Here is a 115,343-nt window from a genome sequence, read left to right on the forward strand (position 1 = left end):
TACGCTTGGCGCGATACAGCACGTAAGCGCGTGCCACGTCATGCTCGCCCGAGCGCATCAGGGACAATTCGACCTGGTCTTGAATATCTTCAATGTGAAAAGTGCCGCCGGTTGGTTGACGACGCACCAATGCGTTGACAACGTTCAGGGTCAACTGCTCGACTAACTCGCGCACACGTGCGGAAGCAGCACCTTGACCGCCGTTGACCGCTAGAAAAGCTTTGGTCACAGCGATTGAAATCTTGGACGGTTCAAATCCGACCACTGCGCCGTTACGGCGGATGATTCGGTAATCACCAAAACTGACCGGCGCATTCGCGGGAGCGGAAGCTTTGCCAGATTGGGACGATGCGCCGCCGAAGTCTGAGGAAGATTTGATAGAAATTTCTTGAGTAGATTGCACTGAGCCTCCCGAGCTGAGTTGACAAACGCGCTCATCGCGTCTGTTGTTGTTAACTATTATTGAGAATCACTGAAACTTTCAGGATCCACTGACATACCACCACGCCTACGTCGTAATAACTTATGCACTGCAATTAAATCACTTCAACTGATTGCATTGCGTCTACCAATACACGATTCCTCATGCCTTTTGCAGGCTGTTAAAACCGTACGTAAACGCAAAATCCTATTTGACACTACGGTCAAACATCATCAATTTTAAACGAGGGGCGCTGCAACGGGCCCATCCAACATGAGTACCAAAACACTCTTAGTGATGTAGATAAGACACCTGAAACAGCAAAATGAAGAAATCACACCTTTCACCACAAAACACTATATATAGTCTTTTTTATCGGTGTATGCACTAATTGTAGTACCTGAACTGCGTAGATGCAATGCTTATACGTGCGCATTTGTAGAATCTTTTTTTAGAACAAAAGCCAAAATCTGTTGACTTTCCTAGCTTCCAACAGGGAAGCGCAATGTGGGGTTGGTGAGCACTTGCGGTCGATAGCCTGCCAAGCCTTGCTGGTATTGATGCCAGTCAAAAAATGGACCTGGATCAGTTTTCCTGCCGGGTGCAATATGGCTGTGCCCACGTACCGCCAGCAAGTCGTGTCGAGACATCAATGCATCGGTGATTGCGCATAAAGCAAGGTATTGCCGCGAGGAAAAAGGCTCAAAATCGGTTCCCTCGAGCTCGATTCCGATCGAAAAATCATTACAACGCTCTCGCTCGCCAAACGAAGATGCACCGGCGTGCCATGCCCTTTCATTAGTCGATACGAATTGCACAACATCACCATCGCGGCGAATCAGGAAATGCGCCGATACCCTTAACGGTCGCAATTGCGCAAAGTAGGGATCAGCATCGTAGTCCAACTGGTTACAAAACAGGTCTGCAATAAAAGGACCACCGAATTGTCCTGGCGGCAAACTAATATTATGAATGACCAACAACTCAATCCCACCATCCGAGGGCCGTGCATCGCAATTGGGCGAACGCAGATGCTGAACGGCGGGCATGCCAATACCTTCTCCACTGATATTGCACCAGCCGTCCTCACCGATGTGAAAAATCGGCGATTGCGATTGTGGCCCGATTCCAGCAACATTTGCCGCTACGGCCGCCATGGATAATTTATCCGTCATCACGAATACTCGTCATTCCTGCTCATGAATTGATAGCCGCTGCATGCGATATCGCAATTGGCGAAAGCTGATCCCTAACAACTCAGCTGCTTTGGTACGGTTGAATTGCGTTCGACCTAAGGCTTGCCGTATTATATTGCGCTCCACATCGTCCAGATGCATCGGCAGCGATGGCGGCAAGCTGACCTTCGTATCATCCGGCTCTATAACGAACTGTCCACCCATCGCCATAATGGCCGCGACTGTTGCCGCAGACTCTTCAGGACCGATAGGCTCTCGTAATTCAATCGCTCTGGCTGCTTCCGTCTGCCGATATCCGGGCGCTCTTAATGCCAGATCGGAAACTTCGATCTGGCCATCGTTCGCAAACGCTAATGCGCGCTCAAGAATGTTTTCCAGTTCACGTACGTTGCCGGGGAAAGTATACCCACGCAGGGCCTGCAAGGCAGCCGGACTGAGCGATATTGGCGACTGGTGCTGATCTGGAAATGCAAGACGCGTCAAAATGACTTCCGCCAACAAGCCAATATCATCGACGCGTTCCCGCAGAGGTGGCAGATGTAACTCGATGACATTTAAACGGTAATACAAATCCTGCCGAAACTTACCCTTTTCCACACACTCCGCCAAATTTTGGTGAGTCGCACTCACCAAACGTACATCGACCACTTCTTCCGTGGTTGCACCGACTTTGCGCACCCGCCGTTCCTGAATTGCACGCAATAATTTTACTTGCATCGCCAGTGGAAGATCAGCCACCTCATCAAGCAATAGCGTACCGCCATTTGCCGCTTGAAAAAAACCGTCCCGATCATCCGCTGCACCAGTGAACGCACCTTTTCGATAGCCAAAAAATTCCGCTTCCATCAAATTCTCTGGAATTGCGCCACAGTTGACAGCAATAAACGGTTTATCAGCGCGTGGACTGAGTGCGTGTAAATCGCGCGCTGCCAACTCTTTTCCACTACCGGATTCGCCGCTAATCGCAATCGGTGCCATGCTTCGCGCCAACCTCGCAATTTGCGTACGCAAATCCTGCATTGCCGCCGATACTCCGATCAGACGCAAGGCCGGTGCGCCGGACTTGTTATTACTCAGTCCATTGCGTGGCAATATGCCAGCAGGAGGCACGCCGTTGCGCTCTGGCAAATGGACGCGTAGCGCCGATTGCACCATCAAACGTAATTGATCAAGTGCAACCGGCTTCGACAAATAATCGAATGCCCCCGCCTTCAATGCCATTACCGCGTTGTCCGCACTGCCGAACGCAGTAATGACGGCGACCGGTGTCATCTTGCCACTGGCGACAATCTCGTGCACCAATTCAATGCCAAGACCATCAAGAAGCCGCATATCAGTCAGCACGAGTGCATAGTCACGTAGCAGCAGGAAACGTCGCGCCTCTGCCAGTGAATCGGCACTATCGACGTCCAAACCCATTTTGACCAACGCGATTTCCAGCAATTCGCGCAAATGTGCTTCGTCATCGACAACTAAAATACGGGGTGAAGTCATAGCAACAATTTTCCCGCTCAAATAAAATTAAATTGGTCCACGCACCGCAAATGCGATCACAAATCGCCCGGTAAGGTCTTCATGCACCTCGTGCCTATATTCATAATCCAGCATAGCGCCGTTATTCAAACACAACTCGCGCGCCAAAAATAGCCCTAAACCGGTTCCTTTATTAGAAGTCGTGTAAAACGGCTCAAATAAATGCGAGCGAACCGCCGGCATAATCGCATTACCATCATCCTGTACATGTAACTCTAGACCACCTGCGGCGTTCGTCATGACCTGAAGTCGTATACTGTTTGGACCGCCGCTTGCATAACGCAGCGCATTCGACAATAAATTTACCAGAACCTCGCGCAGATGCAAAGGATCAAACCACACGGCGTATTTATCGGTCGTCGAAATCATCAACTGCAATATGCCTTTCTTGATAACATTCATTTGCTGAAATTCTTCGGCTATATCGAACACCAGTGGACACAAAAGGATCGGCGCGGTTTGTCGTTGTACCTTGCGCGAAAGCGACAAGATATCTTCTATCATGCGGTTCAGCCGCGCCACGTTATCCTCAATAATATTGAGCAAACGTACATGTGTCGGATTAGTCGCATCTTCGATCAAAAGCGTAGCCGCATAGGATATTGATGAAAGTGGATTTCGTACCTCATGGGCAATACTCGCGGTCAATCGCCCCATTGATGCCAACTTCAGTTGCTGTGCCTGATTTTCGATTTCACTCACATCTTGCAAAAAAATCACAGCGACATATTCACTCAAATCCTCGGTTTTAACTGCCGCAAAGCGTAACTTGAAATGCACTGCCAGCTCGTGCCCCCTCGCCCCCATCAACACGGCGCTGGGTCTTCGGTCATCAGTATGTTTAATGGTGACCAAAAAGGGAGAATCACTGGACGTCGCATCAGAAATTGACTGTGCAAAGTACGGAGTAGCTTGTGATGCGGCTTGCGCAGCTGCGCTAGGATATTGGTTAACCGTCGCAGTCCAGACAAAAAAAGCCTCAGCAATCGGCGTCAAGGCGGGAAAGTCGCTCAGTTTATGCCTGGGACCATCGTCCAGTATCGATAGTGCAAGCATACGCCCAGCCATCGGATTTGCCATCAAAATAGTGCCGTCTGGCCCAACCACCAACAAACCATCCCCCATATCGGCAACGGCCATACGGTTGATAGCAAGTTGTACACGCAAATCTTTCCCACGCTGATTTGCCAGGTCCTCCTGGCGGATCAAGCGATTCGCCAGGCGATTGATCACAAACACCGAAAAAAAGAACGCGGCGCCCGACAATCCTGCTTTTACTGTTGTCGCCTCTGAAGCTTCTTGTAAAATCTGATATCCACTCTCACCCAATAAAATCAAGGTCACGATGGATACGAATAGCATCGCCAAAGGCAACGACGCCAAAATAGCACCACCAGCTAATGGAAACAAAAAAAGAACAGCTAATCCACTTTTAGCGCCACCAGCACCGATATAGAGAATCGAAATTGCTCCTATGTCGACCAAAATTTGCACGACAATTTGCAACCGGTATTGCCGTTGGCAATACGCTGCCAACAAAGTGAAGATGATCGCGCAAAGTAAATAGAGCGAGCAAGTTTGCGGATAGTTAAAAAACTCCGAAAATTGCAGAGCATTTTTTACATTCGCGCTGAGATACACGAGCAGTACCAGCGCGACAACAATACGGGTGATGTTAAACGTTTGCAGGGTGCGCCAAAACGTCATTGGTTTGTCGCCATCGGTAAAGAAGGCCGACATCGTTTTGGGCAGGTGAAAGGACATTGCGGATTTGATCATGCACGTTAACTCGGGCTAACTCAGACTATATTCAAAGCGCTTAGTACAAAACACGCATTACAAAGCACCAATCAAAGACTTATACGACCAGATTATCACTGCGCAGGATCATTATGCTGGTCATTGCGCGTGTAAGCGCCGATGGTCCTCACCGCAATAAATAGTACCGGCATAATCAGTCACCGCTTCAGATGCAGGAAAATGCAACCCGCAATGTGCACAGGCCACCATTTCTTCCACAGGTGACGACGCGCCCGATAACGATGACGGGCGCCCGTCTCTAGGACCTGCACCGCTGGCACCATCTGGCGCAGCACCGCTCTTATTAATGATATTTTTTTTGACGCGCTGAAACCAGACGATAACCGCCAGCGCGATAACTAACCAAATCACATATTTCATACCAGGACCCGATGCAATACAACTTCCAATACAAAACGACTACCGACATAAGCCAGCAGCAAAATAGCAAACCCGATCAACGTAAAACTGAGCGCCGTACGTCCGCGCCAACCCTGCCATTTACGTCCGGCCAATAATAAGCCGAACAGCGCCCACGACAGCAGCGTAAAAATGGTCTTGTGGTCCCATCTAAACGCGGTCCCAAATAACTCCTCAGAGAACACAACGCCGGACAACACCGTCAACGTCAATAAAGCGAACCCGAAAGCGATCAATCGAAACAGCAATTTTTCCATGGTCAGTAATGCAGGCAATCGATCCAGCGCCGCGCCGAACCAACTGGCATTGGCGTTGCCGGGCCGCGTATGGAGTCGAGATTCTTGTAACACCATGAGTACCGCATGAAACGCCGCTATCGTCAACGTACTATAAGCTAGGATAGAAATGACGATGTGCCATAAAAATATCGGTGATTTACCACTCAACGACACCATATTCCCCGGAAACAACGCTGGCAAGATGACTGCAACGGCCGCCGTTGGCAACACCAGAACGCGCAATCCATCGAGAGTATAGTTACGATTTTCAAGCCAATAAGCGGCGACTGAAACCCATAGTGTCGCCGATAACATCATCGAAAAACCTACGCGTACTTCCTCTGGCCCGACCACGTCGGCCCACAACACGCCGCCATGTAACAGCCAGCCGACCGCAGCGACAACCGAAATGGTTTTTCGCTGCTTCGACGGCAATATGGCGCAGCCAAGATATAACAAAGCTGTGAGAATAAATAGATAAGTTTGCATCGTATAAGTTTACAGTATGTGACCGCAGTATGTGACCGATTACTGGGCATGTGATAGCCAACAATTCAAAAGAAATTTACTACAACGACTGGTTACACCAATTCAAAATGCTTTACGTCACTCGGAATACGCAAAAATAATCAGCAAAGTCATGACTGGGATGCTTGAATCAAAACATAGCAAAGGTAACGCCACAATCAGCATAATGACGCCAACCGGTCGTTTTAAAAGTCTTCCACCTTATTTTTTGCGCTTGTCACGGATATACATTGCCAATTTGTTATTCGCCAAAGTGCGTTGCGTGACATCAAATAATTCCGTCGCGCTGACCAGACCACTTAACTTGGCATACCCATATTCACGGGCATCAAAATCAGGCGCCTGCTTAGCGATATAACTCCCAACCGAACCCAACTGCGCCCAACCGTCCTCATCCGATACCGCTTCAACCCCACTGCGTAACAACCGCAACAGTCGCGTATCCTGGCGTAACTCATTGGCGGCCCGATGCAACTTGCTCGGTACATCGCTCGCACCGTCCTGCTCCGCAACTTCTGACACCGCTGACTCGATCAACAGGTCTGTATAGATAAATTTGTCGCACGCTGTCACAAAAGGCTGCGGCGTCTTCCGCTCTCCAAAACCATAGACGGTCAATCCTTCTTCTCGGATGCGCGAGGCTAGTCGGGTAAAATCACTATCGCTTGAGACGATGCAAAAACCATCAAAACGACCGGTATATAACAAATCCATCGCATCAATGATCATCGCGCTGTCTGTCGCATTTTTACCTTTGGTATACCCAAACTGCTGAATCGGCTGGATCGAGTTACGCAGAAGACACTCTTTCCAGCTTCCTAGGCGATTATCGGTCCAATCGCCATAAATCCGTTTGACGCTGGCAACACCATATTTGGCGACCTCTGATAATAAGCCGTCGACAATCGCCGCGCTCGCATTATCTGCATCGATTAGTACTGCCAGACGCGGTGCTTCAGAAGCGGTGTTTCCTGACATAGCCATTCCTCAATTGTGAATAGAAGAATAATACCCGAAGGGAAGAGCACACTCTAGTCGTTCCCGTTTTGCAGCATACACCAACCGAATTTGATTCTTAAGCCAAGGGACCAATCATTTATTCGTGTTTTATGCGTGCTTACTAATTAATAAGAACGACTCGCGGCAGGGCTTAATTACACCGAGGTTAACACCGGGCCAGGCTTTGAAGCGCTTGCAAAGCTTTTTATGGTGACCTTGGTAACGACTATGGTGCCCTGTGGCAAAATTTTCTCCAAAAATGCCTTATTCTCCTTTGCGCCGCCGTCTTCAAAGCGGTTTTGCAGCCGTATCGGGTAAAATGGAGGATTATTTTCAGTACGCCGCGTCTGTCATCATCCGTGATGAAAATTGCATCCGGAACCTTAGCGGACGCAATGACGCATTGCCCTTTTGCCCCTCTTCTGAAAAACAGTCACCTATGTTAGACAATCTTACCCAGCGTCTTGCCAAAGTCGTCAAAACCATGCGCGGCGAAGCGCGCCTGACAGAAACCAATACTGCCGAAATGCTACGCGAAGTCCGTTTGGCGTTGCTAGAGGCCGATGTCGCGCTACCCGCCGTTCGTGAGTTTATCGCCAACGTAAAACAAAAAGCGCTGGGCGAAGAAGTCATCGCCTCGCTCACACCGGGTCAGGCACTTGTCGGCGTCGTGCAGCGAGAGCTAGCCTCACTGATGGGCGCAGATCTCGGGCCCGAAGCATCGCAACTGAACTTCGCCACGCAACCGCCCGCGATCATTTTGATGGCTGGATTGCAAGGTGCAGGTAAAACTACTACCGTCGGTAAATTAGCTAAATATCTGCGTGAGCAGAAAAAGAAAAAAGTACTCACCGTCTCTACCGACGTTTATCGCCCTGCGGCGATCGGCCAGCTAAAGACGGTCACAGAACAAGTCGGCGCGGATTTTTTCCCGAGCCTGACAACAGATAAACCAGTTGATATTGCGCTGGCGGCACTCGATTTTGCGAAGCGTCATTATCACGACGTGCTAATTATAGATACCGCGGGTCGTCTTGGTATTGACGAAGCGATGATGCAGGAAATCACTGCAGTGCATGCCGCGGTCAAGCCAATTGAAACCTTATTTGTCGTCGACGCGATGCTTGGTCAGGACGCGATCAATACCGCCAAAGCATTTAACGATGCGTTGCCGCTCACCGGTATAGTCCTCACCAAACTGGATGGTGACGCTCGTGGTGGTGCCGCCCTTTCAGTACGGCATATTACCGGCAAGCCAATCAAATTTGCCGGTGTCGGTGAAAAGCTGGACGGTCTGGAAGCATTTGATCCTTCGCGCATGGCAAACCGCATTCTCGGCATGGGCGATATTCTGGCGCTGGTTGAAGAAGCACAAAAGGGTGTGGATGTCGCCGCTGCGCAAGATTTAGCGCAAAAAATCAAAGGCGGTGGAAAATTTGACCTTAACGACTTTAAAGCGCAACTAGGTCAAATGAAAAAAATGGGCGGTATGTCGAGCCTGTTGGATAAACTGCCAGCACAATTTCAGCAAGCTGCAGGAGCGGCAAATATGGGTCAGGCAGAAAAATCCGTGCGTCGCATGGAAGGCATGATCAACTCCATGACCGCGCAAGAACGTGCCAAACCGGAACTAATAAAAGCCTCGCGCAAGCGCCGCATAGCAACCGGTGCCGGTGTTCAGGTGCAAGAAGTTAACCGCATGCTGTCGCAATTTGATCAAATGCAGTCGATGATGAAAAAACTTAAAGGCGGCGGCATGATGAAAATGATGCGGAGTATGAAAGGGATGATGCCAGGCTTAAAGTAAGCCCAGTTCTTATTCCCTAGTGTTGACAGGAAGCATCGCACTTTAATGGCATTAAAGCGGTTAAAGCATTGATTGATAAGGCTTTCACGCTTTTTACCGACTGTCGACGATGGGACTGAAAGCGATGCGCCATTGACATGCAGCGGACTAAATATGGTGTTATTTTGCCATCGAATTGATCGTAAAATCACATCACATTTAGTTCCCCAAACTCCTATGAAAAAAGGATGTTTTTGGGCACTCCTGATCAACCCTCAACAAAACCTGCAAAAGCCACAAAAAACACTTGCGTCACTGAGGAAACCGCACCACTATGAGCGATGCGTGATTGACGCATTTTTCACACTCTCTTCGTCAAGGAGGCTCAAAGATGGCCACAGCAAAAAAACCAGTAGTTGCAGAAAAAAAACCTGCAGCTAAACCAGCGGTAAAAAAAGCAGCACCAGCAAAAGTAGCAGCAGCAGACAAGCCAGCACGTAAGCCAAACGCAGCGTTCATGAAGCCAATGAAACCATCTGCTGTTTTGGCTGCTGTCGTCGGCGCTGATCCTTTGCCACGTACTGAAGTAACCAAGAAAGTTTGGGAATACATCAAAAAGCACAATCTGCAAAATCCAGAAAACAAGCGCAACATCGATGCTGATGAAAAGCTAAAAGCTGTCTTTGGCGGCAAAAAACAAGTGTCTATGTTTGAAATGACTAAACTCATTTCTGACCACTTGAGCAATGCTTAAGATATAGCAGTTCTAAAATATCTTAAGTGCCAAACAAAAACGCCCGCATTGCGCGGGTTTTTTTGTATTCTCTTTTCCGTTTTTGTATTTTCTTTAGCACACGCTGAGCAGAATTAACTCCCACTTCTCCCTTCAACACATCTCTGCAAAATCACGACCCCTTCATTAAGATCGAATGAGGCATCGCTACGTGCAAAGCGCATCAAAGAGACACAAACGTCTATATTCTTATGAAAAGGTAGGAACAGGCAAATATGTGAAACCGATCTGGAACCGACCTACAAAGAATTGAAATGAAGAGGAAGCACATCTCAAACGCAGCTAACGAAATGTGTCCGAGCGCTAATATTAGTAACGATGTATGCGATGTTACGATCAATCTGGGCCAGTCGGCACAACTGCCCAAACTACTACTGCACCGCCACCGTCGTATTAAGAGGAACCTGGCTATATTCCCACCGCTTCCATGCGGCCTGCACTGCATTCGGATACTCCGGACGGCCGCGGCTACCGTTGTAACGGCCTAACGCCAAATATAGATTGCCCTTTTCCATATCCAGATACATCCGCAAAATCGCGCAACCGTAGCGCAGGTTGGTCTGCATATTAAAAAGTCTGCTGCGATCAGAGTCGCCGATAACACGCGTCCAGAACGGCATCACCTGCATGTAACCTTGCGCGTTGACGCTAGACAGCGCATATTTACGAAATGCTGATTCAACCTGAATCAAGCCCAATACCAACGCTGGATCAAGACCTGCGCGTTTGGATTCATACCAGGTGGTTTCCAGAAATTCGTTACGCATCTGCGCATCAGGAAATTTCTTTTTAAGACGTGTCGACATCTCAACCAGCCAATATAAGTACTGTATGCGCTGATTGATGTCGGTGAATTGTGGTTTGGGAGGCCCCGCATCGTTAATCGCACGCGACAGAGCCAGCCGCACCGAATCGGCCATCGCCTCTTCCTTTTGATTGCCGGCATGCGTCACACCACTCACCAAGAGCAGCGCTACCGACAACCACGGAATAATACGATCGATCAAACGCAAGTGAACTCCTGGAAAATAAACCATCGGTGTTCAGTTCCCGAGGAAACACCCGATTCGAAACAACAGTACAACTTGCATCCTAAGCCATTTCTCCCGCTCTTAAAGGTGGAAGAAATACCCAGGATGCCGAAGAAACGATCAACAGCCACGCTTATTTAACCAATTAAGCGCATTAACCGATCAGGCGCGCTTTCACAAAACTCACCATTTCCGCCAAGGGCACGCTCGTCGCTTCAGTGTCACGTCGCCCCTGATATTCCAGTTGGCCTTCTTTTAACCCACGATCACCAACCACCACGCGATGCGGCACACCGATCAACTCCCAATCGGCAAACATTGCACCCGGACGTTCGCCGCGATCATCCAGAATCACGTCGACACCTGCGGCTAGCAACGCTTCGTAGAGTTTGTCCGTTTCGGTTTTGACCGCTTCGCTACGATCATAGCCCATTGGACAGAGAACAACTTCAAATGGCGCAATCGCGATTGGCCAGATGATGCCCTTGTCATCAAAGTTCTGCTCGATGGCGGCGCCCAAAATGCGCGTGATACCAATACCATAACAACCCATTTGCAACGGTTGCGGCTTGCCGTTCTCGTCCAGGAAGGTGGCGTTCATTGCCTCCGAATAGGCGGTACCAAGCTGAAACACATGACCAATTTCAATGCCACGTTGAATCTCCAGCACGCCCTTGCCATCCGGCGACTGGTCGCCAGCGACCACGTTACGGATATCCATCACCATCGGCTCGGGCAGATCACGGCCCCAATTCGCACCAGTGAAATGGAAGTCTACTTCATTCGCGCCGCAGACGAAATCATGCATGTTGGCGACGGTTCGGTCAGCAACGACCATAATCGGTTTTTTAGTATTGATCGGTCCCAGATAACCCGGTGGCGTACCAAACCACTCAACAATTTCTTCTTCTGTTGAAAAGCGATAACCCGTCAGACCAGGGATTTTGTTAGCCTTGATTTCGTTAAGAGCGTGATCGCCACGCAACATCAACAACCAGACTTGCTTGGAAGCGGCTTCTTTTTCAGTCGCCTCTTTCTCAACGGTCAGGACAATCGACTTAATGGTCGTGCTCAGTGGGATGCTCAGCAATTCAGCAACCGCTTCGCACTTGGCCTTGCCCGGCGTTGCCGTTTTGGTCAGCTCCTGCGTTGGTGCAGCGCGCACTGCTTCAATTTGCAGCGCCTCGGCAGCTTCCATATTTGCCGCGTAATCAGACGTCGGGCAATACACAATCGCGTCTTCTCCGGTAGCAGCGATGACGTGAAACTCATGCGAACCAGTGCCGCCAATGGCCCCGTTATCCGCGGCGACAGGACGAAATTGCAGCCCAAAACGATTAAAAATCCGAATATAGGCGTCGTACATAATTTGATACGAATTTTTCAGACCATCGAGGTCCCGATCAAAAGAATAGGCATCTTTCATCGTAAACTCACGACCGCGCATCAAACCAAAACGGGGACGCCGTTCATCGCGAAACTTAGTCTGAATATGATAAAAATTCACTGGAAGTTTGCGATACGAGCGCAATTCGGTCCGCGCAATGTCGGTAATCACTTCTTCCGAAGTCGGTTGAATGATGAAATCACGGCCGTGACGGTCTTTGACGCGCATCAGTTCATCGCCGTATTTCTGCCAGCGGCCGGTTTCTTGCCAAAGTTCAGCAGGTTGTACGACTGGCATCAATAGTTCAACCGCGCCAGAACGATTCATTTCTTCGCGCACGATATTTTCAACTTTGCGAATAACCCGCAAACCCATCGGCATATAGGTGTAAATGCCGGAACCGAGGCGTTTAATCATGCCGGCGCGCATCATTAATTTATGGCTAACGATTTCAGCGTCGGATGGTGCTTCTTTAAGAGTTGAGACAAAAAAACGGGAGGCGCGCATAACGGTGAATTCTTTTTAAAAAGAGAGGGTTATAATCGACTCAATTTTAAAGGATTAGCTGGCTGATGCGCCCACTCTTTGCACAATTGATTGATGTTCTGATCGGATTAACCTCTGATTGGGACCTGTTTCGTGTTGATTTAACACGTAAGCAAGTTGGCATAGGGATCGCCTAGTCGCAGAAAGTTTTGAGGTATCAGTATGCTGGACCGTGAAGGCTTCCGCCCTAACGTCGGCATTATCTTGCTTAACACCCAGAATGAAGTGTGGTGGGGCAAGCGCGTGCGCGAACATTCGTGGCAATTTCCACAAGGTGGCATTAAGTACGGTGAAACGCCGGAACAAGCCATGTTTCGCGAACTAGAGGAAGAAATCGGCCTCAAAGCGGAGCATGTCAAAATTATCGGTCGAACCCGTGACTGGCTGCGCTATGAAGTGCCAGATCATTTCATCAAACGCGATATTCGCGGGCATTATCGCGGCCAGAAACAAATCTGGTTCTTGCTGCGGATGGTCGGACGCGATTGTGATGTTAACCTGCGCCTGACCGAGCATCCCGAATTTGATGCTTGGCGCTGGCACGATTACTGGGTCCCGCTAGATGTCGTGATCGAGTTCAAGCGCGATGTTTATCAACGCGCCTTGCAAGAGCTGTCGCGCTTCCTGACACGTCCGATGCAAAGTGCTGGACGTCATACTCGCCCGTTGCGCTGCGCAGAATCAGGAGAAACGCACGACTCTAGAGACTCACCAGACCCAGATTGCGACGAAGAAATTGGAAATGCCCCACAACACTGCATTTCGGCTGAACCGAGTATCGATAAGGAGTAAGTTTTTCTATGTTTTTTAACGCCACTTTCCAACCAAAACTGCGTAAATTGTTTGTCGTCACGGCACTACTTCTTTCCGCGACTGCCCATGTCCATGCCGCTCCCGGTTCTGGCCCGGGGCCCGGGTTTGACGACGATTTCGATGATGAAGTAAAAACCTGGCAGGAACTCGCTGTTCAATTACCGGCACAACCGGAACCGGCGAGTATGGTCTCATTCTATGTCAGCCCGACATCGATCATGAAATTCGCAATTGATATTAAATCAATAACAGTTGGGACAGATGGCGTGGTACGTTACACGCTGATCAGTACCAGCAGTGGCGGCGCTGAAAATGTCAGCTATGAAGGAATCCGCTGCCAGACTGCCGAAAGAAAGTTGTATGCTTTTGGGCATAAAGACGGCACTTGGTCGCGTGCTCGCCTCAGCAAATGGCAGCAAATCACCGACGTTAACGCAAACCGCCAACATGCCGCGCTATTCAAAGATTTTTTGTGCCAGAACGGCACCATCGCTGGCAAGGTAACGGATATACAAACTCGCCTACGGGACAATCGGCCATTGAAACCGGGTGGTTAAGCAAAAATTTTAGTAAGCTCAAGTAAATCGGAGCTAGCGCTAGAAAACTGTCCGGCTCTCAGGCCAAATGACCATTTTAGGTTCGGATCAACTAAATGCCTAAAAAAACCGATATGGTTTACATATCGGTTTTTTATTTAATTATTTAATTATTTAATTATTTAATTATTTAATTATTTACAACAAAACCATATTGTCCCGATGAATCAATTCTGACTTTTCGACAAAGCCCAAAATAGTAGCGATCTCCGACGATGGATGTCGCATAATCCGCCTGGTTTCTGCGCTGGTGTAATTGCTGATACCACGCGCAACCGCACGACCATCGCTACCGACGCAAGTAATCACATCGCCACGACCAAACTCACCCAACACATCGGTGACGCCAATCGGCAGCAATGACTTGCCCTCTTCCGTCAACTTTTGCACCGCACCCGCGTCCAGCAGCACTTTTCCCGCTGTTTTCAGATGATCTGCCATCCATTGCTTACGTGCTTTTAATTGGCCAGTCTGTGCGTTCAACTGCGTGCCAATCGCTTCACCGGCAGCAAGTCGCGTCAATACATCCGTTTCACGGCCCCACGCAATCACGGTATGCGCGCCGGAGGTTGCCGCACGTTTTGCCGCCAGAATTTTGGTAAACATCCCACCGCGACCAATACTTGAACCGGCCTCGCCAGCCATTATTTCGAGTGCAGGATCGCCAGCTTGCGCCTCGTGCACAAATTTCGCGTTCGGGTCTTTACGCGGATCGGCGGTGAACAAACCCTTTTGATCGGTCAAAATGATTAAAGCTTCAGCCTCAATCAAATTCGCTACCAACGCACCAAGCGTATCGTTGTCGCCGAATTTGATTTCGTCCGTTACCACCGTATCATTTTCATTAATAATCGGAATAACGCCAAAACGTAGCAGTGTAAAAAGCGTAGAACGGGCGTTCAAATAACGCTCTCGATCAGCCAAATCAGCGTGCGTCAACAACACCTGTGCAGTATGCAAGTTGTGCGCACGAAAACTGGTTTCATAAATCTGCGCTAACCCCATTTGCCCTACCGCAGCGCATGCCTGTAATTCATCAATACTGGTTGGGCGCTTATCAAAACCAAGTCGCTGCATACCTTCTGCCACAGCACCGGAACTGACCAGCACCACTTCTTTACCCATTTCTCGCAAGGCAGCAATTTGCTCAGCCCAGGTAGCAATCGCCTCGCTATCAAGTCCCTTGCCATCATTGGTAACCAGCGACGACCCGACCTTGATGATGATACGTTTCGCTTTTTGAATGACGGAATTCATATTTTTTTATCTGCCACAGCCGAAAGCACCGATTTGGCGCTGATAATAAAAAACCGACATCGCCAGAGCGTTAAGCGCTAGCCATGTCGGTTGATTGGCAAAGCCAATTAGCCGGTTCAATTTGCTGAATCTTAATGCAGCGCTTTGATGAGGCCAAGGCCGAGGCCAAAACCGAAATAATAAGGCTCAACCGAGCTTAAAATATTAATCAAGAATTTTAAAGCGCGGATCATCTGGATCGATAGACAGAATACCTTGTGCTTCTTCCGTCATATGCGTTTCTTCAGCGCGATGTTCTTGCTGACGCTTTTCTGCCAGATAAGCATAGATCTCATTAACCAGTTCAGGGCAACCAGCATGCGTCAATGCAGAGATTTCGAAAACCGGGCCCTTCCAGCCAAAACGCTTCACGAAATCCTTCACCCGTTTTTTGCGCTCGTCTTCCGGTACAACGTCCAGTTTGTTGAGAACCAACCAACGTGGTTTATCAAACAACGACTGATCGTATTTTTCGAGTTCTTTGACGATTGCTTTGGCTTCTTTCACCGGATCAACCGTTGATTCGAATGGTGCTAAATCAACGATGTGCAATAGCAAACCGGTACGTTGCAAATGCTTCAGAAATTGAATTCCTAGCCCTGCGCCATCCGCTGCGCCTTCAATCAAACCCGGAATATCCGCAATCACGAAACTTTTCTCGTGACTGACGCGAACCACGCCCAGATTAGGATGCAGCGTTGTAAATGGATAATCGGCAATTTTCGGACGTGCGTTTGACACAGCCGTAATAAACGTCGATTTACCGGCATTCGGCTGTCCCAGCAAACCAACATCAGCGAGTACTTTTAGTTCTAAGCGCAAGATGCGGCGTTCGCCTTCTTTACCATCACTTTTTTGACGTGGTGCGCGATTGGTCGAGGTTTTGAAGTGAATGTTACCCCAACCGCCTTCGCCGCCTTTAGCCAACATGATTTCTTGACCATGTTCGGTCAAATCGGCAATGCTTTCGCCGGTATCGACATCAACGATCAGCGTGCCAACCGGCATGCGCAGCTTGATATCGTCCGCGCCTTTGCCGTAGCAATCCGAGCCACGACCGTTTTCGCCGCGGCCTGCGCGATGCATTTTGGAAAAGCGAAAATCAACTAGTGTATTGACGTTACGGTCAGCCACGGCGTAAATACTGCCGCCAATGCCGCCGTCACCGCCGTCTGGTCCGCCAAAGGGACGAAATTTTTCGCGCAAAAAGCTCGCAACCCCATTGCCACCATCGCCGGCAATGACTTCGATTTTTGCTTCATCTATAAACTTCATTCGAAGATCCTAATGAGATTGACTATTTTAATTCTGATTTGACTATTTTGTCTGCCGCTCTGATTTTATAAAAAATCCGGGAGCAGGCTACCGCAGCATTGTTGAAGTCCGCACAACCAGGTGCAACTAACACAACAATTACCGAGTTGCCCCATTCAATGTGTACAACGCATATTGCCTTCTGGCATGATATTCAGACTACAGGCTGACATCGAATGAATTTTGCAACTAAAAAACTAAAAAGGCTCTACCTGCGGCAGAGCCTTTCGCGGCCAAGCTTGCGCTTCGCGCTCATCTACTTCAAGTAATGCTTACTGCTTGCTTAATTAAGCAGCAACTGCAGCAGGCGCTACAACAGTGACGTATTGACGCTTCTCAGCACCCTTGATCACAAATTGTACTTTTCCTTGAATCAGTGCAAACAAGGTATGATCCTTGCCCATGCCAACATTTTCGCCTGGATGCGTTTTAGTACCGCGTTGACGAATAATGATGCCGCCAGCGTTAATCGCCTGGCCACCGTAGACCTTGACGCCGAGTCGTTTTGACTCTGAGTCACGGCCGTTGCGCGTAGTGCCGCCGCCTTTTTTATGTGCCATTTAAAACTCCTGATATTTGGTTAAGTCAATCAACGTCATTTAGTCAGACTTCTTTCGCAACGTGATGTGCCTCGCAAAAACTGCGTTGCGCGCTACGGTTTTGAATGAAGTCAGCTGCTAACTAAATTAAGCGTTGATCGAAACGATTTGAATTTCGGTGTAATTTTGACGATGGCCTTGATGCTTCTGATAATGCTTACGACGACGCATTTTGAAGATCTTGACTTTATCGTGGCGACCTTGCGCCAATACCTTAACCAACACCGTAGCACCTTCGACCAATGGCACTCCAACCTGCAGAGTATCGCCAGCGCCAACTGCCAGCACTTGATCTATAGTGAGTTCGGTGCCAATGTCTGCAGGTATCTGTTCTATTTTAAGTTTTTCGCCGGCAATAACTTTATATTGTTTGCCACCGGTTTTTATGACCGCGTACATATGAAACCTCATCGAAATAATTGAATAACTAACAACAATTCATCCTTCCCTGCACGGCATAAAATGTCATCCGGAGTCGGGAGAACCTGAGATTATACATAGTCTTCTCTTCAGAGTCAAAAACTCTTGACAATTGCATTAAGCACACGTTAATTGTGTCGCATTTCAGTCGCGTCAGCGGGGCACGCTGCTTTTTCATATAATGACTGTATTCTGAATAATTTTAAGGGTTTGCCATGAGCGAAGTACAAACGTGGATTAAAGAAACCGTGACACAAAACCCAGTGGTTTTGTTCATGAAGGGCACTGCCCAATTTCCACAATGCGGTTTTTCAGGTCGTGCCATCCAGCTACTCAAAGCTAACGGCGCGGTCAACATCGTCACCATCAACGTGCTGGAAGATCCCGCCGTGCGTCAAGGTATCAAGGACTATTCAAATTGGCCGACAGTCCCGCAACTGTATGTCAAAGGTGAATTTGTTGGTGGTTCGGACATCATGAACGAGATGCACGAATCCGGCGAACTGAAAACCTTGTTAACGCCTTAAGCGGCCCGCGGTGTCGGCTGAATCCGAGGAATCTAAGGCCGCTGATCACGATCAGCGGCCAGCGTCTCCGGCTGCGCAACGTCGGTTAATTATAGCCATCACTGGCGCGACCGGTGTTGCCTACGGTGTGAGGCTTTTGCAATTTTTGCGTGAAGTGCCGGAGATTGAATCGCATTTATTGATCTCGGATGCGGGCGTTCTCAATCTGCATCAAGAACTCGATATGCGCCGCAAAGAAGTAGAAGCATTAGCGGACGTGACGTATAACGTGCGCGATGTTGGTGCTTCGATTGCGAGCGGATCGTTTCAGTCCGATGGCATGATCGTTGCACCGTGCTCAATGAAAACGTTAGCAGCGGTGGCAAACGGTCTCTCCGACAATTTGATCACGCGTGCGGCAGACGTCGTACTAAAAGAGCGTCGGCGTTTGACGCTCATGGTGCGCGAGACGCCGTTTAATCTGGCGCATCTGCGCAACATGACGAGTGTTACAGAAATGGGCGGGATCATTTTCCCCCCTCTTCCCGGCTTTTATCACCGTCCTAAAACTATTAACGAAATGATCGACCACACCGTCGGTCGCGTGCTTGATTTGTATGGTGTTGCCCACACGTTGACGCCGCGCTGGAACGGCCTTAAGGCGGATAACGAATCCTGATACTGATCTGCTCAACCTCAAATGAGCAGACTTTATCAACCGCGTTCCCCTACCAACCATTTCACTCCATCGCCCCCAAAAAGTGGCAACGTGCCGACGTGCCCAAGTAACCACTTCAGCGCCCCGTCTTTCCTTCCAACCACGCATTGCGCACCGTCAGGACAGTTACCGGTTTCGACTCTGCATTAAGATGCCATTGGGGCGTTGTATCGGCAAGCAACTTGACGCTAAAAACCAATAACTCATCGCGCCGAAACACATGCGCGGTCACCGTATCGCCAACACGATAGCGTGCAAGCAGGATGTCCAGATTGGCTGTCACACGAATCCCGTCAAGCGCCAGCAACACATCTCCAGCCGACAAACCGGCTCGATGCGCCGCGCCGCCTTCATAAACGTTCGCCAGCTTGCTTTCGACGCCATTGCGACTGATACGCGCACCCATGCCCGGTTTTGCTGTTTTACGACCGTCAGCGATCGTCACCCCGGCGGTTGCGAACAACTTGGCCAGCGGCAGATCCTCCGTGCCGCGTACAAATCTATCAAAGAAACGCTTTAGCTTCAGTCCGGTCACCGCATCAAACAATGACTCAACCGCCGCCTCCGTCACGCCACGTCCGGACGACGCGTTATTGGCAAAGAAATCGCGACCGTATTTTTGCCACAAAGCCCGCATGACATCATCCAGCGATTTTTTGTTTTTAGTTTCGCTGCGGATCATCAAATCCAACCCCAGCGCCACCAACGAGCCTTTGGTGTAATAACTGATGATCGCGTTTGGCGCGTTCTCGTCCTGACGATAATATTTCACCCACGCGTCGAAGCTTGATTCGGCGACGCTTTGCTTACGGCGTCCACTACCGAGCAGGACGCCATTAATCGTTTTGGCCATCATTTTCAGGTATTGCGCCTCATCAATCAGTCCGCACCGAAACAGCATCAAGTCGTCGTAATAACTGGTAAATCCTTCGAACAACCACAACAACGGGGTGTAATTTTCGACTTGCAAATCGTACGGAGCAAATGCCGCAGGTTTAATGCGCTTGACGTTCCACGTATGAAAATACTCATGACTACACAGACCGAGAAAGGTGCGATAGCCATCACTTGTCTCAGGCTGTCCCTTTACCGGCAAATCGGCCCGTGCACAAATCAACGCGGTCGAGGCGCGGTGTTCAAGGCCGCCATAACCATCACCTACCGCAAGCGTTAAAAATACATAACGCTGCATCGGCGCTTGCTTGGCGAATTTGGTTCCCGCTGGCTCAAAAAAAGCAATTTGCGTTTCACATATCTTTTTCAGATCCGCAGTCAGTCGTGTCATATCCAGATTCGGCACGTTGCCCGTAATCGCTATCTCGTGCGGGACACCATGCGCTTTAAAGGTAGCAAGCTGAAACAACCCCATCTCAACCGGATGATCAATCAGCTCATCATAATTGGACGCAACATAGCTGCCAAAACTACCGCGTTTGGCCTTCAAGGTCGGCAGCGCCGTGGCTATGCGCCAGTGCACATACTGGTCGCCATGAGGACGTTGAATATCAACCACGTGTGGAATATCTTCTTGCCCGACAACCCGCAAAAATACACTGGTGCCATTAAAAAATCCGTGCGTCTGATCCAGATGTGCTGCACGTACCGACAAATCCCACGCATAGACTTGATAGTGCAATGTCAGCGGCCCGTCGCAAGGTCCCGCTTGCCATGAATGCTTATCGAGTTTTTTTAAGGCAATCGTTCGGCCATTCGACTCACCACGAATCTGAACGATATGACGCGCAAATTCGCGGATCATGTAACTGCCAGGAATCCACGCTGGCAGAGCCACGATTTGTCCGACCGCTGCTGGCGCATTAATCACCAACGTCACGGCAAACAAATGGGCCGCCGGATCTGCTGCCACAATACTGTAATGCAAGGCCGGAGTCCGAATAACAATCTCTGGACTAACCAAACCAGCCAGCTCAGGCTTGCGCTTTGGAAGTGACTTCGCTAATAACTTAACGCCCGACTTAGTACCAGCCTTAGCACCAGCCTTCAATCCCGCTTTAGAAAGCTTGACCGCAGATTTGGCGCGACCAGCCTTAATCCGGTCGGCCTTAGTGGGCACCAATTTACCGATTAATGACTTCGCGATAGATTTTGCGGCGGCCTTTGCCATTGGTTTTGCGGCAGATTTTTGGGTAGACTTATGCACCGAGATTTCCTCTCACGCCAGCGGCAAGCATGGCTAACACCATCGCGCCAACCGCAGCACAGGTTAGTCTATAACGTAATTCAATGAACCAGCCTGGCAGACCGTACCAAACGAATAAACGCTTATCCACTTGATACGCCGCAATAAAGCCCAGAATCAATAAAGTATAACCATACGCAAAGAACAGGGTCGAAAACCAGGCAATCGTGGTCGGCATAATCCCCCAGATCAAGGCTCTTTTAGTCCGCTCTGCAGAGAGATCGGCACGCAATACCATCGCGCCCCAATGAATACCGCCTAGAAATGATAATGCAGCGACACCGTAAGCCATTTGACCGCGAATAAACTCGCCAAGCCAATCCGGGCTAACCAGCCAGCAACCCAGCGTTAACAGGACGAATGGGACCAAGCCCGTATAACCGAGAACAAGGATCAGGCGTTTATTTAGAAAGTGTGGATTCATCGCGGAAGATTGGCAAGTTAGTGAAGCACGACACGTCATCTACGCGGCAAACTTATGGCATCTATAAATCAGAAATGACCACGACAAAGCGTCGCAGACATGATGAACGTCAGGCGGAGCCAACAATAAAATACACGTTTGATTTAAAAATAAAATAAGCCGAGCGATGGCATGAAAAAACAATAGTCTACGGGGTTATCGCGAAACCAACACCCGCTTAGTGGGTTGCCATGCGCATAGAGGATCAATCAGCAGAATTCCGCTTACGATTGTGGTATATCGGCGACGGTATCAATGTCCTGTAAGACACCTGGATCATCCACCGCAACCTCCACCACAGGAAAACGCTCCAGCAAACCCCGCGCACCCTGATCGCCACGCAGCGCTAACAAGTGCGAAAGATGACGATGACTGAAAGCAACCGGATTACCGCGACGTTGATTGCAGACTGGCACCGCGATATCTGCGCCCTGATCCAATGCTGCTTTTAACGCCATGATCGTAGAAACCTGCACAAACGGCATATCGGCTAACGCGATCACCCATCCTACCGCGGTCGCTGTTTGCTGGAGACCAAACACCAGCGTCGTCGCCATTCCATCATCCGCATCAGCGCACTCAAGCAGCGTGCAGCCAACAAGCTCCTCTGCCAATTGCGCAGTCAACGGCGGCGCATCGGTCCGACACACCACAGTAACCGGCAACACGGCAGAAAGATGCTTTGCTGCTGCCGCCAAAACAGTTTCTCCGCTAGGAAGAAGTTGCAGCAATTTGCTCTGCTTCCCGCTTGGATCAAAACGACGACCACGACCGGCGGCGAGCAAAATACCTGCTATTTGATCGGTCGCCGGAAGATCCATGAGATAGTTGGCCGTCTTATTTGCTAGACGCGACTGGTGTAGCTGGCGCAGCCGGTACAACCGAGGCAAACTTTTCCTCAAGCGCCTTCGCATCGATAAAGCCCGGTATACGCGATCCATCGGCAAAGATGATCGTCGGCGTGCCACTGACGCCAAGCGCCTGTCCCAGCGCTAATACTTTGTCGTTCGGCGTCGCTACGCAACTCGCCGCAGCCGTAGCGGGCAACTTACCGTTCAGCATCCAGTCGTCCCACGCTTTGTCACGATTGGCGCTACACCAGACGTTTTTAGACTTCACCGCAGAATCCGCAGCCAGGATGTTATACATAAAGGTGTACACAGTGACGTTGTCAACATCCTGCAAAGTCTTACGGAATTTTTTGCAATAACCGCAGTTAGGATCTTCAAACACCGCAATCACGCGCTTGCCGTTGCCCTTGACGGACTTCATTGCCAGTTCCAGCGGCAAATCGGAGAACTTCACCTTACTGATTTCATCCATGCGCTCCTTAGTGTAATCCCGTGAACTCTTGGCGTCCAGGATACGACCAACGAACATATATTTAGCCGCTGCATCGGTATAAAAAATATCTTTCCCGACGCGCACCTCAAACATGCCCAAATACGGTGTTTTGGCAACCGCATCCACTTTGACACCATCCCCTAAACGCGGCTCGATAAGCTTTTTGACCGCGGTTTCTTGCGCAGTTTCAGCGATAGCTGCCGTCATCAATGAACCCAACATCACTGCCAACAACAATGGCTTTAAACGTTCCCAAATCCGTACTTGCATTACAACTCCCATTAATTTTTTTCGAATGTACGACCGAACGCATGACCCATCAATCGCCGCTTTAAGACCGGCAGCCTGTCCAGCAAGTTCAATCCGACGTTGCGCGCCAAGCGTAGCGGCGCTATGTCGAGCCCAAATAAGCGTTCAAGACCATCGGTAGCAAGTTGCATTAAAAGAATCTCTTCCTTGCGTGAACGCGCGTATTTTGCCAATACCGCGGTATCACCACAATCACGATGCGGACCGCGCTCGGCCAACACCTTAATCAAGGCAGTGACGTCACCAAACCCCAAGTTCATCCCTTGACCGGCCAGCGGATGCACCACGTGCGCCGCATCACCAATCAACGCAACCCGCGGCGCCACCAGCGCATGACTACGAATCAGCGCCAGCGGAAAACTCTGCACGCTCTCCGGTTGCAATGGCGTCAACTGACCTAACTGCGCACCCGCCAACGCCGACAAACGCTCTGCCAGTTGCGTCAGCGACTCCCGTAACAAAGTCGGTGCCAGGCTTTCCGGAGCCGACCACACCAACGACACCCGCTGCCCCGGCAACGGCAATAACGCGACGATTCCCTCTTCAGCAGTAAACCATTGATGTGCTACGTCATGATGCGGAAGGGTAGTTTCAAAGTTAGCCACAATCGCCCGCTGATGATAAGAGCGGTAATCGATGCCGATATCACATTGATGACGCACCCACGATTGCGCGCCATCAGCGCCAACCAGCAATGCAGCAGTCAGCAACGAACCATCTTGCAGCGTCAAGGTCACACCACCTTTGCCAGCGCCATCGCCGCCGCCAACGGCATCGCTGACCAACATCTGTTGTGCCCGACCACGGACCACACGCACGTTATGCGCAAACTTCAATGCCGCATCCAACGCCTGATTCAAATTGCGATCCTCAACGATCCACGCCAACGCACCAGTACGCGCACTAAAAGCATCAAAGGAAATACTCCCGGCATTGGCTTCCGCGCCGCCTTTGACCAGCATGCTCTCCACGGGCGCAACCCGACTATCATCCAGGGCATCCCACACCTTGAGACCTGATAGCAGACTACGGGCAACGTGATTCAACGCATAAACACGCGGGTCCCAAGCGGCGGAATCACCCGAACGATGGCTCTCAACTTGTAACGAGAGGTTAGGAGGCGCACCATTGGCTGTTGAGGCACCCGAAGGGTCGCTCACCGAGACGCCTGAAGGCGCCGCTAATAAGGTGACAGTAAGACCCGCCTGCGCCAGCCCCAACGCCGCCGTCTTACCGATCGCACCATTGCCGACAATACAAATGTCACTATGGGAAACATTTCGCGAAGAAACACCATGCGTACTAAGCGCAGCAGCAGCCGCGAACACGCTCTTGGAAGGTAGTCTGGAATCATTCATGCAAACATTATAACGACTACTAAAATAAAATAATTACATAAGGTGTTTGCGAATTCAAAATGTCTTGCTATAATTCGGCTCCTTGGCCTGGTAGCTCAGTCGGTAGAGCAGAGGATTGAAAATCCTTGTGTCGGTGGTTCGATTCCGCCCCGGGCCACCAAGAAATTGCAGGAATATCAAAGGATTACATGCTTCAGCTTGTGATCCTTTTTTGTTTTAAGAATTTTTTACTAATATATTTGATCTGACCATCCATTTTTTGCCGACCCAAACGTATTTACAATTCACAGCGTGCACTAAATACGCCCTCTGTAATACGATAACAAGCCTCCAGTTTATCTGCTGATTTATTTGTGAATCACATTTTTAAAAATCAGCAGTACATTTTAGGTACAAGGTGAAAATGCATGCGTTCTGATTAAGCTGTTCAGCTCTGGATGCTGGCGGCAGTATATGTCAAGTTGCCTCTCCTGACTTCTCGGCGGCTTCTAACTTGAATCGCAATAGTTTCCTAATGGATACAACTCTCCAGATGACTGATTTGCTCAGATTTGAACGCTGTTGTTCTAACGCGAAATCGCAACAATACAAACCACGATCAAAATCTAGCCTAGTTTTACCAACTAAAACTTGCGCGCTACTTAAAAAAGAATTGCGGTAACTTAGTAAGATTTTTAAGTAACAGAGTCGTTACCCCACCTATCTCGTTCATGCGCATTGCCCTGTAGTCTTCACAAGTTTTTAACACCATGTTACGAACTGATCTATTGCTTACGCCACCGACCCGCATCCTCACTAAAACTTCAGGAATGTACTCTGCTCTGATACGGCCTCTTTCCAATATACGCAATATGCTTTCGTAGTCTGCAGCAATCCGAAATTTTGTATTGAAAAGACCAAGCGAATGGTATAAATCGCGCCTCACATAAAAAGTTGGATGCGGGGGCATCCACCCCCTTAGAATACGTGCCGAAGAGTATTTCCCTGAACGCCAGTAACGAACTACTTGGGATGCGTCATGCCTCTTAACGTAAACCAAATCTCCGTATACAGCGCCGACTGCCGGATCTTGAAACGCGTCGGCGATACGTGACAGGGCTGCAGAAGAGGCGAACATGTCGTCGGAGTGCAAAAACCCTACCACATCTCCAATCGCGTTTGCGATACCTTTGTTCAAGGCATGGTAAATACCCATATCCGGTTCGCTAATAAATGTTGATATGGAATCAATATGCCTACCGATCAATTCAACCGTTCCGTCCGATGAAGCACCGTCAATAACAACGTGATCAATATCCGTGTAATCTTGCGACTTAACGCTGCGCAATGTATCTTCTATGGTATTTATTCCGTTGTACACAGCGGTTATAACTGATATTTTCAATGAAATTTCTCGCAACTATTTTTGGTAATATTAATCGCTTATCTGGCGACTAAAAGTGATACTAAAACGCAACCCTTAGGATTAAGCACCAAATCAATCTATCTCGAATCCGTACTCTTCCCTCACTACTTGCGCAAGCGTAAGGCCTCCTTTTTTCATCGAAAATTTAAGCTCCTGAATTTTGACATCGACAAGGAATCGATACCAGAAACCCTGCAAAAAATGAAAAATTAAACCCTGCCGACCATCAAGAAATCCTAATCTTAAAAAATAGCGATATAGAAAATATAGAAACGCACGCAAACCTAAGGGGAGCCTCGCGTAGATGGTTCTTTTAATCCAACGCTTGACCCGCGCATCAACATTCATCGCATGGGTATTCCCAGGAACATCGATACGATCTTTATTCATCAAAAATTCAATCGCCTCCCTGGTAGCATATTGATTATGCTTTTGCGTCCACCAAGTAATGTTATTAAGATTATGGTCATAAAAATCAGCGTCAATATGATTAATCGCCCCATCTACAATAACGTGCTCGTCCATCCAGCGATTTTCAATTCTACCAAACCCCGCTCGCCAAATCCGTAGCAACCGGATGGGATACAACGCACCATATCTCAAAAATTTTCCGAGAAATATTCTTCCTAAATTAATGGTATAGCCGGTATGCTCAGGCAAAGCAGTTGCAAATGCTATACGCAAAGCCTTTACTAGCGACGGAGTCAGAGTCTCATCGGCATCCAGTTTCATCACCCACGTTGAGCTAATTTCTGCATTATCCAATGCCCAATTAAATTGAGACGCATGATTTAAGAATTTATGGTGTATTACCTCGGCACCAGCGCAAATAGCCAACTCGCATGTCCTATCCGTCGAATAGCTGTCAACCACAACTATCCGTATTGCGACACCCTGAAGACTTTGTATACAACGCTCAATATGCAATTCCTCATTCAATGTCAATATAACAATGGTGAGATCACAAGGCGCTGCCAGACTGGTGGTGGTTCTTTGCATGTGTTCTAAAGAAATCAAAACAATTAATCAAGGGCGACAGTCGAATCACGTTTTCCGACTATCCTCCCATCAGCCCCCGCAACTACCGTCCATGGCATTACATCCCTGATGACGATGCTACGAGCGGCGACAACAGCGCCCTCGCCGACCGTGACGCCTGGACCGATAAAAACGTCGGCAGTAATCCAGGCATGGTTTTCGATTAAAATCGGTGCGGTAATCAGAGGCATGCCACGTCGCATAAAATCATGACTAGCCGTACATAAATATGAATATTGGCTCACGGTTACATGCCGGCCCAGTTCGATTTTATCTACGCAATAACAGTCCACATAATGACTTAGGCAACTATGCGCACGCATAGTCAAATTCCATGGTGCCCAAACTTTTGCTGAAGGATACGGATGCGTACCTGCTTCTATAGTCGCCCCGAACAAGCGCAACAAAAAACGACGCCATGCGTGAAATGGAATGGGACTAGGCCGGAATAAAAAAAGCCAGATCACTCGCCAAAGTGTACGTGCTAATTTATTTTTGAGCGTCAGCGATTTTAGTTCCATGGGCTTACGATTACTCGACGAACTCATCACTTTCATCCCCACTTAATACCGTACTAAGTAATACATAAACTTAACAATTTCGGCCAGTACAAACTGAGCTGATTTTTCGTTCAGCCACCATTCATCAGCCCTCCATCCAGACATGTTTGATGGAACCAAGCGAAATTGCATACCGCTATCCGCAAAGACTCGCCCCCATACCCATGATAATCGCCGCATGTGCGGCGGGTCGCTGACTACGATTACGTGATGTAACCCTTGTTGCTCCATCAATTTTTTTGTATTTAGAGCTTCTTGCCACGTATTGGCCGATTCAGTATCGAATAAAAGAACATTTTTTTTTACCCCTTGCTGAGCAAAAAATAGGGCTTGCCAGGTAAGATAAGCTGGCCGAATCTGAGGCTCACCGCCGTCAATACCGGTTATCAAAATCTTTGGCGCATAACCTAATTTATAAAGATCAAGCGCCTTCATAACTCTTGCCCCTGAGTCTCCCCCCAACGTAACAATCAGATCCGATGGGATCGGTTGACTACTCGGAGTGGACACAAAATTTCCTAGCTGAAATAGCCCCAAAAACAATATCAGGACAGCGATCAGAAGTATTACGGTCCGTATTCGAAAGTGAAATAATGTATGCATAGACTAGACGACACAATCTGGACGAGGCCCTTTTTTCAATACCCATTCGTAGACAGCTAGGGTAGAAAGACCAATTGAAGACCAGGAATATTTTTCAGCCACCAATTGACGGCCACGTAGTCCCATTTCATACCGCTCCACGTCCGTTCGACTCATGCCATCCTGCAAACCTCTGGCGATGCTTTCGACCTCAGGAGCCACCCACCATCCGCAGTCGTGTTCATGTAGCTCTTCCCAAGGCGCGCCTGTAGTGGTAATTACAGGCACTCCATAAGCTAGCGCTTCTGCGACAACCACACCAAAATTTTCTGAGAAAGTGGGTAAAACAAATATATCAGCGGCCAGATATAAGCTCTCTTTATTTCGCCCCTCAACCGATCCGACAAATTTAACAGCATCTATTAAGCCAAGTTTCGAGACCTCTCGGCGCACCGTAGCCTCATGTCCATCGTAATCGTTACCGGCAATTACCAGTTTCCAATTTAAAGGAGCTATGCTCGCCCAAGCCCTAACTAAGTTGATTAGTCCCTTTTTTTCATGAATCCGGGAAAGAAAGAGTACCGTTCTTGTTTGCTCACCATCTTTATCATCAAGATATCGATGTGTTTCTGGCAGCGCAACGCCATTAGGAATTATCGCGATTGGTTGTCGCAAACCAATTTTACGTATGTTGTTCGCCTCTTCTTTTGAGGTAGCAAAAAAAACGCTAACGTGATTAAGAATGCGGCGCTGGTAAATAAGCATTGCCAAAGATTTCTTTACGCGCTTTTGTGCCAGAGACCATGGCTCCAGCATCCCTCTTGGTGACAGAAAGAAGGGGATACCACCTTTACGAGCAGAAAATGCGGACCAAAAATTGGTCGCCCCCCATAGCCCATGATCGTGGATACCCTCAACTTTGGCTTCACGAATAAGTGCGACTAATTTCTGCCTCAGATAAAACCCGAGCTTTCCAGGCAATCCCGCATCCTCCGCAACGACGGTACCAACACCCTTCTCGCTAGGAAGACACCGTAAATCGGATGCAGTCGAGTCCGCCATCGTCACCAGGTAAATCGTTACGCCAATGCTTGCCAATGCATCACTCAGGGAACTAACCGTCCTAGACGGCCCTCCCCTATCCACCGACAATGATCCAACCGTATGTAAAAAAATCATCATGTCCATATAACTTCTGCACTAACATTATTCGTTTATATTACTTCAAGAATCGCGGAGAAATCCTCATCAACGCAATCTTCTGCCTACCTGTAATCTATATTGAAATTAATATAACTAAGTATTACCCCTCATTTTTAAATACCCTTTATTACTTTTATAAGCCATCATTACTATTCCAGAAAAAACCCACCAAGCAAATTTATATCTTGGTTCCACTACACCAAAGGAGCCAGTAGCAGCTGCAGTGACAAGGTTTATAAGTAATAATAAAAATAAAACACCTAATACAGAAAATAAAAGTGCGTACCTATTGTCATTAGAAGAAGTTTGGATTTGAGTTTTAAAAATTCCAAAAAATAAATAGAAGTTAATACAAAATACAGAAAGAGATATCCATCCATCAGTCGTAATATACGTGGCTGCAGACAGCGAAGGAAATGGATAAAAAATAATATATACCCATTGTAGCAATCCATTTTTTACTAAAATAGCACTTCCATTCGCAGTGCCATAAAGACCACTAAGCGTGGTTAAATCATTATCATTGGATATTAACCCAAATAATAAGTAAATTGATTGAGGCAAGTTCGAAAGCACTACGACAGAAACAATTACAAAAATAAGAATTAGTTTTAATGATATTTTCCAAATAATGGAAGTATTTTTTATTATCAAAAAAAATACTGGAATAATTAACACTAATAAAAAGATAGATCTTAACTGTACGGTTAGAAATCCAAATAGCAAGAATAAAATCCAACGCCCCATTATTCCATAATAAATTGACACCATTAATAATGCGACAAGTAAAAAGTCTTTACGTAAATGAAAAGCATGTTCAGATATTGAAAAATTCATGAAAATCAATAAAGAAAATAATGTAGCAGTATATTTTGAAATCCCTTTATTTGAATATAGTCCCGCTATTAATACCGAAAAATAGGCTATAACCATAGCACATACTACATTAATTAATAAATAGATTCCTGGTCCACATTCAATACCGAAAACGGAATAAATGACTCCCAAAAACCAAAACATTCCAAAATTTGGAACAATATAGCCACTAATATCTGCTGCTTCTTTTACATGGCTAAAAGAGGTTATTTGATCAAATAACTTGAAATTAATAGAAATAGTTTCAGCAATGTTATGATAAAGTTTACTATCAGAATCGCCAATAATAAATTGGCCATTAATCGGATTCGCAGACAACAATAAAAAATACTGAAGAGCAATACATCCGGCAGCGATAAGAGCGGCAGTCCCGGCAGCAGATTTAGAGGGATTTTTTACATTTCTCCAAACAATACCTATTGCGCAAAAATAGCTTAATAATATAAAGAAACCAAAAAATCCAACGCCAGCATTCAAGGTTATGGCGGCGTGGACCGAAAAAATAATACAAAGAAAAGTAGCCAAAAAAGCTGGCAAATTAGTGTTTTTCATTCCGCTCAATATAATTAATATTGAGTTAAATTTTATTGATTGTCATTTAATTAAAAACAATACGATTTTATTAAGCCAAGAAAATAATCCAAATAAATTCAACATAAACACTATTTAAATAATAAATTTATGTATTTTTGTTTCTAATAGTCATTCGTATCAACAGACGTGCAATAGTAAAAAAAATAGATTGACCTATGGAAACTCTTATATCTATAAATAAGGCTTTAAACGCAATCTTTAATCCACAAAACCTTAAAGCTAATTTCACTGGTCTTCGAGCAATCTGAGAAGCCGTATAAGAGCATAATTTCGCGTGCATTTTCTTATCGCCGGTAATTTTGAAATACGTAGCTAAACGTTCATGGACCTTTAGAGTAGCTGAAATAAATCTTTCGTGATTTTTACTATTATTGTTTTGGTGCAACCTCACCCAAACGGGCATATCGCTGGCAATAATAGAATAGCCAGCGATACATAGTTTTGAGGCGAAATCCCAATCTTCACGTTCGTGTAAAAGTGCATCAAAACCTTCGAGTTCTTCAAATATATTTTTTGAAATCATAAACCCCGTTGGTACAAAAAATTTTCCTAATAAAATACTTTCCAAAGAACTATCATGTATTTCCAGTGGGCCTCTCAACCCATACTCCCCGTCAAGGAAATAATTTTTTTGCCCTGCGATTACAATCTCAATTAGTTTAGTAATATTCGCAAGATTTAATAAATTTTTAATATAATCAGACGGTAGCAAGTCATCATTATCCAGAAAAAGAATCAGAGAATATTTTGATACTGCAACGCCTAAATTTCTTGCTTTGGAGCGACCCACATTTATTTTTAAAGAAACCAACTTTGCCCAGGTTATATCTCTTATCTTTTCTTCAATTAAATTAACAGAGTTATCAGTTGAGGCGTCGTCGACAATTATTAATTCAATTAAAGAACTTACGTTTTGAGCAAGAATGCACTCTATTGCCTGAGCAATAAATTTCTCTCCATTGTAATTAGGGATTACGACGGAAACGTTATACTCTTTTTTTCGCATGATATATGACGGCAAGCAAGATAAAGTCTATTGATATAAGTCCAACGAGTAAGGAGTTGCCCCCAAAATGGGAAGTGTTTTGTGAAAGTAAATGTATTCCAATCCCCACTAATAATGCAGATACTGCAGAAATGGCACCAATTTCTGGTCGTGATATTGCCATTGCAGCTGAAAAATATATTTGGGACAAAGTGCTGAAAAATCCAATAAATAAAGCTAAATCTAAGTATTTCATTCCCATCCCAAATTTAGAACCAAAAATCGCGGTAAATAAATCATTACCAAACAATTTCACAAACGCATAACTTAAGAAGAGAGGGATACAGAGAATTACTACAGCATGCAAGCTTTGTCGTGCTACATTTTCATCTCTTTTCTTCTCCGAGAGTAATATCGCTGCAACAGGCTTAATAAAAGTCAGACAAACGTTCGCGATGGCTGTAGAAACATTATAGAGGCCGGCTTCACCCAGTCCAATGAATCTCGCAATATAAAGCTGAGGAGCCTGCATAAGAAACATGCGGGGAATATCAACTACATGCGTCTTCAAACAAAATCTTACTACCGTTACCAGACTTATTTGATCTCCATTAGTACTTTTCGATAATTCATTAACGACAATTTTTCTCCAGCCAAATAATAGTGAAATAAAAGAGGCAATCGCTGCACCATATATTAATGAAACGGCACCATAACCAGCTTTAAATAATAAAAATCCTGATATGACATATGCCAATGTTTCAATATTACATGTTCTTCCATATTCTTTGTAATAACCGTTCCCCATTAATCCATTTTTTACAAAATCATTTAAAAGAAATATAACTAAAACGAAGAAAAAAGTCGCATGCATACCGCTGAATATTTTGGAGCCAGGATAAAAATAAAATATTAGCCAGACAAATGAAACAGCAACTATGGCGTAGACTAATAACGTCCATTGAATTTTTTTTGGACTTAATCCAGTTCCATTGGTACCAAATTTTGATAAGCCTCTTCCGATACCTAATGTTGATAACCACGTAAGCAACTGCAAAGTAGCCAGTATTGTGGTGGCATAACCTCGTCCTTCTGGTCCTAATATTCTTGCAGAATAAATTGTTAATCCAAGTGTGGCTATTATTTGAAATAATTGAACGATAGTTTGCCTTACAGATCGTTTCACAAATACATCCAGCCCAGGCGACCTAAAATTAATTTTCACGTTTTTTATTGAATTTTCTATATTTTACAAAAATAGCAATTGTTGAATGAAACAAATGTTCATAAAAGCTACCGTGTAAATTACTTTATTTATTTTGCCAACCTGATCAGATGAGTGTGCCAGTGAGCCGAATAATTTTTAAAGTTGAATTTTTCATCGAAATGAGTCTTTGCAAGCCGGCCAGCGCTATTACGCGCGTCAAGGTTATTGACGTAATAAGATATGGAATGCACTAAAGCGCTCACATCACCATATTCAACAAGCAGGCCGTCAAGTCCATTCTCGATAACCTCGGGCGTTCCACCGTGATTGCCGCCGATACAGGGTACGCCATACCGCATTGCTTCCAGAAACACGATTCCAAACCCTTCTTTTTTGCTCGGCATAATGAATAACTTTGCTGCCTGATAAGCAGCCTGAAGATCTTCGTCAGATAAACGTCCAAAGAATTTACACAACTCTCCCACTCCTGCGCTTTGGGCATATTGCTCAATACGATCACGATCATCACCATCGCCTACAACATTTAATGTGACTGCAATACCTTCTGACCGTAAACACTTAATGCTATCAATTAACGTATCTATTCCTTTATATCGTTCTTCTGCTGCAAGCCTAGCGACAAATAGAACGGGAAACTTTCCAGCGAGCATAAATTTTTGACTGGGCGCCGCGACCATACGCTCTGCGCAAAGAGAAATAATATGGTAATTTCCCCCAAGTAATCCATTAACCTTTTTATTTTCAATAGCAGTAAAGTTGGTTGTTGCCACAACCGAATCAGCTTGTCTCAAGGCCAAACGCTCAAGAAAAGTATTACGTTTCCATGCTTCAATGCCATGAAGAATTATTATGTAGCCTTTTATAAGGCCCACTCGCCTTGCCAGCCAAGTTATTGGGCTTAGATGTAAATGTCCAACAATTACAACGTGCCCCTTGTACCGGCCACTTAAAGCCTCAAAAACAAAACGGACTTTACTCCCAGCACAGCCGCAGATCGCTGCGGCAGTCTCAACCGACTTTTCATTAAGTTGCGCAGACGTATTGTTTAATACGAGACCGCAGATCGATGCATCGTCAATTTGATGCAGCATCTCCCAAAGTCGCCACATGTAACTTTGTACGCCTCCGCGTGAAGCCATATCAGGAGCCCACAATGCGAACTTTTTCATAGATGCGCTTTAAAATCCGGTTCAATTGCATTGGTGAAGTGCTCAATAACATGCCTGCTCCATGCTCGGATCGTAGGCTGTCGTTGAGACTTAACCACTTTATTGGCGTGCCAGCTTCCGATTGGAACACTAAAACCAGTTTTAGCCCTAAACACGATCTCATCTGGAAGTGGAGGTACGGGTGCTGATCCAAGTAACTGCTTGCCACTTATACCTGCACCTGTGGTTAATACCTTCTGCCACGTCGGAATATCGACAAGCGGGACGCGAAGCTCAACGGAGTGGGCCATGCTAGTCCAATCGCTATCACGTAATAGCTGATTTCTCATATACCAGCATGCTTCTAACGCCGCGACTTTACTATGCGGTTGCTTTAAATGCCTCTCGCTCTGATTAAGCAAATAAACAGTATTGAGCTCGTCCAACCCCTCTTTAACGGTGCCCGGCTCGAGGACACTGTAAAGCTCCCAAGGCATCATGAGAGCGCGGCGCAGCAGGTAAGCTCCACCGTAGCTCCCACCATACTCAAGTAATCCGGAATATTTCGGCGTCATCGTTCGTGAGAAAAATGGCGCACTAGCGAAACGTAATCCCCGCCCTAATCCTGGCAAGCCAGAAAAAGGACCAACCGTATTAACCAATCTTGGGATTTGTCGAAAGGCTGGATACCCACGTAGAAGCTCATCCCCTCCTAATCCAGAAATTGCTACTTTGAAACCAGCATCTGCCGCGGCTTTACAAACAAAATAGCTGTTGAGGCCATCAATAGTCGGCTGATCCATCGCGTTCAGGAATTGGCCTTTGAGCTCTACGAACTCCTCACGATTAACCCAACGGGTTTGATGCTCGGAGCCAATCTTCCTGGCAAATTTTTCTGCAAGAGGTACTTCATCTAAATGAGTGCCACGATACTCATCGAAACCAATCGTTAGTGTATGTACTTTTTCGCCACTGACTTCCTTAGCCAGTGCTGCCAACGCAGTAGAGTCCACACCTGATGATAAAAAAATTCCCACGGGAACATCTGCGATTAGGTGATGCTTCATTGTGTCAAGCATCGCTTCTCGCACTACGTGACGAGCGTCGTCTGGACTCATATCACAAGCGTTTACCTCTCCTTCGGCAACCAATTCGGCAATATCAAAAAATCGTATTTGACGATTTGCTCCACTTGTTGATATCCAGCAAGCAGTACCTGCAGGAATACTTCGTACCCCTTTATACAAGGTATATGGCTCTGGAATGTGTCCCCAAAGGTAAAAGCCTACTTGGCCAGCAGCATCGGTACGTGTGTCGATCGCCCCACCCGCCAACAGGGCTTTTACCTGCGACGCAATTCGCATGGTCGTCCCGTTATCTGATATGTAAAGGGGCTTAATACCAAACGGGTCTCGTGCAAGGAAGAGTCCCTGTTTATTAGAATCCCAAATCACGAATGCATACATTCCGCGTAACCTTGAACACATGTCTTCGCCCCACTCTAACCATGCAGCAAGAAGCACTTCTGTGTCGCTATGGCTGTTGAAGTAATGTCCTTTTTGCTCCAATTCATTACGTAATTCCTTGAAGTTATAAATTTCCCCATTAAATATTATTTGGACATTCCCATCTTTCGATCCCATTGGTTGGTGTCCACCTTCTGAGAGATCAATAATTGCCAACCGTCTATGACCAAGGCCAACTTTTCCATTTGCAGAAATCCAATGACCAGCGCCATCCGGTCCCCGCTTGCCCATATGATCACGAATTTTTATCAACTCTTCTCGGTCAATTGCAGGACCAGTGGAGGCATAAGCAAATATAGCAACTAAACCACACATGCGAATCCTCTCAATGATTGCGATAGTTTATCTAATGGAGAAATAGCTAGTGCAATCCTTACAACCCAAGGAACACTGAAAGAACTCCCTATCATCGAAAGTTGTTTGCTAAATTTCAAAAAAAACGCTACGTTTCTATAGCTCACGTAGCCTATTCCATTCCTGATAATGTTCATTTTTTTTCAGCCACCAGGAACGCTTCATAGGCTAGCTTGATTCCCTTTATCAAATCTATATTTGCCTTCCATCCCATTTCACCCATTAGAGATACGTCAAGTAGTTTCTGAGGCGGACCATCCGGTTTGCTTAGGTCGAACATAAGCTCCCCTTTAAAACCCACCACATTCATTATTATTTCAGCCAATTCGCGAATTGTCACATCTTCGCCAGTCCCAATATTTATGTGCGACCCCATTGGCAAAGTATGTGCGTCGTAATTTATACGATCGAGTTCCATCACATGCACGCAAGCATCAGCAACGTCTTCAACATGTAAAAATTCGCGGCGCGGCGTTCCGCTACCCCATACTGAAACATGTCTTGCATCGACTACTTTAGCTTCGTGGAAGCGTCGAATTAAGCCCGGAATTACATGACTATTTGTTGGATGATAATGATCTCCGGGACCGTATAGGTTTGTCGGCATAACGCTGCGATAATCTGTACCGTATTGTCGATTGTAGCTTTCGCACAATTTTATACCAGCTATCTTCGCTATTGCATACGCTTCGTTGGTAGGTTCAAGTCGTCCAGTAAGCAGATATTTCTCTTTTATCGGTTGCTCGGCTAAACGCGGATAGATGCAGGATGAGCCTAGAAATAACAGTTTTTGAACACCAGTCTTCCATGACTGATGAATCACATTCGCTTCGACCATCAAGTTTTGGTAAATAAATTCAGCGGGGTATGTGTGGTTGGCATGAATACCGCCAACCTTAGCTGCCGCCATATACACTTCGTCAATTCGCTGCGACTCAAAAAACGCCTTTACTTGCCCTTGATCCTCTAAGTCGAGTTCCGTATGGGTGCGAGTAATAATATTTTTATAATCGCGCTTCTTGAGCTCACGCAAAATGGCAGCGCCTACCATGCCGCGGTGACCTGCCACGAAAATTACTTTGTTTTTTTGCATTATCTTCTACTCAACGCTTACGGAAATCTTATAACCATTTTTCTTTAATAGCGCGTGCTGGCTAGCTAGGTCAAAATCGTGGGCTATCATTTCTATTATCATTTCATCTAACGTAATCTCGGGCACCCAGCCAAGTTTTTCTTTCGCTTTTGTCGGATCACCCAAAAGAGTTTCCACTTCCGCGGGTCGAAAATAACGAGAATCTACTTTAACTATCACGTCGCCTATCTCTATTGCTCGGGCCTTATCGCCACTCACAGCTTGTACGATGGCGACTTCGTTTACTCCTTGGCCTTCAAAACGGAGGTCAATACCGAGTTGAGCCGCGCTCTTACTGACAAACTCACGAACAGAAACTTGCTTACCCGTGGCAATAACAAAATCGTCTGGCTCATCCTGTTGCAACATTAACCATTGCATACGAACGTAGTCACGCGCATGTCCCCAATCACGCAAAGAATCTAAATTTCCCAAATATAAACAGGGTTCCAAACCTAAGGCGATGTTAGCCAAGCCTCGCGTTATCTTCCGCGTTACAAATGTTTCCCCTCGCCGAGGACTCTCATGGTTAAACAAAATACCGTTGCACGCATACAAACCATATGCCTCACGATAATTTACCGTCATCCAGTAGGCATATAGCTTAGCAACAGCGTAAGGACTACGAGGATAAAAAGGTGTTGTTTCCGTTTGCGGAGTCTCTTGAACAAGGCCATAAAGTTCACTCGTACTTGCTTGGTAAAACCGTGTTTTTTTCTCCAAACCCAAAATACGAATCGCCTCTAATAACCGTAGAGTTCCCATTCCGTCGATGTCACCGGTATATTCTGGCGACTCGAAGCTTACAGCCACGTGGCTTTGCGCGGCTAAATTGTAAAGTTCATCTGGTTGTGTTTGCTGGATGATGCGAATCAAATTGGTTCCATCTGACAAGTCACCGTAGTGCAAAACAAAGTTTCTATGATCTATATGGGGATCTTGGTATAAATGGTCCACGCGTGCCGTATTAAATTGACTAGCCCGGCGCTTGATACCATGAACTATGTATCCTTTTTCAAGCAAAAATTCAGCTAGGTAAGAACCGTCTTGCCCAGTGATTCCGGTAATGAGAGCGACTTTTGGATGCGATGGATTCATTTTATTCAGGCTTGATTTTTAATTGGGATAACTGAGGCAATGCGCCCATATGCATCGTCAAAACGCACAATATCGTCTTCTCCTAGGTAACTACCACTTTGCACTTCGATGAGTTCCAGTGGTGTTTTCCCCGGATTTTCTAATCTGTGAGTAGTGCCCAAAGGAATATAAGTGGATTGGTTTTCTGAAAGTAGAAAGGTTTCATCGCCACGAGTGACTTTTGCGGTCCCTTTTACAACAATCCAATGCTCCGCTCTATGGTGGTGCATTTGAAGAGAGAGTTGTGCGCCTGGTTTTACGGTAATGCGCTTAACTTGAAAACGGTCACCGCTATCCACACTGTCATATACGCCCCAAGGGCGGGCAGTTCGCCTATGCTGTGTCGCTTGAGAAATGGCCTGTTGCTCAAGGTACGTTACTACTTCTTTGACTTTTTCTGCGTGACTGGCCGCAACGACCATCACAGCATCAGGCGTATCAATAATGATTAAATCAGTCGTCCCTAGTGCCACTACCAATCGATGAGGCGCATGCACAAACGTATTCTTTGAGTCCAGCACATGTCCTTGTCCATAATTACGATTCCCGTCTGCGTCAGCCTCATTTAGTGTCGCTACTGCATTCCAACTACCTACGTCACTCCATTGACCGGTGTACGGAACTACGACGACTGACTGACTTTTTTCTAATACGGCGTAGTCGATGCTATCCGCACGACAGGACGTAAATGCTTCCGGATCAAGGCGAATAAATGCCCCATCAACACTTTGTTTCTCCACAGCCTGTTTACAATTTTGAAGAATATCCAGTGCATGCTCAGATAAGGCATTTAATAAAACACTCGCCTTGATAAGAAAAATACCTGCGTTCCAAAGATTGCCACCACGCAGTAAAAGGCTTTTAGCAGTTTCAGTATTCGGCTTCTCTTTGAATTGCTCCACTCGAAAGGTATAACCATCTTCCAATACGATACCTTGGGCGATATAACCGTATGCCGTACTTGGAAAAGTCGGCACAATTCCAAAAGTGACAATGTTACCCGCCTCCGCAGCAGGTACCGCTCTTTTGACGGTCTTGGCAAAAGCCAATCCGTCGGGAATATGGTGGTCAGCCGGGGCAAATAATAGTAAATCATCAGGACCGGAATTTAATGCGGCCACCGCCATGGCAGGCGCGGTATTCCTACCCATAGGTTCCAAGATATGACGCGCTTTTACCTTTGCGGCATCGCTCGCCTCTTGCACCAAAAATCGATGCTCTTCGGCAGCTACAGTCATGACCGTGTCGGATAAATAAAGCATGCGTTCAAAAGTAAGTTGTACCAAACTTTTTTTGTCGACTAAAGGCACAAACTGCTTTGGAAAAGCTTTGCGCGACAGCGGCCACAATCGTGTGCCGCTTCCACCACAGAGGATGATTGGTAATATTTTGGGATTGGTCATGGTACTTTTTTTTACGTTGTTGTCTTGGTTCGTGCCGTTATCAGAGCATTCGCATTGAATGCCAGATTTACATTCAGAAAAAGGTAGGCCATATTATCTTTAATATATTCAAAATATTATGGTCAGGTTTTGCTTCCCCCTGCACACCAGGCTATCCCTCTGAAAATCTACTACTATTACGGTAGTTCGACATCCCTTACACTCAGCAAGCCTATCGTTTTCACCCTGTTTGAAAAACGACTCCAACGCCCACGCACCAACCGCGCATACACCATCATAAACAAGAACACCTGCACCAAAACAACTGCCACAGCACCAGGAATACCGTCCCCCAACATGACCGCGGCAAAACCCATAACCGCAATCCATGCCCCAACAAAACAAACCACAGAAGCATTTCGAATCCACGGTCTATTTGGATTGTGGCGAACCATCTGACATACCAGGCGACGATAAATCAGCGTATGAAGATGGAGGCTATCGGGGCGTCCCGGACTAGCCTTACGAATGAATTTTCTGCGGTAAATGCTGTTTAATACCTCGATAACCGGATACGCGCAGATTGCCAGAACTTGCCATGCGTTGACTGCAGGGTTGCGTATCAGCAGCAAGATCATGATCTCGGAGACCAAAAAACCCAAAAGATATGCGCCGCCATCGCCTACAAACAAGCGGCCGGTAGGATAGTTAACCAATAGAAAACCGAACGCAGAACCTACTCCTAATATCGCTAATTGAGTCACAAACATGTCGCCTTGACGCCAAGCGAGAAAGCCTAGGGCTGCCAACATAATAATGACGGCACTTGCGGCGACGCCATGAAATCCATCGATGATATTAATGGCGTTTGTGCCACCTGCAACAACAAAGGCTGTAACCACAATCGCAATCGGCGCAAGTGTCAACAACGTGTCCACCCCCCATATGTCAAGGCCATCAATCGTAGCGCCCAACAACCAACTTGCTAGTAAGGCTGACAGGATGCTTGCGCATAGCCGCACCCGTACGGAAACTTTTTTTGTCAAGTCTTCCATCGTCCCTGCAAAAAAAATCGGACATGCTGCGAGTAGAAGTTTGAAGGCATCTTTTATGTCAACCTCCGTTTCCACCAGCGGATTGCTGAAGGCAAGAAATACGAGAGAGAAGATAATGCCAGTGATCACTGCAATTCCCCCAACGCGTGGAACCGCGGTGGTGTGGAATTTTTGTACGCCAGATAGATCGTGGTCAAATGAATGCTTACCGTGCCAACCTTGCGACATCACGATCAACACGCTAGAGGCAAAACTGGCCAAAGCCGCGGCCGAACCGGCCTCGACCATATTTGATATGGGCATTATCATAAAATTGGCGCCTCGCTTTTATTGCGAGTCAATATGTCATGCGTCTTCGACAAGAATAACAATAGGCTATCTGAAACGATTTTCGTTTGCGCGGAGGAAAGCTGAACTAATGATTGCCAAGCACCGTCACACCGAACTGATGGATTTAATATTTCGGCCCACTGAATGCCCACACTTTCAAAAACGCTTTTGCAATTTTCTATAATTAGAACTCGCATTTAAATTTCACCTGTTTATTATTTATTTTTTGATTGCCGGATGGCGTGCCATTCCTCAGTCGACTAGATCGGTAAAATAGAATTTACTTTTCGAGTCAATCTGACTTCAATAAACAACGCATTACCAGCAGACTCAACTTGGGCAACACAGTTGTTGCCCATCTAAATAGTCCCAATACAGACGCCCTGAACTGATACAAAAACACACGCATTACAACGATCAAATCTGTACTGCCATTTACGATTGCGTCAGAATAAAAAAAACAGTCACGCAAAAGGCGGCTAAAAGACCGCAAAGAAAAACAGATCGACGCGCACGGCGTGAAAGATAAAACATCTTTTGTTTTCTTCTCGTTCTTCCCATTTCACCCTTCCTTGGTAAGAAGAAGACCGTTTCCGTGTCTGTTTTTTTTAAATACCTATTTCAGTACTTAATATTTATATTGTGTATAACGATATTTGCCGTATTTATACCCATAGCCATAGCTACCGGGACGACGTTTGATATCATTGAAAATGACACCCTTAACCGGAATGCCTGTATGACTACAGCGCTTCATAGACTCCTTAATGTCACCTATCGTGCTCTGACCAGCGCGGGTAATCATGAAGAGTGCACCAACGTGCGGCCCAAGAATTAGGGTATCTGACACGGCCAGTACAGGCGGCGTATCTATAAAAATGTAGTCATAACTGCCAGACAAGGATTTCAGTAATTGCCCGATATTCTCGTGCAACAACAATTCCGACGGATTAGGTGGGAAGCGCCCGGTAGAGATGAAGTCAACATTTTCAACGACGCTTTTATGCACGGCCTGTTCAAGACTGACCGTTCCCGCAACCAACTCCGACAATCCGTTTTCACGGCCGAATCCAAAGTATTGATGGAGGTAGCCTTTGCGTAAGTCGGCATCAATGAGCAGGACCTTTTTACCAGCGACTGCCAACACTGCCGCTACGTTTACTGAAACAAATGATTTCCCTAAGCCGGGCGTCGGACCGGTAATCATGATGATGTTGTTTTTGGCATCCAGCATCGAGAATTGCAATGATGTACGGAAGCTTCGTAAGCTTTCAATCGCTGTATCAGTGGGATCGATTTGTGCAAGCACGGACACTTGTTTCGACTTGGCCAGCACTCTTTGATACAAATCCACCTGTTGTTTGCTATGCGGTACGTTGGCGTAGACGGTGAGCCCCAGCATCTGCTCAATCTCATGGGAGTCGCTGATACCACCAAATAATGATTTTTTGATAAAGGCGCACATCACGCCTAAAAACAGACCTATCAACACGGCAATCGCGATCACAATCGGCCGATTAGGTTTGATCGGTTTTTCAGGCACCATGGCTGCGTCAACCAATCGCACGTTACCTACTTTACCGGCTTTAACCAGACGTAACTGCTGCGCGCTGTTTAATAACGCAGTATATAAATCGGTGTTTAACTTGACGTCGCGGCTAAGGCGCAACACGTCTTGCTCCAGCAACGGCAGCCTCTTAATTCGGGTGGTAATTGCCTGCATTTCTGCAACGATCTCTTTCATCTGGCTGTCAATCCCCACCACAGCAGGATGACCGGTCGTGAAGCGAACCAGAAGCTCTTCTCTTTTTTGTTTTAGTTCAATCATCTTGGTTTGGGCGATAATTGATTGCTGAAGCAGCATCTTGCCTTCTTCGCCCAAATCAACAGTACCGCTTGCATTGCGGAACTGGTTAAACTTGCTTTCTGACTGCTCTAATTGGCGCTTCAGATCTGGCAGTTGTTTGTCGAGAAAAGAAAGAGACTTTTCAGCTTCCTCTGATTTACGCTCTACATTCTGCCGGACGTATTCCTGCCCGATTTGATTCAAGATATTGCTGGTTAATGTTGGGTTAGTACCTTCTAGCGTAATACCGATAATCCCTGATTGCTTGCCTTTTTCCGCAATAGCCATCGAAGTTTGCAGCTTTTCGATCGTGGCTAGGCGAGACGTATGGTGTAACAGGAATTGTGTGCCAGGTTTAGCCGAAAGGCGATTGACCAGCAACTCAATGTTGCCACCTTCTTCGCCCGCTTTAAGTATTGATCCTACGCTACCCTTTAGTGCTATATCTTGATTATTTTCGGTAAGACTGTACTGCCCATTGACACCCGCTGTGAGTACGAAATCGCGATCTTCCAATGACTCAGGCACATTAAATGTGGAGACTTCGATCTTCTCAGCGCCCCATGCGTAACCACCGCTGCCGAATAGTCCTGGCTCGGAAAGTTTTTTGTTACGCCCTGCTAACCACGCGCCAACCACGGGAAAGTATTTAGGCCGCACGGTCGTGTTGAGCCGCAAATTATCAACTGCACGAGACACGATCATGCGCGAACGGAGAATTTCCATTTCAGATGTCGCGGCGGTCTTCACGTCGAACATCGCAGACATGTCACCCAATATATTCTTTGATGAATTGGGGCTATCCTCTACCTGAATCAGAATATTCGCCTCGTAAATCGGCTTGGCGATAAACGCATAAGCGGTGCCGAGCAGCGTGATCACTAACGCGATTCCGATAATCAGCCACCGATTATCAAAAAGTATGTCGAGATAAGTTGCCAGGTCGATTTCGTCATCGTCTGGGATGTTTACGGGTATTAATTGCTGAATGGGTTGATTCATCGTGATGACTATTAAACGGTTCTATTAATTGATGTGTACGATGCGCTCGACCAGCGCGTCAACGCCTTGGGCAATCAGACTGTAAGTTTGGCGGAATACTTCCAGATCCTGTCGATACGGATCGGGGATGTCATATTTGTCGAATTCGCCGAGACGGAATACCTTACCCTTGGATGTCGGATATTTCTGTTCGATAAAGCGCTTTTGCTCTACATCCATGGTCAGGATGATGTCAGCCTCATTCACCATCCACATCATCAAGCTTTGAGCACGGTGTTCGCTAATGTCGACGCCGTGCTCTTTCATGAGTTGGATCGCAAATGGGTCTGCCGGATAGCCGATCATTGCGCCGATACCGGCTGACCGCACCGTTTTGTCAGGCAGTGCGTGCTTTAGCAACCCCTCTGCGATAGGGCTGCGACAGATGTTGCCAATGCAAATAACCAAGATGTTATTAATCATTTGGTTACCTGAACCGCACTGGTTAACGATTGCGCGCTAGGTACGAGGAGAGCAATCACGCGTGCCCAGTTGGCGAGTGCCGAGGCATCGACATAGACGACGTCTTTGGCTTTGAGCTCGAAATTTTCTGCCAACGCCAGCGCTACCGGCGAGCGAGCGTCGAGGTTATACACAATTGGATGCATGTCAGTTGTGTTGCGCACAACGTAGACTTGACGACCTTCGGCGCTCAGTTGATTGAGACCACCGGCATCGCCTAACGCCTCATTGAGCGTCAGACGACCGTTGCGCAAAGTCAGTGTTGTTGGACGGGTCACTTCACCCAATACGAAGACTTTGCTTTCTTCACGCGCAATCACGCGCACGACATCTCCATTTGCCAACAAAATATTCGCGGGGTTGATCCCTTTTTGCAATAACTGTGGAAGATTTACACGGTAGGTTTTGCCCGCACGGGTGACGTCTACCTGACTTTGATCGCCCGTTGGCAAAAACCCGCCCGCACGACTGACTGCCTCCATCAACGTCATCGGTAGATCATTAATGCTCTGAATACCCGGCATTTTGACTTCACCGTCAATATAAATGCGCTTGCTGCGGTAAGCCTGCACACGCAGCGTAAGATCTGGCTTTTTGAGATAGTTCTTTAGTTGTCTGGTCAATAATGTGCGCGCTTGCGCTTCGGTCAAACCAGCCAGCTTGAGCGGACCCGCATAGGGAAACTGTACCAAACCGTCCTGATCAACCACGAAGCCGGGAATGCTGGAAGCGCCCACATCGGTAGCGCCAGATGTGCTGATGGTGGTCGCACTGGTCATCGCCGGCGTAGAGAGTTCTGGATGATCCCAGACCACGATAGAAAGAACGTCACCGCTTCCGATTAAATAAGGACTCGGGCTGGCTACTAGTTGGCTAATGTCTTGGCTGGCTTGTTGTTCGCGCGCGATTTTCTCGGCTTGCAGTAGTTGCGGTGTGATCGTTTTGAGGACTGGCGTAACGCTAGAATCCACCGATTCGGACTTTTGATTTTGCTCTTGCAATGCTACAGACTGTTTATCCATGCGCATGCCAGGAGCGTACGCGCAAGCAGTTAACAGGGATATTAACCCAACAACACCCCACCTTTTAAAGGCGGTTTTGGACAAGAAATACATGAAGTGAGCCAACCTGAGATGCAAGCCTAAAGGGCTTAGTGTTACACACGCACTAGTGGTAAATGTCCACCTCAGCGTACGGCGCACATCCAGTTTTTAGTACTCTATTTGAAGAAAAGAAGCCATTTTGTTGTCATTCTACAAGATTTAACACGTTCAACATTATGTTAGATGAGAATCCGTCTCAAAAAAACCACGAGACAAAAAACGGACTACCTCCAATCGAAATAATTGCGCAAAACCAACAGATGTGCTAATTAATTAGGCAGATACAGGCTCCATAGTCGCCGCCAGAGAGTCACAATATTAAATCCTGCAAGAAACTATTACCGCTTCTCATTCGAACATTAAAGCCCATCCAACCGCTCCCGCAAACCGAACGCCTGCGCCTGCATCGCGCTGTAAGCCGTGCTCTCCATTTTTCGCAATTGCTGATACACCATGCCAAGGCGCGGATTAGTTCCGAGTTGTTTTTCGTTGCGTGCGAAAAAATCCCAATAGAGTGCGTTATAGGGACAAGCACGTTCGCCCAACCGAAGTTTTTTGTCGTAATAACAACCTTTGCAATAATCGCTCATCCGGTCGATATAGGCCGCACTGGATACGTACGGCTTCGTCGCCAATAAGCCACCGTCGGCGAACTGGCTCATGCCTACCGTATTCGGCAACTCGACCCATTCAAACGCATCAATATAAACGCCGAGGTACCAGCGGTGTACCGCACCGGGATCTAGTCCGGCGAGCAAGGCAAAATTGCCGATCACCATCAGCCGCTGAATATGATGGGCGTGCGCTTCTTCCAGCGACTGGTTAATGGCAATTGAAAGGCAGCGCATTTTTGTCTGTCCGGTCCAAAACCACGTCGGTAACGGCCGATTATGTGCGAACACATTGTGCTCGGCATACAGTGGCATGTGCGACCAATACACGCCACGCACATATTCACGCCAGCCCAAAATTTGCCGGATAAAACCTTCGGCAGCGGCCACTGGAACGCTTTCAGCACGCCAGGCAGCCTCAGCCTTTGCCACTACCTCGCCAGGGCCGAGCATCTTGGTATTGAGCGCGAATGACAGCATGGAATGAAATAAACGCCATGCTTTGCTGCTCATTGCATCCTGAAATTGGCCGAAATGCGGGAGCGCATTGGCTACAAAGTCGTCAAGCTGTTGCAGCGCCTCATCCCGATTTAACGGCCACGCAAATTGCGCCGCATTGGGCCGACCAAAACTCTTTACGCCAGCTGCTTCAATCGTCTGCCATAGCGCCGAATGATCATGCCGGATTCGACCATCTGCGGGTTCGGACGGTAGTCCTGGCCACGATTTGCGGTTATCGTGATCATAATTCCACTGACCGCCGATGGGCTTACTATCCGCCTCAATCAGTACGCCGTGTTTAACCCGCATCTGGCGATAAAAATGTTCCATCAGCCATTTTTTACGTCCAACGAATAACTCCGCAGCTTCTTCGCGTCGCGTATAGAAATGTTCGGACTCGACCATCTGACAAGGAATTGATTGCTGTTGCGCGTAGTCGGCCAGTTGCTGGTCAAGTCGCCATTCGTCCGGCGCCTGATACTCTACTGCGCCAGCCCGATAGCGGGCAATCAGGCGGTCGAGGTTGCCGGGCAATGTTTGTAAGTTTGTGGGATCGTCGATCGCCAGATAATGCACCTGATGTCCGGCTTCTGTCAGTAGTCGCGCAAAGTGCCGCATCGCAGCGAAGATAGCGATAATTTTTTGCGCGTGATGCAGGACGTAATCGGTCTCTTGTCGCATCTCCATCATGACAATATGGACGTCATCACGCGGTTGCTTGAACCAACTGTGCAGCGTATTAAGCTGGTCACCGAGGACCAGTCTGATGGTAGGGTTTTTGGTCACTTTATCTCCGTCAATACGATGGTGGCGGTAGGACTTTTAGGGCGGGACCGTTGTCAACGGCATTTAAGCTCCATCACGTTTGGCCTTGCGGCATCGTGCTGAACAATATTTCACCTCATTCCACACTGCGGTCCATTTTTTACGCCAGGTAAACGGCAAGGCACATCCAAGGCATATCTTGCTTGGCAAGTCGGATTTTTTGCGCATTTTCATAACCACTCCAAAAACGGATTGGACACTATTGAGGCCTTATTGATATAACTGGAAATATGCGGTGGAATTAGCTCGGAGCGTTTATTTGTCCCGCTTATTTATTAAGCATATTTGCCAGGCCTATTAGTCACAGTTATGTTCAAAATTCACGTGCGACATTTTTTTCGATAAAAGTAGACCGCGTGAACGGTCCGACCTCGGACAGTTTTATTGCCAACCTTGAAGCCATTGAGAATTATCGGCCAGCTCACGCCAACGCACAGAAAAGCGTCGGCCTGAGTGCACTGCTTCCATTTCGACGAGATCGATCTCGGCCGCTGGCGGTTCAGGCGAAACTACTTGCGTCACCAGAAAGTGCTTCTCCTTGTTACTTGGTGAAGTGGCTGTCCATTTGCTGAGCAACAATTTTTTCGGATTAAGCTGACGTGACGCTTTGAGATGCATTGCGACTATTCCTCAAGCAAGGTAAAAGAGGCGAAAAGAAACGTTCAGAATCAGTTTTAGCGCTGGTTGTAGCGTGATCATCACCACGGGAGTAATGGCGATTGCCGGTCAGGATCAGCCCCTATCGCTGCAACCCCGCTGGCAGTGGCAAGCCTTCGGCAAGCGCAAGCCGTTCCATCGCCGACTCCAGTAAACCGCGCGCCTGGGAAACGGCTAGCGTTAGCGAATCGTGCACTAGAGCATCATCCGGACTAAGCGCACTACACTGCTGGCTGTAACGCTCAAAACTATTCAACATGAGCAAAATTTCTGCCAAATGACGCGGACACTCACAAGCAACGCTATTCGCGGCAGCCACAAGCGTCGCCAAAGCTTGATCGTCCAACCGACGTGGCAAAACGGATATATTGGGCCATGGTGCGGCGTCAACACGACGTGAATGCCCGGATTGCGCGGCCAATGCTGTATCGCATAAGAGCACAATTTCCGTCAGATCAGCTGGCATGCGCGCAACCAAATAACCTTGGGCGCGCAACGAACGCAGCGTGGGAGCCGCGCAAAAACGATACACCACCACTACCGCTGCCACACCGGTAACTTGACGCATCTCAATAATCAATGAAACAGCGTCTTCGTTCAGCTCTGGCGCCTCAATCACCAGAACGTCAGCATTCACATTGCGTAGCGTTTCCGACACGGCATCAAGACGCGCTCCTACATTCACCACATCTAACGCCAGATTGGCAAGGCCGCCGTTAGTAACTCGCCGGACCAACCCTTCACCGACCAGCACCACGCGTATTGGACCCTTACGCGCATTGCCAAGTGAGACCAAAGGCTCGGCCAGCTTCTGCAAACGGTCAACCGTCAAGCCGGCAACCGCACTGATCGGATGCCCTTGTTCCACCAACTGCCTTATCAGCCCGAGGCGATAAACTTGCTCGCCAGAATAAAGGCGCTGCCCATGAGCGGAGCGTTGCGGCGCCGATACACCATAGCGACGCTCCCACACGCGCAATGTCTCAACCGATAAGCCAGCCAAACGAGCGGCGCGCCCACTGCGATAGAGTCCCGTTTCGAGAGCGACGCCACTCTCGATCTCATCCATTTCCATCTCATCAGTTTTCGAGCGACGCAGGACATCAATAGCTTTTGTCATATAGAGTATTTGAACCGCTAAAAAGCCATTATACCGAGTCAATATCGGTTCAATTATATATTTTTCACCTATTATTTGATAAATGCTACCTAATTACATACAATATCGGTTCATCCACGCATAAAAAAATATCACTGCATCAACCGCATTGCCACAACTCCAACTTCGGCAGCCTTCCAAAGCTCAGACAATAAATAGACACTGAATGGCATTACGCCAAGCGAGTAAAAAAGCGTCAAATCGATATTGCGTAACCATGTTTTTACGACTCCGTGCACAACAAATTACCTATAAACCACACGTAATTTCCTGGTGCAAAAAAATCCCTTAAAAAAATGGATTAAATAATGCGAAAGAATACGACCGCCAATGTAAAAAGGGCTACCAATCTGGTAGCCCTTTCCTTCAGTAATCTTCAAACAAAACAGGGCGCGATCATCAGGCAGCGCGTAGGATCGTCGATCCTGATTACACCTCAAAACCCTTTGGGTTAAACGACTGCCATTTCCAGGAATCGGCGCACATTGCCGCCAAGTCCTTCTCCGCTTGCCACCCAAGTAGTTCGGCGGCCAGTACAGGATTGGCGTAACACGACGCGATATCGCCAGGGCGGCGCGGGACCAAATCATAAGGCACAGCTTGACCGCTGGCTTTTTCATAGGCAGCGATGACTTCGAGCACGCTGTAACCGCAGCCAGTACCTATATTGACCGTAAAACTCTCACTTTTTTTCTGCAAATAATTCAGCGCCGCAAGATGCGCTTTAGCGAGATCAACCACATGGATATAATCGCGTACACCTGTACCGTCGATGGTTGGATAGTCGGAACCAAATACAGACAATTTAGCCGAACGTTTAGCGGCAACGCGAGCAATATAAGGCATCAGATTATTGGGCGTCCCGCGTGGGTCTTCGCCAATTAATCCACTTTCGTGCGCACCGACGGGATTGAAATACCGAAGAAAAGCAACTTTCCAATCAGCGTTGGCATGCGCCAGATCGCGCAGTATTTGCTCTCCAATTAACTTGGTCTGTCCGTACGGATTGGTGGCCGAGAGAGGAAAGTTTTCGTGAATTGGTACTGTGGCCGGATTGCCGTACACCGTCGCAGACGAGCTGAAGACAAATTGATCGACATTGGCGTTTTGCATGACGCCACACAAAGTGAGCAAAGCACCTAAGTTATTCGCATAATACTCAACCGGCTTGGCAACCGACTCACCTACCGACTTAAGCGCAGCAAAATGAATGGCAGCAGTAATCCGATTGCCATTGAATAGCCCCTCTGTCGCGCTTCGGTCGCACAGATCCGCTTCAATGAAACGGGGTGTTAGTCCCGTAATTGTCTTGATACGATCCAGCACAACCGGACTGCTGTTGACCAAATTATCGACGCCGATAACCTCATGCCCAGCCTTGAGCAACTCGACCCACGTATGAGAACCGATATAACCGGTTGCGCCCGTCAGAAGAATAGTTGCGTTTTTTACGATATTCATACAGCCCTAAAAATAAACGAATAGAAAATCAACTCTTATAATCTTGCAAATTATACATACGCACGCGCATTATTTATGCAAATCCTACACATCGAAAACAACAAAACGTTAAGCGCATAACACCCACAAGTTAACTTAAAGTTAATAAAAATAATAAATATGATTATTATTTCGCCAAATGGATTTAGACATTGATTCAACCACGTTATTTCACCTCAAATTCTCCGGAAAAAAAATGCCGCGCGTGATAATCTTTTCCAAATGAAACTATTAAAAATACGTTTCCGGCTAAAACTTCAAACAAAAACGATCCATCCATGCAAATAGTAGAAAACTTGCCCCTGAAAAAAGTAACTTAATGCCCATCATTCAACTCTCAGGGCGCCTCAGCCGAATGGCAACAAGTCTCGGATTTCTCCGAGGTGCACTTCGCACCATCCTGCTCTGGCCAATCATTGGCCTGTTGCTCGCGGTAGCCATTTGGAGCCTAACTTCCTCGCATATCGAAAAGGAGAAGCAAACACTCCTTAAAAACGGTACCGCGGACGTCGCCTTGTTATCTGGCGCGTATGCTGAACAGGTTGCCCGACCACTTGAACAAATCGACCAGATCACTCGTAGCCTGAAATACTATTGGGAGACCAGCGCTGGCACGCTGAAACTCGAGGACCAAACACGGGCGGGACTTTATCCCGTCACCGATATGTTGTACGTCACAATCGCTGATCGGCACGGCGACATTATAAGTACTACGTTGCCAAGGAAAACAGTCAATCTCGCTCAACGAGATTATTTTTTGACACTTCAAAACAAAAACACCAACGAACTCCTCATCACCAAACCGTCGATTGGCGCGGGCTCAGGAAAAATGGTCATCCGCTTTTCTCGTCGCCTCAATACAAAGGATGGCGTCTTTGATGGCATCGTGATGGTATCGGTTGAACCTAGTTATTTTTACAGCCCGACAGTCGACGCTGCACTTGGCAAAAACGGCTTTCTTTCCCTTAGGACGATAGACGGCGTTGTGTTGGCAAAAAGAATGGGCGAGAGCATACGCTTGCATCCAACCGTATTTAAAGCTACACCGACTTTCACCACCCCAACCGGTATCCGGTTCGTCGACAATAACCAATTTATAGATGGGCGATCACGCATTGTGGCGTGGCAAAAGATTAAAAACTATCCACTATTAGCGGTTGCAGGTTTATCCGAAGATGAGTTGCTCATTCCGCTACAAGCGATATCACGCGAGCAGCGAACATTGGCGCTGGCAAGAATCGCTGGTGTGCTGACTTTTGCCATGATTGCGGTCTTTTTCACTTGCCGTCTGGCTTGGCGCAAGCATCAGTTCACCCAGGCACGTGAGGCTTATGGGATTTCTAGCAAAGGTGGTAATGAAGGCTTTTTTATGCTTGCCACACAACGCCGCCGTGGGGGAGTAATTGTAGATTTCATTATTGCTGACTGCAACGAGTATGGTGCCGCGCAATACGAAACAACAAGAGATCAGCTGGTGGGGCGAAAACTCTCGACACTGTATATCAACCGTTCGTACTTTGAAAAATTGATGCGGACTTATGTCGAGGCCATCAAAACCAATTTTTACGAAGATGATTTTTTAATTCCAGAGGGAAGCCCGCTGAAAATGACGTGGGTGCATCGCAAAATGATGCGCTCAACTACAGGGTTAGCACTTACTTTGCGCGACATCAGCGAAAGCAAAGCGCATGAGCAAGCGCTATTAGTCATGGCGAATTCGGATGCGCTGACGGCCCTGCCCAATCGCCACTGGCTGATGGGATTCTTGCCACTGGCGATCGACCGCGCACGCACCAGCCAGACCTCGCTGGCCCTACTGTTCGTCGACCTGGACGATTTCAAAAACATTAACGACACGATGGGTCACGCGGCGGGCGATGAATTATTGCAAGCTGCGGCAGCGCGGCTGCGCTCGGTCATACGTCCGATCGACAACGTGGTGCGTCTCGGCGGTGACGAGTTCACTATTATTATTGAAAGTCCAGAAGATGCCGCCACCGTGGAAAGTGTCAGTCAGCGGGTCATTGCAGCGCTGAAAAAACCCTTCTTGCTGGCGGGCCAAAGCAGCCATATCGTATGCGCATCGATTGGGATCAGTATCTTTCCGAAGGATGGCGAAGACGTTGAAACACTCATTAAACACGCCGATATTGCCATGTATGCAGCCAAAGCAAATGGTAAGGCAAGCTATCAGTTTTTCCGCCCGCAACTATCTCAAAATTTAGTCGTCAGACTGAATAATGAACAAGGTCTGCGTGCAGCTATTGAGAGCGACGAGTTTGTGCTGTTTTATCAACCGCGCGTGGACACCGCCAGTGGCGAATTACGTAGTTTGGAAGCACTAGTGCGTTGGGAACATCCAACCCGTGGACTGGTACAGCCGGACGAGTTTATACGTTTGGCGGAAGAGACCGGATTAATCGTCAAACTAGGAGAACTGGTCATCGAAAAAGCCTGCGCCCAGTTATCCCGCTGGAAGGCAGACAACGTTCCTTTGGTGCCGGTATCAATCAATGTCTCATCGCCGCAATTCAATCAAGGCAACTTTGATGCAATATTTGCATCGCATATGAAACGGTACGGGATTGATCCTTCAATGGTGGAAATCGAGCTGACTGAGTCTTGCATGATGGGCGAAGATCTGGCGATTTTTACACAATTGGCAGCGCTCAAATCATTGGGTGTAAAACTCCTACTTGATGATTTTGGTACTGGCTATTCGTCACTGTCCCAGTTACAGCGCCTGGATCTTGATATTTTAAAAGTCGACCGGGCTTTTACCGCCAAACTAGGCAAAAGCAAGGAAGGCGAAGTATTTTTCATGGCGATCATTTCCATGGCGCACGTACTCAACATGCGTGTCGTCGCTGAAGGTGTAGAGACGCTTGAGCAACTAAATATATTACAGGCGCTGTCCTGTAACGAGATACAAGGCTACTATATTTCGCGACCAGTATCGGCGACCGAAATAGAGAAACTGATGCACAAACGTTTTCTATTCCCAGAAGGGACCATAGAGATGGAAAGAGTCGGGTAATACGAAAGCATTACCCGATGGCGGATAGTCGGTACACAATCCTATTGTGCGTTCCTGCGAATATAAATTTACCGCTTTATTAAGCTAGCTCTTAGCGTATTGTTGTGCCATCCGATCAAGGGAAACGACTTTAATTGTAGAGGCCTTCCCTGCTGAACCGAATGCCTCAAAACGTACTTTACAAATATCCTTAGCGGCAGCCGTCGCGTCTTTAAAAAACTTGCGCGGATCAAATTCAGACGGATGTTGCGCCATGCTACGACGCATCGCGCCAGTCATTGCCAGACGAATATCGGTGTCGATGTTAACCTTGCGTACACCATGCTTTATTCCAAGCAGGATCTCTTCAACCGGGACGCCGTAGGTCTCTTTCATGTCGCCGCCATACTGCCTGATAATGTCTAGCCATTCTTGCGGGACGGAGGACGAACCATGCATGACGAGATGCGTGTTCGGAATCCTTGCGTGAATTTCTTTGATGCGGTTTATCGCCAGAATGTCGCCGGTTGGCTTGCGACTAAATTTGTAGGCTCCGTGACTGGTCCCGATGGCAATCGCCAAGGCATCCACGCCAGTACGCTGAACAAAATCAGCGGCTTGGGATGGGTCGGTGAGCAGTTGATCGTGCGACAGAATTCCTTCTGCGCCGGAGCCATCTTCCTCGCCAGCCTGGCCTGATTCGAGTGATCCAAGACAACCCAGTTCACCTTCGACCGAGACGCCGACGTAGTGTGCAAAATCGACGACCTGACGGGTAACCTGGACGTTGTAGTCATAAGTTGACGGTGTTTTCATGTCGTCCATCAATGAGCCGTCCATCATTACGCTAGAAAATCCGGAGCGAATAGAGGTTTGACAAACGGCAGGACTGCCTCCGTGATCCTGATGCATGCAAATTGGAATATGGGGGTAGGTTTCGATGGCTGCTTCTACCATTTTGCGGAGGAATGCTTCTCCGGCGTATTTGCGTGCACCTGCGGAGGCTTGCAGGATGACGGGGCTGTCGCAGGCATCTGCGGCTTGCATGATGGCGAGGATTTGTTCGAGGTTGTTGACGTTGAATGCTGGGAGGGCGTATTGGTGGTCGGCGGCGTGGTCTAGTAGCTGACGTAGGGATACTAGGGACATGGTTGATCTCCTTCTGGGTTTTGGTGAAATTAGGTAATTAGTGTGAAAAATTCGATGTGATTTTTGTCGATCTCGGTTTTTTTAGAATTAATCGGTGGTTGGTAGTTTCTTTTATCGGTCGTTGTTACTTAACGCGGTTATTGCTCCGTGGGTGCTTGTCGGGGGTAGCCCGACCAGCATCCACGGAGTAATAACCGTGTCAATAAACCAAAGCCGTCGACTAACACTATCCACCTAACGCCATATCAATCAACCACCCCTCTCATTAAGCACCGCCACAGCAGCCAACTCCTTCCCCTCCAAAAACTCCAAAAACGCCCCACCAGCAGTAGAAATATAATCAATCCGATCTGCAATCCCAAAAGCATTAATCGCAGCAACAGTATCCCCACCCCCAGCAATCGAATAAGCCGACGACGCCGCAATCGCCTCCGCCACCACTCTCGTGCCGTCCGAAAACGCCGCAAATTCAAACACCCCAACCGGCCCATTCCACACAATTGTTCCAGCGCCCCGCAACGTCTTCGCCAACGCGGCCGCACTATCAGGGCCAATATCAAAAATCAGATCATCCTCCGCGACATCTCCAATTGCCTTAATCGTCGCAATCGCATCAGGTGAAAACCGTTTAGCACATACCACGTCACTTGGCAGTGGCACCGCCGCTCCTCGCGCCTGCATTTTGGTGATGATGGAGCGTGCTTCATCCACCAGATCAGGTTCCGCTAATGACTTGCCAATTGCCGAACCTTGCGCCAAAAGGAAAGTATTAGCGATACCGCCGCCGACAATTAACAGGTCGACCTTCTCAGCCAACGCATCCAAAATCGTCAGTTTGGTAGAAACTTTTGAACCGGCGACAATTGCTACGAGCGGCCTTTTGGCGTTCGCCAGCGCAGTGGTCAGGGCATCCAACTCTGCCGCCATCAAAGGTCCGGCGCAGGCGATCTTGGCGTGGTGCGCCATGCCTTCTGTGGTGGCTTCGGCTCTGTGCGAAGTGCCGAAGGCATCATTGACATAAATATCGCAGAGTGCCGCCATGGTTTTTGACAACGCTGCGCCGTTGCTTTTCTCACCAACATTACCGCGACAGTTTTCCAATAAAACGATCTCGCCATCCGCTACCGAAAACTCTTCACTAATCCAATTTTTCACTAATCTGACGGATTGGCCCAAATACTTGCCCAGAGACTCAGCCACCCGCGCGAGTGATTCGATGGGCTTTAGTTCGCCCTCAGTCGGCCGTCCCAAATGCGAGGTCACCATCACGCGAGCGCCAGCTTCTGCCGCGAAACGTATTCCCACTAACGCAGCGCGGATACGGGTGTCGTCCGTTATATTGCCCGCATCATCAATCGGAACGTTTAGATCGGCGCGAATAAATACGCTTTGCCCGGATAGCTGAACGGGTGAAAAATCGGTCAATTTCTTGAATTGCATAATGCGATATTCTCCTTGCGAATGTCTTGGTTAGACCATCCGGCGCTTCTTTGAGAGCGTCGGATGGTGCAGCTGCAAACGCTACCGCGACTATCTGACCATCTCATTTACTTCACTTACACAAAGTGAAGCCGGATTGGTGATTTGCTGGGCTAATTGCAATAACGAATCGATCAAGCCATCACACTCCAGCGCATCCAATCCTGCTGGCCCTGGATAGCCGTAACGGACAACGTAGACTCGAATATCCGCAGCGCGGGCGGCAGCGACATCGACACCAGAATCGCCGACCATTACCGCATTTTCCGGGCGCGTCTTCAAATAGTCGCAAGCGTGCAGAAGCGGCTCTGGTGCGGGTTTCATGGTCGGCAGTGAATCACCACCGACCAAAATATCAAAGTACCCGTCGAGCCCGGCAATCTGCAATAACGATTCGGCCAGTTCAAAAGGCTTATTGGTGATACAACCCAATTTGTATCCGGCCAATTTAAAAGCGGTTAAACCTTCCCTGACCCCAGGAAAAACAAAACCAAAATGACCATTTGTCTGCCTGTAATGCCGATAAAAATGTGCGATTAAATCCTCTTCCGAAAAATCGACGATACCCTTAGTTTCTCGCACCCGACGAACAAGGTTCGGCACTCCCTTACCGATAAAATCGCACACTGTCTGATATGGCAATGTCCCGACCTGCAGATCGCCCAGCATGCGGTCGACCGCTGCAAAAATATCCGGTGCCGTATCCACCAACGTGCCATCAAGGTCGATCAGGGCCGCGCGTTGAGATGTATTAGTGCGTCCCATCATGTGCTCCTCATGACGGACATCGCACAGTCAACCATGCGCTCCGCGGTCAGTTTAAAGTGGTCATACAATTGTTCAGCGGGTGCCGACTCACCGAAGGTATCGATACCCATGGCGATGCCCCCTTCTCCAACGACAGCGCGCCAGAACCAGGTGATGCCGGCTTCGATGCTGACGCGTGGAATGCCGTCTGGTAGAACGCTCTTTTGGTAACCGCTATCTTGCGCATAAAATACCTCAACACATGGCATCGACACTACGCGAACTGCAATCCCATCTTGACTTAAACGCATCGCTGCCGCGGCAGCAATCTCTACTTCTGAGCCGGTCGCAATAAGCACAACTTGTGGCGCTTTAAGGTCCGCTAGCGACTCGCTCAATATATAACCGCCGCGAGAGATGTCGCCGATTTGCGTCGCATTGCGTACAAATGGTGTCAATGCCTGCCGCGAGAAAATCAGACAGGTCGGACCATCCGTACGTATGATCGCGGCTTGCCACGCCACCGCAGTTTCCACGCCATCGCACGGTCGCCAGAGTCGGTTATTGGGAATTAAACGCAAGCTGGCAGCGTGCTCAATCGGCTGATGCGTTGGACCATCTTCACCCAATCCGATAGAGTCATGCGTGAGCACATGAATTACCCGTTGCTTCATCAATGCAGCCATCCGAATCGCATTGCGTGAGTAATCGGAGAACGTCATAAATGTACCGCCGTACGGAATAAATCCACCATACAATGCCATGCCGCTCATCATCGCAGCCATGCCGAACTCGCGCACGCCATAACTCAGATAATTACCAATGCCATCGCTTTGATGATTGACCCACACCGATGCTTTGACATTGGTAAGGTTCGAGCCGGTCAAATCTGCCGAGCCACCAAAAAACTCGGGCAGCGTCGCACTAATCGCTTCAAGCACAATTTGCGAAGCTTTACGCGTTGCAATTTTCTTGTGAAGTTCGCCTTGCGTATTAATAAGCCGATCAAATACCGCACCTAAATCTGCGGGCAACGTTCCCGCTATCCGGCGATTCAATTCCGACGCCAATGCCGGATGTTCCGCTTGATACTGCGCAAACTGAACGTTCCATTCAGCCTGCCGCGCTTGACCAGCGGTGCGCGCATCCCACGCTGTCGCCATCTCGTCCGGAATCTCAAACGGCGCAGCAGTCCAGCCTTTTGCTGCGCGCATCGCCGCAATCTCCACAGCCCCCAATGGTGCGCCATGTACATCGTGACCACCGGCTTTGTTCGGTGCGCCCATTCCGATGATGGTTTTACAGCAAATCAAAGTTGGTTGACTACTCTGCGATTTAGCCTGACGAATGGCCCGATCAAGCGCCTCCACATCGTGACCATCGACTGCGGCAATCACATTCCAGCCATAAGCAGCGAAACGTTTTGGCGTGTCGTCAGCAAACCATCCTTTGACGTTACCATCGATAGAAATCCCGTTATCATCGTAAAAGCAGATCAACTTTCCCAGACCCAGCGTGCCGGCTAGTGAGCTGACTTCGTGACTGATGCCTTCCATCAGGCAACCGTCACCAACGAAGACGTAGGTATGATGGTCGATGATCGCGTGGCGGGGACGGTTGAAATTAGCGGCCAGCATTTTTTCTGCCAGCGCCATGCCAACCGCATTGGACAAACCCTGACCGAGTGGACCAGTCGTTGTTTCTACACCAGGAGTGACATCCACCTCGGGATGACCGGGCGTCTTGGCATGCATCTGGCGAAACTGTTTCAATTCCTCTATCGGCAAATCATAGCCAGTCAAATGCAATAATGCGTAGAGCAACATCGAGCCATGGCCATTGGACAAAACGAAACGGTCGCGATTAAGCCACTTTGGATCAGCCGGATTATGACGTAGATGGCGACGCCACAGAACATCTGCTATTTCCGCCATTCCCATCGGCGCACCGGGATGGCCGGACTTGGCTTTTTCCACCGCATCGGCGGCTAAAAATCGTAAAGCATCCGCTGGCGTTGCCGTCGTTACCGCTAATTTTTCTGGAGCGTTCATGTTGGTCCCCGGTCAGAGTAAACTTGCTGCGCGTTTTTTACGTTCCATCATACGCAGGATGAATGGTGTGAATATCAACTGCATCGCCAACTCCATCTTTCCGCCAGGTACAACGATCGTATTGGCACGCGACATAAACGAGTCATGCACCATATTGCGCAGATACTGAAAATCGATGCCCTTTGGATTGGCAAATCGAATCACCACCAAACTCTCATCAGGTGCAGGAATTTCCCGCGCGATGAAAGGATTCGATGTATCCACGCAAGGCACGCGCTGAAAGTTGACATGTGTATGCGAAAACTGCGGGCAAATATAATTCACATAATCCGGCATACGGCGCAGGATCGTATCGGTCACAGCTTCTGTTGAATAGCCACGCTTCGACTTGTCGCGCCATAATTTTTGGATCCATTCAAGGTTGATGACGGGAACAACACCAATCAGCAAATCCGGATGTTGGGCGATATTGACTTTCTCGGTCACCACCCCGCCGTGCAAACCTTCGTAAAACAATAAATCATTGTTGGGATCCAAATCTTCCCAAGGCGTAAAAGTGCCTGGCTCTTGTTTGTATGGTGCTGCTTCTTCCACGTCGTGCAAATACTTGCGACGCCGTCCGTTACCGGTTTTTGCATAGTTCGAAAATAGCGCTTCGAGCTCAGGAAAAAGATTGGTGTCAGGGCCGAAGTGACTGAAATTATTGTCACCACTCGCCTCGGCAGCAGATAGTTTTACTTTCATTTCCTGACGATCATAGCGATGAAAACTATCGCCCTCGACGATCACCGAACGGACGTTCTCACGACGGAAAATATTCTCAAAAGTGCGCGTGACGGACGTCGTTCCCGCCCCCGAAGAACCGGTAATCGCAATGATTGGATAGCGTTCGGACATGGTGATCTCTCAAAGTATTGGTGAGAATTACGTGATGCGGGTGCGGGGGAAATCCCTGCTATACATCAGAATAGTTGCGCTGCGGCTAAGTAAAAAAAATGAAACCGCACTATCGATAACTATTAAGCAGGAACCCGAAACAAACTGCGCTCATTGAATAACGGACTCGACAGCTCGTCCCTCACTGGCGCATGGTGATAAGCCTCTATCCGCTCGACCTCATTACGCGATCCAAAAATGAGACCAATACGCTGATGTAAAGAGGTCGGTTCAACTGACATAATCGCTTCACGCCCGGTGCTGGCTCTGCCACCCGCTTGCTCCATGATGAAGCCGATTGGATTGGCTTCATACAGCAGGCGCAAACGACCGGATTTACTCGGATCTTTGGTATCACGCGGGTACATGAATACGCCACCGCGCATTAAAATACGGTGCGCTTCCGCGACCATTGAGGCGATCCAGCGCATATTGAAATCTTTATCGCGCACACCGCTCTTACCGGCAACACATTCGTCGACGTAACGTTTAATCGGTTCTTCCCAAAAGCGACTGTTGGATGTATTGATCGCGAATTCATTGGTGTCGGGTGGGATTTGCAAATCCGGATGGGTGAGCATGAATTCACCCAGGTTAGGATCAAGCGTGAAACCGCTTACGCCAGTTCCAACCGTCAACACCAACATCGTTGCGGGGCCATAAATTGCGTAACCCGCAGCAACTTGTTGCGATCCGGGTTGCAAGAAACTGTCTTCGGTAACATACTCAATACCGTCCGGTGCACGCAGCACAGAAAAAATACTCCCCACCGCGACGTTGACATCGATGTTGGATGAGCCGTCCAGCGGATCAAATACGAGAAGATATTTTCCCTTTGGGAATTGCTCTGGAATCTGATACGGAAGTTCCATTTCTTCAGATGCCATTCCCGCCAATTGACCGCCCCACTCCGTCACATGCAAGAAGGTATCGTTGCTCATGACATCCAGTTTCTTTTGCGTCTCGCCCTGTACATTGACCGAGGCGCTCGTGCCATCAGATCCTGCAGCGTTACCTAGTACGCCACCTAACGCGCCAAAAGCAACCGCGCGCGCAATACTTTTGCAGGCCAGCGCGACGTTCAAGATCAAGCTATTGAAATCGCCGTTGGCTTCCGGAAATTGACGCCGCTCTTCAATTAAGAATTGGGTCAGTGTCGTGCGATGGTGGGTTAAAGGCATGCCGGTCTCCTATATATACTTACATTATTTTTTTAGATACGATTGTATTTGTAGTTGCATCAATTTTTACATCATCCGTTCTGCATTAAGCTGTGAACGCAGTTGCTGCATGATGGTGCGATAACCTTGATCAGCATCCGGCGCGCCGAACACGGCGCTGCCTGCGACGAATGTGTCTGCTCCCGCACGCTGAATCGCAAGGATGTTGTCTGCCTTGACGCCGCCGTCGACCTCCAGCCAGATCTCCTGACCACCAGCAGCCAAATGGGCATTAATGCGTGCACGCGCTGCTTTGAGTTTGGTGAGCGTACTGGGAATAAATTTTTGCCCACCGAAGCCCGGATTGACGCTCATCAATAGAATAATGTCAATTTTATCCATGACGTAATCCAGCACATCCAGGGGTGTCGCTGGATTAAAAACCAATCCAGCCCGACAACCGTGCTCGCGAATCAAGCTCAATGTACGATCAACGTGACGACTCGCCTCTGGATGGAATGTAATAATATTCGCGCCCGCTTTAGCAAACAGCGGTATCAACGCATCCACCGGCTCGACCATCAAATGGACGTCAATAGGTATCGTCACATGTGGGCGGATGGCTTCGCACACCATCGGTCCCATGGTCAGATTTGGTACGTAATGATTGTCCATCACATCAAAATGAATCAAGTCTGCTCCTGCAGCTTCAATGGCGCGGACTTCCTCGCCCAGTCGCGAAAAGTCTGCGGACAAGATTGATGGTGCAATACGAAGTCCCTGCGTTGTCGACATGGAAGAGATGTGTGGAGTAGTCATGTTATGCCGCTTCAAATAGAGTGCCGTAATGCCAGCGGCGCAGTGCCGCCAGGTCGACCCAACGCTGGTCGGCGCCGGGAACATGTTGATGCATGGGTTGATCCGGATCGCCAAGATGCGGCACTATCAGCAATGCGCCTGCAAACTGCTGACCAGCGGTAAAAGTACTCGGCGTGATCAACGTAGGAATCCCAGCCGCAACGGCTGCACGCAGCCCGTTCTCGGAATCTTCGAAAGCCAGACAATCAGCGCCGGGCAACCCAAGCGCTTCCAGCGCAGCCAGATATACATCCGGTGCAGGCTTTTTATTTTTGACCGTCGAGGCATCGCAGACCGCGACAAAGAACTGTCGCCAATCGTCGCCTAAAGACGTCCGCAATAGTGCATCGATGTTGGCCGGTGTGGTGGTGGTAGCAATCGCCATCGGCATACCCGCTGCGTGCGCCTCATGTATCAATCGCAAGATTCCAGGCCGTAAAGACAATTTGCCGCCACTCACCAGCGCTGCATAATGTTGCGTCTTAATGGCGTGTACGGCGTTGATGGTTTCCTGCACTTTGTAACCACTGGATTCGTCGGGGTCGATAATATTCCAGTAGTGCAGCAATCTTTCCTTACCGCCGGTCACGTCAAGGAGGCCGGCATAAAGTGATTCATTCCAATGCCAGTCAAGCCCGACTTCAACAAATGCCGCATTGAAGGCATTGCGGTGAGCGGTTTCGGTATCGGCTAACGTACCGTCCACATCAAAAATTAGCGCGCGTAGTGTCCCTGCGGTACTCATGCTGCTGGCAGTTTCGGCGGCTGCAACGTTATTTGGAATAGTTACCTGCGACTGCGTTTGCATTGTTAGTGCTCCTTTGTGTCAATCAGCGAAGGTCCCTGCGCAAATACGCGGCTTGCCAATAAATCGGGAGCGGTAATAGTGGTCAACGTCACGTCATTCGCTGCAGAGTCGGCATCGTTCATCAAGCGCGAAGCATGTCGCAAACGTGCACGATCCAGCGCATTACGTACACTGCGGGCGTTAGCAAAATGCGGCAACAACATACGACGATTCAGATAGTCAGAAAAAACTGCAACCGCCTCATCATCGAACCGATACTGCATCGTCTGCAACATTAGATCGGCAATCTGGGATAGTTCTCCCGTACTGTAATCAGGAAAATCGATGTGATGAGCAATGCGCGACGACATGCCAGGATTGGACTCAAAAAATTTATCCATCCGGTCTTTATAACCGGCCAGAATCACCACCAGATCATCGCGACTATTTTCCATCACCTGTAATAAAATTTCGATTGCTTCCTGCCCGTAATCACGCTCATTTTCAGGGCGATAGAGATAGTAAGCCTCGTCAATAAACAACACACCGCCCATCGCCCGTTTCAGCACTTCCTTAGTCTTAGGTGCGGTGTGACCGATATACTGGCCGACCAGATCGTCGCGTGTGACGGCGATCAGATGACCTTTTCTGACGTAACCCAGGCGATGCAATATCTCCGCCATTCTTAAGGCAACGGTGGTTTTACCCGTACCGGGATTGCCCGAAAAACACATATGCAGACTCGGTGCCCCCGCCGAAAATCCTCGTTCTGCGCGTAGCTTGTCGACTAGCAACAAGGCGGCAATATCGCGAATACGCTGCTTGACAGGTGCAAGACCAATCAATTCGCGATCCAGTTGCGCTAACAATTCGGTAATACCAGAAGCTGCCAATGCTTGTGCAAAGGGGTTTCCTGATGCGACCGGATCAACTGGCACGGCAGATAAGATATTCGGCGTTTGCATAATTCACTCGCTCTTAAAAAAATAACGGACTAGTACCGCGCACCTTCCGGCTTGGCTTGCACCGCATAACTCTCGATGCTGTAACGAATCGTCCGCCCCGCTTCCTCGTGCCGCACCAATCTAAAGCCAGGCTCGACTTCAGGACGATTGACGATGAACGCCATCACCAGCGACTCTACACCCTGACTCGAATCAAACGCCGTCAGGCGGATGTAATACTGGGGAAACGTCTTCCGACAATTGGTCAGTTCCTGCATAATGCCTGCCGGATCACGCAGATCAAACATCGGCGGTCCAAACATTTCCCAATAGGTGTTGCGCGGATGGGGATCGTCGGTATATTCAACCGCTAACGCCCAGCCTTTTTCGAGACAATAATCGATTTGCTTAGTGATTTGTGCGTCGGTCAGATCGGGCAAAAATGAAAATGTGCCTTGAGTAATTCGCATGATGATCCTCTTCAATTCTATAATTAACGTGATGCGCGGATGAACGATTTTTTACCGTAAATTCAGGTTTATGAAACCGAAGCAGTCGGTGCAAAATCAGACGTATCGGTTGATGCATAGTTGAATGAAATCTCACCCCATGTATCAAGCGCCGCTTTCAATGGTGTACACCACTTGGCTGCATCACGCAGGATTTGTGGTCCTTCATTTTTGATATCGCGGCCTTCATTACGCGCCAATACCATCGTCTCCAACGCCACGCGGTTAGCAACTGCGCCCGCCTGGATGCCTTGCGGATGACCGATCGTACCGCCACCGAACTGCAATATCACATCATCGCCAAACAGGTCCAGCAACTGGTGCATTTGTCCCGCATGAATGCCACCGGAAGCGACCGGCATCACCTTGCGCAATGAGCCCCAATCCTGATCAAAAAATATTCCGCGCTCCAAGTCCATCTTGGTCTGTGTATCGCGGCAAATATTGTAATAACCCTGCACGATCATTGGATCGCCTTCAAGCTTGCCAACTGCTGTACCTGTATGCAAGTGATCGACACCGCACATACGGAGCCATTTTGCAATCACGCGGAACGAGACGCCGTGGTTCTTCTGACGTGTATAAGTGCCATGACCAGCACGATGCATGTGCAGCATCATGTCGTTCTGACGACACCAGTAAGACATCGATTGGATCGCAGTCCAGCCGACTACCAAATCGACCATGACGACCACCGATCCCAACTCCTTAGCGAACTCGGCACGACGATACATTTCTTCCATCGTTCCAGCAGTGATATTCAGGTAATGACCTTTGACTTCACCGGTTGCTGCGGTGGCGCGATTGACCGCTTCCATCACGAACAGAAAACGATCGCGCCAATGCATGAACGCTTGCGAATTAATGTTCTCGTCATCCTTCATGAAATCGAGTCCACCCTTTAAACCTTCGTAAACAACGCGGCCGTAGTTACGTCCTGACAAACCCAATTTAGGTTTGGTCGTCGCACCGAGCAAAGGGCGTCCAAATTTATCCAGGCGTTCACGCTCAACGATGATCCCGGTCGGTGGACCTGGGAAGGTTTTGATATAGGAAACCGGAAACTTCATGTCTTCCAGACGTGCTGCTTTTAACGGTTTGAAACTAAATACATTACCGATAATCGACGCGGTAACGTTGGCAATGGAACCGTCCTCAAACAATGACAAATCGTAGGCGACCCAACAAAAATATTGACCAGGATTGTTCGGTACCGGATCAACCCTATACGCTTTGGCACGATACATATCACAAGCGGTCAGGCGATCAGTCCATACGACGGTCCAGGTCGCAGTCGATGATTCCCCGGCGACTGCGGCAGCGGCCTCAATCGCATCAACGCCATCTTGTGGCGTGATACGGAAGAGGGCCAGGATATCTGTTTCCTTCGGCACATAGTCTGCATCCCAATAACCCATTTGGGCGTATTTCAAAACACCTGCTGAATAGCGCTTCTTTGAATCCATGATCTGACCTGCGTCGTTGCTTCCCATCGTGCTCTCCTCAGTTGGGCCGATACCCGTTTAACAACCTCAGGACTTTGTGTAAGTCCTTTTTAAGTGTCACCAAAAAATCGTGCAAATCAGGTGTATCGACGCAGGCATCACGCAGGTACGACAAGAAATTTCAACAACATCTACACGAGACTTTGGTTGCACTTGCCTATGGACTTCACTATATAAAACGACTAGCATCAGGTCTAATAAATAAAACTAAAATGTGCATCAGAAAATACTTATAGGTAAATCTTAATTCGAGGTTTTTTATGCGCCGCTACACTCTTCGTCAGCTGGATACTTTTCTTTTGGTCGCACGCGAACTATCGGTCTCCGGCGCGGCAGAAAAAATGCACGTCACGCAGCCTGCGGTATCGATGCAAATGCGGCAACTTGAGGAAGCCATCGGCATCCCGCTGTATGAACAGATTGGTCGCAAGATTCGCCTGACGGATGCGGGCCAGGATTTCCAACAATATGCGATTGGGGCCATTGCACAATTGAAACAACTAGAAGATGCGATGGCAGAAAGGCGTGGACTCAAGAAGGGACGCGTGGAACTGGCAATCGTCAGCACGGCGAAGTATTTTGTGCCGATGCTATTGGTATTGTTTCGCAAAAAATTCCCTGCAATTGAAGTCGTACTGCAAATACACAATCGTGAAAGCATCATGAATTTGCTTGCGCGCAATGAGATTGATCTGGTAATCATGGGCCATGCGCCGGATACGCTGGATTGCACCGCCAACATATTTGCTACCAACCCGCTAGGTGTTATCAGCGCACCGCAGCATCCGCTGTCGCGCAGACGAAATGCGCCGCTGTCGATCCTCGAACACCATGAATTTGTCGTACGAGAAAAAGGCTCGGGAACGCGCCAATTGATGGAACGCCTGTTTGCGGAGTACAAGATCAATCCACCCATCGTGATGGAAATGCCGAGCAATGAAACGATCAAACAGGCGGTCATGGCGGGCATGGGACTGAGTTTTTTATCGTTGCGGACGATCCGGCACGAACTGGCATCCGGGCATTTGGTTTTGTTGGATATTGAAGGATTACCGATTGTGCGACACTGGCACGTGACGCATTTAACGTCAAAAAGGCTCTCACCAGCGGCCCACGTATTAAAAACATTTCTGATCGAAGAAGCAGCGCCGTTAATCAATCTTTGGGCTTAATCTCGATGGAGCACCAACGGCGTTGCGCCGTCCAACCATGTTATGTGGTGCGACGTTCAATACCCGCCGCTGAGTTGATTTTGCGTCGGCCCGATTTTAGCTCATTGAAAATGACTACAGGAAAACATTGCTTAGTTCCAACTGAGTTACAGACTAAGTTAGAACCCGAGCTGCGCAATTTATTCAATGCAACATCGAACCAATATTATGGCCGTAATATGCGTTGAAAAATGCCATCCCGATCAATCAGCAGATGCTTGAAAGCGGCCAAAACATGCAGCACGACCAGTGCCGTAAATACCGCACCTGCCACATAATGGATAAGGCCAAAAAGATCGCGCAAACCCGGATCTTCCCAGCCCCATTTAGGTAGAGGAATGCCAAAAAACTTCACACCATATTTGTTGAACGACGACGATATATAACCACTCGTCGGCTGCACAATCATGCATAGATACAATAGGCGATGACTCCATTGCGCAGCACGTGCTTCCCAGCGCGGCATGGCGTTCGGCAACGGCGGCGCACGGTGTGTAAGACGCCAGGCCAAACGTATCAATATCAATACGCCGGTCATCACTCCGATGGATTTATGCAGGTTAAAATAAAACGCGCGCCCCGGCGTGCCTTTGGGTACATTGATCATGTAATAGCCCAATATAAGCATCCCGATGATTAACAATCCAACCAGCCAATGCAGGGCGATCGCAGGCAAGCGGTAACCGGCTAACATGCCGCCGAACGTGCCTCTTGACCTGTCGTTAGACGCGTACTTGGTTGGCGTGGTCATCTGATAGCGACGCCCCAAGGTAATTCACCGACAGGGATTTCTTTACTCACCAGGTTGGTATCGGTATCAATGACTGATACCGAGTTAGAGCGACCGTTGGCAACATACAATTTTTTGCCATCCGGTGTGATCGCCATATTCCACGGACGTTTGCCGACCGGAACAGTCGCCACCACGGTATTGGTCGCAGTATCGATGACCGAGACTGTATAGTCTTTACCGTTCGAAATATAAACACGTTTGCCATTTGGAGCCATGGTGACGCCGTTCGAGAACGTGCCAGCCTTTACCTGCGCGATCACTTTGTGGGTCGCAACATCGACTACATAGACCATGCTTTCAAGTTCCGCTGCGATGTAAGCACGCGTGCCGTCGGGCGTGAAGGCGATGCCGCGAGGACGTTTTCCGAGCTTGACCAGATCAACTTGCTCACGCTTGGTCATGTCAATGATATCGATCGAGTCTGCCTCTTCAGCGCTGACATAAAGCCATTTACCATTCGGGCTAAATTCCGCATGTTCCGGATTCTTACCCTTCGTCTTGATGATGAATTCTTGTTTGTTTGTCGCCGTGGAAATGAAATTCACCGAGTTGGTAATTTCACTTGCTGCCACGATCCAATCACCAGCCGGTGAAATCCCCACACCTTCAGGCGACTCTCCGACTGCTACAGAGCCGACAACTGCTCGGCTACCCAAGTCAACGATTGATAACGAATTGGTCGGTTGGTCACTGACGTATAAGGCTTTTCCATCATGGCGCACTGCCAGACCGCGTGGCTTGGTGCCTGCCTTGATTTCGCCAACGACGGTATCGTTGGCGGTATCAATAATAGAAATAGTGCCCGATTTTTCGTTAGGTACGTAAGCAAAAGGACTGGCGCTGGCAATGCCTGGCAACAGTCCGAGTGAAAAAACTGATAACACTGCACCGATCAAGATCGCGCCACGCACCGCGCCGAAAGCGGCGCCAGAAGTATGCGATGCACAGATAGGAAGACCATTGAGGGCAACGTTTGAAGAATTTTTACGCAGAAAATGACACTTCATGATGGTGATACCTTTAAAAGAATTTAGCAGAATAATCAGATGGAAGATTCAGACGACTTTGACATGAAGCCGCCATCAGCTCCACGAGTATCTCAAACCGATCCAACCACCACGCGGTGCGCCTGGGCCGATAAATTGCTCGTTGGAGATACTGCCACCGTCAAACGAATGCCCTGGCCCATTGAAAAAATTTTGACCGATAACGCCAAAATTTGCATATTGACGATTAAATAAATTATCTATCCGAGCAAAGATTTGCAATTGCTTGGTAAGCGAATACGTGGTGTCAAGATTAACCATTGTGTAGCCAGGAATCTTGCCGTTCGTATCCTGATTATTTTCGTCGCCACGCGCATAAACATTACTGCGGTAGACCACATTAGTACCAATGTTCCAGCTTGACGTTGGTGCATAGTCAAAGCGCAGCTTGAGGGTATTTTCTGGAATACCCGGCAACTTGTTGCCGCGATTGACGGTGATAACACCCGCTGCACTGGCGCTTGAATTACTGGCGCTGTGCTCGTCGAAGCCGGTCTGATAGGTTGCATCGATATAGCTATAACTCGCTGTCACGCCGACTGGTCCGACCATCGTATGGGCTGCAACTTCTGCTCCTTGCCGACGGGTCTTGCCCACATTTTGAAAGTATCCGGTGCTGGCAGATGCGCCGCTGCTGCTGATAAATTGGATGTCGTTATCCAGTGCGGTTCTAAATATCGAAGCACTCCAGCTGGATACGGGACCCAATTTTCCACGTAGACCAAATTCACCCGTTCTGGCGATAACCGGCTTTAATGCAGGGTCGGCGATGAAATCGTTCGGTAACGAACAAGGAGCGTTTGGATCGGCGCAAGCCAGTTCGATCGCAGTTGGGGTGCGCATGCCTTCGTTATAGGTGGCGTAGGCAGTGATCGCCGGGCTCGGATTGTACGTCAGGCCAACGCCGGGATTAAAACGAGTAAACGTATTTTTCCCGTTCAATAATGGCTGATTACCCGTTTGATCACTAATATTCACCCGTGCATAGTTATAGCGACCAGAGCCGGTCAATGACCATTGGTCGTTGAGCGCTAATGTATCGGAAATAAAAATGGCGAGATTGCTATTATGGGTTTTGGCGTCAGTTCCAGACATAAAGGCGTCCAGACCAATCGTATCCCGGCTAGCAGTGAAATCAGCATCCTGTCTTGATTGCTTGAAGCGTGAATTAGCAAAATCGCCGGATACACCAACCACCAGTTGGTTATTCATGTTGCCCAGCTTACCCAAATAACTTAGTTGCGCCCCGAAACCATAACTGCCTTGGTCAATGACCGAACGGGTATTATTAGCCGGCACCGGATTATTAACGGCGTCGTAGTCCCCATTGACGTTACTACTAATATTATTGTTATGGTAGTTTTTATAATACGCATTGGTCGACAACTGCAATTTTTCATTGAAGAAGTGGCTCGCCGACAAATTCCAAAGCTGCGCACGGTTGATGTTTTCGTCCGGGAAGGTATAGGCCTGACGGCGATTATTTAAAAATGCGCGCGGGATAGTTTGCGTACCCTGCAAGTCATTGTCAGCCGCCGTCAAACTGAGCGCTACCCTTGTGTCAGCGTCCTGATAACCGAGCTTACCGAAAAATTGCTTTACGCTACTCGGATTGTGATCGCCCCACCCTTTATCTTTTGAGTCGTTGGCAGTCAGAAAATAATCGATATTGCCAACCGTTCCGCCCTGCTCCACTTCTACCGTCTTGCGACCGAACGATCCACCAGAGACTTCGACCTGACCGCCCGGGTTATTTCGACCATCTTTGGTTGTGATCGCGAGCGCACCGCCGAGCGTATTTAAGCCAAATACCGGGTTCGAACCCGGCATTACTTGCAGGTTCGCAATAGCTGATTGTGGCAACAAATCCCAATTGACAACATCGCCAAACGGCTCATTGATACGCACACCGTCCTGAAACACAGAAAGACCTTGTGGCGTGCCTAAAAGTGGCGATGCGGTGAAGCCACGATAATTGACGTCGGGCTGGTACGGATTGCCTTGCGCCGAATTGATCGTGACGCTATTCAGGTTTTGCTCCAAAAATTCGGTGATATTGCCAGCGTGTTGACGCGTAATCTCTTTTCCCGCGACTGTTTGTATATTTGCGGCAACGTCGCGCAATGGCAAACCGAGGCCAGGAAGCGGCGTGGTTCCGTTAACAACAATCTCGGATAACTTCTCATCGGCTACAACTGCACCACCAGCGGCAAAAACGGGGCCTTGTAACATCAGCAGGACGCTGCCGAGTGCAAGTTCACTTGCGCCGGGTAAAGATTTCCAATGCGCCATCTTTTAATCTCCTATTTGTCTTTTTTTTAGTTGTGTTTTCGACCCACAATTGTATAACGTGAGCCAACAATCATTCTTTTATGCAATATCCATGCCGACCAGATAACGTTCGGCAGAAAAGCTTCATAACGGTGAAGTGGGGGATACTGCTGGGCTAAGCAAAAGTATTCAAAAAAAAGCAACACTTTCAATCGCGTACCCCATCTTCATTACGTGACTAATACGTGACACATTAGTCGGTAAAAAATGTGGAATGCGCGTTGGATACGGAAGAACTGCGCTGCGCTCAAGAAGTATTGGAACGCCAATACTTCCGGTAATGCGTACGCAACCCAATGAGAGTTGTTTACAGTGGTTTTAGCAGTTTGACGACATCCAGCTGGCTATTTTCATCTGCCATCTGCAATGCGGTTTTGCCACGGTTGTCGACCATGTTCACGTCTGCACCCTGATCCAGCAGTGCTTGAACCGTCGCTAGGTGACCGGCACCGCTAGCCCACATCAGCGCGGTAAGCCCGTTTGGATACACTGTATTAACTTTAATGCCGCTGGTAGCGCCGGTCTTTAACAGCATGTTTACGATCTCGGTCTGTCCGGTACCGGCCGCGTAGACCATGGCGGGTTTGTGCATTTGATCGACCGCATTGACGTCGGCTTTTTTGTCGATCAAAATCTGCGCCATGGCAGGCCGACCATAATAAGCGACAGCCATTAAAGGCGTCACCCGCGCAACGTTTGCCAGATTAACGTCCGCCCCGCGCTCTATCAGCATTAGAAGGATGTCCGTTTGTCCGTTTTTGATGGCACTCATCAATAGCGAGTCGCCGATTCTATTGCGCGTATTGGGCGATGCCCCAAGTTCGATAAACTCTTTGAACGTTTTTGCATTTCCGCTTCGAGCGGCAGCTAAAGCCTGGCGATTCAAGTCCACTTGCTCGTCGTTGGCATGGACGGCGTTCAGCCATCCCGATCCTAGTATTAAAAAAATGATTGAAAAAGTGATTGATCGAACTACGCGCATGTTTTGTTCCTGTTAGTTGTATCGGATGCATAGAATTTAGCTATTAAGCTCATCATTCTATTTTTAATACATTGCAATATGAAATAGGGATATTATGCCAAAACAGAATTAAGAACTAGGCAAATCACTGTCTGTTTTTTGATACTCAAAATGTTTTAACAAAAAAAAAGCATAATCAAAAGTAAAAATTTGTGTTGCATAGGCAACCTTACCAAGGGGATAGTAATGCGTATTTCAAGTTATAAAACAATAGGGCAATTCGCTCTGGCAGCAAGCATGATAGTTGCCGCAGGAATGTCCAGCGGGCAAGAAACCGAAGGCGGTGCCGGTATTAAAATACAGCCAATGTCGCAAGCGCTGGCTCCCGTCAGCCAAGCGATGCTGGATGGTGCTGCTAAAGACAGCAAAAACTGGTTGCACACGAATGGCGACTACGGCCAGACGCGCTTTTATCCATCTGCGCAAATCAATTCGAAAAACGTTGCAACACTGAAGCCTAAATTTATTTTCCAGACTGCTGTTGTTGAGTCGATGGAAACTGCGCCAATTGTGGTCAATGGCGTCATGTTTCTGACCACCGCCTATAACCACGTGTACGCAGTTGATGCAGTCACCGGTCAGGAATTCTGGCATTTCAAACATAAGATGGGGCCAGTGACGACGTTCTGTTGCGGTCCAAACAATCGCGGCGTCGCGGTCTCAGACGGTAAGCTCTATATGGGCACACTAGACTCCAAGCTAATTGCGCTGGACACCAAGACCGGTAAGCTATTGTGGGAAACTGAAATCGCTGATCCTGAAAAAGGCTATAGCGAAACAATGGCACCAACTGTTATCGACGGTAAAGTCCTGATCGGCACAAACGGTGGTGAATATGGTATCCGTGGCTTCGTCAAAGCATTCGATACTAATACCGGCAAGCTGGTCTGGACGTTCTACACCATTCCAGAAAAAGGTCATGAAGGCGTATGGGCGAAAAACGACGCAACCGGCCGTGATATGCACCGTGACATCGCTGCTGAAAAAGTCGCGTTTGCCAAGAAATCCAACTTCCATGAAACCTTGGGCGGCGGTGTCTGGACTACTCCGGCAATTGATCGCGCCACTAAGACGGTGTACTTCGTAGTCGGCAATCCATCGCCTGACCTATACGGTGCAGAGCGCCCTGGCGACAACTTGTATACTGATTCACTGGTCGCCATCGACCTTGATACCGGTGCATACAAATGGCATTTCCAGTACATCGCGCACGACGTATGGGATCTGGATGCTGTAAGCCCACCGATTCTGGTCGATGTTAAAGACAAGAGCGGCAAGATGATTCCTGCAATCGTACACGCTGGCAAAACTGGTCACGTCTACGTGCATGATCGTCGCGACGGTAGTTTGATTCGTTTTTCAGATGCGATGATTCCACAAGAAAACATGTGGACTTTGCCTACTGCAACCGGTGCACGCATGTTGCCGGGCGCAAATGGTGGTGTTGAATGGTCGCCAATGGCCTACAACGCAGGTGCACGTTTGACCTATGCGCTGAACCTGAATCAACCGATGACTTATCAGGTTGATGGATCGAACTATCCAAACGGCAAGCTATGGCTTGGCGGCGCGTTCAAAAACGCAGCTGGCGAAGAGCAATCGGGTAACGTAACGGCTGTGAATATCGATACCGGCAAGATCGCATGGCAAGCAAAAACCGACCAACCAATGATCGGTGGCGCGTTGGCAACTGCTGGCAATCTGGTGTTTGCAGGCGAAGGTAATGGCTGGTTCAAGGCCTACGACGCAAAAACCGGCAAACTGCTCTGGAAGTTCCAGTGCGGCGCGGGCGTGAATGCACCACCAGTATCGTACTCAGTCAACGGTAAGCAATACATCGCCGTTGCTGCAGGCGGTAATTCACAAATGGATTTCAAACGCGGCAATAGTATTTTTGTGTTTGGTCTGTAATCTGTGATCTGTAACAGGCATTAGGCACGACAATTGCTGTTGAATAACGGAAATAGAGACCGCATCCACCCCTGGCCCGGTCTCTTTTCCTTCTACAAGATCATTTTGGATACGAAACACATGAAAGCTTCCCATATAATTTTTGCGGTGTTGACCACGCTTTCCATTCAGAGTCACGCCGTTGATATCGAAGCGGGTAAGAAAAAAGCCGAGACCTGCATGGCCTGTCATGGAGCAGGCGGCAATTCGGTTATGCCTCTGATTCCAGTGCTTGCAGGACAAAATGCGCGTTACTTGTATCTGGAACTACGAGATTTTAAAGAGGGTGCGCGTGTGAACCCGATGATGAGCCCAATGGCGGCAAATCTATCGAAGGAAGACATGCAGGATTTGGCAGCCTATTTTGCGGCGCAAACACCGACAGCGATTAAATTCACCGCTGATCCGGCTCGGGTAAAACTGGGTTTTGCCAAAGCAGAACAGGTGTTGTGTTCCATGTGTCACTTGGGCGGAATGAAAGGACAAAATGAAATTCCAAAACTGTCCGGACAGCACTATGAATACATAGTGAAGCAATTGACGGATTTCAGAGCACGCAATCGCACCAATGATGCGGGCAATATGACGGCCGTAAGCAAGAACCTGACCGACGATGACATCATCAACCTGTCGCAGTACATTGCTAATATCAACTAGGAATCGTCGATCGGCCGGTTAAGATCGACAACATTGTTTATAAAACCATTCGAGACGGCGGAACTGCCAATCGCCTGACTGTAAGATGGTCGAATAGTGTCATGTTTCTGGTCCGATAATTGAACAGTTGGCGCAACGACTGTGTCAATTTCGAACATATGAATATTATTTGTGCGCAATTGAATAACCACTTGTTGTCATATCGTTACGTGTTAATTACGCGTATTCGATACAGTTTGAGACAATACCGTACCGTATCAAATAGGCGAGCAGTTTAACTCCTATTGATAACATTTACGCAAGACTAGTGATATCAGACAATCACCGATTTCTGCTAGAAGGAACAAAGTTTTGGGCATGAAAATTGCTCTAAATTTAGATGATTGCCTTAATATCAGCGTCCCGCTGAGAGTGAATGGAATAAAGTTTTACCGTAGCAACCACAGTAGCAACCCGTAGTATTTTTTAATAACAACTGGAGATTAAACATGAACTGGACTACACCTGCTTTTACAGATATGCGTTTTGGCTTTGAAATCACGATGTACATTGCAAATCGTTAATTGAGCCTTGCAACTTAGGCTTTGCGGCGATTGTTAACGCAATCGCCGTTCTTCACCCCAACTTTGTATTACTTTGTATTGCATAGTACGTATCACCAGCATCAAGACAGCCAATTTAGCTATTGAATTGCTTCCCTATTAAATCCTCGCTTAATACCTTCTCCACATGAAAATCATCGTATTAGGTTCGGCAGCTGGTGGTGGTTTCCCGCAATGGAATTGCAATTGCCATAATTGCAACGGCCTGCGTAACGGCACCATCAACGCAACAGCGCGTACGCAATCTTCGATTGCTGTCTCAGCCAACGATACCGATTGGGTATTGATCAACGCATCACCCGATATACTGACTCAAATTCGCAACACACCAGCGCTACAACCGAACCGTCACAAACGTGATTCCGGTATTGCAGCGGTGGTGTTGATGGATGCACAAATCGACCATGTCACCGGATTATTGATGCTGCGCGAGGGCAAGCAGCTACCCATTTATTGCACACCATCTGTCTGGGACGACCTCACGACAGGACTGCCGTTAATGCATGTGTTGTCGCATTACTGCGGCGTCCAATGGCATCCATTGCCAACCAATAATCAGTTCACGCACTACCCAGCGATACAAATTCCAGGCATCGAAGGTATTAGCTTTACGCCGCTGCCACTCAAAAGCAAAGCACCGCCTTATTCCCCGCATCGCGAGCAACCGCAAGTAGGTGACAATATCGGGCTGTTGATCGAAGAGATCGCTACCGGGAAAAAATTGTTTTACGCACCCGGTTTGGGCCAGCTGGAACCACACATCAAGGCGGCGATGCATAGCGCAGATTGCGTATTGGTCGATGGCACTTTATGGACAGAAGACGAAATGATCACGCTGGGATTTTCTAAAAAGAAATCAGCTGATATGGGTCATTTGCCGCAATCCGGTCCCGGCGGCATGATTGAAGTGCTGGATGCTATCGGAGCGCCCCGCAAAATTCTGATTCACATTAACAATACCAATCCTATTCTGGATGCAGACTCGCATCAGCGCGCAACTTTAACGCAACACGGAATCGAAGTGGCATTTGACGGTATGGAGATTACGCTATGAACGCCAACACGCGAGAAGCCACTGCGGCAATAGTCGCAGCGCCCTGGAACCGTACAGAATTCGAAGCGCAATTACGCGCCAAAGGTGCTGGATACCATATTCATCATCCGTTCAACGTCAAGATGACCAACGGCGAATTATCCAACGATCAGATCCGCGGATGGGTCGCCAATCGGTTCTATTATCAGATCATCATTCCGCAAAAAGACGGCGCAATTATTTCAAATTGCGATGATCGCGAAACCCGACGTAAATGGGTATTGCGGATACTTGATCATGATGGATGGGAAGAGAATGAAGGCGGCATCGAAGCATGGACCGCGCTTGGCGAAGCGGTTGGCATTTCACGCGAAGATCTGTGGTCGTTGAAATATGTGGTTCCGGGCGTGCGTTTTGCGGTGGACGCTTATCTCAACTTTGCCCGCCGATCACCATGGCAAGAGGCGGTATGCTCTTCGCTGACAGAGATGTTTGCGCCGAAAATCCACAAGGACCGGTTAGCAAATTGGCCGCAACACTATCCATGGATAGAAACGACTGGTCTGCAATATTTCCGTAGCCGGATTTCGCTGGCCGAACGCGATGTCGAGCATGGGCTTGAAGTCACGCTAGATCATTTTACTACCCGCGTGCAGCAAGATCGTGCGCTGGATATTTTGCAGCTGAAGCTCGACATTTTATGGTCAATGCTGGACGCGATTGATAAAGCCTATCCATCACTGCCTTGATTTCCGTAAAAATATATCGGCAGTCAATCCAACCGATTAAGCAACCTCTGTCATCACCATTGATATCACTATGAACACTTTTCCCGAGAAGCCAAAGTTATCCAAACTGTTTCGATTGCAATGGGAAGAGGCGCAGAACAACTATGTGTTGTTGTACCCGGAAGGCATGGTGAAGCTGAATCAAAGCGCTGCCGAAATATTGAAGCGGTGCGATGGTGAGCGTGATTGTGCCGCTATTGTCAGCGATCTGGAGACAACTTTCGGCATGCAAAATCTGCTTGCCGATGTAGAAAGCTTTTTACATACAGCTGATGCACAAGGCTGGATAAGGTGATCAACATGACCGAATTAACGCAGCAAACCGAACCAGTTCAGCAGGTCGAAAATATCGTCGTAACGCCGCCCTTATGGTTGCTGGCAGAACTCACCTATCGCTGTCCGCTGCACTGCGTGTTTTGTTACAACCCGTTGAATTACGCAGAAAATCGCAATGAGCTGACAACCGAACAATGGTTCGACGTCATGCGTCAGGCGCGTAAATTAGGCGCGGCACAATTGGGATTTTCGGGTGGCGAACCATTGCTGCGGGACGATCTGGAAGAACTGATTGGAGAAGGTCGTCGGCTAGGCTTTTACACCAATCTGATTACTTCCGGAGTCGGTTTGACGGAGCCGCGTATTGCCCGCATGAAGGAGTTGGGACTGGACCATATCCAGTTGTCGTTTCAGGATTCGACCAAGGAAATGAACGATTTCCTGACCAGTACCAAGACTTTTGATCTAAAATCAAAGGTCGCAAAACTGATCAAGCAATACGATTATCCGATGGTGCTCAACGTCGTATTGCACCGCTATAATCTGGATCATGTCGACCGTATTATCGAGATGGCGATCGAGATGGATGTTGAATATCTTGAACTGGCCAACACCCAGTATTACGGTTGGGGTTTAGTTAATCGCGCCCATTTGCTGCCATCGCGCGAACAACTCGAGCGCGCCGAGGCAACGGTCAATGCCTATCGCGCCAAGATTGGCAATAAGCTGCGTATTTTGTTCGTGGTGCCCGATTACTTTGAAGAGCGCCCGAAGGCGTGCATGAATGGTTGGGGATCCGTATTTTTGGCTGTAGCCGCCGATGGCACGGCATTGCCTTGCCATGCCGCAAAATCATTGCCGGGTTTTGATTTCCCTAACGTGCTGCAAGACAGCGTGCATGACATCTGGCATCACAGCGATGCGTTCAACCGCTATCGTGGCGACGCATGGATGAAAGAGCCATGCCAAAGTTGCCCGGATAAAAAGAAAGACTTCGGTGGTTGCCGCTGCCAGGCATTGGCCCTGACTGGCGATGCGACCAATGCAGATCCCGTGTGTAGCAAATCCCCGCATCATGGCGACTTACAAAAAATCGTCCTGCACGCGCAACCTAACCAAAAGATCGGCGCACCGCAACATACAACGCAACCGATCCTGTTTCGTACCGACGCCAATTCGCTACGCTTTGCCAATGGCACGCCAAGCGGCAAAGCGCCCAACGCCCTGACAATCGAAAAATAACATGACCACCTCGGCCTGATAGCCGAGGAATTTGCCGCCCAAACGAGTGCGCAGATTACAGCCGCCATCGTCCGACGCTGAACATCGTTTCCGATGCCTTCGCATGAGCACGATGCTCAAAAGGTGGAGTCGCCCCTTCGCTCTCCCCGCGTCCAGCCCGACCATTACATGGTCGCCAATACCCGCTAAAATAGCGAGGCCGTCACAACACATCAACTCTTAGGACTTTTGCAAGACCGTCCCAGTCAAGGCTGTTTTGAATAAACCACCAATTATGCGCAATGACGTACCGATTTCCAAAACACGCACCGTCGACATTATTATTTATCCCGGTTTTAAAGCGCTCGAAGCCATTGGGCCTTTGAAGGTTTTTGACTATACCAATACTTGCCTGCGTCAACGTCAATTGTCGGGGGGATATGAAGTCGCGATTGCGTCGACCAAAATCGGCATGATCGTGTCCGACACGCTCATGTCGCTCGAGGCGACAAAAGCCATCAGCACGCTTGCATTGCCGGATCTTGCCATCATCGTTGGTGCGCCTGATATCGAAAAATCGTTGCAGGATTCGCCGGAGATTGTCGAATGGGTGGCCAATGCTGCACCAAAAATTCAGCGCTTGGCGGCATTATGTACGGGCAGCTTTTTCCTGGCTGAAGGCGGCGCGCTAGATGGTCGACGTGCCACCACGCATTGGCGCTTTTCGGAACGATTGGGCAAAAAATATCCGGCTATAAAAGTCGATGCAGATGCGATATTTATTCGAGAGGGAAATATCTGGACTTCCGCTGGCGTGACCGCAGGAATGGATCTGGCATTAGCCATCGTGGAAGAAGATTTTGGCCGTGAGATTGCGCTCGAAGTCGCACGTGATCTGGTGATCTACTTAAAAAGACCGGGCGGTCAGTCACAGTTTAGCGTGCATCTTTCGAGCCAGATGACAACCCATCCAACGATCCGCGAGTTACAAAGCTGGATTATGTTGCATCTTGATGACGATCTGAGTATTCCTAAACTGGCAGCGAGAATAGCCATGAGCGAACGCAATTTTGCGCGTGTATTTCAGCGTGAGACGGCAGAAAGTCCGGCAGAGTTTATAGAAAGTGCACGCTTTGAAGTGGCACGAAGAATGCTGGAAGAAAACACATCTGCATTAAAGCAAATCGTGCTGAAGACCGGCTTTCGTACAGAAGAAAAAATGCGCCGCGTCTTTCAGAAAAAAATCGGCGTGACACCAAAAGTCTATCGCGAACGCTTTTCAACTACGGTATAGATTCAGATAGTGAGAGGCCGCTCGGTTTGCTTAACTTAACTCAAACCAACTTAACCAAGCAACTCAGCCGAGCACTATTTCACCATGCTGGTAATGCATCACCCGCACAACCGCGCATGGTGATGCAAACCCAGGATGCTGCCGCAGCAGGACGCGCCTGCAGCAATCAAGATTATTGCAGCAAACCTTTAGCTTTGGCGGTATGCGTGGCGATAGCATCCATCAATGGCGGTGACAGGCAATCATAAGGAGGCAAGCCTAGTTCAACCAATCTGGCTCTGACCGCACCCATTGTCTCTGGCTTAGCGCCGGCTTCGATAATCGACGACACAAATGCCGCAAATTCCGGTGGTGCCCATCCGCTTGCTGTCGAGCGCTCGGTGTGAACAAAATCCAGGCCATGGAACGGATGTCCCGTATTTTCAATGCGACCGTACATGTGCACGCCGCACTCTTTACAAGCATGCCGCTGAATAGCAGCACTTGCATCGACAACGGCTAGTTTGTCGCCATTTGCTGTGACGCTTACATTGTCGCGGGAGATGACCGCAATTTGTGCAAACAGTGCACCGTCCGGCTTCCAGCACTTCGAACAACCGCACACATGATTATGCGCAACCTGACCTTTAAGGGCAACTTCCACCTTGTTGCTCGAACAGGCGCAAGAAATGGTGCCACCATCGAAACCAGCTGCAGCTGGCTTAAGTCCGTTATCTACGGCTGGATGGATCTTGACTGAAGTATTCATGAAGCTTCTCCTAGTGGATTTTATGGTTGTGAACAGCTTGTTAATAAATGGGATGGATATCGTTTTGCCGTTTACCGGGCGGCTCCATTTAGTTGTCGGTGGTGAAATCGCAGATGGTCCTCGACGAATGTCGAAATAAAGTAATAGCCGTGATCGTAGCCAGCTTGCCTGCGCAGCTCCAAAGGCTGGCGCGCCTTTTCGCACGCTGCTTCAAATGCTTCGGGAAACAGTTGGCTCGGCAAAAACTTATCGTTCAACCCTTGATCTATTAAAATTCCGCCAGGAAACGGCGCGGTCTGTTGTTCCATCAATAGGCTGGCGTCGTATTGCCGCCAGGTATGTTGATCGCTTCCGAGATATCCTGAGAATGCCTTCACGCCCCATGGACACTGTATCGGTGCGCAAATCGGTGCGAATGCCGATACCGATTTGAACAATGTGGGATTGCGCAGCGCCAACACCAGCGCGCCATGGCCGCCCATTGAGTGACCAGTAATACCAATACTGGAAGGCTGCACCGGAAGGTTCTCCTTGATCAATTCAAGCAGTTCCAGCACGTAGCTGTACATCCGATAGTGCTGCTTCCACGGCGTTTCTGTAGCATCCACATAAAACCCCGCGCCGAGACCGAAGTCCCAGCTTTCTGCCTCACCCGGAAAATTGGCGCCACGCGGACTGGTATCCGGCGCAATCAGCATCAAACCCTTTTCTGCCGCCACCCGCTGCGCACCGCCCTTGGTCATGAAAGTTTCTTCAGTGCATGTCAGGCCCGCTAAATACATCAAGGCGGGAACCTTGCCGTCACGCGCCTGTGGCGGCAGGAATACTGAGAACCGCATAGACAAACCGATTTCTTTAGAGTGATGGCTATAGAACCGTTGCACCCCGCCAAAACAGGCGTGTTCGCTGACGATCTCAAGTGTTGAAGTAGGCATTTGCGCTTCTTTCGCCACGATCAATACAACACAACGGATCGAATCGATTCACCGCTTTTCATCAGATCGAAGCCCTCATTAATCCGCTCAAGCGGCAAGGTATGCGTGATCAAATCATCAATGTTGAGTTTGCCTTCCATATACCAGTCAACGATTTTCGGTACATCTGTACGTCCGCGTGCACCACCAAAAGCGGAACCTTTCCATTCCCGTCCGGTAACCAGTTGGAACGGACGCGTGCTGATTTCTTGCCCTGCTGCTGCAACGCCGATGATGTATGACTGCCCCCATCCCTTGTGACAACATTCCAGCGCTTGCCGCATAGTGGTCGTGTTGCCGATGCACTCAAAGGAGTAATCCGCGCCGCCATCGGTTAATTGGATAATATGATCAACCACGTTGGCGACTTCTTTCGGATTCACGAAATGGGTCATACCAAACTTACGCGCCATTTCTATGCGACCCGGATTGATATCGACCCCGATAATTTTGTCAGCACCGACCATCTTGGCACCCTGAATCACGTTCAGCCCAATACCGCCAAGTCCGAACACGACCACGTTTGCGCCCGCTTCGACTTTAGCTGAGAAAACCACCGCGCCGACACCGGTTGTCACACCGCAGCCGATGTAGCATGCTTTATCGAATGGCGCATCTTCACGGATTTTTGCCAATGCGATTTCTGGTACGACGATGTAGTTGGAGAAAGTCGAGGTTCCCATGTAGTGGAAAAGCGGTTTTCCATCCATCGAAAAACGTGATGTCGCATCCGGCATCAAACCACGACCTTGGGTCGAGCGAATCGCCTGACACAGGTTCGTCTTCCGTGATAAACAAAATTTGCATTGACGACATTCCGGGGTGTATAGAGGGATAACGTGATCATCCTTCTTTACCGACGTAACACCGGGGCCGACATCCACCACAATTCCTGCACCTTCATGGCCTAAAATGGACGGGAAAATTCCTTCAGGGTCTGCGCCTGAGAGGGTGTAATAGTCAGTATGGCAAATTCCGGTGGCCTTAATTTCGACCAGTACTTCACCCTCTCGCGGTCCAGCCAGATCAACTTCTTCAATCGTGAGCGGCGCTCCGGCTTTCCATGCGACTGCGGCTTTCGTTTTCATCAGGTGGCTCCAATATATTCAATAGACGTATTCTGCTGTCCGCAAAAGGAGACAAATGGAAATCGGCTAAATGTTGGCTGAAAATGCCGCAATTCCGTCCGCATTTGCGTCCCATCCTTTCCAGCAGTTGGTTTTACTCCATACTGCAGGCAATTCAACGCGGTAACGACTATACGACAATATTAAATCGCTACGCGCAATCCACATTCAGTGGCAAGACGTCTTCTGACTGCGCAAGACGTCCTCACCATTGTATGCACCTTGATACTAATTGCTACGCTTCTGCATCAATAAATCCCCGCACTGCTCCGTAATTTGCACATCCCAGTCTTACAACTTAAAAACACTTCGCCCCTGCTTACCCCGTAGTTAGGGTAGTATTCAGTGACAAATAAAAAATTGCGATGACACATACGGGTTCGTTATACCCGACATAAGCAAAAAACAGTCCACAAAAAAAATAGGCATCTGACGGAAAGAATTCCGAAGCCGTCATCAGATGTTTGTAATAGGAGACAGCATGACAGTAGTTACCGCAAGCCACGTTAAACACGTGCGTTCGGTTGTCCAAAGAGGCATGCAACCGGATGGCCATATGATCGGAGATCCGATCGTTAATTCGTGGATACGATGTCTGAACGAATACAGTCTGGACCCGGATAACTGCGACGAACCTGTCGTCATCGGCAATGTTGAATTGCAGGAGCGACAGGCACGCTTAGCTGATGTTCAGCAAGTCGCAAAAATAGAAATGGCGAACCTCTATCAGCAGTTAGCGGGATCTGGCTACGCGATCATGCTGATGGATTGCGATGGCGTACTGCTCAATTATTTTGGTGATCCGAGCTTCACCCATGCGGCGTCTAAAACTGGCCTCATGCAAGGCGCAGTATGGAGCGAACGCTTGCAAGGTACCAACGGCATGGGGACGTGTCTGGTCGAAAAAAACCCATTATCGTGCATCAAAACGAACACTATCTGGTGCGGAACATCGGTATCAGTTGCGCCGCTGCGCCTATTTGTAATCATCAAGGCGATGTGCTGGCGGTACTGGATGCTTCGGGCGAATCGCGATTGGCGCAACAACACACGTTGGCGCTGGTCAACATGTCCGTGCAGATGATTGAAAATCGTGTATTCCTGCAACAGTTCAATAAAGAATACATCGTACGCTTTCATAACCGGCCTGAATTCGTCGGCACATTAAGCGAAGGCGCTATTGCATTCGATGGCGCGGGCACTATTTTGGCCGCGACCCGCTGTGCGCAATTCCAGCTTGGCGTTCGCTCGCCTGCCGATATCTACGGCCGCAATATTACGGAATTGTTTAATGTGTCGTTATCGGGATTGCTGGACAGCAGCCTGAAAAAAGCATTCCACCCGACACCTATTTTTGAAGTTCGCAGCGGCGCACGTTATTTCGCGGTGATCTATCCACCGGAACCGACGCATGGCGCATCGCGCATGGCGACCCTAAAGCGCGACGCATGCAAAGAGGCTTCCAGCGCCCGCTGTGCGCTCGATGAGCTGCATTTTGGCGACCAGGTGATGGCCACCAACGTTCAGGCCACCAAACGCGTCCTGGAGCGCGATGTGGGCGTGATACTGTGCGGTGAAACCGGAACCGGTAAGGAAATGTACGCCAAGGCCGCCCATCTGTCAGGCAGTCGGGCACAGCAACCTTTTGTTGCTATTAACTGTGCGTCGATTCCAGAGTCCTTGATAGAAAGTGAATTGTTCGGCTATAAATCCGGCGCATTTACAGGTGCGAGCAAAGACGGTCAACGCGGCAAGATTTTTCAGGCGAATGGCGGAACACTTTTTCTCGATGAAATCGGCGACATGCCGATGTCCCTTCAAGCGCGGTTGCTGCGCGTTTTAGAAGAGCGAGAAGTCATGCCGCTCGGCGCGGACAAACCCATCAAATTAGATATCCGGCTGATCAGCGCTACGCATTGTGATCTTCAGGAAAAAATTGCCCAGAATCTTTTCCGTGAAGATTTATATTATCGACTGCTTGGCTTGACCATTACGCTTCCACCGCTGCGCGAACGCACTGACCGACATGCGTTAATCAAACATCTTTTGGTTAAAGAAGGTGGTGGCGACGACAATGTCGAAATAGATGACGCACTTTTGTCGGTATTTGATCACCATCGCTGGCCGGGAAATATTCGCCAAATGCGCCACCTTTTACGCACGATGATTGCCTTGCGTGAAAGCGACGTGCTTTCCATCTGCGACCTGCCAGCGGGATTTTACACGGGACCGCTGCGTGTTCCAGGCTGCGATTGCGACTTTGCTTGTGATTGCGCGATGAGATTGGAAGTCGTCCGCAACCCCTTGGAGAATGCGGAAAGAGATGCACTTATCCAGGAGTTGGAACAACATAACTGGAACATCACCACATTGGCAAAACAACTCAAGATGAGCCGTAATACCCTGTATCGAAAAATGCGTCGACTGGACGTCAAGGATTTGGACAAAATATCGCTATAAACACTCCACACCAAGACTTATGATCATCAAAATGTAGTCGGATGCGCTTTAACGCAACCGGCTATTTTTTTAAACAGAGCAAATCTGCCTTGAGAATAGTATAGAACTAGTGAACATCGAATGCAGCGACATCAATACTCACGGCATCCGCTTTAAGCGTCGTCCTTAATAACGACTCCGCCCCAGTTTCGTTCAATAAATCAAGAATAAGTGCCACCGGATTACAACCAATTGATGCATGCAATCCGGCACATGAGGTAGTCATTTGGGGATTCACCTCAAGCACTATCGGCCCCGTATCCGTGAGAATAAAATCAACACCGACAAAGCCCCACAAACCGGGAATAGCAGCCGCAATCCTTTGCGCTAATCGGTCCAACTCTCCGCTAATATCCGTGAAACTATTGATCGTGCTACCAAGAAAATACAATTGGTTATCTCGTACGGCGATTCGCTGCTTGTTGTAACTTAACACCCGCGCTACGCCGTTGCAGCAAATCAACGAAAGACTGCACGGTTGTCCAGAAATGAAGGGTTGCATGATAAAGTCATCCTCGCTATTTTCTCTGATCCATGCGAGCGCCTTGAGAGGCGAGCTTAATATCCGGCTATTTCGGCAACCAGCGCCTTTGTCAGGCTTAACTACCCAGGCCGAAGGCACGATCTGCGTCGGAAAATCATCGCTTATCGTATAAGTATCAACGGTTCGAATACCTGCTTCGGCCAATATCTGGACAGTACGTAACTTGCTGGCGGACACATGAACAGCTTCCGGCGTGCACCCCAATAAAATACGATTATGCGACAACACTGAACGCGACAGGGTTTCCAATATATCGTCGGCTTCCGGCGCAATCAGCCATACGGCATCAGCGTCTTCTACACAATCGTTGAAATGCGATTCGACCTGTCCTGATATAGGAATGACGTTGGCGGACTGCGCCAGATCGATTTCCAGTAAACGGGCATCCAAGGTAGTGGTGACGTTGATGCCAGGAAGTGTGGAAAGATCAGTCATCAAAGCGCGCACTATTATCTCGCTCTGATGCATGTGAGTATGTTCCAGAGCGCGGTGCGCGAGGCCACCGCCTGACGCATAGTCAAACAAAAAAACTTTCATGGGGACACCGTTTTTTTAATTGTAGAGGGCTGGTCCATGCGCGGCCATTCAAAGATATCTTGTTTGTAATCGATTGTAGATCGATCAAAAACGCGTTAAAAGATTTAACGTTTACTTTTTTCTTCCTTAACCAAGGTTATGGATTCCTCCATTTGGCCGACTTTTCGCTGGGTCGATACATCAGTCAGAACCCCCGACAAAGACGATCCTATCTGATACACGCCACCTGCGATCTGGCTACTTAATATAAATACATAACGCTTGTTGACGTACTTTTCAAAGCGCGCATGCATGGGATCGTTGCGGTACGGCTGAACACTAATCTCCTGGCCATCCAATTTTTTTCCGTGGTACATAAACGTGATCGGGCGAACTTGTGCGGTATCTGCCAGCGCCATTCGAATCCGCTTACGGAAATAGTTTGTCGAACCGCCAGTCTCTTGTTTCATCTGGCCGATATCCGATTCTAAAAAACCCAGTAATAAAGGATTTCCTCTTGAATTTTCCACCTTCGGAATTTCCAGTTTCCGGGTTCCGGTTAAGAACCGCAGCGATACTGTCGACGATCCATCGGGATTGATTTTGGTCACATCCACGTGAATCTGATCATCCACAGCAGATCCGCTTTCATTCACTTTCCTGTAGGCATAAGTGAGGTCGACGGGCATGCGTATATTTTTTAAATGATCGGTTTGGAACAGCATTACCTCAGCAGGAGAAATCTCTTGCACCGGCGCTGAGGGCCTCGATGTTGCCGCGGTTTCTGCAGGTGCGGCCAATGACACTGACATTGACATTACAAGGACTGTGGGGACAAAAAAGGCCACGCACATCAGTTCTCGGATTGCGCTAAGCCGATGTCCGAAAAAAATTTGCATCTGTGAGTCCTTAACAATTAACGCTGATCGGAGCGCACGTAACATAAACAGCCCGCCTGCTGATTCATTCATCTTCATATCCACACGCCAGCACATATGAATCAGAGAATCAATAGCGGTTATTTCACCGTCATCAATAAATTACCCTGCGTATCAAGTAACGGCACGCCATACTGCTCAAGAATCGCTGTAATTTGTTTCTGATCTTTAATAATTAATTGATCGATACGGTCCTTGAATTCCTTTTCACCATAACGCGTCCCCATGGCAATACTGAAGTCCATCCGCAAATTCGGTTGCGATTTCAGTGGCACTGCTACGATCGGTACGAGCGATTTTTTCGCAAAATAACCGGCAATGGGTCCCCAAACAAAAGCAACATCAATCTTGCCGCTTGCCAAATCTTTTTCCACGATCTCTCCAGGATATTGATCTGGATCGCCGGTTTGGGTCTGATAAGACACCATCTGATCCGCTAGCCCATTTTTGAGCAACCAGTCCACCACCGGTGAACGCCCGAAAACGCCTAACTTCAGCGATTTGAGTTTAGTCGGGTCGAGCTTCAGTAAGTCATCCGGCGACTTGATGTCATCAAATCCCTTGCCCTTAACGTAGGCCATCGCATAAGTCGAGTGATAATAAGCCTGCGTGGTTGCCCCCATGTCAAAACCAACGGCGACCCCGGTCACCAGATCACACTCAAATTTATCCGAATCCGGCACCTTCTTTTTCAACGTATTACGTATGTAGCCCATCCGCTGCGGATACCACGTGTATTCAATTTTCCAGCCTAAGTCCTTCGCGAAAAGTTCCGCAATCTTGTTCTCGAACCCCTTCAAATCGCGGTTAGAAAAAGGCATGTTGTTCGGGTCCTGACAGACCCGCAACACTTTATCTTGCTCCGGCTCCGGATCGGCGGCATGCGCCGGAATCACGGCAAAAGCCGTTACCAAAAGAGCGCCGACCGCACCCAAGCGCCAGAATTTGGCGGGACGACCGATCACAGATATCTGGTCTGCTAGACCTGAACCTTGGGGGTTTTTCACTTTGGAATTTCCTTCAAGCTACCTGTATTAATAGCACCGTCGGAACGCCCTTTGAGGAATGCGTAAAGATTATCGATATTATCGACAACTTGTTTACTGCCATTGAAGTTGGGCATGCCTTTTTCCATTCGGCCAAGCAGCACCGTGGTTTTGAAGTCTTCCTTAGTCATGGTTTTAAGGCTATCCACCAGCGCCGGGCCGACCAGACCTTGTTGATTGGCGCCATGGCAACGTTCACATGCCATCGCTCTCCATGTATGCCAGCCTTTGAGAGTATTACTATCGACTTGATTGCCATTTACCACTGTATAAGGAGGCGCATCGGCTGCGCTTGCGGTGCCAACTGCACCGGCCAGTACCACGCCGACAATGGTTACCTGAACCACTGCATGAGAAGCTGCATAGAAGGCTGAATGAAGCGCTACTTGTATGGTGCGTATAGTCATTAAAGTCTTTCTAAACGGGAATTATCCTGGCACTGTACTGACATTCCGGCATGCCTGAATGTCAGTACCAATGTCCAGATTTGTCAATAGAACGATGCTACGGTAATCAAACGCCAGGTACGGCAAACACTGTCAAGACACCACCCAATTCAGTGTATTTGGCCAGATCTCTATAGCCGCCCACTGCGCCCAGACCTTCAGTGTCTTTCTCAAGACCTGCAGCCAGACCAATACCAGCCCAACCGCCGATGCCGGACAACACGCCGACGAACTGCTTGCCTTTATAAGTCCAGGTATGCACGTTGCCGATAATGCCGGAAGGCGTTTTGAACTTCCATAGTTCCTTACCGTTGGTATCGACCGCTTTCAAATAGCCTTCTAATGTGCCGTAGAAAATCACATCACCAGCAGTTGATAAGGCACCGCTCCATACCGAAAATTTCTCAGGCTTGGACCAGACAATTTTGCCCGTACCGGCATCCCAGGCGATGAAATTGCCCATGTGACCATTGCCCTTATCCTTCTCAGCCGGATACATCGAAAGCGTTGCACCAACATACGGTTGACCAGCTGTGTAGTCGACTGCAAACGGTTCGTAGTCCATACACACATGGTTAGTTGGTACATAGAACAAACCGGTTTTAGGTGAGAATGAAGCCGGTTGCTGATCTTTAGTACCGAGCGCTGTAGGGCAAATGCCTTTGATATTGACGTCAGGTCCTTGCTTATCGGTGCTGTATTTAGCATCAAGAATTGGACGGCCTGTTTTCATATCAACACCTGTGGCCCAGTTAACCGTTGGATCATATTTTTGCGCGACGAGCAATTCACCCGTAGAGCGATCCATCGTGTAAGCGAAGCCATTACGATCCATGTGCACCAGCGTCTTGCGGTCCTGACCCTTGACTTTGATGTTAGCCAGAATCATTTCATTGACACCGTCATAGTCCCACTCATCATGCGGCGTCATTTGGAACACCCACTTCGCTTTACCAGTATCCAGATCGCGTGCAAAAATCGTCATAGACCATTTGTTGTCGCCGGGACGCTGGCTTGGATTCCAGGTACTTGGATTGCCGCTGCCGTAGTAGACAAGATTTAGGGCTGGATCATAGCTATACCATCCCCATGTTGTGCCACCGCCGAGTTTCCATTGATCACCTTTCCAGCTTTTTAGCGACGAATCCTTGCCCACTGGCGCCATCTTGCCATCGGTCCAGGTCATAGTCTTCGCAGGGTCCATCAACATTTCATCATCCGGACCTGTGCTATACGCTTTCCAGACTTCTTTGCCGGTGTTGATATCAAAGGCAGCCAAACGGCCTCGTACACCAAATTCGCCGCCGCTGATGCCGGTGATCACTTTATCCTTGAAAATATGCGGTGCATTTGTCGTCGTCTCACCAATCTTTGGATTGCCTACCTTGACCTTCCAGAGTTCTTTACCAGTCTTGGCGTCAAGCGCTACCAAGGTGGTGTCAGCCTGTTGCAAAAACACCTTGCCGTCAGCGTATGCAACACCACGATTAACCGTGTCGCAGCACATTACAGGAATGACGCTGGCATCTTGCTTTGGCTCATATTTCCACTTAATCGTCTGGTCGCCGAGATTCAGTGCGAACACTTTATTAGGAAACGGACTATGGACATACATCGTGTCACCGACCACCAACGGACCACCTTCGTGCCCACGCAGAACACCGGTAGAAAAGGTCCAGGCGACTTGTAAATCCTTCGCGTTGCTCTTATTGATCTGCTTCAATTCACTATAACGCTGATTGGCGAAATTACCCGACTGCATAGCCCAGTTATTGGGATCTTTAGTGAGCGCTTCAATATCTGAGTTAGCGAACGCAAAAACCGGTACCGCGAGCAAAATGGCGCATTGCCACCAGCTTTTTAAGCTCTTTCGGGATGCCATGTGTAATCTCCTTGTTGATTTTTTTTAAGTAAAACTTCAACGAACCCACTTGCTGCCAATGTGCTGCCTGGCGATGAAATAGGAGGATTCGTTAGGGATCAAACTTCTACTTCCAAACGCATTTCTCTCCAAATTTCGAGTTACTCTCAGCATAGAACGTGCCAACAACCCGCAAAAAAGTCACTCCGTCGGGCGTATCCGACGGCGGCTCGCTCCAAACTCGGCGTTACGCCTACAAAGAACAAACGATGTTGCAGAGCACCATGTTCTGGTTGATGAACAGTTGGAAAATCAGTTTGCGTCACTTCCGTGTCATACCCTGTCGGCCGAACTGTCGATACCGCGTTTAAAACACAGTGGCGAAGCATTTGCCAATGAAACTAATAAAAAATGCGGAGACGTATAAGCCATGCATCGCTTATAGAGCTGAAATGAATTGGAGTGAAGTGAAGAGTAGTGGAACAGACCCGGTCCCGGCGATGATTGCTTCGCAGACGTAGCGGGAAACTATCTATCAAATACGCCCGGAAAATTGCGCCTAACGATTTACCAGCGGCAAATATCGTCTTTTGTTTCGCGCAGATGCCAGCAAAGAAACTACATCGTCGTGTTTAAACAACAGCGGCGGACACCGTTAATTGCCCCCGAGCGCTATTTCGCCAGGCGGTAATGAATTTGGTCGCAGCCCACTATAAAATGCCGAAACCGAGAGTGCACTAGTCGTCTGCCATCAGATCGTGGGCGATCAGAAATTGTCCATGCTTATGGTTGCCCATCATTGAGCGACGATCGTCTATGAATCGCCGACGATCAGCCTCACGTATAGTGTTTACGCGGTCGCATCAGCTATTGAACAAAACAGGCCTGATTAGCAGTTGCTTGAATTGTCTTGTATTTTTTTGCCATGGTTTTAACAATTTCCGGATCACGAAACTCCGACCCGCGCGCTCCACTCGCCATTTGCGGTCGCGCCGCTAGTGATATCTCGACGTATTCATCGTACTTAACCGCCTGCGCAACATTATCTATGGCACAAGAACATTTATATAAATACTCGTATTTTCCGGCATGATTTTTCATGCATTCAAGCACATATTCCATCCGGTCCGTGGTCGGAAAATCGTTGGCGTAAGCACTGATCGGAGCAGCAACCGAGGCGGGAATTGTCAGTAGTAAAAACAGGCGTAAAACCTTCATTTCATCTCCATTTATTTTATATTTCCATCTCAGGAAACAAAAAATATGCATATATCATGCCATGAGCTGATCTGTTGTGATGAGAGCTCAATCCATCGATCAAACAATTGTCACGCAGCTTTACCGAACAACTAACCATCAGGGATCGAATAGGAATAGGAATGAGAATGAGAATGAGAATGGGGTCGAGAAAGGAAAATGAGAAAGGGAGCTAAAAAAAGCAAAATTGAGGTGATGGAACCGCAAATACCGTAGCCGTTCCATCACTTTTGAAACGTTAATCAGCCAACAACCACACGGCCAAAAAATGGATAACCAGGATCGGTATAGCCAGGTGTTGATGCATGGCCCGGCGGCACCAGGCTATCGACTAAAGCCTCATCATCCATCGAAATTTTGACATCCACCGCTGCGTAATAATCGTCCATTTGGGCTAGCGTGCGGGGACCGGCAATCACCGAACTGATATGCCGATTTGCCAGTACCCAGGCGGTGGCAAACTGTCCCAACTGAATACCAAGTTCGTCGCTATGTTGCTTGAGGCGCTGTGCGATTTGTAGTGACTCTTCTCTGAATTCAGTTTCCATGATGCGCTTGTCGCCGCGACTTGCCCGCGTGTTTTCGGGTGGTGTCTGCCCCGGCAAATATTTGCCGGTCAATACGCCGCGGGCAATCGGGCTATAAGGCACAACGCCTAGTCCGTAATGCGCACAAGCTGGCAATATTTCAACTTCAGGCATGCGATTGAGCAGGTTGTAATACGGCTGGCAGACGATAGGGCCTGGGATGCCGTTTTTTTCGCACAGGCGCACTACTTCGGCAATACGCCATCCGCGAAAGTTGGAGAGACCGAATCCGCGAATCTTTCCCTGGCTAATCAAATCGCCAAGGGTGCGAACCGCTTCATCCAGATTTTCTTCGTGATAATCGCGGTGGAGATAAAGGATATCCAGATAGTCGGTCGATAACCGCTTCAAGCTGTTCTCGACTTCACTGATGATCCAGTGACGTGAGTAATGCGATTGATTGGGCTGGCTGCTCATCGGATTGCCGAGCTTGGTGGCAAGCACCCAGTTAGGGCGATCGGCAGCTAGCACCTTACCGACCATTTCTTCTGAAGCACCTTTGGTGTAGACATCAGCGGTGTCAATAAAATTAACACCATGCTCACGGGCTGAAGCGACAATCCGCTCTGCTTCGCCGATGTCGGTTTGGTCACCAAACATCATGGTTCCCAAACAAAGTGCGGAGACCTTCAGGTTGCTGTTGCCTAGGCGTCGATATTGCATCATGTTGTATCCTGTTTTGAGAGTAAGGAAAATCGGGGGGCATCCGATTTATTTGTATAAATCGGACAAAAATCGTATACGCATCTCGTATTATGCCGAAAAGACGCCAATACCGTCATTTCCCATCAAATCCAGTACCTTCATTACAGCTGTTTACACCCAGGATAACGGCGTGACCGTCACCTCAACATCCAAGGTCTGCTCACCGCCACCGAGCACGATGCCGCGCATCGGTGTGACGTCGCTAAAATCGCGGCCCCAACCCAAGGTAATATGCTCGGACTGTACGAGACAGCGATTCGTCGGATCGAAATCTATCCATCCAAGATCCGAACAGAAGACCGAGACCCAGGCATGGGAAGCGTCTGCACCGATCATGCGCGGCTGTCCGGCAGGCGGATGCGTGAGTATGTAACCGCTGACGTAGCGTGCGGGAAGGCCGATACTTCTCAAGCAACCGATCATCAATTGCGCAAAGTCCTGACAAACACCACGTCGCCCCTTTAGAACCTCATCCAATGGCGTAGAGATTTCAGTGGCTTTATCGTCGAATTCAAAGTCATCAAAAATACGCTGCGTCAAATTCAATGCGGCATCGAGCAATGCTCTGCCCGCCGTGTAACTAACGCGCGCGTACTGCTCCAACTCGGTGCTGAACTGAACATGCGGCGATGAGAACAAATAACGACATGCATCAAGCGCAGCAGCCGATTTATCTTGCCCGACACTATCGCGCAAACTTTCCCACGGAAGCGTGCCCTGAAGCTGCGCGAGTTGGTAGCGCGGCTTCAGTACGACAATCGACTCAGCGCGCACCGACAGCACTTTATGCGGCACAGTGATAGCAATATGACGCGTAATATTGCCAAAATAATCGCGGCCTTCGGAAACATCTTCTTCCCGTGGCTCAATATCGATCTTATGAGATTCAATGTGCTGATATAGAAACGTGCGCGGCGTCAAATGCAGGTATTGCTGCGACAGCGTCACCAGACTTTGATAGGTATAGCGCGTTTCGTGCACGACGCGAAAACGTGCGCCGGGAGCGCCGGGAGCGATAGTCGCTGGTGAATCGCTCATTATTTCTTCGTCCTGTCTTGATAGCTATCCGTGTAACTAAAAAATTTTACGCTGATTTGTTCCGACATGGCTTCGCTGGCGACTTGCATACGATGTAATAAATCGATCAAATGTGCATTGCCGCAATACAAATCAGTTTCCGGTGCCAACGTCAACAATTCGTCTTTTAGCGGAATTAATCGCTCTGCACCGCAAGGCCCGTAAGTGACCGCAATTTTTCTCAGACTTTTTAAGATGCCCTCAAGCTGAAACAGAATGGAACGTGGATTGGTCTCATCGAGTAACAACAAATCAAGCACCGGCAACCACTCTGGTTGTGCGCGATAACGGGAGCGGTAAGTAACAATACTGTCCGACAACTCAAGCAACCAATCGAGACTGCCGTTTGCATCCATCTCCAGCGCGCGCTGCAAAATAACGCTTTGAAACTGCAAGCGTTCGAGACGACGACCAAGAGACAGAAAACGCCATCCAAGATCGCGCGTCATACCATCCAAGGCAAAGCCAGCCATAGTCATCAAGGATGCTGTTGCGTCGTCCAGAATGGTCATCGCCTCCGCCTGAGACAACCTATGATCGTCACTGGTCTCACGCGGCACCATCCGGTTCAGGGCACGCCAATTGTCAACCGACAATCTCTCACGCAAGTGACTGGCAATACCATACAGTTGTTGCTGCTGTCGGGCCAGACCGGGAACATCTGGTGATATGACAGCACGTAATAAAGTGGATTCAATTTGCGCATCGCTGTAAATCGCTGTTGGCTTACTGACTACACTTTGGATTTGGCTTTGACGTTGACTTTGAATCTGGCTTTGGCTCTGCGTCTGGATTTGAACCTGCGTTTGAACCTGCGTTTGCATTTGACTATGATTCAAATCCGCTGTTTGGCTTGCTGCCGCAATGGCAACTGCCTCGGACTCCGATTCTTTCATGGGAATCAGATGGAAATAAATACACAATGATTCCACAGTCGGCCATTCAGCGCCGCGATAGGCGGGTCGAACATTGAACAAAATATTCAGCGTAACGCGCAACAGGCGAGCGACATTATCGCAGCGGTCAGCGTTGCGCCCAAACCAAAACAGATTTTCTGCCATGCGACTCGACAGGTGCGTATCATCGCGTACCAGATCATCAATGGTAGTCGTTCTTCTGGATAGACTTTGTGTTGCAATCTGCTCATTGCCTTGCACCCAGGTATCTTTGCTTCCGCCGCCACGTTGCATGGTGATAATACGTGCATCCGTTCCCGTCGCCGCGCGCGTCAACCCACCCGGCATGACTACATAACCCTGCGGCGTAGCGCAAGCATAAACCCGAAGACCAATGGCGCAAGCACTCAGTCCCTCCGATTTCCACACCGGACCTTGCGATAATCGCACCATTTCCTGTGCCACGTAATCGTGTGGTTTAGCACGCATTTTTGCGATAAAAGCAATTCGTTCGGCACCTTTAAGGTCTTGCCCAAACACTGGAAATTGGCGCGACTGCGGAAAGCTTGGCTTGATAATCAGCTCATCCATTTTTTCAATCACTTCCTCCAAAGCCGCTGGTTCGCCACACCACCAGGTCGCCACTGACGGCATTTTTAATGATTCACCGAGCAGGCGCTCACATAATCCCGGCAAAAATCCGAGTAGCGCACCGGACTCCAGCAAACTTGATCCAAGGCTGTTCGCAATCAGCACATTGCCGCGCCGCGCCGCCTCGGTTAACCCCGCCACACCCAATCCGGAGTCTGGCCGTAACTCAAGCGGATCGCAAAAATCATCATCAACTCGACGCATGATCACGTGCACACGCTGCATACCGGACAAGGTTTTAAGCCAAACGACACCGTTACGCACGGTAAGATCGCCGCCCTCGACCAGCGGCAAACCCAGATAACGCGCCAGATAGGCTTGCTCGTAATAGGTTTCGTTATAGGGTCCAGGCGTTAGCAGTACGATTAACGGTGCTTCACTGTTACGCAACGCCGGACCATTTTTGCCGCCATTGCCATTTTTTGCGCATAGCCGCCCCCAATGCGCAAGACTGTCGCGCATGGTATTAAAAAATTCAGTCAGGTGTTGAACCTTGAGGTCACGCAGCAAATCAGGAAAAGTACGCGCGATGATGGCGCGATTTTCCAGTGCATAACCGGCACCGGACGGTGCTTGTGTGCGGTCTGCCACTACCCACCAGTTGCCATTGGGCGCACGTGCAAGATCAACCGCGTAAAAATGCAAGGCGACCCCGTCGGGGTGCTGCATGCCGTGGCAAGGGCGAGAAAAGCCAGCATGACCATGGATCAATTCTGGCGGCAACAAGCCCTCTTCCAGCATTTTCTGGTCGCCATAAACGTCGCCCAGCAGCTGATTCATCAGAGTGGCACGTTGAATAACGGCCGCTTCAATGCCGCTCCATTCATCCTGCGGCAGAATTAAAGGTAAAACATTTAGATCCCAGGGACGTTGGATACCCTTGGAATCGGTATAAACGTTGTATGTAACACCATTTTCGCGCACCTGCTCTTGCACCGTTTCGATGCGTTCGCGCATCATGTAGGGTGCTTCTGCTCCTAAACCATCCAACAAAGCGCGCCAATGTGGACGCGGATGATGAGACGCATCCAGCATTTCATCGAAACTGTCTGGCGGAGCGCGGTAGCTTGCGAGTATTTGATTTAACATTTTGTCGCTTTTTCCTCTTCGAGCGATTCAATCGGTGTGCGGGGTCGCACAATAACACTATGCGCCCCCACACACCCGAATCTTAAGGATACGACCAATTGATTTTTTTCGTAAGCTACTGCGCAAGATGAATTCTGCGTTGCGCACTGGGCACAATCCTCATGCAGATCTTTACATGAGGATTGTTGTTCTCAAGGCTTCACCACCGGATGACTTAAGCACATGTCGCGTTCATCCAGCCTTCTGACACGGCCCTGCACTAGTTACGCTAAAAATGTATTAGTCATGCCAACGCAAATCCAACGTCATTGGGAAGCTTGGATTAGTTTCCTCTTTGTAGACGGTCATGGGTCCTGGCGTGTGGCCATGCGCCCAAAATCGTGCAAAGCGGCGTGCTTCGGCAGCGTTAGCATTCACTGGTGCAGTTGCTTCACTGCGACCACCCGGATGGACCACGTGATACGTGCAACCGCCAATGGCGCGGCCACTCCAGGTATCGACCAGATCGAAGGTCAACGGCGCGTGGATCTTGACCGTTGGATGCAATGCTGACCACGGACTCCAGGCGCGGAACCGTACACCGGCGACATATTCGCCGGGAATACCAGTTGGATGCAACGGCAACATGCGTCCGTTACAAGCGATAACGTGACGTCCGTCGGTCAGTCCGCGTACCAGCAACTGCATGCGTTCGACCGAAGAATCAACATACCGTGCGGTGCCACCAGCAGCCATTTCCTCACCCAGTACGTTCCATGGCTCAATCGCCTGACGCAGTTCCATCTCTACGCCTTCATAGACAACCGTACCAAAGCGTGGGAAGCGGAACTCGATAAACGGGTCAAACCAGTTTTCCTCGAACGCGTAGCCGGCAGCACGTAGATCTTTAGCAACATCACGAATATCTTGTGCCACAAAATGCGGCAACATCCAGCGATCATGCAATGCCGTGCCCCAATTGACCAATTTAGCCTGATACGGTTGCTTCCAGAAACGCGACACCAGCGCGCGCAGCAACAGCATTTGCAGCAAACTCATGCGTTCATGCGGCGGCATTTCAAATGCACGGAATTCGACTAGTCCTAAGCGGCCAGTCGGACCATCCGGTGAATACAGTTTATCAATCGAAAATTCGGAACGATGGGTATTACCAGTCAAATCGACCAGATGGTTACGTAACAAGCGATCAACCATCCACGGTTTGTCGCCCGGATGCAAGGTCGGCAACACTTTGTCCATTTGCTGGAAGGCAATTGCCAACTCGTATAAATTGTCATCACGCGCTTCATCCACCCGCGGCGCCTGACTTGTAGGTCCAATAAACGTGCCCGAGAACAGATATGACAAGGCGGGGTGATTTTGCCAGTACGTGATCAGGCTTTTCAGTAGATCAGGACGACGCAGCATCGGGCTATCTTCTGCCGTGGCACCGCCTAACGTAGCATGGTTGCCGCCGCCAGTGCCGGTATGGCGTCCGTCAACCATAAATTTTTCCGTACCAAGACGTGTCAGGCGCGCCTCTTCGTACAGCGTGGTCATGTTGTAGACCAGTTCCTTCCAGCTTGCGGCAGGATGAATATTCACCTCAATCACACCAGGGTCCGGCGTCACGCTAAGCAACTTGACCCGTGGATCGCGCGGTGGCGGATAACCCTCAATCCATAGCTTCAACTTCAGCTTGGCCGCAGTATTTTCCACCGCCGTCACCAAGGCCAGATAATCCTCAACGCGTTTGACCGGCGGCATAAAGATATGCAAACGCCCCGCCCGAACCTGAATGCACAAGCCGGTATGAATCACTTCACGCGGTGCGGGTTTAGGATCGACACCCGGAACAGGTGCCGCTTTGGTCGCTTTTTCAGGGTCCAGACTCAGCGTAGGACGCTTTCCATTTTTTGCCGTAGGCAAAGCGCCGCGAGGAGCAAACGGATCAACGTCAAATTCCGGCGGCACTTCGTCCGGCAACACCCAAGGCAACGCGTTCAGAGGCAAACGCAGTCCCATCGGCGAATCGCCTTCGGTAAGATACAAATGCTCGCGTTTGAGCGGCCATGCTGAAGTACGCCAGACTGTCCCTAAAGACGTAGCAGGATCAAAGTCTTTTGGCTTCAACGGCAAGACATAACCGACTATCTCGCCCAAGCCGGTTTCCAGCAATCGCGCTAACCGACGACGCTCTTCCGAAGCCTTTAAATTGGCTTTTAACGGATCAACGTTGACCGGCATTCCCTGCTCACGATGGACCTGAAGCATGACATCTTCATAGGCCGCGATGGCACTGTTGGCAGGAAGGCCGAGCGCTTTTACCAGTTCGGCAGTGAAGCGCGCTGCTTCGTCGCCGACATAACCATCCGGCTTGTTCTCGTCTGAGAACAACGTTGCGTCTAGCCACATTGGTTGACCGTCAACACGCCAAAAAATATTTAACGCCCAGCGTGGCAATGGCTCGCCAGGATACCATTTTCCTTGACCATAATGCAGCATGCCGCCCGGCGCAAAATGGTTCTTCAGGCGGTGCATCAACTGCCCCGCTAATTCACGCTTTTCGTCGCCGTGCGCTAAAGTATTCCACTGCGCGCCGTCCATATCATCAACAGACACAAAGGTTGGTTCGCCACCTTGAGTCAGGCGCACGTCCTGGCGCTTCAAGTCAGCGTCGACCTGATGTCCAAGCTTATCGATTTTTAGCCAGTCTTCTTCCGAATAGGGCTTGGTCACGCGTGGATCTTCATGAATCCGTGTGACGGTCATTTCATGGAAGAACGTTACTTCGGCCTTGTCGGTAAAGCCGCTCACCGGCGCTGCCGAGGATGGCATCGCGGTGCAAGCGAGCGGAATGTGCCCTTCACTCGCCAGCATGCCTGACGTAGGATCCAGGCCGATCCAGCCTGCGCCCGGGATATACACTTCGGTCCACGCATGCAAATCGGTAAAATCGACTTCGGTGCCACTTGGGCCGTCGAGTGATTCCTGATCGGGACGCAATTGAATCAAATAGCCCGACACAAAACGCGCAGCTAAACCCAACTGACGCATAATTTGGACTAACAACCAGCCACTGTCACGGCAAGAACCAGACCGTTTCAGGAGCGTATCTTCCGGCGTTTGCACGCCCGGTTCCATCCGCAGCAGATAAGCAATATCGCCCTGCAAACGCTGGTTAATGGCGACCAGAAAATCGTTCGTCGCGAGCGGTTTTTTGAGAATGTCGCGCTTTGCTGCCGCGACCCATTCCACCAGCAACGGACCCGGTTCATCCACCGCCAGATACGCACTGAGTTCGGACTTTTGTTGTGCGGGATAGCTGAACGGAAATGTCTCTGCGTACTTCTCAACAAAAAAATCGAACGGGTTAATGACCGTCATATCGGCAATCAAATCAACCGTAAATTCCAGGACGTCAGATTTCTCCTGAAACACAAAACGGCCGATATAGTTGCCGTAAGGATCTTGCTGCCAATTGATAAAATGGTCTTCAGGCGTGACGCTCAGCGAATACGACAGAATCGGGGTACGCGCATGCGGAGCGGGACGCAAACGGACTTCATGCGGAGATAAAGTGACCAGGCGATCATAGTGGTAGCTGGTTTTGTGATGCAGCGCGACACGGATGGCCATTGAGTGATGCCTTTCGATGAAAGTTGACGCGAAATGGGTGGATAAGCGATGCCAGTAATGTTTAAAAATCGCTAAAAAAGGTCCATTTCTCTCTAAGCAGGATTCATACCCGAAAAGCCACGTAGGGATATCACAGAGCCAATCTAGTTATAGCAACCAAATTAAAGTCGGTCGAGTTACCCAGGGCCAGACGCAACCATTGCAACTTTCGCGACTCCTTCGCGTGCTATCTTGCGATTTTTCTACCTCACAATATTACTTCAATGCGGGAGTGACGGGAGGGACACGAACGATTTTTTTGATACGGCATCCCCACGCATCGATAGACGGTGTGCCTAGAGGAAATCCGCTGATAAAATTGTCATTTTAGCATCACCAAGATGCTCTGGCATAAATGGATAGCGTCGAATAAACGATGGCAGCATCGACAGGTGAAAATATCAACACAAAAACCAATTTCAAAAAGATCTCCGATGGAAGACCCAAGACGACTTTGCATCATGCCCACTTATTGCATCCGCCGATGTGCGCTGGCCCAACAGTGCTCACGCGCAGAACGGCATGTGCTACCTATGCTTCGATCGGGTCTTGATGCTGATGCATTTCGTCGACTTTAAAGAACTGATCCGCAACAACTGAACTTCACCACCTCACCGCCATAGTATTGCACTGCTATCGCGCAACGGTCTTGCTACGCGATAGTCCGGCTAATGCTCGTTAACCGCGCTGTGACAAACTACGCTGGCGCAATGTAAACAATCCCATCAGTGCGATAGCAAATAGTGCCAATGAACCTGGCTCAGGAACCGGAGCAAATGCAACGCCACGAATCGAGGTGTTGCCAGTAGCATCCGTATATAGGGTCGAGAAACTCTCATTGGATGCCTGTGCTGCTGTGGTATTGCTCAGAGCATCCGTGATGCTATACAAATAGCTTTGGGAGAGTTCATTGAGTCCGTAGCTAGTAGCAAACAGCTCCACCTGGTTACCTATGACTTCGCCAGTCAGCGCGAACAAACCGGTCACGCCAGGCGCACTTGGCGTTGCAGCGTTAGCACCGGCGTTATCAACCAGATTCAATCCTTTGACAAGGTCATAGGCCAAAGTCCAATTGCCATTGGTCAGCACCCATTTTTGCAATCCGCCTTCGCCCAAGGCAGCTTTATCTACATTGCCGTTCTTGGGCTGGCCGCTGTCGGTTACATAAAGAACAGTCGGGCTGGCGAAAAAATAGCTCTCAGGGCTGACATATACAAAGCTACCAATTCGCGCGTTGTTGACGCCGTTTGCCGTATTCGCTGTGAGATTGATAGAGCCATTATTGCTACCAAGCGACAGTGGCGAAGCAACCGGTGTGATATGGGTAGTCTGGAGACCCGTAGCAGAGGTCGGTAAGAGACCTGTGGCGCTAGTCAATGCGCTGATATTAGAGAGGTTATTAGCAGCTCCGCCGCCAGGGCTACGATCGCGCGAAACATACAGAGTATTCCCATTTCCATTATTGAAGATCGAGACGACGCGGGTATCAGTCGTGTTATCGATACCCGTTGCTGTGGTTGCGCCGCGTGCGGCAACAAACACGCCCTGAGTCGGATCGGTTTTGCTGGCAGCTTGGCCTGATACGTATAACGTTGAACCGTCTACCGTTGCAACACTGCGTGGATTATTTTGATTGAAAATTCCTGACAATGCAGTGCTGGTATCGACTTTGGCATCAGCGCCGATTAATGCGACGACACGGGCCACGGTGGTGACCGGAGTTCCGGTTTGATTTCCCACTGTTAAGCTTGTCGATTGGCCCAATGCCGCGTTGCCGTAGACCGATGTTGGTGCGGTATTAAAAGCTGTGGCATTGACTCCGTAGCCGGCGATAGTCAGGTATTGACCATTCACTGAGGTTTGCAAAATACCTTCAGAGGCCGAGCCATACTCACCGGAAATTGCGGAATTATTTCCGTTGTTGGTTTGCGACAGTGTCAGCGAACCGTTTTGTGTCGCCGTGGTACCGCCAGCACCAAGCTGCAATTGTACCAATACGATAGGCGCTGCGGAGTCGAGCCCGCTCCCGTTATAAGACGACACGGTGCTAATAACGAGGTTACCAGCAGTGAAACTGGTAATGGGTGCACTCATCGCTGAAGACGCTGCAAAAAGCGCTCCAAGTAGAACGACGGCGGAAGATGCGTAACGGCGCTGCAGTGGCAGGAAGGAGGGATGCATAGAATTCTCTGTGGGTTAAGATCAAGGTTGCGCCGCTTCTATGCAAATAGTGAGCCAGAAAAATAAGATGATATAAATCAGGTATTTAGATCGATTGAAATAATTTTTTAAGCATGAATGTAAAAAATTTCGACATCTCAAAGAGGGGTAAATTATCTTTGGTCATATGCAGCTATACGATATTTATGACCGGCGTATTACAGGAATATGATAGTTGTGTGATGCATGTAATTAAGGAAAATTTTTAACGATATTTCAGGCATTTTATTTTGAGAAAACACGCTGAATAATAATTTTCTGAGTCCATTTTTCTGATTGTGAATTTTATGGTCGTTTTTCTATTGTTTTCTCTTCACAAAAATAACTTTTAAATAAAAGATGTAAAAAAAATCGTCATCTGGGCGAGATAGAAATTATTTTCATATTGACGTACACCAGCTAAATGACGGGCGCATTACTACCGCGTAATATTTATATGGCACCTCAATTTAAAAAGTTTTTAACGACATTTCCAATGCTATTTCCGATACGGGGAAACTGATGGAAATGTTGAACAGACGCCACTCCGCGGCGGCTCATGCGTGATGATGTGGTGAGTTATTTTGATGCTCTGGTCTGCGATTTTGCGTTGTTTCTTTTATCAATATCACTGTCAGCGTGGTCGCGATCACCACATCGCTCGACGATGTAAAAACTCCGGACCTGACTCGACGGGACGAATTTCGGCCTGTACTAAGCCGAACACCTAACAAGCATAGAAGCGTCGTAAAAATGCAAGCAATAGCGTTGATACTCGTCGTAATTTTTGACGACCAACACTATTGAGAATGCTATGACAAGACGGTATTACATCCATGAAGGTGATGCGACAACGGCCCGCGGGGTAGTCAAGGAAGGGCTTGCCAACGATCAATGGCACGGCCTGACGCGATCGTTCGAAGGCGATGATGTCTATTGCCGTACTTGCAGATCGACGGGGACGATCAGTTGTTCCGGCACCCGTGTCCCTAACCTGGGTTCGCACGGTAAAGAAGCCGCACTGGACGGTGATTTGTGCAATTGCAGATGCAGGCGGAAGCCACGCCTGATCGCCTCACAATCCATTTCGTACACCGAAGGCGACGCCACGCCTTCCGATGAAGACTTTGGCAATCACCATAAAAACGCAGCCCTCGGCAACGCTGGCAGCGCATACGACCGGCATTTTGTGTTGCTTGATAGCGTAACTGGGCTGCCAGTCGAAGGCGTCGCCTACGGAATCCAATCTGAATCCGGCCAACACCACGGCAGCGCCAATGATCAAGGCGAAACGGTTCAGGCCCATTCTTCGGCACCGCACAAAGTCACCTTGCAATACGCAGTACCAACGCGATTCGGAGTGGACAAAAAATGAGTCTACCCATTGCAGTCGCCATGACAACCCCGTGCAGTGATCGCAAGGGAGTGGAATGCGCAATAGAAATGATGCAGCTCCGTGACATCCCCGACATCATGGAAAAGATGGGCTGGCCTATCGCCGCACAGATTATGCGGCACTGGTTCGCGAACGACACCGGGTGGGTGATGCCCAACGACGTAAAAATAGGGAAATTTGATCCTTGTAAACTGAAGCCAGCGGAGTACGACGACCAGATTATCAAGATGGCGTGGCTACTGAAATTCCCACGTGCGGTGGAGGCGTTTGATTATGTTTTGGAAAATTGGGCAACGGATAGGGGAAAGGAGGAGCTTAAGAAAAAATTAGTTAAAGGGGGTTGGATACCAAAATCGATAAAACCATTCAAGTTAGGGGATCGCGTCATGTCTGCGCGTGAACTAGATAGTAAGTGCCAAGTAAATTACCGAGAATTTGGCACAAAACTGGATACTTTTGACGAGTTATACGGTGCTGTTGGTAAGGGTATTTTTAAACTGGCCGTAGTCGGCGAAACAAGCACCAATTGGTTGCTGCAGAAGGACATATTTCATGTCAAACATATCGGCATTTACTGTCGAGACACGTACGATTTCAATACTACTAGCACTTTTGAAGAAATGGTTCCTTTGGGGGTATGGAGCAAAACGCGATTACTTCCAAAAGATGAAATGGCTGCTTACATGTTGTTGTACAGCGCTATAAACAAAACAAACATGAGTAAACAATTCCCGAGTGTGGTCCCTGCCTTTAACGACGACTTCCGACGCTACCAAACGCGCCATAAGACAGGTGGGGATTTTGTGGTGTATTCGGATGTGATGTGGGTAAAAGTACCTAAAAAAATGGAGATAGCGCTACCGTGGCAAAAATCAAAATCAAAATAAAATGGATTTTCATATTAATAGCTCTTCCTGTACTTGCCTATTTTACGTATGAAAATTGGCATGAGGGAACGCCTTACGGAGAAAAACAATATAGCCCGAATAAGGAGTTCTATTATCAGCGATACAAAGTCATCACCATTGAGGAGTGGATTCCGTACGTGCCGATGCCAGGAGGAGGTTCTGATAGTTTGTATTATATCGACGGTTACGTCAGGGGATATACAGCAAACGGAGATTTTATTGGAGAAGCGTACGCACATGGAATGCCGATGGCAAACATATTCTGGATAGATGACTTACTTGTAGTAATGGATGGCCTTCAAAGCAAGAATGATGACGGAGGAATTAAGTTTCCAAAAGATGTAGGTTTTCCATGATAAAAATCAGAAGAAAATGGCTTTTCATATTAATAGCCCTTCCCGTGCTTGCTTATTTTTCTTATGAAAATTGGCATGAGGGAACGCCTTACGGAGAAAAACAATATAGCCCGAATAAGGAGTTTTACTATCAGCAATACAAAGTCTTCATCATCGACGACTTGATTCCCTTCATGCCGTTGCCGGGCGGAGGTTCTGACAGTTTGTTTTATGTAGACGGTTACGTCAGAGCATACACGGCGGCCGGAGACTTTATTGGAGAAACGTACGCGCACGGAATGCCAATGGCACACGTATTTTGGGCGCGCAATAAACTCATAATGATGGATGGTGAGGAAAGCGGTAAGGATGGCGAGGGCATAATTATCCTTCCGAGAAGTTCAAGCGAGCCATGATAAAAATCAGAAAAATGCACATCACATCCATAATCCTCCCCATGGTTACTTATTTTGCTTATGCAAATTGGCGTAAGGGAACGCGGCCCGTGCGCTATTTAACAATAAATAGCACGCGGGTCGACCATCTGACTCAGATATTGAAGCTACAGATAACGTTGAGGGAAATACAAAAACAGGGATGTCATCTGTAGCCTATCAAGGCGTCACCACCTCAACCCCATGTTTAGCAAATATCTGGGCCATTTCGCCTGAGGAGACCAATGCGTCGGTAGCATCTTGCAATGCCTTTGCGAGTTCAGGATCATCCTTTTTCACCGCCATGCCGATCACCCAACCTTTGCGTGGCAGCCGCTGAAAGGTAACTTCGGTCATTTGAAAATGGGGATCTTTGCCGATCACTGATTCTATTTCTGAACGATTGGCGACAACGCCATCCAGTTTACCCGCCTTGAGTTTTTCAAGCGCTTCGGTCGCGGTCGGATAGATCTTTACATTTTCTCGAAACTTGCCGTCTTCCGCGCCGAGTAACAACATGGCACCAATTGAAATTTTTTCGGCACCAATAGTTTTTCCGGTAATTGAATCGAGGTTGTCCAACTCCGGCACTTTACGGATATCCCGCACCAGGCGTACCGTTTCGCGATGATAGGGCGCAAAAATGCTGACCTTGTCATTTTGGTTTATCAAAAGCGGATCTACTGGCACATGCATCAACAGATCGGCGGGACCATATCCAAGGTAATGCCCTTTCCACACCATATTGCGCAAATCATCACTCAGATCTTCACCGGCAGGGAACGGTAGCAAACTCACTTTGAGTCCCAATTTTTTTGCTAACGCTTCTGCGATATCGATATCGATCCCGCCCTTGGTGGATGAAAACGGCGCAAAGTCATCATAAACGGCGACCTTTAAAACACCCGATTGTGTGATTTTTAAAAAATCGGCACTCGCCTCAGCATGCGCCGGAGCGCTGAAGAAAAGACAAACGCTGAGGGAGAGAAAGACAGGAATTCTGGCGAGCGATGTTCGGGCAAGTATTAGCATTGCACCGACGACCTGACAAGAAAGTGTGTACATTAAATAGCACCTTGTTATTGTATGTTTTTTGGTTACCGTTACTTGGTGACGTCATGGGTGACACCGTCTCAGATGTGCCGCATCGATGACCCTCAATATGATCGCGTTTTGATCATTATCACGCGATCATCATGCCCTAATTGATTGCGCGTAGCGTCTCAAGATACGCTTTGATAGACCACATCGCTTCCTGGTTTAGGATTCCTTCAAATGGCGGCATATACACAGCACCATTACGGACTTTGCCGTGACGCACGGAAACCAGGAAATATTTATCGGTCTCTTTGAAGCAGGCTGCTTTTTTATCAGGGCTTTTCAGATCCATGCAATCGCGATCCAATAATCGTAAATCTGGCGCGATACCACCCGATTGTGCTTGCAGTCCATGGCATCGGGCGCAATTTTCAGCATAGGCAGAGGTGCCTATATTGATGGCCTCTTTCTGACCGCGGAAAGGATTTTCGTCACGCCATGCGGCTCCCAGCGCTGGTAATGTTTTGGTATCTACCGGTTGCGGTATCACGTCACCGTGCGCATACACGAACGACGGTGCCATGATGGCAAACGATAAAGCGCAACACGAAATAAGGTGGGTTAGTTTTTTCATACGATCTCCTCTACAACGTTTTTAAATAATACGGAGGTAGTGGCAATTGTCATGCCAAGCAAATACGACACATTGGCACCAAATCTTGTTCTATTTCTGAACAACAGCGCCATCAAGTGCTATATTTAAGAGCACTATATAAAAAAACAATACAAAAAAATAATGCGGCTCCAGGAGTCTGAGCGCTAAGCCGACAGAATCCGTGCCGCAACATACAAGCAGGAGACAACCATGCATCCAACTGACACTTCCGACTCCCGCGGCAAGCCCGCCGCTATCTCAAATAGCAATTCGGCTAATAAAGAGGCCCGTGGCACGCTTTCTGCTTGCGATGGAGCCATGATGATAGAAGAATCCCGTCAACGCTCAAAAGCGTATGGCCTGTCGGAAGGTGAAAAACCAGATTTCAGTCCCATTGGGCGGCCTGATTTAGCGCTATTGCTGGACCAAAACCGCACGCTGCACACGCACGCGATACCGGTGATGGAAACGCTTTACGAACAAATCATTAACACGCACAACATGGTGATACTCACCGACGTGAACGGTTTGATCGTGCATACGTTGGGAGACGACGACTTTTTAGAAAAAGCCAATCGGGTCGCCCTCAAACCCGGCGTGACATGGTCGGAGGCCAGCAAGGGGACCAACGCGATTGGCACGGCGATTGCGGAACAACTGCCGGTCCAGATCCATGCGAATGAACATTTTCTGGTCGCCAATCACTTCCTCACCTGTTCTGCCGCTCCCATTCTGGACCACAAAGGCAACGTCATCGGCGTGCTCGACGTCACCGGAGATCAATCCAGTTTTCACAAACACACGATGGCCCTGGTCCGTATGTCGGCGCAAATGATCGAAAATCATTTGTTTTTGGCGGCGTTTCAGGATGCGATCACGTTACACTTTAATACACGACCCGAATTTATCGGCACGTTAATGGAAGGCATTGTTTCGTTCTCTCCAAATGGCCGGTTTCTGTCTGCCAACCGGACCGGTCTGTTTCAGCTTGGCCTACCCATGTCGGCCCTGCAATCGCATACCTTTAGTTCGCTATTCGGCTTGTCGATTGCGGCCTTGTTCGACCATTACCGCACGGCAGCACCAGGATTTTTGAATCTTTGCATGCCAAGCGGTGTCCGCGTATACGGACGCGCTCAAATGCACCTGGCCAATAGCCCATTTCATCGCTCGGTGGAGTTGGTTCGCGCCAATGCTGATTCTGAGCAGGACGTTGAAACCAACAACCATACCGGGACAACAACAGCCAATGCGATGGCGATCAATCGCGCTACTCAAGCAGCGCGGCGCATGTCTGGCCTTCGCTATCTGAACACCGGCGATCCACAAGTAGCGGCGCTGATTGAAAAAGTGAACAAGGTACTTGGACGCGATATTCCGATTTTGATCATGGGCGAAACCGGTACCGGCAAAGAGTTACTGGCACAAGCCATTCACAACGATTCGCCGCGCTCAAGCGGTCCTTTTGTCGCAGTCAATTGCGCGTCCATTCCCGAGACACTGATTGAATCCGAATTATTCGGCTATGAGGATGGCGCATTTACGGGGGCGCGTAAAAAAGGCGCGGTGGGGAAAATACTGCAAGCGAATGGTGGAACACTATTCCTCGACGAAATCGGCGACATGCCTTTTAGCCTGCAATCCCGTCTTTTAAGGGTCTTACAAGAGCGCATGGTCACGCCACTCGGCAGCACCAAGTCAATCACCGTCAATGTTGAGTTGATCTGCGCCACCAACCGTAATCTGCGAGACCTGATCACCAAGGGTGAATTTCGCGAGGATCTTTATTACCGATTAAATGGCCTGGTCGTCAAGTTGCCGCCGTTGCGTGAGCGTACCGACATGGACATCGTTGTCGAAAAAATACTTATCGCCGAATCCGTTACCGGGCGCTACACGGTTGCGCCTGAAATCATGCGACTGTTCAAGCTGCATAACTGGCCCGGCAACTTCCGACAACTAACCAATCTTCTGCGCACCGCCATCGTCATGGCAGACCAGGAACATGAAATTCAGCATCACCATTTGCCTGATGATTTTCTGGAAGATATTGAACAAGCTCGTGTCAGCGAACAAAACGACAATACGAAATGGCTGGTATCGAGCGGTGCTAATTTAGAGGAAGTAGAAAGATCGGTGATCGAAAAAGCGCTGGCCTCACACGGCGGCAATGTATCGGCAACCGCCAGAGCATTGGGAGTATCACGCAATACGATCTATCGAAAAATTCCTCTACAAAAATAGTCAGATTCTCTGATTATTAGTCGATTACTATTTCTACATCCGGGGCTATTTCAGTTCCCAAAAATTGCGCCTGTGTGGAGTAATTAAATTCAATGGCACGTCAATTTAATTACCCCTTATTGGCGCGACAGATGCTGCCGCAGCAAGCGGGTTGCCCCCGCGAAAGTCAATGCCAACAAGCGCTCCGTTTGATCGACCAATTGCACATTTACCGATAGCTCTATTTGTATTTATCTGCGCAAGAATGCAAGGAAAATCCGTCACCAATTTCACCCGTTTGTGACACCAGCAATAAAAATTCCTTCATTTTTTAACTGGCTAAATGACGTTAATATTTGGTCGTTCCAGATTAGTCAAAATAACTAAAGCGTAAGAAGTCATAGGGCCGCACAACATTTTCCCAACCATTTGTTCGCTCTGCTCATTCAAATATTCCCTAGACGCCCAGCAACCGCAGCAACCGCAGCAACCTATGTATCGTTGATCATCATGGGATAACTCCGATCAACAATAAAGAAATATTAAAGTGAACAAAAATTGATGTGCCAATACGCGTCCCAAACTGTTACCGGGCGTAGGTAAATCGCACAGCAAGAGGATAGTGGCGGGCCTAGATCATGTTGTGAGTTTGACTTTCAAGCCGGGGATAAAAGCGTTGTGACAAAAAAAAAACTGACGACCGTAGTCGTCAGCAAAATCACCTGGAGAGGAGGAGAAATACTAGTACGCCTTCAATATGTGATTCGCCAGATAATCTAGCGATCTTTGATCACTTGAAGTGACGTCAAAAAAGTATCAACGTTGATCACTGCAACGTTCTTACATTTTTGAACTTAACTTGAAAACCCAGACCGAACCACCTTGCTCGATAGAGTTAATTTTCTTGGCAACTTCACCGCCCCACAATGGCACAGCACCACCCCAACCTGACACAACAGCGACGTATTGCGTGTCGCCATCTTTCCATGTCACTGGCGGCGCTACGACACCGGAACCGGTCTGGAATTTCCACAATTCCTTACCTGTTTTAGCATCAACCGCCTTTAGGAAGCCTTCTGGTGTGCCGTAAAAAACCAGACCACCCGCCGTCGTCATGACACCACCCCATAGCGGTGCATTATTTTTGATTTCCCAGACGATTTTGCCTGTCTTAGGATCAATCGCGCGCATCGCACCGATATAGTCGTCGTTGATTGGGCGAATAGTAAATCCGGCACCCAAAAAGGCACTCCCTTTTTTGTAGCTAACCGGCTCATTCCATATATCCATTCCCCATTCGTTTGCTGGGACATAGAACAGTTTGGTTTGCGGACTGTAAGCCATCGGCATCTGATTTTTCGCGCCGAGGAAAGCGGGTGCGACAAAAGCGGTTGCGCCTTTTTTGCCTTCTTCACCTTTGGTTGGATCGCCTGGACGTCCTGCCTCAATGTAGTTAGGACGACCTGTTTTCATGTCGATTCCTGATGCCCAGGTAATCTTTTTAACAAAAGGAAAAGCGTTTTCTAACTTTCCGTTTTTAGCATCGAGGACATAAAAGAATCCATTACGGTCAGCTTTTGCACCGAATCGTTTTCCGTCCATATCAAAGGTAACAAATTCATTCACACCATCATAATCCCAGCCGTCGTGCGGCGTAGTCTGATAGCTCCATTTGATTTGCCCTGATTCCAGATCCAACGCCACTGTAGAGGACGAATAAAGATTATCGCCAGGACGTAAATGACTGTTCCACGGCGATGGATTACCGGTACCAAAATAAGCTAAGCCAGTCGACGGATCATAGGTTCCGCCGAGCCATGTAGCGCCACCACCGGTTTTCCACAAATCACCAGGCCATGATTTGTTGGTCGTACCGGTAATACCATTTTCAATTGCCTTGCCATCCTTATCGTATTTGTAGCCCATGTGGCCTTCGATCATCGGACGTGACCAGACTAGCTGACCAGTGCGCGGATTGCGCGCATCCACACGTCCCACAACGCCGAACTCACCGCCCGATACGCCAGTCAGCAACAATCCTTTAGCGATCAGTGGTGCGGCAGACATAGAATAACCAGCTGAGTAGTCAGCCACTTTTTCTTTCCAGACGATCTTGCCGGTGTCTTGGTCCAACGCAATCAATTGCGCATCCAGAGTGCCGAAAATCACCAAATTGTCGTACAAAGCTGCGCCGCGGTTAACCACGTCGCAACAAGGCATGATGCCGTCTGGCAAGCGATGTTCGTATTTCCATAACTTGGTTCCGGTCTTCATATCAATCGCATAAATACGCGAGTACGAACCGGTAACAAACATTTTTCCGTTATAAATCAGCGGCTGTGATTCTTGCCCGCGTTGCTTTTCTCCACCGAATGAAAATGACCACGCTGGCGTCAGCTTACTAACGGTACTGGTGTTAATTTGCGTCAAGGTCGAAAAACGTTGACCTTGTGTGCCCATTCCCCATGACAAAACCGTATTTGGTGCCTTGGCATCATTGGCAATCATCGCATCCGTTACGGCCGGTTCAGGCACCGCAAACGCACTGCTAACAACCGCGCTGAGCAGCACTCCTATCAGTTTTTTATGCATGTCATCCTCCTATTTGTATATCGAATATTGAATATGTTGTGCTACTGTTTTTTTTTGCTATTTTTCTCTACTACTTTTTTACTGTTTTTTGCCAACGCCTTTGTCAATCTCGTTTGCGTTTGTCGTACCACCCACGCGTTCTATATAGGCAAGGTGCATGCCATCTATTTTCTCTAAGCACTGCCCTGTTTTAGGGGGTTATACCGTCCAATGTGTCTTATTAACTGCGCTAAAATTTAGCAACTGTCTCAGAACAGAACAACCACATTGGACGCCGTTACATAGACGATACGATGAACACAATGGCAAAAGTCCGAGGTAGCATGGACAATCACCTTACGCTACCAACTAGAATGCGTGTTTGATGCCCAACTCCACAGCCGTGATGGTTTTTCCGCCAGAAGCAAGGTAAAGATTGTTATTGGCGACACCAAAGGCGGAGCCAGCTGTGTAGCCACTACCCGCTTTCACACCCGCGACCAGTCCGTAGAGCGTTGTCCGCTTCGAAAGAGCGTAATCATCGCTAAGGATGATGGTTTTAGAGTTGTCGCTTGCGCCGACTTTGTTACTGGAATAGTAGTAAGCCAGCGTCGCGGTGTTGGCGACCGAAGTCCGGTAGTTGACGCCAGCACCATAAACGCGGTACTGCGCCAGTTCGGATCCTGATGCAGGATCACTGTTTTTGTTGTTCAGATAATTCACCGTCAACGTTGCATCGCCAATGACATAACCTGCGCCAACGCTATATTTTCTGGTTTGCACTCCAGTTCCGCCGATCAAACCGAATTTTTGTCCATTCTCAGATTGGTAACTGGCTGACAGCGTGACGGGACCGGTATAGACTGCGCCCAAAGCAATAACTCGGTTTGCGGCGTTGCTACCGGCGTTTTCACCGAAACTGTACGATCCGCTCAAATTGACATCCGCAATTTTTGTGCTCAGCGCCAAAGCATTCGCCACAAACACATCAATCGGGGAATTCGAATTAGCTGGCGCAGTCGCTGTGCCAACATTCAACGGTCTTTGGGTTAGCGCCCATGAAATCAGACCTGAAAAAGTTTCCTTGAGACCGCGTGGATCAGTCGCAGCATAAGCCAGTACAGCAGGCGAATATTGCTTACCCAACGTGATGGTACCGTAGCTGTTAGACAGACCAACGTTCGATTGACGTCCGAACAGCCCGCCCCATTGTCCGCCTTGTCCAGTACCGGCAAAAAAGTGACCTTCAAGGTTGAAATTGGCCTTTAATCCGCCCCCTAAATCTTCCGAACCTTTGAAACCAAAAATGCTAGGTGTCACGCCGCCGGTGTTTAAGGCTGTGACGCTTCCCGTACCGCCGCTAGGCGTTTTTTGATTGTTGACGAACACAAGTCCTGCATCTACCACACCGTAGATGGTCACGGATGATTGCGCTTGTGCAGTACCAGCAATCGCACTAAGTGCCATGAGCGCCATGAGTGCTGTCGGGGATACCACACGCTTTACTATTTTTTTCACAAAAGTCTCCTTGGTTTATTTTCTTTATACATTCCGCGCCTGTTTTTAAACGGCTTGCGGCATCTGGCTCTTGGCAAAAGCCATGCCAATGATTTTATGCTCGCAATCCAAGGCCAATATTCCGACAAGAGAACAAACGGATGGGCACCCAATCGAAGCCCCCTCATTCGATTAAAAAAGACTCGACAGCGGAGTGACGAAGGGTGATGGAATCAACGCTACCGAGATGCAATATATGAACGTAAATAAGCGGGGATATGGCTTGGATTGATTGGCTTTTTGAAATACTTCCGAAAACATTCGGTGCGGGCAAAGTGTCCAAATATGAATCACTTTGAAGTCAACTTGTTCCTATTCTGATCGAATGGGATGAATCAAACGTCGTGATTATGATTCGCTAAGATGGCACATTTATTGCTCATCTCACATTAATTTAGTGAAGATACCGAAGGCAATTAGCCGCGCTTATCTTTAATACGCAATCTCATTTATACCTATAAGGCCGCCGATGCGCCATTGGTTAATCGCTTTCACCTGGTTGATAGCATTCTGCTGCGCCACGCCATCTTCAGCAGGAGAAATGACGCATGCTACGTTGGTGAAGCGATTCCCTGCACCGTTTATCATCGGCGAAAAAGATAGTACGATCCCTGTGTGGCCCATTTTTAAACAAAACGCGACAGCCAATGAATTGGTGGGCTATGTGTTCGAATCAATCGACCTCGCACCGATTTCTGGCTTCTCCGGCTTGCCGATCAACCTTCTGATTGCGCTTGATCCCAAAGGTAACTTTCTTGAGGTCAGCGTACTGACACATCACGAGCCGGTGTTTCTTGATGGCTTGGGCGAAGCGCCAATGTTTCAATTCGTCAGTCAATATAAGGGCTTGTCGTTATTTCAAAATATAAAAATAGAAACGCAAAAAAATAACACCAACAAAACACACGGCGTAAATGTTTATCTTGACGGCGTGACCAAAGCCACCGCCTCAGTGCGGATCATGAATCAAACCGTTCTTTCGGCGGCACTCAAAGTTGCGCGCAAAAAACTGGGATTTGCGGAAGGTCGTGATCCGGATTTGATTGCGCGGGTAAAGTCAGATATTTTTGTACCGAGCAGCGTGGCGCAGTTAATTAGTACGGGGTTGATCAAACACCTTGTGTTGAGGAATAGCGCGGTGGAAGAAAAGT

At 48.6% G+C, this 115,343-nt stretch carries 95 protein-coding genes, 1 tRNA gene and 2 pseudogenes (2 of these 98 only partly in view); 25 read left to right on the top strand and 73 right to left on the bottom strand.

The window, feature by feature from the left end; all coding sequences use genetic code 11:
- The 7 genes and pseudogenes from RGU75_RS05185 to RGU75_RS05215 form a co-directional block, all read right to left on the bottom strand.
- Nucleotides 1-403, bottom strand: partial view of a ribonucleoside-diphosphate reductase subunit alpha gene (locus RGU75_RS05185; RefSeq protein ID WP_322233625.1) — the start only. The gene continues 2,522 nt to the left of window position 1, outside the view; only the first 403 of its 2,925 coding nucleotides appear in the window; it begins with the start codon at nucleotides 401-403; its stop codon lies off the left edge, out of view.
- Nucleotides 404-903: 500 nt separating this feature from the next.
- Nucleotides 904-1,470 (bottom strand): 1,6-anhydro-N-acetylmuramyl-L-alanine amidase AmpD, encoded by a 567-nt coding sequence (gene ampD / locus RGU75_RS05190; protein ID WP_322240262.1) that lies wholly within the window; start codon nucleotides 1,468-1,470, stop codon nucleotides 904-906.
- A gap of 138 nt (nucleotides 1,471-1,608) precedes the next feature.
- Nucleotides 1,609-3,111 carry a sigma-54 dependent transcriptional regulator gene (locus tag RGU75_RS05195; protein ID WP_322233627.1) on the bottom strand — a complete coding sequence of 501 codons (1,503 nt, stop codon included), beginning with the start codon at nucleotides 3,109-3,111 and terminating at the stop codon, nucleotides 1,609-1,611.
- A gap of 27 nt (nucleotides 3,112-3,138) precedes the next feature.
- Nucleotides 3,139-4,929, bottom strand: coding sequence for a sensor histidine kinase (locus tag RGU75_RS05200; protein WP_322233629.1), 1,791 nt, complete (start codon nucleotides 4,927-4,929; stop codon nucleotides 3,139-3,141).
- Nucleotides 4,930-5,049: 120 nt separating this feature from the next.
- Nucleotides 5,050-5,331 (bottom strand): PP0621 family protein, encoded by a 282-nt coding sequence (locus RGU75_RS05205; protein ID WP_322233631.1) that lies wholly within the window; start codon nucleotides 5,329-5,331, stop codon nucleotides 5,050-5,052.
- On the bottom strand, nucleotides 5,328-6,137 hold the full coding sequence (locus tag RGU75_RS05210; RefSeq protein ID WP_322233633.1) for a cytochrome C assembly family protein: 810 nt from the start codon (nucleotides 6,135-6,137) through the stop codon (nucleotides 5,328-5,330). Before RGU75_RS05210 ends, RGU75_RS05205 begins: the two co-directional genes overlap by 4 nt.
- Nucleotides 6,138-6,383: 246 nt before the next feature.
- Nucleotides 6,384-7,154 (bottom strand): annotated as a pseudogene (locus tag RGU75_RS05215) (NYN domain-containing protein); the annotation flags it as partial.
- Nucleotides 7,155-7,614: 460 nt separating this feature from the next.
- Here RGU75_RS05215 and ffh point away from each other — a divergent pair.
- Together ffh and RGU75_RS05225 are read left to right on the top strand one after the other, a co-directional pair.
- Nucleotides 7,615-8,982, top strand: coding sequence for a signal recognition particle protein (gene ffh, locus RGU75_RS05220; protein ID WP_322240265.1), 1,368 nt, complete (start codon nucleotides 7,615-7,617; stop codon nucleotides 8,980-8,982).
- Nucleotides 8,983-9,352: 370 nt separating this feature from the next.
- The gene (locus tag RGU75_RS05225) at nucleotides 9,353-9,715 is read left to right on the top strand and encodes an SWIB/MDM2 domain-containing protein (protein ID WP_205322985.1); all 363 of its coding nucleotides are present in this window, start codon (nucleotides 9,353-9,355) and stop codon (nucleotides 9,713-9,715) included.
- Between the two features lie 410 nt (nucleotides 9,716-10,125).
- Here the strand turns inward: RGU75_RS05225 and RGU75_RS05230 are convergent, their stop codons facing one another.
- Nucleotides 10,126-10,767: a lytic transglycosylase domain-containing protein gene (locus RGU75_RS05230; protein ID WP_322233637.1), complete on the bottom strand. Its 642-nt coding sequence runs from the start codon at nucleotides 10,765-10,767 to the stop codon at nucleotides 10,126-10,128.
- Between the two features lie 172 nt (nucleotides 10,768-10,939).
- Complete coding sequence (locus RGU75_RS05235; protein ID WP_322233639.1) at nucleotides 10,940-12,679, bottom strand: proline--tRNA ligase; 1,740 nt, start codon at nucleotides 12,677-12,679, stop codon at nucleotides 10,940-10,942.
- Nucleotides 12,680-12,880: 201 nt separating this feature from the next.
- On the opposite strand from RGU75_RS05235, the gene RGU75_RS05240 reads away from it, so the two are divergent.
- Nucleotides 12,881-13,510, top strand: a complete 630-nt coding sequence (locus tag RGU75_RS05240; RefSeq protein WP_322233643.1) for an RNA pyrophosphohydrolase — start codon at nucleotides 12,881-12,883, stop codon at nucleotides 13,508-13,510.
- An 8-nt stretch (nucleotides 13,511-13,518) separates the two neighbouring features.
- Nucleotides 13,519-14,088 carry a CNP1-like family protein gene (locus RGU75_RS05245; RefSeq protein ID WP_322233645.1) on the top strand — a complete coding sequence of 190 codons (570 nt, stop codon included), beginning with the start codon at nucleotides 13,519-13,521 and terminating at the stop codon, nucleotides 14,086-14,088.
- Between the two features lie 177 nt (nucleotides 14,089-14,265).
- On the opposite strand, the gene proB is transcribed toward RGU75_RS05245, so the two are convergent.
- The 4 genes from proB to rplU all read right to left on the bottom strand — a co-directional run bounded on the left by proB (nucleotide 14,266) and on the right by rplU (nucleotide 17,735).
- On the bottom strand, nucleotides 14,266-15,384 hold the full coding sequence (proB, locus tag RGU75_RS05250; protein WP_322233646.1) for a glutamate 5-kinase: 1,119 nt from the start codon (nucleotides 15,382-15,384) through the stop codon (nucleotides 14,266-14,268).
- Between the two features lie 204 nt (nucleotides 15,385-15,588).
- A complete protein-coding gene (gene obgE / locus RGU75_RS05255; protein ID WP_322233648.1) occupies nucleotides 15,589-16,698 on the bottom strand; it encodes a GTPase ObgE in 1,110 nt (369 codons plus the stop codon).
- 326 nt (nucleotides 16,699-17,024) lie between these two features.
- Nucleotides 17,025-17,297, bottom strand: a complete 273-nt coding sequence (gene rpmA / locus RGU75_RS05260) for a 50S ribosomal protein L27 (protein WP_322233651.1) — start codon at nucleotides 17,295-17,297, stop codon at nucleotides 17,025-17,027.
- A gap of 126 nt (nucleotides 17,298-17,423) precedes the next feature.
- Nucleotides 17,424-17,735 carry a 50S ribosomal protein L21 gene (rplU, locus tag RGU75_RS05265; RefSeq protein WP_205322978.1) on the bottom strand — a complete coding sequence of 104 codons (312 nt, stop codon included), beginning with the start codon at nucleotides 17,733-17,735 and terminating at the stop codon, nucleotides 17,424-17,426.
- 236 nt (nucleotides 17,736-17,971) lie between these two features.
- Here rplU and grxD point away from each other — a divergent pair, with 236 nt between their 5' ends.
- On the top strand, nucleotides 17,972-18,283 hold the full coding sequence (grxD, locus tag RGU75_RS05270; protein ID WP_322233653.1) for a Grx4 family monothiol glutaredoxin: 312 nt from the start codon (nucleotides 17,972-17,974) through the stop codon (nucleotides 18,281-18,283).
- Between the two features lie 88 nt (nucleotides 18,284-18,371).
- Nucleotides 18,372-18,941: a UbiX family flavin prenyltransferase gene (locus RGU75_RS05275; RefSeq protein ID WP_322240267.1), complete on the top strand. Its 570-nt coding sequence runs from the start codon at nucleotides 18,372-18,374 to the stop codon at nucleotides 18,939-18,941.
- A gap of 115 nt (nucleotides 18,942-19,056) precedes the next feature.
- On the opposite strand, the gene RGU75_RS05280 is transcribed toward RGU75_RS05275, so the two are convergent.
- The 5 genes from RGU75_RS05280 to RGU75_RS05300 form a co-directional block, all read right to left on the bottom strand.
- Nucleotides 19,057-21,141: a M61 family metallopeptidase gene (locus RGU75_RS05280; protein ID WP_322233656.1), complete on the bottom strand. Its 2,085-nt coding sequence runs from the start codon at nucleotides 21,139-21,141 to the stop codon at nucleotides 19,057-19,059.
- Complete coding sequence (locus RGU75_RS05285; RefSeq protein WP_322233658.1) at nucleotides 21,134-21,604, bottom strand: DUF3429 domain-containing protein; 471 nt, start codon at nucleotides 21,602-21,604, stop codon at nucleotides 21,134-21,136. Before RGU75_RS05285 ends, RGU75_RS05280 begins: the two co-directional genes overlap by 8 nt.
- A 263-nt stretch (nucleotides 21,605-21,867) precedes the next feature.
- On the bottom strand, nucleotides 21,868-22,464 hold the full coding sequence (locus RGU75_RS05290; RefSeq protein WP_322233660.1) for a nucleotidyltransferase family protein: 597 nt from the start codon (nucleotides 22,462-22,464) through the stop codon (nucleotides 21,868-21,870).
- A gap of 16 nt (nucleotides 22,465-22,480) precedes the next feature.
- Nucleotides 22,481-23,257 carry a DsbC family protein gene (locus RGU75_RS05295; RefSeq protein WP_322233662.1) on the bottom strand — a complete coding sequence of 259 codons (777 nt, stop codon included), beginning with the start codon at nucleotides 23,255-23,257 and terminating at the stop codon, nucleotides 22,481-22,483.
- A gap of 11 nt (nucleotides 23,258-23,268) precedes the next feature.
- The gene (locus tag RGU75_RS05300; RefSeq protein ID WP_322233663.1) at nucleotides 23,269-24,654 is read right to left on the bottom strand and encodes an FAD-dependent monooxygenase; all 1,386 of its coding nucleotides are present in this window, start codon (nucleotides 24,652-24,654) and stop codon (nucleotides 23,269-23,271) included.
- A gap of 84 nt (nucleotides 24,655-24,738) precedes the next feature.
- Between RGU75_RS05300 and RGU75_RS05305 the strand changes: the two genes are divergently transcribed.
- Nucleotides 24,739-24,814, top strand: a tRNA-Phe gene (locus RGU75_RS05305).
- Between the two features lie 477 nt (nucleotides 24,815-25,291).
- On the opposite strand, the gene RGU75_RS05310 is transcribed toward RGU75_RS05305, so the two are convergent.
- From RGU75_RS05310 to galE, 22 genes are all read right to left on the bottom strand, one after another.
- Nucleotides 25,292-26,038 carry a glycosyltransferase family 2 protein gene (locus tag RGU75_RS05310; RefSeq protein ID WP_322233666.1) on the bottom strand — a complete coding sequence of 249 codons (747 nt, stop codon included), beginning with the start codon at nucleotides 26,036-26,038 and terminating at the stop codon, nucleotides 25,292-25,294.
- A gap of 93 nt (nucleotides 26,039-26,131) precedes the next feature.
- Nucleotides 26,132-27,058: a glycosyltransferase family 2 protein gene (locus RGU75_RS05315; RefSeq protein ID WP_322233667.1), complete on the bottom strand. Its 927-nt coding sequence runs from the start codon at nucleotides 27,056-27,058 to the stop codon at nucleotides 26,132-26,134.
- A gap of 23 nt (nucleotides 27,059-27,081) precedes the next feature.
- Nucleotides 27,082-27,288, bottom strand: coding sequence for a hypothetical protein (locus RGU75_RS05320; protein ID WP_322233670.1), 207 nt, complete (start codon nucleotides 27,286-27,288; stop codon nucleotides 27,082-27,084).
- Nucleotides 27,289-27,660: 372 nt separating this feature from the next.
- The gene (locus RGU75_RS05325; RefSeq protein WP_322233672.1) at nucleotides 27,661-28,260 is read right to left on the bottom strand and encodes a YdcF family protein; all 600 of its coding nucleotides are present in this window, start codon (nucleotides 28,258-28,260) and stop codon (nucleotides 27,661-27,663) included.
- Between the two features lie 3 nt (nucleotides 28,261-28,263).
- The gene (locus RGU75_RS05330; protein ID WP_322233674.1) at nucleotides 28,264-29,427 is read right to left on the bottom strand and encodes a glycosyltransferase; all 1,164 of its coding nucleotides are present in this window, start codon (nucleotides 29,425-29,427) and stop codon (nucleotides 28,264-28,266) included.
- Between the two features lie 108 nt (nucleotides 29,428-29,535).
- Complete coding sequence (locus tag RGU75_RS05335) at nucleotides 29,536-30,870, bottom strand: hypothetical protein (protein WP_322233676.1); 1,335 nt, start codon at nucleotides 30,868-30,870, stop codon at nucleotides 29,536-29,538.
- A gap of 127 nt (nucleotides 30,871-30,997) precedes the next feature.
- Nucleotides 30,998-31,918, bottom strand: a complete 921-nt coding sequence (locus tag RGU75_RS05340) for a glycosyltransferase family A protein (protein ID WP_322233679.1) — start codon at nucleotides 31,916-31,918, stop codon at nucleotides 30,998-31,000.
- Nucleotides 31,899-33,083: a lipopolysaccharide biosynthesis protein gene (locus tag RGU75_RS05345; RefSeq protein ID WP_322233681.1), complete on the bottom strand. Its 1,185-nt coding sequence runs from the start codon at nucleotides 33,081-33,083 to the stop codon at nucleotides 31,899-31,901. The genes RGU75_RS05340 and RGU75_RS05345 overlap by 20 nt, the downstream gene beginning before the upstream one ends.
- 128 nt (nucleotides 33,084-33,211) lie before the next feature.
- Nucleotides 33,212-34,294 carry a glycosyltransferase family 4 protein gene (locus RGU75_RS05350; RefSeq protein WP_322233683.1) on the bottom strand — a complete coding sequence of 361 codons (1,083 nt, stop codon included), beginning with the start codon at nucleotides 34,292-34,294 and terminating at the stop codon, nucleotides 33,212-33,214.
- Complete coding sequence (gene asnB, locus RGU75_RS05355; protein ID WP_322233685.1) at nucleotides 34,291-36,114, bottom strand: asparagine synthase (glutamine-hydrolyzing); 1,824 nt, start codon at nucleotides 36,112-36,114, stop codon at nucleotides 34,291-34,293. The genes RGU75_RS05350 and asnB overlap by 4 nt, the downstream gene beginning before the upstream one ends.
- A 172-nt stretch (nucleotides 36,115-36,286) precedes the next feature.
- Nucleotides 36,287-37,246 (bottom strand): GDP-L-fucose synthase, encoded by a 960-nt coding sequence (gene fcl, locus RGU75_RS05360; RefSeq protein ID WP_322233687.1) that lies wholly within the window; start codon nucleotides 37,244-37,246, stop codon nucleotides 36,287-36,289.
- Nucleotides 37,247-37,252: 6 nt separating this feature from the next.
- Nucleotides 37,253-38,383 carry a GDP-mannose 4,6-dehydratase gene (gene gmd / locus RGU75_RS05365; protein ID WP_322233690.1) on the bottom strand — a complete coding sequence of 377 codons (1,131 nt, stop codon included), beginning with the start codon at nucleotides 38,381-38,383 and terminating at the stop codon, nucleotides 37,253-37,255.
- A gap of 5 nt (nucleotides 38,384-38,388) precedes the next feature.
- Nucleotides 38,389-39,825 carry a mannose-1-phosphate guanylyltransferase/mannose-6-phosphate isomerase gene (locus RGU75_RS05370; RefSeq protein ID WP_322233693.1) on the bottom strand — a complete coding sequence of 479 codons (1,437 nt, stop codon included), beginning with the start codon at nucleotides 39,823-39,825 and terminating at the stop codon, nucleotides 38,389-38,391.
- 176 nt (nucleotides 39,826-40,001) lie between these two features.
- Nucleotides 40,002-41,168, bottom strand: coding sequence for a glycosyltransferase (locus RGU75_RS05375; protein WP_322233695.1), 1,167 nt, complete (start codon nucleotides 41,166-41,168; stop codon nucleotides 40,002-40,004).
- 649 nt (nucleotides 41,169-41,817) lie between these two features.
- The gene (locus RGU75_RS05380) at nucleotides 41,818-44,037 is read right to left on the bottom strand and encodes a polysaccharide biosynthesis tyrosine autokinase (RefSeq protein WP_322233698.1); all 2,220 of its coding nucleotides are present in this window, start codon (nucleotides 44,035-44,037) and stop codon (nucleotides 41,818-41,820) included.
- A 24-nt stretch (nucleotides 44,038-44,061) separates the two neighbouring features.
- Nucleotides 44,062-44,499, bottom strand: a complete 438-nt coding sequence (locus tag RGU75_RS05385; protein ID WP_322233699.1) for a low molecular weight protein-tyrosine-phosphatase — start codon at nucleotides 44,497-44,499, stop codon at nucleotides 44,062-44,064.
- Complete coding sequence (locus tag RGU75_RS05390) at nucleotides 44,496-45,560, bottom strand: polysaccharide biosynthesis/export family protein (RefSeq protein WP_322233701.1); 1,065 nt, start codon at nucleotides 45,558-45,560, stop codon at nucleotides 44,496-44,498. Before RGU75_RS05390 ends, RGU75_RS05385 begins: the two co-directional genes overlap by 4 nt.
- A 440-nt stretch (nucleotides 45,561-46,000) precedes the next feature.
- The gene (locus tag RGU75_RS05395; protein WP_322233704.1) at nucleotides 46,001-47,539 is read right to left on the bottom strand and encodes a cryptochrome/photolyase family protein; all 1,539 of its coding nucleotides are present in this window, start codon (nucleotides 47,537-47,539) and stop codon (nucleotides 46,001-46,003) included.
- A gap of 63 nt (nucleotides 47,540-47,602) precedes the next feature.
- Nucleotides 47,603-47,752 (bottom strand): DUF2256 domain-containing protein, encoded by a 150-nt coding sequence (locus RGU75_RS05400; protein WP_322233706.1) that lies wholly within the window; start codon nucleotides 47,750-47,752, stop codon nucleotides 47,603-47,605.
- 207 nt (nucleotides 47,753-47,959) lie between these two features.
- Nucleotides 47,960-48,196: a TIGR02450 family Trp-rich protein gene (locus RGU75_RS05405; RefSeq protein ID WP_322233709.1), complete on the bottom strand. Its 237-nt coding sequence runs from the start codon at nucleotides 48,194-48,196 to the stop codon at nucleotides 47,960-47,962.
- A gap of 121 nt (nucleotides 48,197-48,317) precedes the next feature.
- Nucleotides 48,318-49,355, bottom strand: a complete 1,038-nt coding sequence (locus RGU75_RS05410; protein ID WP_322233712.1) for a MerR family transcriptional regulator — start codon at nucleotides 49,353-49,355, stop codon at nucleotides 48,318-48,320.
- A gap of 468 nt (nucleotides 49,356-49,823) precedes the next feature.
- Nucleotides 49,824-50,855, bottom strand: coding sequence for a UDP-glucose 4-epimerase GalE (galE, locus tag RGU75_RS05415; RefSeq protein WP_322233715.1), 1,032 nt, complete (start codon nucleotides 50,853-50,855; stop codon nucleotides 49,824-49,826).
- 394 nt (nucleotides 50,856-51,249) lie between these two features.
- Between galE and RGU75_RS05420 the strand changes: the two genes are divergently transcribed.
- The gene (locus RGU75_RS05420; RefSeq protein ID WP_322233718.1) at nucleotides 51,250-53,931 is read left to right on the top strand and encodes an EAL domain-containing protein; all 2,682 of its coding nucleotides are present in this window, start codon (nucleotides 51,250-51,252) and stop codon (nucleotides 53,929-53,931) included.
- 84 nt (nucleotides 53,932-54,015) lie between these two features.
- Here the strand turns inward: RGU75_RS05420 and fba are convergent, their stop codons facing one another.
- From fba to RGU75_RS05475, 11 genes are all read right to left on the bottom strand, one after another.
- Nucleotides 54,016-55,059, bottom strand: coding sequence for a class II fructose-bisphosphate aldolase (gene fba / locus RGU75_RS05425; protein ID WP_322233720.1), 1,044 nt, complete (start codon nucleotides 55,057-55,059; stop codon nucleotides 54,016-54,018).
- 249 nt (nucleotides 55,060-55,308) lie between these two features.
- Nucleotides 55,309-56,502: a phosphoglycerate kinase gene (locus RGU75_RS05430; RefSeq protein ID WP_322240269.1), complete on the bottom strand. Its 1,194-nt coding sequence runs from the start codon at nucleotides 56,500-56,502 to the stop codon at nucleotides 55,309-55,311.
- Between the two features lie 87 nt (nucleotides 56,503-56,589).
- On the bottom strand, nucleotides 56,590-57,303 hold the full coding sequence (gph, locus tag RGU75_RS05435) for a phosphoglycolate phosphatase (protein WP_322240271.1): 714 nt from the start codon (nucleotides 57,301-57,303) through the stop codon (nucleotides 56,590-56,592).
- Nucleotides 57,303-59,336, bottom strand: a complete 2,034-nt coding sequence (tkt, locus tag RGU75_RS05440) for a transketolase (RefSeq protein WP_322233722.1) — start codon at nucleotides 59,334-59,336, stop codon at nucleotides 57,303-57,305. The genes gph and tkt overlap by 1 nt, the downstream gene beginning before the upstream one ends.
- A 12-nt stretch (nucleotides 59,337-59,348) precedes the next feature.
- Nucleotides 59,349-60,233: a phosphoribulokinase gene (locus tag RGU75_RS05445; RefSeq protein WP_322233725.1), complete on the bottom strand. Its 885-nt coding sequence runs from the start codon at nucleotides 60,231-60,233 to the stop codon at nucleotides 59,349-59,351.
- A 122-nt stretch (nucleotides 60,234-60,355) separates the two neighbouring features.
- Complete coding sequence (locus RGU75_RS05450; RefSeq protein WP_322233727.1) at nucleotides 60,356-61,453, bottom strand: class 1 fructose-bisphosphatase; 1,098 nt, start codon at nucleotides 61,451-61,453, stop codon at nucleotides 60,356-60,358.
- A gap of 66 nt (nucleotides 61,454-61,519) precedes the next feature.
- Nucleotides 61,520-62,251 carry a ribulose-phosphate 3-epimerase gene (gene rpe, locus RGU75_RS05455; protein ID WP_322233729.1) on the bottom strand — a complete coding sequence of 244 codons (732 nt, stop codon included), beginning with the start codon at nucleotides 62,249-62,251 and terminating at the stop codon, nucleotides 61,520-61,522.
- Nucleotide 62,252: 1 nt separating this feature from the next.
- Complete coding sequence (locus tag RGU75_RS05460) at nucleotides 62,253-63,035, bottom strand: HAD family hydrolase (protein WP_322240273.1); 783 nt, start codon at nucleotides 63,033-63,035, stop codon at nucleotides 62,253-62,255.
- A gap of 65 nt (nucleotides 63,036-63,100) precedes the next feature.
- The gene (gene cbbX, locus RGU75_RS05465; protein WP_322233732.1) at nucleotides 63,101-64,042 is read right to left on the bottom strand and encodes a CbbX protein; all 942 of its coding nucleotides are present in this window, start codon (nucleotides 64,040-64,042) and stop codon (nucleotides 63,101-63,103) included.
- Nucleotides 64,043-64,071: 29 nt separating this feature from the next.
- A complete protein-coding gene (locus RGU75_RS05470; protein ID WP_322233735.1) occupies nucleotides 64,072-64,491 on the bottom strand; it encodes a ribulose bisphosphate carboxylase small subunit in 420 nt (139 codons plus the stop codon).
- A gap of 68 nt (nucleotides 64,492-64,559) precedes the next feature.
- Nucleotides 64,560-66,023 carry a form I ribulose bisphosphate carboxylase large subunit gene (locus tag RGU75_RS05475; RefSeq protein WP_322233738.1) on the bottom strand — a complete coding sequence of 488 codons (1,464 nt, stop codon included), beginning with the start codon at nucleotides 66,021-66,023 and terminating at the stop codon, nucleotides 64,560-64,562.
- Nucleotides 66,024-66,295: 272 nt separating this feature from the next.
- On the opposite strand from RGU75_RS05475, the gene RGU75_RS05480 reads away from it, so the two are divergent.
- Nucleotides 66,296-67,207 (top strand): LysR family transcriptional regulator, encoded by a 912-nt coding sequence (locus RGU75_RS05480; RefSeq protein ID WP_322233740.1) that lies wholly within the window; start codon nucleotides 66,296-66,298, stop codon nucleotides 67,205-67,207.
- Nucleotides 67,208-67,412: 205 nt separating this feature from the next.
- Here RGU75_RS05480 and RGU75_RS05485 read toward each other — a convergent pair whose 3' ends face one another.
- From RGU75_RS05485 to RGU75_RS05500, 4 genes are all read right to left on the bottom strand, one after another.
- Nucleotides 67,413-67,997: a cytochrome b gene (locus RGU75_RS05485; protein ID WP_322233742.1), complete on the bottom strand. Its 585-nt coding sequence runs from the start codon at nucleotides 67,995-67,997 to the stop codon at nucleotides 67,413-67,415.
- Complete coding sequence (locus RGU75_RS05490) at nucleotides 67,994-69,046, bottom strand: beta-propeller fold lactonase family protein (RefSeq protein WP_322233744.1); 1,053 nt, start codon at nucleotides 69,044-69,046, stop codon at nucleotides 67,994-67,996. The genes RGU75_RS05485 and RGU75_RS05490 overlap by 4 nt, the downstream gene beginning before the upstream one ends.
- A 75-nt stretch (nucleotides 69,047-69,121) precedes the next feature.
- The gene (locus RGU75_RS05495; RefSeq protein ID WP_322240275.1) at nucleotides 69,122-71,317 is read right to left on the bottom strand and encodes a TonB-dependent receptor; all 2,196 of its coding nucleotides are present in this window, start codon (nucleotides 71,315-71,317) and stop codon (nucleotides 69,122-69,124) included.
- A 406-nt stretch (nucleotides 71,318-71,723) separates the two neighbouring features.
- Nucleotides 71,724-72,398 (bottom strand): ankyrin repeat domain-containing protein, encoded by a 675-nt coding sequence (locus RGU75_RS05500; protein ID WP_322233746.1) that lies wholly within the window; start codon nucleotides 72,396-72,398, stop codon nucleotides 71,724-71,726.
- A 225-nt stretch (nucleotides 72,399-72,623) separates the two neighbouring features.
- Here RGU75_RS05500 and RGU75_RS05505 point away from each other — a divergent pair, with 225 nt between their 5' ends.
- From RGU75_RS05505 to RGU75_RS05540, 8 genes are all read left to right on the top strand, one after another.
- Nucleotides 72,624-74,348 carry a pyrroloquinoline quinone-dependent dehydrogenase gene (locus RGU75_RS05505; protein ID WP_416186787.1) on the top strand — a complete coding sequence of 575 codons (1,725 nt, stop codon included), beginning with the start codon at nucleotides 72,624-72,626 and terminating at the stop codon, nucleotides 74,346-74,348.
- 120 nt (nucleotides 74,349-74,468) lie between these two features.
- Entirely contained in the window at nucleotides 74,469-75,044 is a 576-nt protein-coding gene (locus RGU75_RS05510) for a c-type cytochrome (RefSeq protein WP_416186850.1), read from the top strand.
- A gap of 488 nt (nucleotides 75,045-75,532) precedes the next feature.
- Nucleotides 75,533-75,607 (top strand): pyrroloquinoline quinone precursor peptide PqqA, encoded by a 75-nt coding sequence (gene pqqA, locus RGU75_RS05515; protein WP_322240279.1) that lies wholly within the window; start codon nucleotides 75,533-75,535, stop codon nucleotides 75,605-75,607.
- Between the two features lie 166 nt (nucleotides 75,608-75,773).
- A complete protein-coding gene (gene pqqB, locus RGU75_RS05520; protein ID WP_322233750.1) occupies nucleotides 75,774-76,700 on the top strand; it encodes a pyrroloquinoline quinone biosynthesis protein PqqB in 927 nt (308 codons plus the stop codon).
- The gene (pqqC, locus tag RGU75_RS05525; protein WP_322233752.1) at nucleotides 76,697-77,428 is read left to right on the top strand and encodes a pyrroloquinoline-quinone synthase PqqC; all 732 of its coding nucleotides are present in this window, start codon (nucleotides 76,697-76,699) and stop codon (nucleotides 77,426-77,428) included. Before pqqB ends, pqqC begins: the two co-directional genes overlap by 4 nt.
- 70 nt (nucleotides 77,429-77,498) lie before the next feature.
- Nucleotides 77,499-77,762, top strand: a complete 264-nt coding sequence (gene pqqD / locus RGU75_RS05530; RefSeq protein ID WP_322233754.1) for a pyrroloquinoline quinone biosynthesis peptide chaperone PqqD — start codon at nucleotides 77,499-77,501, stop codon at nucleotides 77,760-77,762.
- A gap of 5 nt (nucleotides 77,763-77,767) precedes the next feature.
- Entirely contained in the window at nucleotides 77,768-78,985 is a 1,218-nt protein-coding gene (gene pqqE, locus RGU75_RS05535) for a pyrroloquinoline quinone biosynthesis protein PqqE (protein WP_322233756.1), read from the top strand.
- Nucleotides 78,986-79,259: 274 nt separating this feature from the next.
- Nucleotides 79,260-80,258: a GlxA family transcriptional regulator gene (locus tag RGU75_RS05540; protein ID WP_322240281.1), complete on the top strand. Its 999-nt coding sequence runs from the start codon at nucleotides 79,260-79,262 to the stop codon at nucleotides 80,256-80,258.
- Between the two features lie 172 nt (nucleotides 80,259-80,430).
- Here the strand turns inward: RGU75_RS05540 and gfa are convergent, their stop codons facing one another.
- From gfa to RGU75_RS05555, 3 genes are all read right to left on the bottom strand, one after another.
- Nucleotides 80,431-81,006, bottom strand: a complete 576-nt coding sequence (gfa, locus tag RGU75_RS05545; protein WP_322233758.1) for an S-(hydroxymethyl)glutathione synthase — start codon at nucleotides 81,004-81,006, stop codon at nucleotides 80,431-80,433.
- A 71-nt stretch (nucleotides 81,007-81,077) separates the two neighbouring features.
- Nucleotides 81,078-81,941, bottom strand: coding sequence for an S-formylglutathione hydrolase (gene fghA, locus RGU75_RS05550; protein ID WP_322233760.1), 864 nt, complete (start codon nucleotides 81,939-81,941; stop codon nucleotides 81,078-81,080).
- A 20-nt stretch (nucleotides 81,942-81,961) separates the two neighbouring features.
- Nucleotides 81,962-83,068, bottom strand: coding sequence for an S-(hydroxymethyl)glutathione dehydrogenase/class III alcohol dehydrogenase (locus RGU75_RS05555; protein ID WP_322233762.1), 1,107 nt, complete (start codon nucleotides 83,066-83,068; stop codon nucleotides 81,962-81,964).
- Nucleotides 83,069-83,959: 891 nt separating this feature from the next.
- Between RGU75_RS05555 and RGU75_RS23940 the strand changes: the two are divergent.
- Nucleotides 83,960-84,139, top strand: a pseudogene (locus tag RGU75_RS23940) (GAF domain-containing protein); the annotation flags it as partial.
- A gap of 3 nt (nucleotides 84,140-84,142) precedes the next feature.
- The gene (locus RGU75_RS05565) at nucleotides 84,143-85,567 is read left to right on the top strand and encodes a sigma-54-dependent Fis family transcriptional regulator (RefSeq protein ID WP_322233766.1); all 1,425 of its coding nucleotides are present in this window, start codon (nucleotides 84,143-84,145) and stop codon (nucleotides 85,565-85,567) included.
- A 106-nt stretch (nucleotides 85,568-85,673) separates the two neighbouring features.
- Here the strand turns inward: RGU75_RS05565 and RGU75_RS05570 are convergent, their stop codons facing one another.
- From RGU75_RS05570 to RGU75_RS05620, 11 genes are all read right to left on the bottom strand, one after another.
- The gene (locus RGU75_RS05570; protein ID WP_322233768.1) at nucleotides 85,674-86,687 is read right to left on the bottom strand and encodes an ATP-grasp domain-containing protein; all 1,014 of its coding nucleotides are present in this window, start codon (nucleotides 86,685-86,687) and stop codon (nucleotides 85,674-85,676) included.
- A gap of 104 nt (nucleotides 86,688-86,791) precedes the next feature.
- The gene (locus RGU75_RS05575; RefSeq protein WP_322233772.1) at nucleotides 86,792-87,637 is read right to left on the bottom strand and encodes a hypothetical protein; all 846 of its coding nucleotides are present in this window, start codon (nucleotides 87,635-87,637) and stop codon (nucleotides 86,792-86,794) included.
- 47 nt (nucleotides 87,638-87,684) lie between these two features.
- Nucleotides 87,685-88,611 carry a substrate-binding domain-containing protein gene (locus RGU75_RS05580; protein ID WP_322233775.1) on the bottom strand — a complete coding sequence of 309 codons (927 nt, stop codon included), beginning with the start codon at nucleotides 88,609-88,611 and terminating at the stop codon, nucleotides 87,685-87,687.
- Entirely contained in the window at nucleotides 88,608-89,057 is a 450-nt protein-coding gene (locus RGU75_RS05585; protein ID WP_322233778.1) for a cytochrome c, read from the bottom strand. Before RGU75_RS05585 ends, RGU75_RS05580 begins: the two co-directional genes overlap by 4 nt.
- Before the next feature lie 106 nt (nucleotides 89,058-89,163).
- Entirely contained in the window at nucleotides 89,164-90,978 is a 1,815-nt protein-coding gene (locus RGU75_RS05590; protein WP_322233780.1) for a methanol/ethanol family PQQ-dependent dehydrogenase, read from the bottom strand.
- 846 nt (nucleotides 90,979-91,824) lie between these two features.
- Nucleotides 91,825-92,226, bottom strand: a complete 402-nt coding sequence (locus RGU75_RS05595) for a hypothetical protein (RefSeq protein ID WP_322233782.1) — start codon at nucleotides 92,224-92,226, stop codon at nucleotides 91,825-91,827.
- 230 nt (nucleotides 92,227-92,456) lie between these two features.
- A complete protein-coding gene (locus RGU75_RS05600) occupies nucleotides 92,457-93,464 on the bottom strand; it encodes an aldo/keto reductase (RefSeq protein ID WP_322240283.1) in 1,008 nt (335 codons plus the stop codon).
- Between the two features lie 153 nt (nucleotides 93,465-93,617).
- The gene (locus RGU75_RS05605; RefSeq protein ID WP_322233786.1) at nucleotides 93,618-94,544 is read right to left on the bottom strand and encodes a transglutaminase family protein; all 927 of its coding nucleotides are present in this window, start codon (nucleotides 94,542-94,544) and stop codon (nucleotides 93,618-93,620) included.
- Nucleotides 94,544-97,219, bottom strand: coding sequence for a circularly permuted type 2 ATP-grasp protein (locus RGU75_RS05610; RefSeq protein ID WP_322233790.1), 2,676 nt, complete (start codon nucleotides 97,217-97,219; stop codon nucleotides 94,544-94,546). The genes RGU75_RS05605 and RGU75_RS05610 overlap by 1 nt, the downstream gene beginning before the upstream one ends.
- Nucleotides 97,220-97,498: 279 nt before the next feature.
- Complete coding sequence (locus tag RGU75_RS05615) at nucleotides 97,499-100,837, bottom strand: transglutaminase family protein (protein WP_322233792.1); 3,339 nt, start codon at nucleotides 100,835-100,837, stop codon at nucleotides 97,499-97,501.
- 717 nt (nucleotides 100,838-101,554) lie between these two features.
- Complete coding sequence (locus RGU75_RS05620) at nucleotides 101,555-103,057, bottom strand: PEP-CTERM sorting domain-containing protein (protein ID WP_322233795.1); 1,503 nt, start codon at nucleotides 103,055-103,057, stop codon at nucleotides 101,555-101,557.
- 832 nt (nucleotides 103,058-103,889) lie between these two features.
- Between RGU75_RS05620 and RGU75_RS05625 the strand changes: the two genes are divergently transcribed.
- Genes RGU75_RS05625 through RGU75_RS05640 form a run of 4 tightly spaced genes read left to right on the top strand, consistent with a single transcriptional unit; the run spans nucleotide 103,890 to nucleotide 106,130 of the window.
- On the top strand, nucleotides 103,890-104,450 hold the full coding sequence (locus RGU75_RS05625) for a PAAR domain-containing protein (RefSeq protein WP_322233798.1): 561 nt from the start codon (nucleotides 103,890-103,892) through the stop codon (nucleotides 104,448-104,450).
- Complete coding sequence (locus RGU75_RS05630; RefSeq protein WP_322233802.1) at nucleotides 104,447-105,358, top strand: DUF6402 family protein; 912 nt, start codon at nucleotides 104,447-104,449, stop codon at nucleotides 105,356-105,358. The genes RGU75_RS05625 and RGU75_RS05630 overlap by 4 nt, the downstream gene beginning before the upstream one ends.
- Complete coding sequence (locus RGU75_RS05635; protein ID WP_322233804.1) at nucleotides 105,334-105,735, top strand: hypothetical protein; 402 nt, start codon at nucleotides 105,334-105,336, stop codon at nucleotides 105,733-105,735. The genes RGU75_RS05630 and RGU75_RS05635 overlap by 25 nt, the downstream gene beginning before the upstream one ends.
- The gene (locus RGU75_RS05640) at nucleotides 105,732-106,130 is read left to right on the top strand and encodes a hypothetical protein (RefSeq protein ID WP_322233806.1); all 399 of its coding nucleotides are present in this window, start codon (nucleotides 105,732-105,734) and stop codon (nucleotides 106,128-106,130) included. The genes RGU75_RS05635 and RGU75_RS05640 overlap by 4 nt, the downstream gene beginning before the upstream one ends.
- Before the next feature lie 198 nt (nucleotides 106,131-106,328).
- Here RGU75_RS05640 and RGU75_RS05645 read toward each other — a convergent pair whose 3' ends face one another.
- Both RGU75_RS05645 and pedF read right to left on the bottom strand, forming a co-directional pair.
- Nucleotides 106,329-107,213 carry a transporter substrate-binding domain-containing protein gene (locus RGU75_RS05645; protein ID WP_322233808.1) on the bottom strand — a complete coding sequence of 295 codons (885 nt, stop codon included), beginning with the start codon at nucleotides 107,211-107,213 and terminating at the stop codon, nucleotides 106,329-106,331.
- 136 nt (nucleotides 107,214-107,349) lie between these two features.
- Nucleotides 107,350-107,769: a cytochrome c-550 PedF gene (pedF, locus tag RGU75_RS05650; protein WP_322240285.1), complete on the bottom strand. Its 420-nt coding sequence runs from the start codon at nucleotides 107,767-107,769 to the stop codon at nucleotides 107,350-107,352.
- A gap of 282 nt (nucleotides 107,770-108,051) precedes the next feature.
- Between pedF and RGU75_RS05655 the strand changes: the two genes are divergently transcribed.
- Nucleotides 108,052-110,085 carry a sigma-54-dependent Fis family transcriptional regulator gene (locus RGU75_RS05655; RefSeq protein ID WP_416186788.1) on the top strand — a complete coding sequence of 678 codons (2,034 nt, stop codon included), beginning with the start codon at nucleotides 108,052-108,054 and terminating at the stop codon, nucleotides 110,083-110,085.
- An 819-nt stretch (nucleotides 110,086-110,904) separates the two neighbouring features.
- On the opposite strand, the gene RGU75_RS05660 is transcribed toward RGU75_RS05655, so the two are convergent.
- Both RGU75_RS05660 and RGU75_RS05665 read right to left on the bottom strand, forming a co-directional pair.
- Nucleotides 110,905-112,656, bottom strand: a complete 1,752-nt coding sequence (locus tag RGU75_RS05660; RefSeq protein WP_322233810.1) for a PQQ-dependent methanol/ethanol family dehydrogenase — start codon at nucleotides 112,654-112,656, stop codon at nucleotides 110,905-110,907.
- 348 nt (nucleotides 112,657-113,004) lie between these two features.
- Nucleotides 113,005-114,153, bottom strand: coding sequence for a porin (locus tag RGU75_RS05665; RefSeq protein WP_322233812.1), 1,149 nt, complete (start codon nucleotides 114,151-114,153; stop codon nucleotides 113,005-113,007).
- Between the two features lie 580 nt (nucleotides 114,154-114,733).
- Here RGU75_RS05665 and RGU75_RS05670 point away from each other — a divergent pair.
- Nucleotides 114,734-115,343: the beginning of a 4Fe-4S binding protein gene (locus tag RGU75_RS05670; protein WP_322233816.1), read on the top strand. The gene runs 1,421 nt beyond the window's last position; 610 of the gene's 2,031 nt are visible here — the first part of the coding sequence; its start codon is at nucleotides 114,734-114,736; its stop codon lies off the right edge, out of view.

This window comes from Glaciimonas sp. CA11.2 (assembly GCF_034314045.1).
Lineage (GTDB): Bacteria > Pseudomonadota > Gammaproteobacteria > Burkholderiales > Burkholderiaceae_D > Glaciimonas.

Coding starts and splice junctions, on each gene's coding strand:
- ampD (WP_322240262.1), bottom strand. CDS start 1,470: ATGCCCGCCGTTCAGCATCTGCGTTCGCCCAATTGCGATGCACGGCCC.
- RGU75_RS05195 (WP_322233627.1), bottom strand. CDS start 3,111: ATGACTTCACCCCGTATTTTAGTTGTCGATGACGAAGCACATTTGCGC.
- RGU75_RS05200 (WP_322233629.1), bottom strand. CDS start 4,929: ATGATCAAATCCGCAATGTCCTTTCACCTGCCCAAAACGATGTCGGCC.
- RGU75_RS05205 (WP_322233631.1), bottom strand. CDS start 5,331: ATGAAATATGTGATTTGGTTAGTTATCGCGCTGGCGGTTATCGTCTGG.
- RGU75_RS05210 (WP_322233633.1), bottom strand. CDS start 6,137: ATGCAAACTTATCTATTTATTCTCACAGCTTTGTTATATCTTGGCTGC.
- ffh (WP_322240265.1), top strand. CDS start 7,615: ATGTTAGACAATCTTACCCAGCGTCTTGCCAAAGTCGTCAAAACCATG.
- RGU75_RS05225 (WP_205322985.1), top strand. CDS start 9,353: ATGGCCACAGCAAAAAAACCAGTAGTTGCAGAAAAAAAACCTGCAGCT.
- RGU75_RS05235 (WP_322233639.1), bottom strand. CDS start 12,679: ATGCGCGCCTCCCGTTTTTTTGTCTCAACTCTTAAAGAAGCACCATCC.
- RGU75_RS05240 (WP_322233643.1), top strand. CDS start 12,881: ATGCTGGACCGTGAAGGCTTCCGCCCTAACGTCGGCATTATCTTGCTT.
- RGU75_RS05245 (WP_322233645.1), top strand. CDS start 13,519: ATGTTTTTTAACGCCACTTTCCAACCAAAACTGCGTAAATTGTTTGTC.
- proB (WP_322233646.1), bottom strand. CDS start 15,384: ATGAATTCCGTCATTCAAAAAGCGAAACGTATCATCATCAAGGTCGGG.
- obgE (WP_322233648.1), bottom strand. CDS start 16,698: ATGAAGTTTATAGATGAAGCAAAAATCGAAGTCATTGCCGGCGATGGT.
- rpmA (WP_322233651.1), bottom strand. CDS start 17,297: ATGGCACATAAAAAAGGCGGCGGCACTACGCGCAACGGCCGTGACTCA.
- rplU (WP_205322978.1), bottom strand. CDS start 17,735: ATGTACGCGGTCATAAAAACCGGTGGCAAACAATATAAAGTTATTGCC.
- grxD (WP_322233653.1), top strand. CDS start 17,972: ATGAGCGAAGTACAAACGTGGATTAAAGAAACCGTGACACAAAACCCA.
- RGU75_RS05285 (WP_322233658.1), bottom strand. CDS start 21,604: ATGAATCCACACTTTCTAAATAAACGCCTGATCCTTGTTCTCGGTTAT.
- RGU75_RS05290 (WP_322233660.1), bottom strand. CDS start 22,464: ATGGATCTTCCGGCGACCGATCAAATAGCAGGTATTTTGCTCGCCGCC.
- RGU75_RS05295 (WP_322233662.1), bottom strand. CDS start 23,257: ATGCAAGTACGGATTTGGGAACGTTTAAAGCCATTGTTGTTGGCAGTG.
- RGU75_RS05300 (WP_322233663.1), bottom strand. CDS start 24,654: ATGAATGATTCCAGACTACCTTCCAAGAGCGTGTTCGCGGCTGCTGCT.
- RGU75_RS05315 (WP_322233667.1), bottom strand. CDS start 27,058: ATGCAAAGAACCACCACCAGTCTGGCAGCGCCTTGTGATCTCACCATT.
- RGU75_RS05320 (WP_322233670.1), bottom strand. CDS start 27,288: ATGCCTCTGATTACCGCACCGATTTTAATCGAAAACCATGCCTGGATT.
- RGU75_RS05325 (WP_322233672.1), bottom strand. CDS start 28,260: ATGCATACATTATTTCACTTTCGAATACGGACCGTAATACTTCTGATC.
- RGU75_RS05330 (WP_322233674.1), bottom strand. CDS start 29,427: ATGGACATGATGATTTTTTTACATACGGTTGGATCATTGTCGGTGGAT.
- RGU75_RS05335 (WP_322233676.1), bottom strand. CDS start 30,870: ATGAAAAACACTAATTTGCCAGCTTTTTTGGCTACTTTTCTTTGTATT.
- RGU75_RS05340 (WP_322233679.1), bottom strand. CDS start 31,918: ATGCGAAAAAAAGAGTATAACGTTTCCGTCGTAATCCCTAATTACAAT.
- RGU75_RS05350 (WP_322233683.1), bottom strand. CDS start 34,294: ATGAAAAAGTTCGCATTGTGGGCTCCTGATATGGCTTCACGCGGAGGC.
- asnB (WP_322233685.1), bottom strand. CDS start 36,114: ATGTGTGGTTTAGTTGCTATATTTGCTTATGCCTCCACTGGTCCTGCA.
- fcl (WP_322233687.1), bottom strand. CDS start 37,246: ATGCAAAAAAACAAAGTAATTTTCGTGGCAGGTCACCGCGGCATGGTA.
- gmd (WP_322233690.1), bottom strand. CDS start 38,383: ATGAATCCATCGCATCCAAAAGTCGCTCTCATTACCGGAATCACTGGG.
- RGU75_RS05370 (WP_322233693.1), bottom strand. CDS start 39,825: ATGACCAATCCCAAAATATTACCAATCATCCTCTGTGGTGGAAGCGGC.
- RGU75_RS05375 (WP_322233695.1), bottom strand. CDS start 41,168: ATGATAATGCCCATATCAAATATGGTCGAGGCCGGTTCGGCCGCGGCT.
- RGU75_RS05380 (WP_322233698.1), bottom strand. CDS start 44,037: ATGAATCAACCCATTCAGCAATTAATACCCGTAAACATCCCAGACGAT.
- RGU75_RS05385 (WP_322233699.1), bottom strand. CDS start 44,499: ATGATTAATAACATCTTGGTTATTTGCATTGGCAACATCTGTCGCAGC.
- RGU75_RS05390 (WP_322233701.1), bottom strand. CDS start 45,560: ATGGATAAACAGTCTGTAGCATTGCAAGAGCAAAATCAAAAGTCCGAA.
- RGU75_RS05400 (WP_322233706.1), bottom strand. CDS start 47,752: ATGAAAATGCGCAAAAAATCCGACTTGCCAAGCAAGATATGCCTTGGA.
- RGU75_RS05405 (WP_322233709.1), bottom strand. CDS start 48,196: ATGCATCTCAAAGCGTCACGTCAGCTTAATCCGAAAAAATTGTTGCTC.
- RGU75_RS05410 (WP_322233712.1), bottom strand. CDS start 49,355: ATGACAAAAGCTATTGATGTCCTGCGTCGCTCGAAAACTGATGAGATG.
- galE (WP_322233715.1), bottom strand. CDS start 50,855: ATGAATATCGTAAAAAACGCAACTATTCTTCTGACGGGCGCAACCGGT.
- RGU75_RS05420 (WP_322233718.1), top strand. CDS start 51,250: ATGGCAACAAGTCTCGGATTTCTCCGAGGTGCACTTCGCACCATCCTG.
- fba (WP_322233720.1), bottom strand. CDS start 55,059: ATGTCCCTAGTATCCCTACGTCAGCTACTAGACCACGCCGCCGACCAC.
- gph (WP_322240271.1), bottom strand. CDS start 57,303: ATGGGACGCACTAATACATCTCAACGCGCGGCCCTGATCGACCTTGAT.
- tkt (WP_322233722.1), bottom strand. CDS start 59,336: ATGAACGCTCCAGAAAAATTAGCGGTAACGACGGCAACGCCAGCGGAT.
- RGU75_RS05445 (WP_322233725.1), bottom strand. CDS start 60,233: ATGTCCGAACGCTATCCAATCATTGCGATTACCGGTTCTTCGGGGGCG.
- RGU75_RS05450 (WP_322233727.1), bottom strand. CDS start 61,453: ATGCCTTTAACCCACCATCGCACGACACTGACCCAATTCTTAATTGAA.
- rpe (WP_322233729.1), bottom strand. CDS start 62,251: ATGACTACTCCACACATCTCTTCCATGTCGACAACGCAGGGACTTCGT.
- RGU75_RS05460 (WP_322240273.1), bottom strand. CDS start 63,035: ATGAGTACCGCAGGGACACTACGCGCGCTAATTTTTGATGTGGACGGT.
- cbbX (WP_322233732.1), bottom strand. CDS start 64,042: ATGCAAACGCCGAATATCTTATCTGCCGTGCCAGTTGATCCGGTCGCA.
- RGU75_RS05470 (WP_322233735.1), bottom strand. CDS start 64,491: ATGCGAATTACTCAAGGCACATTTTCATTTTTGCCCGATCTGACCGAC.
- RGU75_RS05475 (WP_322233738.1), bottom strand. CDS start 66,023: ATGGGAAGCAACGACGCAGGTCAGATCATGGATTCAAAGAAGCGCTAT.
- RGU75_RS05480 (WP_322233740.1), top strand. CDS start 66,296: ATGCGCCGCTACACTCTTCGTCAGCTGGATACTTTTCTTTTGGTCGCA.
- RGU75_RS05485 (WP_322233742.1), bottom strand. CDS start 67,997: ATGACCACGCCAACCAAGTACGCGTCTAACGACAGGTCAAGAGGCACG.
- RGU75_RS05490 (WP_322233744.1), bottom strand. CDS start 69,046: ATGAAGTGTCATTTTCTGCGTAAAAATTCTTCAAACGTTGCCCTCAAT.
- RGU75_RS05495 (WP_322240275.1), bottom strand. CDS start 71,317: ATGTTACAAGGCCCCGTTTTTGCCGCTGGTGGTGCAGTTGTAGCCGAT.
- RGU75_RS05500 (WP_322233746.1), bottom strand. CDS start 72,398: ATGCGCGTAGTTCGATCAATCACTTTTTCAATCATTTTTTTAATACTA.
- RGU75_RS05505 (WP_416186787.1), top strand. CDS start 72,624: ATGCGTATTTCAAGTTATAAAACAATAGGGCAATTCGCTCTGGCAGCA.
- RGU75_RS05510 (WP_416186850.1), top strand. CDS start 74,469: ATGAAAGCTTCCCATATAATTTTTGCGGTGTTGACCACGCTTTCCATT.
- pqqB (WP_322233750.1), top strand. CDS start 75,774: ATGAAAATCATCGTATTAGGTTCGGCAGCTGGTGGTGGTTTCCCGCAA.
- pqqC (WP_322233752.1), top strand. CDS start 76,697: ATGAACGCCAACACGCGAGAAGCCACTGCGGCAATAGTCGCAGCGCCC.
- pqqD (WP_322233754.1), top strand. CDS start 77,499: ATGAACACTTTTCCCGAGAAGCCAAAGTTATCCAAACTGTTTCGATTG.
- pqqE (WP_322233756.1), top strand. CDS start 77,768: ATGACCGAATTAACGCAGCAAACCGAACCAGTTCAGCAGGTCGAAAAT.
- RGU75_RS05540 (WP_322240281.1), top strand. CDS start 79,260: ATGCGCAATGACGTACCGATTTCCAAAACACGCACCGTCGACATTATT.
- gfa (WP_322233758.1), bottom strand. CDS start 81,006: ATGAATACTTCAGTCAAGATCCATCCAGCCGTAGATAACGGACTTAAG.
- fghA (WP_322233760.1), bottom strand. CDS start 81,941: ATGCCTACTTCAACACTTGAGATCGTCAGCGAACACGCCTGTTTTGGC.
- RGU75_RS05555 (WP_322233762.1), bottom strand. CDS start 83,068: ATGAAAACGAAAGCCGCAGTCGCATGGAAAGCCGGAGCGCCGCTCACG.
- RGU75_RS05570 (WP_322233768.1), bottom strand. CDS start 86,687: ATGAAAGTTTTTTTGTTTGACTATGCGTCAGGCGGTGGCCTCGCGCAC.
- RGU75_RS05575 (WP_322233772.1), bottom strand. CDS start 87,637: ATGAATGAATCAGCAGGCGGGCTGTTTATGTTACGTGCGCTCCGATCA.
- RGU75_RS05585 (WP_322233778.1), bottom strand. CDS start 89,057: ATGACTATACGCACCATACAAGTAGCGCTTCATTCAGCCTTCTATGCA.
- RGU75_RS05590 (WP_322233780.1), bottom strand. CDS start 90,978: ATGGCATCCCGAAAGAGCTTAAAAAGCTGGTGGCAATGCGCCATTTTG.
- RGU75_RS05595 (WP_322233782.1), bottom strand. CDS start 92,226: ATGCATATTTTTTGTTTCCTGAGATGGAAATATAAAATAAATGGAGAT.
- RGU75_RS05600 (WP_322240283.1), bottom strand. CDS start 93,464: ATGCAATATCGACGCCTAGGCAACAGCAACCTGAAGGTCTCCGCACTT.
- RGU75_RS05605 (WP_322233786.1), bottom strand. CDS start 94,544: ATGAGCGATTCACCAGCGACTATCGCTCCCGGCGCTCCCGGCGCACGT.
- RGU75_RS05610 (WP_322233790.1), bottom strand. CDS start 97,219: ATGTTAAATCAAATACTCGCAAGCTACCGCGCTCCGCCAGACAGTTTC.
- RGU75_RS05615 (WP_322233792.1), bottom strand. CDS start 100,837: ATGGCCATCCGTGTCGCGCTGCATCACAAAACCAGCTACCACTATGAT.
- RGU75_RS05620 (WP_322233795.1), bottom strand. CDS start 103,057: ATGCATCCCTCCTTCCTGCCACTGCAGCGCCGTTACGCATCTTCCGCC.
- RGU75_RS05625 (WP_322233798.1), top strand. CDS start 103,890: ATGACAAGACGGTATTACATCCATGAAGGTGATGCGACAACGGCCCGC.
- RGU75_RS05630 (WP_322233802.1), top strand. CDS start 104,447: ATGAGTCTACCCATTGCAGTCGCCATGACAACCCCGTGCAGTGATCGC.
- RGU75_RS05640 (WP_322233806.1), top strand. CDS start 105,732: ATGATAAAAATCAGAAGAAAATGGCTTTTCATATTAATAGCCCTTCCC.
- RGU75_RS05645 (WP_322233808.1), bottom strand. CDS start 107,213: ATGTACACACTTTCTTGTCAGGTCGTCGGTGCAATGCTAATACTTGCC.
- pedF (WP_322240285.1), bottom strand. CDS start 107,769: ATGGCACCGTCGTTCGTGTATGCGCACGGTGACGTGATACCGCAACCG.
- RGU75_RS05655 (WP_416186788.1), top strand. CDS start 108,052: ATGCATCCAACTGACACTTCCGACTCCCGCGGCAAGCCCGCCGCTATC.
- RGU75_RS05660 (WP_322233810.1), bottom strand. CDS start 112,656: ATGCATAAAAAACTGATAGGAGTGCTGCTCAGCGCGGTTGTTAGCAGT.